Source organism: Magnetospirillum molischianum DSM 120, from assembly GCF_000294655.1.
Lineage (GTDB): Bacteria > Pseudomonadota > Alphaproteobacteria > Rhodospirillales > Magnetospirillaceae > Phaeospirillum > Phaeospirillum molischianum.
In genome coordinates this window covers 1-112038 of sequence record NZ_CAHP01000023.1, presented here as the reverse complement: position 1 = coordinate 112038, position 112038 = coordinate 1, and the positions used below count along the sequence as shown (strand labels likewise).

Here is a 112038-nt window from a genome sequence, read left to right as displayed (position 1 = left end):
GGAGCCGTGCTGCGATGGATCATACTCTTCTCGACCCCGGTTGGTGGGTTACCGCGATCGAACTGCCCGTGATCGGGGCGATGGCGTTGCTGCTTTGGCGGTCGCGCCAGGAGTGGGACAGTCGGATCGACGACCTGGAACGGCGCTTCGACCTCGGTTTGGGCCAAATGCGCGAGGCTCTGGCCGCCTACAAGCTGGAGGTGGCGAAAAGCTATGCCACCACCGGCTATTTGAAGGATGTCGAGCGTCGTCTGACCGAGCATCTGGTTCGGATCGAAGCCAAGCTGGATGCGGTCCAGACCGGCCAGAGATAGGAGAGCCGCGATGGACCCGATCTCAATCGCCCTCGGTCTGGCCCAGTTTGTTCCCGGTCTGATCCGTTGGGTGAGTGGCGACGACCAGTCCAAGGTGGCAAAGGTTGCCGATACCGCGATTTCCGTTGCCCGCGAGGTCACCGGCAAGGATAGCGGCGCTGCTGCCTTGGCCGCGATCAAGGCCGATCCCAATCTGGCCTTGGCGCTGCAAAAAGCCTGGATGGTTCACGATCTGGCTTTAGCCCGCGAGGAAAGCCGTCAACTGGCCGAGATCAACGCAACGATGCGTGTCGAGGCCGTCAGCTCCGATGCCTATGTCCGACGTTGGCGGCCGACCTTTGGTTATGCCGTCGCTCTGACCTGGACCGCGACGATGGGAGCGGTGTCGTGGGCGATCATCGATCAGCCCGCTCAAGCGCCGACGATTATCACTGCCCTGGTCAACACCTCGCCGATTTGGGGTATCGCCCTCGGCGTTCTGGGTGTCTCGGTGGTCAAGCGTTCCCAGGACAAGAAAAACCGCGTTTAGCTCTCTTAGAGAAAAGGATCAGGCTCCCATGTCTGGATTTACCAATATCATCCCTGCCGCGTTGTCGCTGGCCGGGAGCGTTACTCAGGCTCAAAGCGCGTCCTCTTCCGCTAAGGCGCGGGCGCAGCAGGTCGCCGTTCAGAACCAAATGATCGAATCCGACCGCCAAGCCCAAGCGACGGAGCGACGGGACCTGCTCGCTCGCCAGCAGGCGACCCAGCGGGCCAAGATGGCCTCTTGGGGCGTTGGTGGCGAAGGGGGATCGTCCGATGCCCTGTTGGGCGGCTTGTCTCAGCGGAGCGATAGTGATCTTGCCGCGCTCAACCGAAGCGCGGCCCTGCGCACCGAACGCAATCAGATCAGCCTGCTGGATGACGACGGAAGATCCAGCGCTTCCGCGCTGAATATGGCGAAGAGCAGCTATAAGGTGTTTAGCAGCTTTTACGATTAGAGGTCGGATTAAACCATCAGGCAGGTTGCGGCGGTGGCGCTGGGCGGCAATTCGACGAAGGGCCGCCCAGACTGGAACGACACCCCGCCCTTGATCCCGGTCAGTTGGGCGCAATCGCCGAAGATTCCGGTGATATCGCGGCAGATCGTATGGTCGAGTGGTAGATGCGTGCGAACGATCAGGTCAAAGCGCTTGCTTTCGCGCAGCACCAGCCCGTCGAACTGAATCCGGCCCAACCGGCTCATCTGGACTTCGAGAATAAAGCGCTTTTCGCCGCCGCCGCTCTGGCGTTTTTTCTCGTCTTCCGGCGGGGTTTGGACATGGAGACGGATTGGATCGATCTGTGCCCCGTTGAGGAAGGGCATCGTCAGGGTCTGCCATTCCCCCGTCTTGCCGCGCGGCTGGGTCGATTCCTCGCTTAAGGCACTGAGGTCCCCCCGCAATCGTTCCGCCAGATCATGTCGTCCGATCTTGTCCAATCCGCGTTGAGTCGACTCGCCGCCGGGCAGGCGGGAGTCGCCATTGCGTACCGAGGCGGCAAAGCGCATCAGGACCGCCGCCAATCGTGGCCCTGCTTGGGGAAGATCCCGAATCAGCTGCTCGGCGGCTTGAAGATCGTCTCTCGTCAACAGGTTGATTGCTTCGGACAGGGCGGGCCAGCCGCCGGTTCCCAGTCCGGGCGCCAGTGGCAATGGCGCTGGAAGCGGTGGCACGGGCATTCCCACGACCTCCAGCCAGACCATTCCGCCGACTGGCAGTGACAGGCCGGCGGGCAGAGAGAGCAGACCGGCGGCGGTCTGCACCTGCGCGCCGCCGCCTGGAATAGGGGCTGTCAGCACCCGGCCGGTCAAGATAACGGGGGCGGTGGCTGATCTCGCATCCGCTGCCGCTAACGCCTGTCCGGGCGATGCCGGCATTGAATTCGTGCCGGGGAGGCTGCGTTCGGGGGGGATACCACCGTCCGCAGCGGGGCGCGCTTCAATGAAACGGAGATGAAGCTGGGTGCCGGGAGCAAGATTGGTCCAGGCGGACGGTACAGTGAAGGGGGCGACGGCAAGAGAAGGGGCTGTGCCGACAGATGGTGCGGTGCCGGCCGTCGGGCTTTGGGGCGGTGAAACACCGCCGGAGCCGTTCGGCGGAACCGCTCGCCCCGGACGTAATACCGTCGCGGTCAAGCCGGGCAGACCGTCCGCCAGCAGAACCGGACCGGCTGAGGGGGCGGTCGCACCGGCCGCGCGCCCGCTGCTTATTCCCGCGTTTTGTTCTGTCACGGTTCCGGTCGAAGACGGTACGCCTCCGCCTGTGGTCGCGGAGGGGACAGGGAGACCGGCTCCGCCTGGCCCGCCCCCTGCCAGCGTGGCGGCTGGGGTGCCTGCGGTGGCGCGTCCATTGACAGCGGCCAGCCGGAGGACGAAGCCGTCATTCTGCGGCTGAAATTGGAAGGTGAGGGTGGCACCGGGACCGACAGAAAATCCGGGCGGAATCTTGAGGTCGAGGAAAGAGCCGTTGGGGAGTGCGATCTTGGCGGCCGATCGCGGCTGGCCGGTGATGGCGGCGAGGATTCCGTCCACCGTCGTCGATCCCGCTGCTGCCAGCCGGGCGACCGCTTCGGCGGTTTCTGCGTCTGCCGGACTCATCACAGTCGCCGGAACCGGCGATGACGCCGCCGTGGTCGGTGCTGTCGGCGGCAGGACGCTATCCACCATTTCCTATCTCGTGCTGACCAGACGCTCGACAATCGCCTCGACATCGGCGGCGGCTTCGGCGTTGGGGGATCGGGTCATGATCGGAGTCTGGTTGCGGATCGCCTCGCGGACCTTGAGATCGCGGCGGATGACTCCGGCCAGCGGTGGCGAGATCTTTAGAAAGCCCTCACACGCCTTCAGCAGGGTACTGTAAATCCGCTCGCCCTCGCGCGTTGAGTTTGCCATGTTGACCACGACACGCAGATCGCTGCCCGGCCGCTCCATGCTGGTGACCTTGATGAAGGCGTAGGCGTCGGTTAGAGAGGTCGGCTCGTCAGTGGTCACCACCATGATCGTTCCTGCCGATTGCGAAAAGGTGCGGATCGACTTTTCCACTCCGGCCCCCAGATCGACCACCACCCGGTCATAGCCGCCCGACAGCGTTACCAGATCGTCGCCCAACATCTGGAGCCGAGACAGAGGGATATTGGCCAGCGTGCCCGAGCCAGAACGCCCGGCGATGACGTCGAAACCACCGGCACCGAAGGCGACCGCCGCCTGATTGAGTGTCATCCGCCCGGCGACGACGCTGCCCAAATCGGCTTTCGGCATCAGGCCGAGTTGGATATCGACATTGGCAAGCCCCAAATCACCGTCGAACAGCAGGATTTTCTGACCGGCGCGGGCCAAAGCGTGCGACAGGGTGATGGCAAACCAAGTTTTGCCCACTCCTCCCTTGCCCGAGGCGACGGCGATGATGTTCCGCCCCTTGGCTCGAACTGTCGGGTGTGGCGCGAGGGTGGGAGCGTCGGGCGTGCTCATTATGCGGATGCCTCGGTCCAGAATGTTTCGTCTTGTGTAGCGTCGGCGTCGGCGTCGGCAGCGGCAGGTGGCGGCGGCATAATCAGCCGGGCCAAAGAAATTGCGGAGATAGATGACAGGCCCGAGGCGACATGTGGGCTGGCCGAGACGTCACACAGGGCCAATTGTCCGGCCTCTGCGCCGGCCAGAATCGCGCCCAGACGGCGGGTGGTGTCAAGCCGGGTGGCGAACAGTCGGGTCGCCCCGGTGGCGGCAAAGGATTCGGCGATCTCGCCCGCTTCGATCGCATCGCTTCCAGCGGCCAGGACAAGAATCGGTTCAACGTCGGCTGCTTCGATCAGGCTTTGTAGATAGTCCATATCACTGGGTCTGAACGCGTTGAGGCCCGGCGAGTCGATCAGGGTCAGATCGAATCGTCCCTGCGAGTTCTCGACGGCGCGGGCCAGCGAATCCGGCCCTCGTGTCCGCACCAGCTCGATTTCCAGAATCGAGGTGAAAGCGGCCAATTGTTCGATTGCTCCGGCGCGGATATTGTCGCAGGTGATGACCCCTACGCGCCGCTGCTTCAACACCGAGCGGGCCGCCAATTTGGCGACCGTCACACTTTTTCCCGATCCGTTCGGCCCGACCAGTATGAAGGGGCGCGGGGCGGAATGTTCCGGCAGATGGGCGAAGGTGAATCCGGCTTCCAGCGCGGCGGAGCAGGCCTGAATCGGATCGGAGATTTCGGCGGCACGGGCGGCATTGACGAGCCGTTCGATCAGACGTGGTGGCGTACCGTGTTCGGTCAGTGCCGCCCGGATCGCATCTGCGGCGGCCGAACCGTCGCTTTCCCCCAGCATTTCGGCGACGGCGAGATCGGCGTCAACTGATTCCAGCGCGGCGGTGATCCGCACACCCTTGGTTCCTGCGGCCCGCTGTGTTGAGACGATGATGGCATTGTCGCCCAGTTCGGAGCGGACCATTTCCATCGCCTCGGACATAGTCGCCGCGGTGAAGGATTTCAGCCGCATCGGCGTGCCCTCCGTCTAGGGTTTTGACTCCGCTTTGTCATCATATCTGCCCCAGTGTCTTGATACGGGCCTTGGGGTGAATTTCCGACTGCCCCATCACCACCGTCATCGGGCGAAACCGCTCGATGATCGAGCGGACATAGGGACGTACCATCGGGCTGGTCAGCAGTACCGGGGTCTCGCCTTGCATCGCAAAGCGCTCGAAGGTCTGGCGGACCCGGCCGATGAAATCCTGCAATTGCGTCGGTGCCATCGAGATTTGCTTTTCCTCGCCCGCTCCGACCAGGGATTCGGCAAAAGCCTGTTCCCATTCTGGCGACAGGGTCAGCAACGGAATGAAGCCCTGCGGCCCGCAATTGGAATCCGAAATCTGACGGGCAAGACGCGAGCGGACATGCTCGGTGATCATGGTGATGTTACGGGTATGGCCGCAGGCTTCGGCAATGCCTTCGAGAATGGTCGGCAGGTCGCGGATCGACACGCGTTCACCCAGCAGGTTTTGCAACACGCGTTGCAAGCCGCCAACCGTCATCTGGGTCGGAATCAGCTCGGCCACCAGCTTCTGTTGCTCTTTATCGAGATCGTCGAGCAGCTTCTGCGTTTCGGCGTGGCTGAGGAGTTCGGACATGTTGTCCTTCACCACCTCGGTCAAGTGGGTGGTGATTACCGTCGGCGGATCGACCACGGTATAGCCTCGGAACAACGCTTCTTCGCGTGCCGCCGGGTCGATCCACATCGCCGGAAGGCCAAAGGTCGGTTCGCGCGTTTTTTCTCCCGGCAGTAAGATGTCTTCGCCGCGCGGGTCCATGATCAGCAGCATATTGGGGCGCAAATCGCCCCGTCCGGCCTCGACTTCCTTGATATGGACGACATAGGTGTTGGCTGGGAGCTGCATGTTGTCCTGAATGCGGACGCTGGGCATCACGAAGCCCATTTCGGTCGCGACGGCCCGGCGCAGCGACTTGATCTGGTCGGTCAGGCGCTGGCCTTTGGGATTGTTGATCAACTGGAGCAGGCCATAGCCCAGTTCCAGCCGGATCAAATCGATCCTCAGCGCGGTTGAAATCGGTTCCTCGGGCACCGGAGCCTGTTGCAATGCCTGCTCGGCCTGAATCTGGACTTCTTTTTCGCTGATCGCCCGCTTGCGTCGGTCGAGGAAAAATGCAGCCGTTCCCATCCCCCCAGCCAGTACCGCGAACGGCAGGAACGGCATTCCAGGTACCAGCGCCATCATCATCATCAGCCCCGCCGCCATACCCACCGCACGGGGATAGCCCGCCAACTGGGCGAACAGCGCCTTATCGACTGATTCCTGGATGCCCGCCTTGGTTACCAGCATGCCGGCGGCGACCGAGACAATCAGCGCCGGAACCTGGGTTACCAGGCCGTCGCCCACCGTCAGCTTGGTGTAGATGTCGGCGGCCTGGGCAAAGGTCAGCCCGTTCTGGGCCATCCCGATCACCATTCCGGCGACGATGTTGATCGCGGTGATCAACAGACCGGCAACAGCGTCGCCCCGGACGAATTTCGACGCACCGTCCATTGCGCCGAAGAAGGCTGATTCCTGCTCCAACTCGGATCGGCGCTTGCGTGCGGTCGGCTCGTCGCACAACCCCGCCGACAGATCGGCGTCGATCGCCATCTGTTTGCCCGGCATCGCGTCGAGGGTGAAGCGTGCCGCGACTTCGGCGATACGGGTCGAACCCTTGGTGATGACGACGAAATTGACGATCACCAGGATTGCAAAGACGATGATGCCAATGACGAAATTGCCGCTCATGATGAAGCTGGAGAACGCGGCGATAACTTGCCCCGCGCCCTCGACTCCTTCATGGCCGTGCGAGAGGATCAGCCGGGTCGAGGCCAGATTCAAAGCCAGTCGGATCAGGGTGGTGATCAGCAGGACTGTCGGGAAGGCACTGAATTGTAGTGGCTTCTCGATAAAGATCGCCACCATCAGAATCAAAACGGAAATCGTGATCGACAGTGACAGGCCGACGTCCAGTGCCCAGGCCGGCAGCGGCAGGATCAGAACCGTCAGGATCAACATGACGCCGGCGGCCAGGGCGACGTCGCCCCGGCGCATCGCCGCGCCCAACCGTCCGAACGCCTGCCGTGTCGCCAGGGTTCCGCTTACCGCGTCGCCTTCGGCCATCGTCTTGTTTCCTTACAACGCGGCGCGGTCGGGTTCACCGCCCGCGGGCGGTGGCACAGGAACGCCGTCGTCGGCGTACTGCTTCAGCTTGTTGCGCAGCGTGCGAATCGAGATTCCCAGGATATTGGCGGCGTGGGTCCGGTTGCCGAGATAGGCGTTTAACGTATCGAGAATCAGGTCGCGTTCGACCTCGGCCACGGTCTTGCCGACCAGACCGGTCGGGCTGACCGCCGTGACCGATGCCGCCGCCGCCGTCGCCTGGGCAACCACCGGATCGGGATTGGTGCCGACCGGCCCCCCCGACAACAAGATCGCCTCGGCCCCGATCTCGGAGCCTTGCGCCAGCAGAACGGCCCGATGCATGCAGTTTTCCAATTCACGGACATTGCCGCGCCAGGAATGACGGATTAGCATCTGCCGCCCCTCGGCGGACAGCGCGCGGTAGGGCAGGCCGTTGGCCTCGCTGTAGCGCTTGATGAAGTGATCGGCCAGTACGGTGATGTCGAGCGGACGCTCGCGCAAGGACGGCAGGGCCAGTGTCACGACGTTCAGACGGTAGTAAAGATCCTCGCGGAAGGTGCCCTTGCGCACTTCTTCTTCCATCTGGCGGTTCGAGGTGGCGAGGATGCGGACATCGACTTTTACCGGCTGGCTGCCTCCAACGCGGTCGATTTCCTTCTCCTGGAGCACGCGCAGCAACTTGGATTGCAGCCGCACGTCCATCTCGGAGATTTCATCGAGCAGCAATGTGCCGCCGTTGGCTTCCTCGAACTTACCGATCCGTCGGGCCACCGCGCCGGTAAACGCGCCCTTCTCATGACCGAATAACTCTGATTCCAACAGATTTTCCGGGATCGCGGCACAATTGACCGCGACAAAGCGCTTGTCGGCGCGGCGGCTTTTCTTGTGGATGAAACGGGCAACCAGTTCCTTGCCGGTGCCGGATTCACCGGTAATCATGATGGAGGCGTCGGAATTGGCGACCTGTTCGGCCAACTTCAACGTCTGGGACATCCGCGGGTCCTTGAAGACGATGTTGTGGCTTTCCTGGGTTACCGCCGCGATCACGGCCGCGATCAATTCTGCGTCTGGAGGTAGTGGAATGTACTCTTTAGCTCCCGCTTTAATGGCGCGCACCGCCGCCGAGGCGTCCGTGGCAATGCCGCATGCGACCACCGGCACCACAATCCGCTCTGCTTCCAGTGAATCGATCAGGGTACGGATGTCGCATTTGACATCGATCATCACCAGATCGGCACCCTGACCGCGCAGTTCTTCAAGTCCCGCCTCTAAGGTGACGACATGTCGGACCTTCGCCCCTCGCGCCATGGCGATCTGGCTGGCGGCACCGATCTGCCCGTCCAGGGTGCCAATGATGAGAAGTCGCATCTGGTCGCTCTCCCTCCTCAAGCCACCGCTCAGGCGCGGTCGGTCTTGATGATTTCCGTCATTGTCACGCCCAGGCGGTCTTCGACTACGACCACCTCGCCACGTGCCACCAGTCGGTTGTTGACATAAATGTCGATCGCTTCACCGACCTTGCGGTCCAGTTCGACCACCGCGCCGCGCCCCAGCTTCAGAAGCTGGTTGACCTGCATTGTCGATTTTCCCAGCACCGCCGAGACCTGCACCGGGATGTCGTACACCGCCTCCAGATCGCGGGCCGAACGCGGGCTGTCGGGTACGTCTCCACGCTGTTGATGGTCGTCACCCTCGGACTTCAGATCGTTCAACTCGAAATCAGGCATTTTGTCCTCCGCGTCCGGCCCTGGGCCGGGAACCCCATCATCTGGTTTATATTGCTGTCAATCGCTGGGTGCCACTCTGCGGGCGTCGTTACCCTTGGTTTGGCCCCGGTCCCTTAATCCACGGCATCGGCGGTGCCCGATGTCCGTTCCGGTGGGGCCAGGGCACGTTCGACCGCAGCTTCGATGTCGGCGATCAGGCGGGCCTGATCGCGTTCGGCCCCGCCATCGGTCCATTCCACCCGACAATCGCCGGGGGGCAGGCGGGGATCGGCCTGAACCACGACCCGCCCCTCGAATCCATGCTGTCCGGCCTGACTTTCCAGCCGTTCCCGTACCGGATCGACCAGACTGGGGACAACGCGGACGATGATTCGAGGCTCGTCCAGAACGTGTGAGAAGCAATCGAGGACGGTTCGAACGATCTCCTCGAAAGCATTGGTCTCGCAGGTGGCGGGTAAAATCTTACGCAATACCGCCATCGCCACGCGGGACGCGACCCGTTGGGCTTCGTCGGCGGAGTTGGCCTCGGCTTCCCTTAACGCGCTTAATCCGCTCGCCAGCATCGCCATCGCGTCGGCCATTTGCCGTTCCGTCGAGAGGATTGCTTCGTCCAATCCGCTGCGGCGTCCTTCCTCGAAGGCGGATTCGCGCACCAATTGCAAATCCTCCTCGGTGAAGGTCGGCGGTGGCGGCACGATCTCGACCGGCGGCGGGGCAGGGTCGGGCATTACAATTTCGGCATCCGCCTCCACGCGTTGTCGCGTGTCGCCACCGGGCGGATCGAAATTGAGGTCAAACATGTACTTTCTATAGGCCATTTATTTTACGGTCCCTCAAACGCCGGGCGCTCATTAATAGACCAGTTCGTCTTCCTCGCGGCCTTCCGAGATCACGATCTGGTTCGAGGCGGCCAGTTCCTTGGCCATGACGACGATCGCCGACTGGGCCTGATCGACGTCGCGCAGGCGAACCGGCCCCAGCGCCTCCATGTCTTCCCTCAGCATCTTGCCCGCGCGTTCGGACATGTTCTTGAAGAACAGTTCCTTGACCCCTTCGGCCCCGCCCTTCAGCGCAATCGCCAGCTTGTCCTTCTCGACCGAGCGCAGCAGAACCTGGATGCCGGCGGAATCGATCCGGATCAGGTCGTCGAAGGTGAACATCAGCGCCTTGATCTTTTCCGCGCTCTCGCGGTTGCGCTCTTCGAGGGCGCTCATGAAGCGGTTTTCGGTGTTGCGGTCGAGGTTATTGAAGATGTCGGCCATCAATTCATGCGAATCGCGCCGCTGGGTACGGGCAAGGTTGGTCATGAACTCGGTGCGCAGGGTTTTCTCGACGCCATCCAGAACTTCCTTCTGCACGGCTTCCATCCGCAGCATGCGCATGATCACTTCCATCGCGAAATTCTCAGGCAGAACGCCCAAAACGCGCGAAGCGTGGTCGGCCTTGATCTTCGACAGGACCACCGCCACCGTCTGCGGGTATTCGTTCTTCAGATAATTGGCCAGCACCTGCTCGCTGACATTGCCCAGCTTGTCCCACATCGTGCGTCCGGCGGGACCACGGATTTCCTCCATGATCGAATTGACGCGATCACGGGGCAGGGCCTTCATCAGCAACCGCTCGGTGGTATCGAACGATCCGGTCAGCGATCCGGTCGAAGACAGTGCGTCGGCGAATTCAACGAACACCCGTTCGACCAGATTGGCGGACACCGTGCCCAGGCTGGCCATGATCTGGGACAGTTCCTTGATCTCGTCGTCGCCCATCATGCTGAAGAGCTTGGCCGAATGCTCTTCGTTCAGGGACAGCATGAACATCGCCGCCTTCTGCGGGCCGGTCAGACTGCGGTAATCTTCCTTCATGCGGGCCATGGATTGGGCGCTCCGTTAGAACTCGTCCGATCGAGGACCGGGTTAATTTTCCTGGTAAAGCCAGCTGCGAATGATCGACAGGGCTTCTTCGGGGTGTTTCTCGACGATTTCACCGATTTTACGGATCGACGACGCCTTGACGCGGCCTTCAACTTTGTCGATGTCGATCAGTTCGTCGGCGATCACTTCTTCTTCCTCGCCCAGGCCGGGCGCGGCCAGGGCGACGGCACCGGGGCCGGTCAATTGCGGCATGCCGCCGCCTTCGGCGGTCAACAGGCGGCGGCCGTCGGGACCAACCTGACCCTGCATCGATTCGATGGCGCGGCTGATCAGCGGACGCAGCACCAGCAGCAGGAACAGGATGGCGACGATCGACAGGCCCAGGTTCGAGGCGATCTTCTCAACGAAGTCGCGGCGCATGCCGAAGATGAACTCACTCGGATCTTCGATCTGGTCGAGTTCCTCGCCTTTGTAGAACGCCATCGAGGCGACCTTGACCTGATCCTCTCGATCCTTGGAGAAACCGATGGCGGATTTAACCAACGCCTCGATCTGAGCCATCTCCTCGGGGGTGCGTTCGCGATAGGTGGATTGCTTGCCGTCAGCCGACTTCTCGCGGACGCCATCGACCAACACGGCCGCCGAGACCTTGCGCACTTCGCCGATCTCGCGGACGGTATTCTTGGTCTTCTTTGAAATCTCGTAATTGACGGTTTCCTGGTTCTTGCTCGATTTGCTCGACGATCTCAGGTTGCCGTTGGCGCTGGCATTGGGATCGGGCAGGTTCTGCTGCACCGTGACCGGAGTCGGCTCGGCATCCTGGCTTTGCTCACCTTCGTTGATGGTGACCTGCGACCGGACCACCTTGGTCTCTGGATCGTAGGATTCCTCGGTGGTGACGGCCCGGCTCATGTCCATCTCGACATTGACCTCGGCGCGGACCCGACCGGGGCCAAGCGAGCGTTCCAGCAGATCCTCGATGGTCTTGACCAGCCGGGCTTCGTAATTCAGACGCATCTCCTCGGCGGTCTGGGCGAGGTATTCCTGGCTGTTATCGAAGCCTTTGGCCAGCAGGGTTCCCTTGTCATCGACGATCGAAATTCGCGACGGCTTCATCTTGGGAACGGCGGCGGCGATCAGATGCTGGATAGCCAGAACCTGTCCTTTTTCCAGCCGCTGGTTCCCCTGCATCTTCAGGATGACCGATGCCGACGGCTCCTGTGTATCGCGGGAGAATGCCTCTCGCTTGGGCAGGACGAGATGGACGCGGGCCGCCTTAACCTTATCGATCGAACGGATCGTCTTGGCCAATTCGCCTTCCATGGCGCGGACCATCGTCATGTTCTGCTGGAAGCTGGTGGTGCCGAACGCGTCCTGTTTATCGAACAGTTCATAGCCCGCCATGCGTCCACCGCTAGGCAGCGCCTGTTCAGCCATTCGCACCCGAAGGTCGAGCTTGCGGTCCTTGGGCACCCAGATTTCGGTGCCCTCCTTCCTTAGCTCGTAAGGAACCTTCTCGGTGGTCAGGCGCTCGATGATCTGCTTCGAATCCGACAGATCGAGATCGCCATAGAGAAGTTCCATCTGCGGTGCGGCGACGCGGCTCATCAGATAGATGAAAAAGCCGAGGACGCTGATGCCCACCCCAGCGATGGCCGCCAGGCGCATCGGCCCGAGACCCCGCAGCATTTGCAGAAATGCGTTCACTTCGACTCCATACGCCATGCAGGCCAGCCAAGGGGAGGCTATGCCCTGTGCGCTGAAAAGAAAGTTAACATCACCCGGCAAATCTTGCCCAGTTTGGACGCTTTTTTCTCGGCACGGCCGTTGCTAGACATTTTAAGCGGTTCTGGAGCAAAATCGGTAATGACCACGCTGGCACGCGATCCGAAAGGGTATTACGCGGTCCTGGGCCTCGATCCCGGCGCCGATGCGGAGGAAATTCGCGCCGCCTATCGGCAACGGGTTAAGGTGGTTCATCCTGATCGCGATCCGTCCACCCGCGCCCGCGAAGAATTCCGCCGTTTGATAGAAGCCTACGCCGTGCTGAAGGACGTGATCCGCCGTGCCGAATACGACAGCGGAATGCCCTACGAGGCTGGGGACGAGGGCGATTTCACTCCGCTTCCCGTTGCCTGCGGGACCTGCGGCAGTCTGACTGCCCAGCCGCGCTATGTGGTGTTCCGCACCGTTCGCTCATACCTTATTTGGGTAAAGCTGGGACATCTGGACGGAATTTTCTGCCGGGATTGCGCCGACCATGCCGCCGCCAAGGCCTCGATTGTGTCGTGGCTGTGGGGGTGGTGGTCGTTGCCCGGACTGGTCCTGACTCCGTTGGCTCTGCTGGCCAATTTGTTTGGTGGGATTAAGCCTCGGCGTGAGAACACCCGTATCTTGTTGCGTCAAGCCCGCGCCTTTCTTGGGCGTGGCGATCTTGTTCTGGCCCGTTCTTTGGTTGAACAGGCGGAGAGCTTTGCTCGTTCACCCGAAGATCAGGCTCGGATCGCGGCGCTGCTGCGCGCGACCGATGGGGCCGCCTTTGGTCACCGCCGCCGTCTGAAAAGTCGCTGGAGACCCGGCGGTCGGGTGTTTTTGGCCCAGGCTTTGCCGCTGCTTGCCCTGCCGGTCACGATTGCGATTTTCGCCCTGATCGTGACCCGGCTGTGGGATCGGCCGGCTTCGACCGTTTCCCCAATCGCGATCCAGCCCGCGACGGTGGGAGAAATCCGTCACGTTGCCGTCGATGGTCTTAAACTGCGGATGGCTCCGCTGCCGGGCGCGCCGGTTTTAACTCTGCTCGATCGCTTCACGACCGTAGAGGTCAGCACCTCAACCGATAATCCCGATTGGGTTGGAGTGCGCAGCCCCGCCGGGATCGAAGGCTATGTCGAGACAAGGGCGCTGTATGCCGGATCGGGGGCACGGTTCAAAACCGAATGGTGCACAGACAACCGTGGTCCTCCCCCCATCGCCGGAGAGATTTTGTCGCGCCGGGTCAGCGGAGACCACCGCCTTCTGCTCCATAACGATGGCCGTCGCGACGGGGTAGTCAAGCTGAAGACTCTGTCGGGAAGCACGGTTCTGTCGGTCTATGTTCCTGCCACCTTTCATATCGGCGTCGGCGGTATTCCTGACGGTACCTACCGGATCGAATACGCGACCGGAGCACGCTATTCGCGCGGTTGCGCTCTGTTCATCGACGGGATGCAGGCTTCGGTGCTGCCGATGACCGTTACCTTTCATTACCAATCGGCGACGGCGAACCGTTCGCTGACTCATATCGCCGAGGTCTGGCTGTCGCCGCAATCGAATGCCGGGCCTCGGCCCTTGCCATTGCCGCCCGACCGCTTCGCTTCCGATGATTAGAAGATCTGCGATTACATCGAACGTAGTCCCGCCTGCTTCAGGCACAGATCGGTCCAGGCCCGGCCCAGCCGTTCCGCCGCCGAATTTTGCGTCAGCCGGTCGTTGAGGCTTTCGAAGTCAACCCGGTCGAGCGGCTGGTCCTGATCCGCGCAGGTGAAGACGAAATGGACCTCGCCGGTATCGGGGTCGGTGTGGCGTTGCAGACACTGGGCGCAGATTTCCTTTAGCATGCATTGCATCGGGGCGTTGATCGAGCCGATCCCGGTGTGGCCGCGCTTCAGCCATGGTGCCAGCCGGTCGTGACGGGCCTGGGCCACTGCTGCCATCATCCGGTCAGATCCGATCGCGATGACCCGATCGACCGAGGCGAGCGAGAGTGCGGTCTCGCCCAGACGACCCTGACCATACGCCTCGATCGCATCGACGATGGTGCCGACAAAGCTTAGGTCTCCGGCCCGTCTGGCGGGCAGAGGCGCGCCGGAATCAACGCACCACACCACTTTATCGGCGGCGGCTTCGATCTCGGTCTGCTTGAAGCAATCGACGGCTTTCTTGTATCCGGCAAAGTAGAGCACCCGCGATCCGGCGGCGCGGAAGGCGCTGCCGATCGAAAACAGCACGGCATTGCCGAGGCCGCCGCCAGCCAGAAGAACTGTTTCGGTCCCGCAAACATGCGTGGGGGCTCCGGTCGGCCCCATCAGCACCACCGGCTCGCCGGGGTGGAGCGAGGCGACCAGATCGGACGAGCCACCCATCTCCAGCACCACCATCCCGACCAGTCCGGCTTCGGCATCGACCCAGGCACCGGTCAGCGCCAGCCCCTCCATCGCCAGCCGATGCGCCGTGGTCTTTCCTTCCGGTCGTTCGTAATTCTGCAACCTGAAGAACTGGCCGGGACGGAAAGCCCGCGCGGCGGCGGGGGCGTGTACGACCAGTTCGACGATTGTCGGGGTCAGGCGCGAGACCGCATGGACTGTCGGCCGCAGATCGGACTCAAGTCGGGCGAACAGCGCGGCGGGTGGGACGGTCGGAGCGGGCAGGCGGGTCATCGCCTGTGTTACCAGCGGATAGCCTTGCTTGGCCGAGGCCATCGCCGAGACGACGTTGCCGGCATAGGAAGGGTGCAGGTCGCCGAAAAAGCTGACCCGCCCCTCGCGGCCTTCGATCCGCATCAGCACAGCCGGTGTCGCCGGTTTGGGGCGTGGTTCGGGGGTGACGTCTTGGCCATCGGGATCGACCGCCTGGAAATAGCGTCCGTCGAGTGCGAATCCGTCGAACTCGCGGGCCAGGGCGGTGTTGGGAACGGTCCCCGCCGCGATCAGCACGGTACGGGCGGAAACAAAGCGGGTGTTGCCCTCTCCATCGCGGACGGTCAGTCCCCGCGCCGCTCCGTTCTCGTCGGTCTCTATCGCCAGTGGAGTCAGGTGTTCGGCGAAGCGGATGCCTTCCTCCAGGGCGTGGGAAACCTCGTCGCGATTGCGCCAGGCCGGGCTGTCGGCCAGTCCGCGCCGGTACAGCACGGTCGCTCCGCCCCAGCCTTGCAGCAGTTCCAGCAGCCGGAGGGGGCGTCCTTCGGCCGCCGCCGCCGCCCGTTCGGCCCGGATGGCGCGGGCGTGCGTGATGAATTCATCCGCGATGGAGCGGTCGAGTCCGGGCCAATCCGCCAGCGCCGTGACGCCGCCGGCTGCCTCGGTCAGCGCCTCGACCCGGCAGAGGAACTTCTCGACCTGGACCGGGTAATAGGCCAGCGCCTCGGTGGCGGAATCAATCGCGGTCAGGCCCCCGCCGATCACCGCGACCGGCAGGCGCAGTTGCAGGTTGGCCAGACTGGTGGCGCGGGCGGCTCCGGTCAGTTGCAACGTCATCAGGAAGTCCGAGGCGAGCCGTACTCCCCGCGCCAGCCCTCCCGGCAGATCGGGCAGGGTGGGGCGACCGGCTCCCATCGCCAGGGCGACGTGATCGAAGCCCATCTCCAGGGCGGAGTCGAGGGTAACCGCGCCGCCGAAACGGACTCCGCTATACAGCGCGAAGCCGTCCCGCCGCTCCAGCAGCAAACGGATCAGGTCGAGGAAATTCTTGTCCCAGCGGACGGTGATGCCGTATTCGGCGACGCCGCCGAATCCGCCGGGGATACGCTCGCCCAGGCGTTGCCACAAAGCGCGGATATCGCGCACGGGCTGGAACGGCACCCGACGACCATCGGGCGCGATGCCGGACAAAGCGGGATCGAGCGGTTCGATCTTCAGTCCGTCGATCGCGGCGACGGCGTGGCCATCTTGCAGCAGGTGATGGGCCAGGGTATAGCCCGCCGGTCCCAGTCCGACCACCAGAACCGAGCGTCCGCTGGCCGGGCGCGGCAGAGGTCGGGACAGATTAAGCGGGTTCCACCGGGTCAGCAGCGCATAGATCTCGAAGCCCCAGGGCAGGTCGAGCACATCGCGCAGAGTCCGGGTTTCGACGGTGGGGGTATCGACCGGATCGCGGCCCTGGCTGCCATAGATGCAGGCATCCATGCAGGCGTTGCAGATGCGGTGTCCGGTCCCGGCCACCATCGGGTTGTCGATGGTGATCACCCCCAACGCGGCGAGCGACAGACCCGCGCTCTTGACCTCATGCAGTTCGGAGATCTTCTGATCGAGCGGGCAGCCCGACCGTTCGATTCCGCCGCGCAGAAGGCCCGAACGACAGGAATCGCGGCCCTGATGATGGCAGCCGATGCAGTAATGCGACTGGTCCAGCGCTGTGGCCATTCCAGCACCGGAATCGGTGAGATCAAAGCCGTCGCGTTGTCGCCACGCTTCGGGCCGCGCTTCCCACGTCGCGCAGCCGCTTGCGTCGATCCGCCGTGCCGTGGCCGGTGCGTTGGGATCGCGTTTGCCGGGCAGGCGGAACAGGATGCTGTCGGAATGGGGAAGCCGGGCGGTGGCGGCCAATTTCGCCGCCGCCAGCCGGATCGCCAGCGCCAGATCATCGCCGTGCGCGCCCTCGTCATCCATCCAGCTCAGGACATGGCGGGCAAAGCCCAGTTCGTCGAACGGTTCTCCCACACGGGTTTCGTAGGCGGCGGTCAGGGCACCGAGATCTAACGCGGCGGCATCTTCGGGCGTCAGGGCGCGCGCGGCCCGGCGCTGGACGAACTGGCGCTTGGCCATGAACAACGGCGCCAGAGCGTGCTGCCGGTCGGCCAAAATCGCCGCCTCGGCGCGGATACCGAACAGGTCGGTCAGGAAGTCGTCGAGATGCGGGGCCAGGGCGAGGATCAGGGCGGATTCGGCGGCCCGCTCGGGCGGGTGGGCGCGCGCGGATGTCAGACGGTCCGCCAGTGCCGGATCTGTCTGCGCCAGCAAATCGAGAAAAGCCTGGTCGAGGCGCTCCAAACCATCGGCGCGGTAAAGGTCGGCAAAGGCGAGGCCATGGCCAAGAGGAGGCAACGATACGTCCGAAGTCATATAAACTCCTGCCAAGACCGTTGTCCGGTTCAGAGTAACACCTCATTAACCGGCGGCTGTCACCTTCGACGGTGGGGAAGGGCTGTGACCGTCATAGATGGATATTCTCCGTGCCGATTCCAGCCTCGGCCGAGGAGCAGGAGGCATTGCTCCAGGCCATTATCCAAAAAATACCGTCTGTCGAAGACCCAGATCGTCTGCGCGAGGTGACCCTGGCCGCGTTGGCTTTGCTGCTCCGCCGTCCCACCGACCGGGATTTGCGTGCCGAATTGACACGGCGAATCGATACCATTATTGCCGGACTCAGCCGGATCACGCCTCAGTCCCGGCACGCCGAGATGCGCGATGCCGCTCGCCACTGCCTTCATGTGCTGCGAACGGCGCGCGAGCGTCGTTTGTCGCGTGCGGCCGAGGCTGCCTTGGCTGCTAAACGTGCTTCCGCACGCTCCATGGCGGCGACCAACTCTCACCATCGTGCTCAGGCGGGGTATGCTGTGGCGATCGCTGGGGGGATAACGGTGATGGTGGGAGGATTGCTGTGGATCATGGCGTTGCGTCCAGCGGCTCCGCCGATCGCTGCCGAACCCGCCCGCCTCGTCGAACAGATTCTCGCTGCCGCTCAGGGCGAGGTTCCCCCCACCCATATCTTCGGCGGCGCGCTGCGGCGGACAACTCGGGGCGATCTGCCGGTGGTGGTTGCCGAAGCGGTGCCGCCCCGATCCTGTGCCGCCGCCGGTTGGGCGTTGGTACGCAAGGGAGTGCTGACCATCAACGGGGTGACTCCCAGCCGTCCCTCGGCGGCTCGTATCACCGATCTGTGTAGTCGTAGCGATGGTGATGCCACCATCCAGTGGATGCCGAAATAGATGATGATCCATATCGTTTCCGTGCTGCTTCTTTTGCTGGTGTCGATTCCGGCTTGGGCTGGGATGACGCTTGACGGTCGAGCCGAACAGGGTGGCCTGCTGCTCGGTCGTGTCGAACCGGGAGCTACGATCCGGCTTGACGGCAAGAATGTTCCGGTCGATGGCGCGGGGCGCTTTCTGATCGGTTTTGGCCGAGACGCGGCCTCCGAAGCGGGTCTGGAGATCCGTCATGCCGATGGCGGCGTCGAGTCCCGCACTCTTGCCATCGCGCCCCGCGCTTGGATCGAACAAAGAATCGAGGGGCTGCCTCAGGCCAAAGCCGCGCCGAACCCGGTGGCCCAGGCCCGTATCCGGGCCGAGGCGGCGACGGTCGCCGCGCTACGCGAGCGGGTCAGCCTGGATGACGGCTTCGTTGGCGGTCTGATCCGTCCCGCCGATGGTCCGATTTCCGGCGTGTTCGGCAGTCGTCGTGTTTATAACGGTGCTCCCGGCGCACCGCATTCCGGCCTCGACATCGCCGCGCCCTTGGGAGCACCCGTTCGGACTGCTGCGGCCGGAACCGTGATCCTGGCCGCGCCCGATCTGTTTTTGACCGGGCGCACCGTGATGGTCGATCACGGTCTCGGTCTGATCACCAGCTATGCGCATTTGTCGCGGATCGATGTCGCTGAAGGAGAGCATGTTGCCGCCGGACAACATCTTGGGGCTATCGGCGCATCTGGCCTTGCGACCGGTCCACACCTCCATTTCGGGGTGTCTTGGCAGGATCGTCGCCTCGACCCGGAAACCGTGTTAGCGGTTCTGCCAGGCCGATAAGGAAGACTGCTACCCTTTCGGGTGGTGCCGAACCCCTCTCTCGGGTGGGAATTCCTGCCGGAAAGTGTGGTTAGCGTCGTTGACTTGTCTGACGCAAGTGGATAAACAATTTCCCCATTGTCGCTCGGGGCCGGCTCCGGCCCCAGGGAATCTCCGCCATTCTGGGGCTTATGCCATGACGAAGCGCGATCGGCCGCTTTCCCCTCATCTTCAGATCTACAAGATGCCGTTCACCGCGGTTCTGTCGATCAGCCATCGCATCACCGGCGTGGTGATGGCGGTCGGCACGCTGGTGCTGGCCTATTGGCTGGCCGCGGCCGCTTATGGCCCCGATGCCTATGCTACCGCCCAGGCGGTGCTGGGATCGGTTCCCGGACGGCTTTTGCTGTTCGGCTGGTCGGTGGCGCTGTTCTATCACCTGTGTAACGGCATCCGGCATATGTTCTGGGATGCCGGCATGGGGTTCGAGATCCGCGATGCCGTCAAGTCGGGTTACATCACTGTCGGTGCCGCCCTGGCTCTGACGATTCTGGCGTGGGCTATCGGAGTTTAAGAAAATGGGATCGGACGTCAAACTCAGATCTGCCCTGGGCCGTGCCCGTGGCCTTGGCTCCGCCCGCGAAGGCGTCGGTCACTTTTACGCCCAGCGCGCCACTGCGATCGGGATGATTCCTCTGTCGCTGTGGTTCGTTGTCTCGGTGATCGGGCTGACCCATGCCGATTACGGCACTCTGCGGGATTGGGTCGGTCAGCCGCTCAATGCCACCTTGTTGTCGCTGACCGTGCTGACGGCGATGTATCACGCCCAGCTTGGGGTTGAAGTGGTGATCGCCGACTACGTTCATGGCGAGACGCTGAAATTCACCCTGTTGACCGCCTCGACGATGGCCGCCTTCCTGCTGGGCGCCGCGATGGTGGTTTCGATCCTGAAAGTCGCTGTCGGAGTCTGACGCCTATGCCCGCCTATAAAATCATCGACCATACCTACGACGTGGTGGTCGTCGGCGCCGGCGGTGCCGGTCTTCGCGCTACCATGGGAATGGGCCAGGCTGGCTTCCGTACTGCCTGTATCACCAAGGTGTTCCCGACCCGCTCGCACACCGTCGCGGCCCAGGGTGGTATCGGTGCCGCTCTCGGCAATATGGCCGACGACAATTGGAAGTGGCATATGTACGACACCGTGAAGGGGTCGGACTGGCTGGGTGACCAGGATGCCATCGAGTATATGTGCCGCGAAGCGGTGCCGGCCGTGCATGAACTGGAACATTTCGGCGTTCCGTTCTCTCGCACCCCCGAGGGCAAGATCTATCAGCGCCCGTTCGGCGGTCACATGTCGAATTATGGCGAGAAGCCGGTGCAGCGCGCCTGCGCCGCCGCCGACCGAACCGGCCACGCCATCCTGCACACGCTGTATCAGCAGTGCCTGAAGCATTCCTGTCAGTTCTTCGTCGAGTATTTCGCCCTCGACCTGATCATGGACGACGACGGTTCGTGCCGTGGCGTGATGGCTTGGAATCTCGACGACGGCACTCTGCATCGTTTCCGCGCCCATCAGGTGGTGCTGGCGACGGGCGGTTATGGCCGTGCCTATTTCTCCTGCACCTCGGCCCATACCTGCACTGGCGACGGCCACGGTCTGGTTGCCCGCGCCGGTTTGCCGCTTCAGGACATGGAATTTGTTCAGTTCCACCCGACCGGCATCTATGGCTCGGGCTGCCTGATCACCGAGGGCGCGCGCGGCGAGGGCGGGTATTTGACCAACTCCGCGGGCGAGCGCTTCATGGAGCGTTATGCTCCGACCGCCAAGGATCTGGCCTCGCGCGACGTCGTGAGCCGGGCAATGACCGTCGAAATCCGCGAGGGTCGTGGCGTCGGCAAGGAAAACGACCACATCTTCCTGCATTTGGAGCATCTGGGAGCCGAGACGCTGGACCTGCGTCTGCCCGGTATTTCCGAGACCGCGAAGATTTTCGCTGGCGTCGATGTCACCCGCGAGCCGATCCCGGTGTTGCCGACCGTTCACTACAACATGGGCGGCATTCCGACCAACATCCATGGCGAGGTCTTGCGCCCGACCCAGGCCAACCCGGACGCAACGGTTCCCGGCTTGATGGCGATTGGCGAGGCGGCCTGTGTTTCGGTTCACGGTGCCAACCGTCTCGGCACGAACTCGCTGCTCGACATCGTGGTGTTCGGCCGTGCCGCTGCGGTGCGGACCGCCGAGACCCTGAAGCCGGCCAGCTCGCACAAATCGCTACCGAAGGGTGCGGGTGAGCAGGCGGTGGCTCGTTTCGACCGGCTGCGCAACGCTAACGGTTCGCTGACCACCTCGGAAATCCGTCTGACGATGCAAAAGACGATGCAGAACGATGCTGCCGTCTTCCGCACAGCCAAGACCCTGGCCGAGGGTGTCGAAAAGATGAACGAGGTGGCCGCCTCGTTGTCGCAGATCAAGACCAACGACCGTTCGACGGTGTGGAACTCCGATTTGGTCGAGGCGCTGGAGCTGGAAAATCTGATGGATTGCGCCCAGGCGACAATCGTGTCGGCCGAAGCCCGCCACGAAAGCCGTGGTGCCCATGCCCACGAAGATTATCCCGAGCGCGACGACACGACGTGGCTGAAGCACACCCTGGCCTGGGTCGAGGACGGCAAGGTGCGGCTGGATTACCGTCCGGTCCATACCTATACGCTGACCGACGAGGTCGAGTATATCAAGCCGCAGAAGCGCGTGTACTGACGGCACAGGGAAGGAGATACGGAACATGGTCGAAATCGCCCTGCCCGCCAATTCACGGGTCCAGCCCGGCAAGACCGTCGCGGCTCCGGCCGGGGCCACGCGGGTCAAGCGCTTCAACATCTATCGTTACGATCCGGATTCGGGGGCCAATCCCCGGCTGGACACGTTCGAGATCGATCTGGACGCGTGCGGCCCGATGGTTCTCGACGCTTTGCTGAAGATCAAGAACGAGATTGACTCGACGCTGACGTTCCGTCGGTCTTGTCGCGAGGGTATCTGTGGCTCCTGCGCGATGAATATCGGCGGGGCCAATACCCTGGCCTGCCTGAAGCCGATCGCCGATATCGAAGGCGACGTCGCGATCTATCCGTTGCCGCACATGCCGGTGGTCAAGGATCTGGTCGCGGATCTGTCGGTACCCTACGCCCAGCTTGCTTCGGTGCGGCCATGGATGCAGACGCAAAGCCCGACTCCGCCGGACAGTGAACGCCTGCAAAGCCCGGAAGAGCGCGAATTGCTCGATGGCTTGTGGGAGTGCATCCTGTGCTTCTGCTGCCAGACCTCGTGCCCGAGTTATTGGTGGAACGGCGATCGCTATCTGGGGCCGGCGGTGCTGCTCCAGGCTGCGCGTTGGATCTTCGATTCTCGCGATGAAATGACGGGTGAACGCCTCGATACGCTGGAAGATCCCTTCAAGCTTTATCGGTGCCATACCATCATGAATTGCACTCAGACGTGCCCCAAGGGCCTGAACCCGGCCCGCGCCATCGGCGCGATCAAGGGCAAGCTGATTGAACGCCGGGCCTGATCGGTCCGATCCTTCGTTCGCGTTTCCGCCCGCTTTCGGTTCCGAAGGCGGGCGGTTTCGTTTTCGGGGGATGAATCCGCAGCCTTAGGGCGATTCGGGAGCTGGAGCCGGTGCCGGAGTGGTCTTCGCCGGATGAGTCTTGCGCCACGTCGTGACCGCCTCTTCCTCGAACGGGTTGACGTAGGAGCCGTCTTCATTCCGCATCGCCGGATCGATGCAGGCATAAACCGCCAGATGCGGCACCGTCATTCGGCATTGCCAGCGCTGAGTATAGCTCAAGACCGCCGTCAGTCCCCATTCAGTACAGGCTTCGGCCGCCAGCAGATCGCGTTCGGCGGGGAGGGTGTCGCTGGTATAGCAAACATTCACAAAACCATTGTACCCGGCCCGCTTTGGCTTCGGTACGGTTGGGGTGTTGTAGAGGTTGTTTCTGTCGCGTTCGACGAATGGCTCGCCCAAAGAACAGGCGGCCAGGGACGTCATGGCGGCGACCACAAGCAACGGTCGGAACAGGCGCATCAGTGGTTGGTTCCCGACAGGAGACGGCCACTCCTTCTACCCCATGCCGGGGCGGTTGGGAACCGTTCCCACCGATCGGGTCTGGGTGGTTGTGTCGTCCCTGTGGCAAAGCTATATCTTTTACATCGCTTTATCCCGGTGACGGGCAACCAAGGGGGAACCGATGTCTGAAGGCAGTAAGCACCGTCTGGTGACTCGCAGCGATTTCGACGGCTTGGTTTGTGCCGTACTGTTGCGTTATCTTGATCTGATCGACGAGATTAAATTCGTTCATCCCAAAGACATGCAGGATGGCGTGGTCGATATCGGGTCTGGCGATATCACCACCAATCTTCCGTATGTCGAGGGGGTTCACCTCGCCTTCGATCATCACCTGTCCGAGACCCTGCGGGTCGGCAAGCACGATAACCACATCATCGATCCCGACGCGCCATCGGCGGCGCGGGTGGTGTTCGATCATTTTGGCGGCGCGGCGCGCTTTCCCGCGATTTGGGCCGAGATGATGGCGGCGGTCGATCAGGCGGATTCCGCACGCTATAGCCTCAGCGACATCATTAATCCGGGCGGTTGGGCCTTGCTCAATTACGTGATGGATGCCCGCACCGGGTTGGGGCGGTTCCGCGATTTCCGGATATCGAATTATCAGTTGATGATGAATCTGATCGATTACTGCCGGAATCATACCATCGACGATATTCTGACGCTGGACGACGTTCGTGAGCGCACTGATGTCTATTTCGGTCATCAGGAACAGTTCAAAGATCAGATCCGCCGCTGCGCCCGTGTCTACCGCAATCTGGTTGTGCTCGACTTGCGGGGGGAAGAGATCATCTATGCGGGGAACCGCTTTATGATCTATGCGATGTTCCCGGACACCAACATCTCGATTCATGTCCTGTGGGGGCTGAAGAAGCAGAACACCGTCTTCGCGATCGGCAAATCGATTCTAAACCGCAGCGCACGGACCAATGTTGGCGAGCTGTGCCTGCGCTATAACGGTGGTGGCCACGCTAACGCCGGGACATGTCAGGTTGAAACCGGGCAAGCGGAGCGGGTTCTGGCCGAGTTGATCTCCCGGCTCAATGCCGATGGCTGAAGGGGCTGTGTCCCTCTAGGAATAGAGCGGGAGGTCGATCTTTCCTCGACATGTAGATGTTACAGTGTTGTGACCCGCTCTCTTCTCGGTCGACAGGCCGTCGCACGATTCGATACAGTTTAACCGGGGCGCAGATCCGTTATGGAGGAGTTCGCCGGTGTTTTCCCGCCAGAAAAGGGAACCCATCCTCTCCACTGTCGTTCCGCCGAGTCTCGGCGAAGCGCGCTCTGCCCGTCTCGCCTCGAACAGGGGCCTCCCGATACCGGGAGGCCCCTTTTTCTTTGCCCGAACCGATATAGCAGCGAAGGAGTCCCAGATGGCCAAACGTGCCACGCGGAGCGCCGCGAGCAAGATCGAGTCCGTCGTTCCCCTGTATCCCGAGGCGCATCGGGACGAGTCTGATTGGACTCCGCTTCCCGATGACGGCGACCGCGACCAGAGCTATCGCCGTACGGTGCGTCCTCGGAGTGACAATCAGCAACGGCTGGTTCAGGCAATTCAGGGCAGTACGCTGACCGTGGCTTTGGGACCGGCCGGAACCGGAAAGACCTATCTGGCGATCTCGGCGGCGGTCGAAGCGTTTGAAGCCGAGCGGGTGGCGCGGATCGTCTTGTCGCGTCCGGCGGTCGAGGCGGGCGAAACCCTGGGCTTTCTGCCCGGCGATTTACAGGAGAAAATGGCACCATATCTGCGCCCGCTTTATGACGCTCTCTCCGACCGGTTGGGCGGCAAGCGATTGCGCAGCCTGCTGGCCGACGGTTCGATCGAGATCGCACCGATTGCCTATATGCGGGGGCGGACGCTAAACAACGTCTTCATCGTCATCGATGAGGCGCAGAACTGCACTTATGGGCAGATCAAGATGCTGCTCACCCGGTTGGGTTGGCATTCGACGATGGTGCTGACCGGCGATCCCGACCAGAGCGACTTGCTGCCGGGATTGTCGGGTCTAAGCGATGTCGCCGCTCGTCTGCGCAATGTGCCCGATGTGGCTGTCGTCGATCTCAATGAAAGAGATATTGTCCGTCATCCGCTCGTCGCCAGCATGCTGACGGTGCTGTGACCGGGTAGTGGCTCGGGAGCGTAAAATGACAATCCGCGCGGGACGGCGTCTCGCGCGGGTAGGGCGCTATCTTTAGGAAACGCCTAGGGACGTCAACGGAACGGAATCCGAAGGCGTCCCTTGATCAGCCGTAAAAACATGGGCGCTCGTGACGCTCAGACGAGAACATCGCCGCCGGATTTTTCGACTTCGTTAATCGTCTTGCCTTCAGGGGTGGTCGCGACAGCTTCGGCATATTGGAGAGCGGTTCGTGATGGCACCTGAAACTGCAACTGACCAGAGGTCTGGTCACGAAATTGCAGGATGGCCGTCCCTGTGCCCGTGTCGAATCCGACGATCGGGCTGGTATAGGGCGGGCCACCGGGAGGGGTTAGTCCATCCTGGGACACAGTGCTCGCCGTCTGTCCAGATCCAGCAGAAGACGTGTCGGACTGAGCGGTCGTGCTGCGGGCTGGCGTTGTGTCTCGAGAAGCAGCCGATGTCGGGGGCGATACGGTTGAGAAGTCCATTCTGGCACCTATCGACTAAGAGGTTCTTCGGAACCCATTGGAGGAGATAATGGCAGATCGGTCTGTCAACCTCAAGGCAAATTGCCCCCCAACCTCGACTTCAGCCCTGGTTACCAGGGGAGGCGAGATCCATCAACGTGGATAAACGCCCCCGAATCTGCCGCGCTTACGTCGAGCAAGGCGCGACGCAGCCCCGCCACCGCTTCGGCCGGAGCCAGCGGAGCGGCCGGGCCGCCCATTTCGGTTCGAACCCAACCGGGCGACAGTGCGACCGGAACGATCCCGCGCTCGGCCAGATCGACCGAAAGGGTCTTGATCACCATGTTCAGGGCCGTTTTCGACGCACGATAGGCATAAGAGCCGCCCGAAACATTGTCGGTGATCGATCCCATCATCGATGACAGCACGGCGAACAATTTGCCTCCGGTCAGGTGCCCGGCAAATGCCTGAGCGACCAGCAGTGGCGCGACGGTGTTGACACGGTAGACTTCGATCAGGTCGGCGGGATCGATCTCGCCGAAGTTCTGGTTGGCTCCGTAGATGCCGGCGTTGTGGATCAACAGATCGATCGGAGTGCCATCAAGCGCCGCCGCCAGCCGTTTGATCGAAGAGGGGTCGCCGATGTCGCAAACATAAATTTCGGCACCGGCTTCCGAGGCCGCCCGGCCGCTCAAGGGATCGCGCACGGTGGCCAGCACCCGCCACCCATCGGCGGCATACTGACGGACGAATTCCAGCCCGAGACCCCGGCTGGCACCGATAATCAGAAGTGTGGCCATGCGTGCGCGCTCCTTTTCTGCTCCGTGTCCCGAAGTTTATCAGGATTTCAGAGCGGTGACTTCAATCTCGACCTTCATCTTGGGATCGACCAGACCGGTGACGACGGTGGTGTTGGCCGGACGGACGCCGCGGAAGGCCTCGCCCAGAACTGGCGCGATCAGCTCGAAGAAGCCAGCTTCGGTGACGAAGGCCCGCACGCGGACGACATCCTTCAGCGACGCGCCCGCCTGGGCCAGCGCCTGGGCGATGGTGTCGAGAGCCTGACGGGCCTGTTCGGCAACGTCGTCGGAGATCTCGCCGTTTTTATAGCCCGAGGTGCCGGACACGAACACCCACGGGTCCTGAGCGACGGCGCGAGAGTAGCCGGCGACTTCTTCGAACGCGGAGCCGGAGGAAATCAGCTGACGGGTCATGATCTGTCCTTAAAGGTGTGGAAGAAGCGAACGCGGCGGGAGCGCTCCCGACCGCCGGAGGCTGACGGGCCTCCCCTGGGTTCATACCCGATTTGTCTCGGCGGGCAAACGGTCACCCCGCCAAAATATGGTCGAGAAAGGGCACCCGACCCTCACGATCCTCGACCTCGATCACCCAAAGGTCGGAATCAACGTCACGCTGGCGGGAGATATAGGATTCGGCCGCGGCTTCCTCGACCGGCAAGGCACCCGTGGCACGCAGCCATCCCGCTCGCCCGGCACCGTCGCGGACCTGGGTGAACACTTCACAACCGTCTGGTCCCCGATTTAGCTTGATCAGAATCGCTCCGGCGTCGTCGTCGCCATGGCGCGCAACCATCGCCACAATCCCCAATGTGCCGCACTGGCGGATCGCCGCCTGGACCCAAAGCCGCGCTTTCAGCCTGGGTTCCGGTTCGGCTGTCGGGATGTCATCCCGGCCACGTCCCGCCATCCGCATTGCTGTCTCTCCCGTTTGTTGGTCGATCTGATCGTAGGCTTTTCACGGGACGCTGGACAAGGGAACCTCGAGTTGTTAGGCGTGAAGGTAATAGGTCCCGTGAGGAGAGCCGAAATGTCGAACAGGAAGCCCATCGTCGTCGTCACCCGCAAGCTGCCCGATCCGATCGAGACCCGGATGATGGAGCTGTTCGACGCACGTCTCAATCACGACGACCGGCCGATGAGCCGGGCCGAACTGATTGAGGCGGTTCGCGACGCCGACGTTCTTGTCCCCACCGTTACCGACCGCATTGATGCCGCCGTTCTGTCCCAAGCGGGGCCGTCCCTGCGGTTAATCGCCAATTTCGGGACCGGCGTCGATCATATCGACCTTTCCACGGCGCGAGCGCGGGCGATCACCGTCACCAACACCCCCGGCGTTCTGACCGAGGACACGGCCGACATGACGATGGCGCTGATCCTGTCGGTGCCGCGTCGTCTCGCCGAGGGCGAGCGGCTGATTCGTTCGGGAACCTGGACCGGCTGGAGCCCAACCCAGATGCTGGGGAACCGCATCTGGGGCCGACGGTTGGGAATCGTCGGCATGGGCCGGATCGGTCAGGCGGTGGCTCGCCGCGCCAAGGCGTTCGGGATGGCGATTCATTACCACAACCGGAAACGGGTTCATCCCGACATCGAAGCCGAGTTGGAAGCCACCTATTGGGAAAGCCTCGACCAGATGTTGGCGCGGATGGACGTGATCACGATCCATTGTCCGCACACGCCGGCGACGTTCCACCTGTTGTCGGCGCGGCGGCTCGAATTGTTGCCGAAGCATGCCTATCTGGTGAATTGCTCGCGCGGCGAGATCATCGATGAGAACGCCCTGACCAGGATGCTGGTGCGGGGCGATCTGGCCGGAGCCGGTCTGGACGTGTTCGAGCACGAACCGGCGGTCAATCCCAAGCTGCTTGCGCTCGACAATGTTGTGTTGTTGCCACATCTCGGCTCGGCGACGATGGAAGGCCGCATCGATATGGGCGAGACGGTGTTGATCAATATCAAGACATTCACCGACGGCCATCCTCCCCCCGATCGGGTGCTCGCCTCGATGTTCTAGAGCCGCTTCCATTTGAGTGGAAAAGGCTTCGGGTCTGTTTGAAAAAAGACTCCCCCGGATCGGGCAAATCCGGGGGAGTAAGAGGCGCCTGCCGCCTCGGGCGGGAGGGAAACGAAGGAGCAGGCGCCAGAGGGGGGACTTACCGCGCCTCGCCGCTTGGCTGTTGCGGGGCGGGATTGCCGGGCTGGCCGGGGCCACGATGATGGCCGGGGCCGCCAGGGCCTCCATGACCGCCGTGGACGGTCAGGACTTGATCGGCGATGGTCTGCTGGGCCGGGGTGAGGGTCTGGTAGAACCGGGTCAGCGCCGGAACCGACCGCTTCAACGCTTCGACATGGGCCTCGGCCTGTTTCAACTGACGATCCAGCCGCGCGGGCAGGGCGGCGGCCTGGTCGGGCTGATCTTTGCACAGCGCCCGCAGCGGTTCGTGCGCGGCCTTCAGCGCGTCGGCAAGGCGGCGGAAATCGTCCTTTTGGGCCGGGGTCAGGTTAAGCTTCACCTCGACGAAGGCCAGATGAGCCGCCTGTTTGGCGTCCATATCAGCGCAGAACCGGGGGGCCAGATCGACGGAAGCACCGCGTGGCACCGAGTCGGCGTGGGCGGCGCCGATGGCGGCAGCCAGAGCAACGGCCAGGACGGCGGCGGGGATCAGTTGGGGACGCGGTTTCATCGAACTCACCTTCGGTTGGGGGCGTCTGATGAAGTGGTTTTAGGCTCTGGCGGTAACCCAACGATGTCGTCTTCGGCAACAAAGGGTAACCATCGGTAACGGGGGCTTGCCGCATTCGAGCGGTTCGGCCAATACTCGCCGCAACCTTATCGAGAATGTGAGGTTGTGAGCGCGATGGGAAATATCCCGGAGATCGACGCGAAAGAGCGCTACGAATCCGCGCTGACGGCGCTGAAAGCCGGGGATCTTACGCGGGCAGAGAACGAACTTGCCCAACTTGTCCGGTTGGACCCCAACCGGGCGGTTGCGCACGGCGATCTGGGGGTGTTGCTGCGGCGGCGCGGTCTTCCTGCCGCCGCCGCCGCTTGTTATCGCCGGTCGTTGGCGCTGGCTCCCGACCGGGCCGCGACTTTGTCCAATCTCGGCAATGCTCTCCGCGAATTGGGGCGGTTGGACGAGGCCGAGGTGGCGCTGTCGCGGGCGGTTGAACTGGAACCTGATTCGGTCGGCTTTCGTTACAATCTGGCTTTGCTGTTGCGGGATCGTCGCCGCCCGGAAGAGGCGTTGGCGATGATGGAGCCGTTGCTGGAGCTTCAGCCCGGCAATGCCGAGATCGAGTGGGATATCGCCCTGACCCGGCTGTATCTCGACGATTTTCACCGTGGCTTTGCCGGATACGAAGCCCGCGAGAGGCTGCCGCGCACGCTTCACCGTGTTTTTCCGGGTGAACGCTGGCGGGGAGGTTCCGTGGCAGGACGGACGGTGCTGCTGGTTTCGGAACAGGGCTTCGGCGATGCGCTGCAATTCGTCCGCTTCGTGCCGATGCTGTCGCGCCTCGGAGCGAGGGTGGTGCTCGAATGCCTGCCTGAACTGAGTGAATTGTTCGGCACACTGCCCGGACTCGCCGCCGTGATCGCGAAAGGAGACGCGCCGCCGCCTTATGACCTGTGGGCCCCGATGGCGAGTCTGCCGCATCTGCTGAGGGTCGGCGTGGCGGATCTGCCCGGTCCTTGTCCCTATTTGACCGCGCCGCCAAGGTCTGGCCCGCAGCTACCTTTGCCGCAGGGAGTACGCCGAACCGCCGGTCTGGTCTGGGCGGGCAAGACCAATCCGCGCGATCGTTCCTGGCCGTTGGAAGCGTTGGTGCCGTTGTTGTCCGATCCGTCCATCGGCTGGGTCAGTCTTCAGCATGGTCCGCGTGGAGCCGATCTGACCCGCCTGGGAATCGATCGTCTGGTGATCGACGCCGTGCCCGCGCTGACCAGCTTTGCCGATACTGCGGCGCTGATGGCGCGGCTTGACCTGATCGTTACCATCGATACCGCAGCCGCTCATCTGGCCGGAGCGTTAGGGCGGCCAGCCTATGTCTTGCTGCGCCATGTCTCGGACTGGCGCTGGGGCGACGTCCGCGACGATTCGCCCTGGTATCCGACGTTGCGGCTGTTCCGCCAGTCCGATCCTGACGATTACGCCGGGCCGGTGGTGCGGATTGCCAAGGCTTTGACGGGTCATGGTTGATTTTTCGCGGAATGCCCCCACCTGAAGCTGGTTAATTCCTGGAGGAAAAAACGATGGTGCGTCGGTTGGTCACGGTATTCGGAGGCTCGGGCTTTCTCGGCCGGGCGATAGTCCACCGTTTGGCCGGACGCGGCTGGGCCGTGCGGGTCGCGGTGCGTCATCCCTCATCCGCCGAGTTCCTATTGCCGATGGGCGAGGTCGGCCAGATTTCGTTGGTCCGCGCCGATATCGGTGATGTTGCTGCCGTCACCGCCGCTGTGGCCGGAGCCGACGCGGTGATCAACTTGGTTGGGATTCTAACCGAGAGTTCTCGCCGCACGTTCCAGGCGGTTCACGCCGACGGTGCGGCCAATATTGCCGGTGCCGCCCGCGATGCCGGGATCAAAGCCTTTGTTCAGATGTCGGCGTTGGGGGCCAGCGCCAGGTCCGACGCCGCCTATGCCCGCAGCAAGGCGGCGGGCGAAGCGGCGGTGCGTGACGCCATCCCCGGTGCGACCATCTTGCGTCCGTCCGTGGTGTTTGGTCCTGACGATGACTTCTTTAATCGCTTCGGCAAGATGGCCGTGTTGTCCCCGGTGCTGCCGGTCTTCACCGGCGACGGTTACCGTGTCGTGTGGAACGGAGCCCGGCCGTCGCTTGACCTGTTCGGCACCGGCGGGCCGCGTTTTCAGCCGGTTTATGTCGGCGATGTCGCCTCTGCCGTCGCGGCTGTTCTCGACGATCCTGCCCTGGCGGGACGAACCTACGAACTGGGCGGTCCTGCCGTCTATTCGATGAAGCAGATCATGGAACTGGTGTTATCGAGTTCAGGATTACACCGGCGCCTGCTGCCGTTGCCGATGGGGATCGCGATGACCCAGGCACGAGTGTTTGAATACCTGCCGACGCAGCCGTTGACCCGTGATCAGGTGCGGATGATGCGGGTCAACAACATCCTGACCGGGGACGAGCCGGGCCTGGGTGAACTTGGAATTACCGCCACGCCGGCCGAAACGATTCTGCCTCACTATATGCGCCGCTATGGGCCGGCCAAACGTGCCGAAAGCTGAGACGGACGTGTTCGAAGCGATCGTGGGGGCGAAAGCTCCCACTCTCGTTCGATCATCCTCAATTACCGTCCGGCAATGGTCAGTCCGTCGATGCGCAGAGTCGGGCAATCGATGCCGTGGCGCAGTTCGAGATCGTTGGCAGGGGTCAACTCGCGGAACATGTCCTTGAGGTTTCCGGCGATGGTGACCTCGGCGACGGGGAACGCCAATTCGCCGCCCGAGATCCAGAAACCGGCGGCTCCGCGCGAATAATCGCCGGTGACACCGTTGACTCCCTGACCGAACAATTCGGTGATGTAGAAGCCGTCGGTGATGTCGCCGATCATCTCGGCAGGCGTGATCGCACCCGCATCCAGATAGAAATTGCTGGCGGAAGGCGAGGGCGGAGAGCCGGTAGACCGGCTGGCGTGCCCGGTGGGGGCGAAGCCGAGCTGATGGGCCGAGCGCAGATCGAGCAGCCAAGTGGTTAGAATCCCGTCTTCGATCACCGCTCGGGCGCGGGTCGGCAGCCCTTCGCCGTCGCAGGGGCGCGAACGCAGGCCGCGGCTGCGATGCGGATCGTCGATCACCCGGACGCCGGGAGCGAAGACCGGCTGGCCCAGTCGGTCCTTCAGGAAACTGGTGCCACGAGCGACCGACGCGCCGTTGATTGCACCGGCCAGAGTCGCGAGCAGACCTCGGGCAACGCGCGGATCGAAGATCACCGGCACTTGCCGCGAGCTGACTTTGCGTGCACCGAGACGGCGGATGGTCCGTCGAGCGGCTTCGGCTCCGACATCCTCGGGGGCGCGCAGATCGCTGAGATAGACCGCTCCGGTATAGTCGTAATCGCGTTCCATCCCGCTGGCTCCGTCACCGGCCAGGACGGCAACCGACATCGAAGCGTGGCTGACCTGATACTCGAACGACAGGCCATTCGAGGCGCATAGCGCGACCCGAGATCGGCCCCAGCCGGAATCGGCACCTTCGGAATTGGTGATTCCGGGGGTGGCGCGGGCGATGTCCTCGGCGCGGCGGGCCATGTCGATCAGTCCCTCGGCGTTGGGCTCGGATGGATCGAACATATCGAGGTCTGGCAGATCGCGGGCCAGTTCCTCGGGCGTTGCCAGTCCGCACCACGGATCCTCGGGGACGATGCGGGCCATCGCAACGGCGCGTTCGACCAACTCGTCCAGGGCGGCGGGCGAGCGGTCGGACGAGGAGACGAATGCTTGCTGGCGACCGATCAGGACGCGCAGGCCGACATCGCCGCCTTCGGATCGTTCCAGCCGTTCCAGCGTTCCCAGCCTCAAGCCCACCGACAGCGAAACCGAATCGATCAGAACCGCGTCGGCCTCGTCGGCTCCGGCGCGGCGGGCGGCGGCGACAAGATCGCCCAACAGATCGAGTGGGGCCGGAATCTGGGGACCGGGCATAGGGAAACCTCCGCGATCAGCAGCGTTTAAAGCGACTTGTCGAGGGCAATGCGGTGCTGGCGGGCACAGGCCACCAGGGTATTGCGCAGCAGGCAGGCAATCGTCATCGGGCCGACACCGCCCGGAACCGGAGTAATCGCGCCCGCGACCTTGACCGCTTCGTCAAAGGCGACGTCGCCGACCAGGCGGGAGGTGCCATCGGGATTTGCAACTCGGTTGATGCCGACATCGATCACGGTGCAGCCGGGTTTCAGCCAGTCGCCCCGGATCATTCCCGGCTTGCCGACGGCGGCGATGACAATATCGGCGCGCCGCACCACGTCGGGCAGGTCGCGGGTGCGGGAATGGGCGACTGTGACGGTGCAGCTCTCGCGGATCAGCAATTGCGCCATCGGCTTGCCGACGATGTTCGAGCGTCCGACGACCACGGCGTCAAGCCCCGACAGATCGCCCAGATGGTCGCGCAGGAGCAGCAGCGAGCCGAACGGAGTGCAGGGGATCAGTGCTTCGCCGCCCGAGGCGAGGCGGCCGACATTGACCGGGTGGAAGCCATCGACATCCTTCGCCGGGTCGATCGCCTCGATCACTTTCTGGGCGTCGATCTGACGGGGCAGGGGCAGTTGGACCAGGATGCCGTGAACCGCCGGGTCCTTGTTAAGACCGGCGATCAGGGTCAGCAATTCGTCTTCGGGGGTATCGACCGGCAGCGTATGGACAAAGGATTCCATACCCACTTCGACGGTGCGCTTGTGCTTGGTGCGGACATAGACCTGACTGGCCGGATCTTCGCCCACCAGCACCACCGCCAAGCCGGGCGTGATGTGGCGCGTCTCGCGCAGGGCATGGACCTCGGAGGCGATGCGGTCGCGCAGGCCAGCGGAAAAGCGGTTGCCGTCGATGATCGTTGCTTCAGTCATGGTTGTTCGGCCATCCATAGATCAAGGCGTTGCCGCAAGTCTTCGGCATCGCCGGAAATCAGAACCACCTTGCGGCGGTCGGTCGTGCCCTGGACGATATCCATCGTCGTGCGGGGCAGCCGCCACGTCTTGGCCAAAAGTTTGACCAAGGCGGCGTTGGCTTTGCCGTCTTCGGGCACGGCGGTGACCTGAACCTTCAGGACCGCATGCCCATCGGCTTCGACGGCAACCCCCCGCACCTGATCGCGCGAGGATTTGGGCGTCAGCCGAATCGAGACGCGGAGCCCGCCAGACGCGGCGGTGAAGGGCGAGGCTCCGGCACTCACGATCTTAGAAGGCGATGGAGAAGCGAAGCTGTTCCAGCACCCGGATCAGGAAATACAGCACCAGCCACAGCACGATCGGCGACAGATCGACCGACCCCAGATCGGGCAGGACACGGCGCAACGGGCGCAGCACCGGCTCGGTCAGGCGCGACAACACGGTCAAAAGCGTGCGGACAGTGGAATTATAGGTGTTGACGATTCCGAACGCCACCAGCCAACTTACCACCACCGCTGCCAGAACGACGTACCAGTACAGGTTCAAGGCCAGGATCACGACCTCGATCGCGGCGGCTAAAATCGCGTGCATTGCCAGCATCCCTCAGGCAGTTCTCGTCACCGCCAACCCTAGCTGTAGCCGCCCCGGCTGGCAAGCGCGCGCACGATTCTCTGGACAAGCGCCCGCTTTCGGGGTCAAGAGTCGGGCGTTCGCGCGTGCAATGAGAGATAGTGTGATCGATTTTCGGCCAGTTTTGTTCGTCAATGGGCTGTTGCTGCTGGTTCTTGCGGTTGCCATGCTCTTTCCTGCCGTGGCTGACGCGGCGGCGGGCGATCCCGATTGGGCGGTGTTCGTCATCTCAGCCGCCGTGACCGCGTTTTTCGGATTGGCGCTTGGTTTCGGTACCCGTCCCGCGGGCCGCATCACTCTGTCGGCCCGGCAATCCTTCATGTTGACGGTTATCGGATGGAGTTCGACCTCCGGTTTCGCCGCGTTACCCTTTGCCTTTTCCAACCTGGGGCTGACGTCTACCGATGCCGTGTTCGAGGCGGTCAGTGGGCTGACCACCACCGGAGCGACGGTGATGCTCGGTCTCGATCACGCCCCTCGCGGTATCTTGCTGTGGCGGGCGTTGCTGAACTGGTTGGGCGGGGCGGGGATCATCGTGATGGCAGTGGCGATCCTGCCCGCTTTGCGTATCGGCGGGATGCAGGTGTTCCGGATGGAAACTTCGGACAAGACCGAACGAGTCGGTCCGCGCATCCTTCAGGTCGCCGGGGGAATCGGGGTGGTCTATGTCGTCTTCACCGTCTTGACCGCGCTCGGATTCTGGGTCGCCGGGATGGGGCGGTTCGATGCGATGTGCCACGCTTTGTCGGCGGTCTCGACCGGAGGATTCTCGACCTCGGACCTGCGGCTGGCCCATTGGGGCGCCGATGTGCAATGGGTGGCGGTCGCGGCGATGCTGGTCGGCGGGTCCAGTCTGGTGCTGTGGACCGGCATGGGACGGGCGGCGCGGACCAGTCTGTTCAAAGATGCTCAGACGCGCTGGTATCTGATGTTCATCGGCGGGTTTTCCGGTTTGCTGGCACTGTGGCAATGGACGGTCAATGACATGCCTCCGGCGGCGGCGTTGCGCCATGCCGCTTTTTCGGTCACGTCGATCGTCTCGACCACCGGGTTCGCCTCGACTGACTGGAGTGCGTGGGGTGGCTTTGCTCACGTCGTGTTCTTCATTCTGTTGTTTATCGGCGGCTGCACCGGGTCTGCTGCCGGTGGAATCAAGATTCTGCGGTGGGATTTGTTGTTCTCCATCACCTCGGCTCATATCGGACGATTGCTCTACCCCCATGGGGTCTATGTGATCCGGTACAACAACGATATGGTGGCCCCGACGATTCTCGATTCGGTTCTCGGCTTCGTTGTTCTGTATTTCCTTACCTTTGCCCTGTTCGCGGTAACTCTGTCGGTGGTGGGGGTCGATTTTGTCACGGCTCTGTCCGGCTCGGCGGCGGCGCTTGCCAATGCCGGTCCTGGGATCGGCGACGTGATCGGGCCGATGGGCAGCTATCGCCCCCTGCCCGATGCCGCTAAATGGATTCTGGCGCTTGAAATGATGATTGGACGGCTGGAACTGTTCATCGTGGCGGTTTTGTTCTCCCGCAGCTATTGGCGGGAATAGGGGAGGGAGGCCGATGATCGACGTCCGTCCCGTCCTGCGCCTGATTGGCCAGTTGTTGTGCGCCCTGGCGGCGGCGATGCTGCTGCCTGCCGCGCTTGACGTTCACGACGGCCATGCCGAAGCGCGGGTGTTTGTCGTTTCGTCCGGGGTGACCCTGTTTTTCGGTCTTGCCCTGGCCTTGGGAATGAATGCTCCCCGGTGTGGCTGGACCACGCGGCAGATCTATCTGGCCGTTGTGTTCGGGTGGTTGGTTCCGGTGCTGTTTGCGGCGCTGCCCTTTTTCTTCGGTCCGCTGGCGCTTTCGGTTCCCGATGCGTTGTTCGAGGCGGTCAGTGGCCTGACCACCTCGGGCGCGACGGTAATCACAGGGCTGGACCGCGCTCCACGCGGCTTGTTGCTGTGGCGGGCGCTGCTGAACTGGTTGGGGGGGCTGGGCGTTATCGCGATGGCGGTCGCGGTGTTGCCGCTGTTGGCGGTCGGCGGGATGCAGATGTTTCGTCTGGAAATGCCCGGTTCGGCCGCGCGGGCGATCTCGCGCGGGCGGCGGATCGCAACCGTGGTGTTCTTTGCCTATGCCTGGTTAACCCTGCTGCTGGCTCTGCTGCTGTGGCAGGTCGGTTTGGGCGGGTTCGACGCTTTGGCTCATGCCCTGTCCACGTTGTCGTCGGGAGGGTTTTCAACCTATGACACTTCGGTCGGTCACTTCCGCAACCCTTCCGCTGAAATCGTCCTGACCATCGGGATGGTTGCCAGTGGATTGCCGTTCTTGCTGTTCTATCGTTTGGCGCGAGGCGAAAGCGGTGCTGTTCTGGCCGATAGCCAGATCCGCTGGTATCTCTCCCTGCTCGGACTCGGCATGCTGGGGGTGAGCGCCTGGCTGTGGATCAGCGTCAATTTGACGCCCACCGATGCGGTGCGTCACGGTACGTTCACCGTCGCCTCGGTGATGACCGGGACCGGGTTCTACACCCTTCCCTATGGCGGGTGGGGCGGAATGCCGGCGATGATCTTATTCTTTCTGGCCTTTGTCGGCGGCTGCGCCGGATCGACCTCGGGTGGGCTCAAGGTCTTTCGTCTGCAATGCCTGTTCACCGATGCGGTAATGCAATTGCGTCGGTTGTTGCGTCCGAACGCGGTGCTGATCGCGACCTTCAACGGTCGTACCGTGCCCGAAGACGTGTTGGAATCGGTGATGGGATTCCTGTTCGTCTATGCGCTGGCCTTTGCGCTGCTCTCGATGGCGCTGGCCTTCCTCGGGCTTGATTTTGTCACCGCGGTCAGCGGTGCCGCCTCGGCCCTGGCCAATCTCGGTCCCGGCCTGGGCGGCAGCATCGGTCCGGGGGCTACCTATGCCGCCTTGCCTGATGCGGCGAAGATGCTGCTGGCAGCCGGGATGCTGTTCGGGCGGCTGGAAATCTTTACCGTGCTGGTGCTGTTCGTGCCGACGTTCTGGCGGCAATAGTCGATCACCCCAGCGATGACAACAGCGCGATACCCAGCGCGACCAGCCCAACAACGATTCGGGCGACCGCCAGAGGTGCGTAAGTATGGCGATCGACCCAGGCCATCATCGCCGCGATGGCCGTGAACGCGATCATTCCCGCCGCGATCGCCGCGATTTGGAGGTCGGCCGACAGGATCGGTTGAGTGTGTCTGGTCAATTGCCACAGGCTGACGGCGACGTAGCCGAGAATTAGGGGGATCGCGAGCAATAGCGAGAAGCGGGCGGCTTCGCGCCGTTCCCATCCCATCAGGCGCGCGGTGGCGATCGTGATGCCGGTACGCGACACGCCGGGGAACAGCGCCAATGCCTGGACCAGCCCGAGTCCGGCGGCGAAGGAAATGCTCAGGTGCTCGACCCGCCTCACCGTCACTCCCAGCCGATCGCAGACGAGTAGGATCACTCCGCCGAGCAGGATCAGGATCGAGGCTAACACTGGCCCGATCAGGTCGGCGGTGGGAGCGGCCAGAAACCCACCCAGCGCCGCCGCGGGCACCGTTCCGGCCGCGACATGCAACATCAGCCACGATCCGGCATCGGGCTTGCCTTTGGCCAGCCGCCATAAGCCGACGACCATCGCCAGGACATCGCGCCAGAAATACAGCAGCAATGCCACCAGGATTCCGCAATGAGTCGCAATCGACAACGCGGCGCGTCCATCGTCGCTGCCCACCAGACCGGGCAAGACCGCTAACGGACCCGAAGCTCCGATAGGTAGGACCTCGCCGAGACCCCGGATTAGGGCAACGGTTAAAACATCCAGCAAAGTCAAGGGGCTGTCTCCCTCTACGGCCTTGGCTTCTTATATCACCGGGGCGAAGGTGCCGGAAGAGATACCGTACAGGCTTTCAACCGACGGGGCACGAGACGCGGGATTCATCCGATCGAGTCGCATTCCCTGTTCTTTGAGAAGAGGCGGGCAACGAAAAACCCCCCTCCCACGAGGGGAGGGGGGCCAATCGACAGTCTCGATTCGAAGGCGTCGGACTTAGAAGTCCATGCCGCCGAAATCGCCGCCGCCAGCGCCCGGCATGGCCGGAGCTTCCTTCTTCGCCTTTTCGACGATCAGGGCCTCGGTGGTGACCAGCAGGCCAGCGACCGAAGCGGCATCCTGCAGGGCGGTGCGAACCACCTTGGTCGGATCGATGATACCGGCGGCGATCAGATCGACGTACTCGCTGGTCTGAGCGTTGAAGCCGAAATTCACGTCCGACTGCTCAAGCAGCTTGCCAGCGACCAGCACGCCATCGACACCGGCGTTGTCGGCGATCTGCCGCACCGGAGCCTGGAGGGCGCGGCGGACGATCTCGACGCCCACCTTCTGATCGGCGTTGTCGGGGTTGACGTTCGCCAGAGCCTTGATCGAGTGCAGCAGGGCGACGCCGCCACCGGCGACGATGCCTTCCTCAACCGCGGCGCGGGTGGCGTGCAGGGCGTCATCGACGCGATCCTTGCGCTCCTTCACCTCGACTTCGGACGCACCGCCGACCTTGATCACCGCAACGCCGCCAGCCAGCTTGGCCAGACGCTCTTGCAGCTTCTCACGGTCATAGTCGGACGAGGTCTCTTCGATCTGGGCGCGGATCTGCTTGATCCGGGCTTCGATCTCGGACTTCTGGCCGGCACCATCGACGATGGTGGTGTCTTCCTTGGTGATGGTGATGCGCTTGGCGGTGCCGAGATCGTTGATGGTGACGTTCTCGAGCTTAATGCCCAGATCTTCGCTGATGACCTGACCACCGGTGAGGATGGCGATGTCTTCCAGCATGGCCTTGCGGCGATCGCCAAAGCCCGGCGCCTTGACGGCGGCGACCTTCAGACCACCACGCAGCTTGTTGACGACCAGGGTGGCCAGAGCCTCGCCCTCGATGTCCTCGGCGATGATCAGCAGCGGGCGGCCGGACTGGACCACCTGCTCGAGCACCGGCAGCAACGGCTGCAAGCCCGACAGCTTCTTCTCGTGGAGGAGAACGAACGGGCTGTCCAGCTCGACGGTCATCTTCTCGGCGTTGGTGACGAAGTACGGGCTGGTGTAGCCACGGTCGAACTGCATGCCTTCGACGACTTCGAGCTCGGTGTCGAGACCCTTGGCCTCTTCAACGGTGATGACGCCTTCGTTGCCGACCCGCTCCATCGCTTCGGCGATCTTCTTGCCGATGTCGGCTTCGCCGTTGGCGGAGATGGTGCCAACCTGGGCGATCTCGGCATTGGTCGAAACCTTGCGCGAACGCGACTTCAGGTCGGTGATCACGGCGGCGACGGCGAGGTCGATACCGCGCTTCAGGTCCATCGGGTTGATGCCGGCGGCAACCGACTTGGCGCCTTCACGGACGATCGCCTGGGCCAGAACGGTGGCGGTGGTGGTGCCATCGCCGACCAGATCGGCGGTCTTCGAGGCGACTTCCTTGACCAGCTGGGCGCCCAGATTCTCGAACTTGTCGGCCAGCTCGATTTCCTTGGCGACGGTAACGCCGTCCTTGGTGATCCGCGGAGCGCCGAACGACTTCTCGATCACGACGTTACGGCCCTTCGGGCCGAGGGTCACCTTCACCGCGTCGGCGAGGATGTCAACGCCGCGCAGCAAACGGGTGCGGGCGTCGGTAGAGAATTTGACTTCCTTGGCAGCCATTTTTCTTAAACCTCTAATATCGAAATTAGGCGAGAATGCCGAGAATGTCCGATTCCTTCATGATCAACAGGTCCTGCCCGTCGATCTTGACTTCGGTGCCCGACCACTTGCCGAACAGCACCTTGTCGCCAGCCTTGACGTCCAGGGCGGCAATCTTGCCGTCTTCGCCGCGAGCGCCGGGGCCGACGGAGACGACTTCACCCTGCTGGGGCTTTTCCTTGGCGGTGTCGGGGATGATGATGCCGCCAGCGGTCTTCTCTTCGGATTCGAGGCGCTTCACCACCACGCGATCGTGGAGCGGTCTGAAAGTCATGGGTCTGAACCTCCGTTTGGTCTTCGCCGTGAAGGCGACTCAACAGTTTTGATTGGTCGAGGGGGCGCTGTTAGCACTCCTCTCCAACGAGTGCTAACCATCTAAGGGCGGACCCCGTTCCTGTCAAGCGCGGCCGGGTTAAGAATCTGTCATGTCCGTTGGGAGTTACCGTGCCAGCGCTCGCCAAGCGATGTCGCGGCGACAGAATCCGCCCGGCCAATCCAGCAGATCGACGGCTCGATAGGCCCGCTCGCGTGCCTCGGCGACGTCGGCCCCGATCGCGGTGATCCCCAGCACCCGGCCGCCGGTGGCGATCACCGCATCTCCCTTTTGCGCGGTTCCGGCATGGAGAACCGTGACGCCTTCAACCGCGTCCGCCGCGTCAAGCCCACCGATCACGCTGCCTTTCTCATACGATCCGGGATAGCCGTTGGCGGCCATCACCACCACCAGCGCCACCGCATCGCGCCAGGAAAGACTGATCTGGTCCAGCCGTCCCTCGGCTCCGGCCACCAACACCGGGAGCAGATCAGACTCGAGCCGGGCCATCAGAACCTGACATTCCGGGTCGCCGAAGCGGACATTGTACTCCAGCAATTTCGGCCCCGCCGCCGTGACCATGATGCCGGCGAACAACACTCCGGTATAAGGGCGGCCCAACGCGGCCATGGTGGCAATCAAGGGGCGGATGCAGGTGTCGATGATCGCGGCTTCAATCGCGGGCGTGACCACCGGCGTCGGGGAATAGGCCCCCATCCCGCCGGTATTGGGGCCGGTATCGCCGTCGCCGACCCGCTTGTGGTCCTGAGCGGCGGCCAGCGGCAAGGCGGTCCGGCCGTCGCAGAGAGCGAAGAAGCTGCATTCCTCGCCTTCCAGGAATTCCTCGATCACCAGTTCGTCGCCTGCCGCGCCGAACACCTTGTCGCCCATCATCGCATCGACGGCGGCCAGGGCTTCGGCCTCGGTCATCGCGACCACCACGCCCTTGCCCGCCGCCAGGCCGTCGGTCTTGACGACGATCGGCGCGCCCTTGGCACGGATGAAGGCTTTGGCCGAATCACTGTCGCGGAAGCGGCCGTACCACGCGGTGGGAATCCCAGCCTTGGCCACGACGTCCTTCATGAACCCCTTCGAGCCTTCCAATTCGGCGGCGGCGGCCGAGGGGCCGAAGACCCGGATGCCGTTCTCGCGGCAGCGGTCGGCCAGTCCGGCGACCAGCGGGGCTTCGGGGCCGATCACCACCAGATCGACGGCGTTGGCCTGGGCGAAGGCAACCAGATCCTCAACCGCATCCGCGGCGATAGCAACGCATTCCGCCACGCCCGCGATCCCGGCATTGCCCGGTGCGCACCATAATTTGGTTAAAAGCGGCGATTGCGCCAGCTTCCAGCACAAAGCGTGCTCGCGTCCGCCCGATCCGACCACCAATACCTTCATCCCAACGTCCTTTCCGTAACCATGTCCATTGTGGGGCCACGCCCCGATATTGTGCTCAGACGGTGGCGACCCGCTCCCGGATCGCCTGCCACACCATGTCGGTCGGGATGGCGGCGACGCAGGGGAACGCTTCGTCCGCCGAGGTCCGCTTCGGGCAGCGCCAAAGACAGTGATAGCACTCCATCTCTACCGACAAAAACGCCGCTCCCGCAGGCCGGATCGGGTCGGGATAGGGAACGAAACTACCGAAATGACCGCCTCCGGCCAGCAGCACCGTCGGCACCCCAACCCCCAGGGCAAGGTGGCCGGGGCCGGTATCGTTGGTGACGACACAGGCGGCATGCTTCATCACGTCGATCAGGTCGGGGAGCGACAGGGTGCCGATCGTGTCGATGGCACCGGGATGGTTCAGTGCGGCGATGCGCGGCTTGGCGAAGGCTTCCTGTCCTGCGCCGACGAAGACGACGCGCAGGCCGGATTCCAGGCAGTGACGAGCAACGGCGAGAAACGAGTCGAAGGGCCAGCGTCGTCCCGGTTCGTTCGAGCCAAAATTCATCACCACGTAGGGGGCGCCACCATCGGCGGCCACAGCGGGCATTCGCTCGCGCCAGGGGATACGAGGAACCTCGGGCGGGTGGCGGCGGCCGGTCAGGGCGTCAAGGAAGGTGAAGTGGCGCAGACCCTCGTGCGTTGGATAGGGGCCGGTGTCGATCACGCGGGTAGCGCGGGCCAGATACCAGCCATATTCGGCGCGAGTCCGCTCGGTGATAAAAGGCTGGGCGACGATCCGAGTCGGGGCGCGGCTGGCCCAGACTAACGTGTCCGCGGTTAGGGTCTTGCGCATGAACATGTCGCAGACCGCGATTTCGAATCCCTGGCGACGGACCCACAACGCGATCTTCAGCCGGTACAGCCATTTCTTCTCAAAAGCGTGCTCGTCGATGGTGACGACCCGGATACCGGGGAACACTTCGGCGGCCAGTCCGCGCCAGGAATGGCAGCCGAGCAGGGTGATCTCGTCTCGTCCGATCCCGAAGGCGGCGGGATAATGCTCCAGCGCCGCCCGTGCGATCACCATGTCGCCGATGCCGTCCATCCGCACCACCAGCAGGCCGCGCCGGGGCGTCCGGGCAGGCCACAGCGCCACCAGTGCATCGATCGGACGGAACAGCCACCAGCGGCGGCGCATCCCGCGCGGAAACACAGTCGAAAACCAGCCCATGAGATCAGAACGCTCCGCGAGTCACGTTGTCGCCGATCGCGGCGATCGCCGACTCGATATCGATATCGGCGACACAGGGGTACATGCCATCGATCAGGGGGAATTTGCAGCGATCCATGCAACCCTGACAGGGCATCGGCGAATAGATGAACTGGACATTATCCGGGACGATCCGTTCGTCATAAGGTACTCCGGCTCCGACAAAAGCGGCGCTGGCCAGACACAAGGTTGGCGTGCCCAGCAATACCGCCAGATGCAGTCCGGCGGTATCGACTCCGACCGCCATCCGCGCTCCCATCAGGATCGAGGCCAGTCGGTCGAAGCCGCCGGTTTCGATCTCGACGTTGGAGCGATTCAACTGGGTCATGATTGCGGGGTGACGGTCGAAATCGCTGCGATGACCGGCGACCAGGATACGCCAGTGGGGTGGGATCGCCTCGGCCAATCGCCGCCAGCTTTCGGCGGGGAGCATTCGCTGCCGCACCCCGGAGAAAGGGAAGAGAACAACAGTGTCGCTCATTTGCTCTGCGGGCGGTAACAGGCTGTCGGGCAGCAGAGCCAGTTCAAGCGGTTGGTGTTTTCCCAAAACAGCGCCGGCGAATTTCGACCAGCGGACGATCTTGTCCTGCCGTATCGGGCCGGATTCGAACAGTGTGTCGAACACCTTTTCGCTCTCGTCGCGACGGCGTTCGAAATTACGTCTCAGCCGTGGCGGCATCATTCCGGCGGTTTCGGCCGGATCGGCGGCGACGATCAGCGCCTCGTCGCGGTCGTGGATGCGGATGTAATCGAGCGAAACGATCAGGCGGTAATGCTGGGCGTGGAGGTCGGAAAAAGCCTTCCAGCGGTAGCCGGTTTCGTCGAGGCGCTCGAAATCGATCCGCCGCAGTTTCAGCAGACGGGGGAACAGAAACGCCATCCCGGCGGCGTCAGCGCGGCACAGCAGGGTTACGCTTTCATCCAGCCGCCCCAGCCGCATGAAGCGGGCCAACACCGCCGACAGGAAGACCATCTCGGCCGGGCCGCGCGAGCTGACCAGCAACACGCCCTCGGCGCGGCGGCGGCGGGACCGACGGCGCAGCAGGAACCCCAGCAGCGGGTCGAGCAGCGGCGCAAGCTTCATCGCAAGGTCTCCGTCATGTCGGCAACCGCCCGCATCACGACGTCGGCAGGAAGGGCGGCGACACAAGGATACATTGAATCGACTGCGGGGCGGCGACAATCGCCCAAACATCCCTGACAGGCCATCGGAGTCCAGATGAACCGTGCCGAGGTTGGCCCTAGCGCGGGGACATAAGGAATGTTGCCGCCGACATAGGCGGCGCTGGCCAGACATAGGGTTGGCGTTCCCAGCGCGGCGGCCAGATGCATGCAGCCGGTATCGACCGAGATCACCAGCCGTGCCGCCCGCAAAACCCCGACCAGTTGGGCGAACGGCATCGGCTCGAAGCTGACTCCCTCCAGGTCAAGGAGTGGACGGTATTCGGGGCAGCGTTCGAAATCCGATGGGTGGCCGCTGATCCGCACTCGCCAGCCGGAAGGCAACGTCTCGATGATCTGGCGGAACAAGTCGGGGGGGCTTTGTTTGCCGCGCACCGCCGAAAAGGGTTGGATCACCACGGTTGGCTTGTCGGCAACAATTGGGTCGGGGGGCGTCTGCGCCGCCAGCCGTTCTGGCGACAATGCGACGCGGGGCGGCGGCAGGCTGCGCCCGGTCAGGGCATCGGCAAAGGCGGCCCAGCGCAGCAGCTTGTTGTCGAGAGTCTCTGGCCCGGTCTCGATCAGTCGGCCCCAGCGCTTGCGGTTGGCGGTGAGTCGCCGGTTGTATTTGGCCCAGGGACGGGGGACCATCGCCGCGCTTTCGGGGGCGGAGCAGGCAAAGGCCAGAGCTTCGTCAAGATCGGGATGGCGCTGGAAATCGGTCGAGACCACAAGACGATAGTGACGGCGATAAAGATCGTCCAGATACCGCCGCCGCTGGGCCGGGTGGCGCAAGGCGACGAAATCGACCGTCAGAACATTGATGGACGGCGGCAGCAGGAACGCCATCTCGGCGGCGTTGGAGCGCAGCAGGACGGTGACGGTCTCGCCCGGTTCGGCCAGGGCGGCGAAGCGCTCGGCCACCAGCGCGAACAGCACGGTGTCGCCCAACCCGCCGGCCGAGATCAACAAGACGCCCGAGGCTCTGCCGTGACGGTGGGTCAAGCGCCGCTCCAAGCCGGTCAGCGGGTCGGTCAGGCGGTGCAGTTTCATCGCCGGCTCTCCTTGGAACGCGCCCTAGGGTGACACTTGTTTCTTAACAGAAGTCGCGGACGGACCCAAGTCCTGGGGGCGGGCCAGGGTGGCCCGGTTCATCGTGGCCAGGATCAGCATCAGGCACAGCCACCAGCTTTGCCACGCGCCGAAGCTGACGTTCAGAACCGCGAACACGGCCGCGACAGTCGCCAGGGACAGAACCCGCCCGGTTCCTTCCGTCGTGCGGACGATGCCGCGCAGGACGATGAAGAACAGGGCGCAGGCGAGTAACGCTCCGACCAGACCCAATTCCAGCCAGACCTGAAGCAGGGCGTTGTGCGGATGTAGAGGGATCAGTTCAGAATGAGCGGCGAAGTGTTTCTCGCCGACCATGAAGTCGTAATCGATTCGGTTCTGGCCTTCGGGAATGCTGCGGGCGGAGTTGGCTCCGTGGCCAAGGATCGGAGCCTGGGCGATCAACTCGGCGGTTCCGCGATAGATCACAAGGCGGTGCAGTGTTGAGTTGGCGATCATCGGAATCCGATTGGCGGCGGTCTCTGGATCGGGAAGGTGATAGGCGGCGACCGGGGCGATCAGCGTCCAGGCAACCATCGCCGTTCCCAGCAAGGCCGGGGTCGAACGGGGCGCCAGACGGGCCAGAACGGCCACCGCGCCGCCGAACAGCACCGCGAGGACCGACGACAGGCTGCCGAAGATCACGGCCGTCGCCATTATCGCCAGGATCAGCATGCCTCCGATCAGACGGGGGCGAGGCAGGGAAGGCAGGACAGCTAGAATCGGCCACAAAACCAGGGCGGCGGCAACCAGTCCTGGCTGGACCTGACGGTCCAGAAGGCGGCGTTCGCCAATATAAAGGAGGAGGGCGAGCAGGCAGCCGACGAGTAGCGCGAGACCGATCCGACGGCGGTTTTTTTCATCGACGAGCCGGGCGGTGGGGAGCACCAGAAGGCCCAGTCCGAACACGGGAGCGGTCTGAACAATCCAGGTCCGAGTGTCGGCGGAAAGTCCGGTGGTCCAGTTCAGGCTTGCTGCGCCGAACAGAGTGATTGCGGCCAGGATTGCGCTTGCCGCCAGATCGGGGCGAGGCCAGTGTCCGGTGCTGCGACGGAAACAACCGATCGCGACGATGGCGAACAAGACGAATAGCGGAGCGACACCTTTGGGAGCGGTGGCTGCGACCACGGGGGCGAGAAAAGCCGTGGCGACATAGGCGGTGGTCAGACCCGAATTGCTTTGTATTCCAGACATCTTCCGCTCCGTCGCTTCGTTGCGGCGACCTTATACAGTGGTCCTCGCCGCCGCAGGTAGGGGTAATCTGGCGGCGGTCGTGGGCCGGAGGCCGCCACTGTTCCATCCTCCCCTTGGTGGATCGTCCTTGGGGATATCGGACTTGCCTCGGGCGCGGAAATGGTTATAGTACGTTTCAGACACAGTCTTACATGCCTGGTGACAGGATGGTGAGAGTGGGCCGAAGGCCCACTTTTTTGTTTTTTAGGTCGTTGGTCGCAAGGCATCGGGTCATCATGGATCTTCAAAGCCGTTTAGAGGCCCTGATCGGTCCTTCCCTGGATGCCATGGGTTACGATCTGGTTCGGGTCCAGTTGCAGGGCAATCAGCGCCTGACTCTCCAGATCATGGCCGACCGTAAGGATGGCGCGGCGATGGGGGTCGAGGATTGCGTCGGCATCAGCCGGTCGCTCTCGGCGCTTCTCGATGTCGAAGACCCGATCTCAGGGGCTTATACCCTTGAGGTCAGCTCTCCCGGCGTCGATCGGCCGCTGACCAGAGCCAAGGATTTCGTGCAGTGGGCCGGCTTCGAAGTGAAGCTGGAATCGGCGCAGCCGATCGAGGGCCGTAAGCGGTTCCGTGGCCGGTTGGTCGGTCTTGACGACGCGGATGCTGTCCGTCTTGTGGTCGAGACCGGAGAGGTCGCCATTCCGCTCGCCGATGTCCGTGGCGCCAAGCTGGTGCTGACCGACGAGCTGATCCGAGCGACCATCAAGGACCAGGAAGGTTTGAGGACAGACGATTAAGATGGAACGAATCGCCGCACTCCCCCGCCCCGAATTGCTTCAGGTCGCCGACGCCGTTGCTCGCGACAAGGGCATCGACCGTGATGAGGTCCTTGAGGCCATGGAGCAGGCCATTCAAAAGGCCGGTCGCTCGAAATACGGCCACGAGCACGATATCCGCGCTCACATCGATCGCAAGACCGGCGAAATCCAGCTTGCCCGCTATATCGAAGTGGTCGAGACCGTCGAGAACGAGGCGACCCAGTTCACCTTGGCTCAGGCATTGCGCAAGAAGCCGGGTGCTGTCGTCGGTGACTTCCTGATCGATCCGCTGCCGCCGATCGATTTCGGCCGCATCGCCGCGCAGACCGCCAAGCAGGTCATCGTTCAGAAAGTGCGCGATGCCGAGCGTCAGCGTCAGTTCAATGAATACAAGGACCGTGTTGGCGAAATTTCGAACGGTCTAGTCAAGCGGGTCGAGTTCGGCAATGTCATCGTCGATCTGGGTCGCGCCGAAGGGTTGCTGCGCCGCGACGAGCTGATTCCGCGCGAGACCTTCCGCACCGGCGATCGTGTCCGCGCCTATATCTTCGACGTTCGTCAGGAGCCGAGAGGGCCGCAGATTTTCCTGTCGCGCACTCATCCGATGTTCATGGCGAAGCTGTTCGCTCAGGAAGTGCCGGAAATCTATGACGGCATCATCGAGATCAAGGCGGTGGCCCGTGATCCGGGTTCGCGCGCCAAGATCGCCGTGCTCAGTCACGATTCCTCGATCGATCCGGTTGGCGCTTGCGTCGGTATGCGCGGCTCGCGCGTTCAGGCCGTGGTCGCCGAGCTTCAGGGCGAGAAGATCGATATTATCCAGTGGTCGCCCGATGTCGCCACCTTCGTGGTCAATGCCTTGGCTCCGGCCGAGGTGACCAAGGTCGTGCTGGACGAAGAGGCGGGCCGTATCGAAGTCGTGGTTCCCGACGATCAGCTGTCGCTGGCGATCGGTCGGCGTGGTCAGAACGTCCGTCTGGCCAGTCAGCTGACTCAGTGGAACATCGACATCATGACCGAAGCCGAGGAGTCCGAGCGGCGCACCGAGGAGTTCCGCTCGCGCTCCAACATGTTCATCCAGGCGCTCGACGTCGATGACGTCATCGCTCACCTGCTCGTCACCGAAGGGTTCTCTTCGGTCGAGGAAGTGGCGTATGTGCCGCTGGAGGATTTGGCTGGTATCGAAGGCTTCGACGAAGGTGTCGCCGAGGAGCTTCAGAATCGCGGTCGTGTCTTCCTGTCCGAGCAGGACGATCGTTATACTCAGATGCGCAGGGATATCGGCGTTGCCGACGACGTTGCCGCGATCGAGGGGCTGACTCCCGCGCAGTTGGTCAAGCTCGGTAATCGCGGGGTCAAGACCCTCGACGATCTGGGCGATCTGGCCAGCGACGAGTTGATCGATATCGTTGGCAAGGACGCGATGAACGAAGATCAGGCTAACGCCGTCATCATGGCTGCCCGCGCCCATTGGTTCGAGGATGGGGCTCAGGGCTGACGGCCCGGAAAGGATTGACGATGCCCGGACCCGAGGCAGAGAGTAAGCTGCCGGGTGAAGAGGACGAGGAGACCGGACCAAACCGCCGTTGCATCGTCACCGGCGTGGTCCGGCCCAAGGCCGAACTGCTGCGTTTCGTTGTGGCGCCCGACGACTCGGTGGTTCCCGACCCTAACCATCGTCTACCTGGACGGGGAATCTGGTTGAGCGCTGGCCGGGATGTGGTAAATACGGCCGTGGCCAAGCGCTTCTTTTCCCGCGCCGCCCGCCGCCCGGTCACTGTGCCGGACGATTTGGCGGGTCGGATCGAGGCATTGCTGGTGCGTCGCTGCCTTGACGGTTTGGGGTTGGCCCGCCGCGCCGGGCGCGCGGTCTGTGGTTTCGAGAAGGTGTGCGCCGAGGTTCGCGCCGGGCGTGCCGCTCTTATTCTTGCCGCTCGCGACGCTTCACGCGATGGACGCGAAAAGGTCCGGGCGTTGGCGGCGGGGCACGGTGGAACCGGATGCATTCCGGTGATCGAACTCTTCGACGGAACCGAACTGGGGTCCGTTTTTGGCCGTGACACGGCCGTGCATGTGTGTTTGTCGCCAGGAAAACTGGCCAGCCGTCTTGTTGGGGAGGCGGCGCTATTGGCGGGGTTTCGTCAGGGCGACGTGGGGGAGGAACCGGCGGACACAGTCCGACGGGACTAAAGGGGAGAAACCGGCTTGTCCGGTGAGGTTGACCGAAATCGGATTACCGGTGGCAATCCGGCCGCCATTCAGGCCGCGAGAGAGACGAAGTCATACATGAGCGATTCCAAGGATCAAGACCGTAAAGCCCCGCTGAAGCTGCCCCAGCCGGGCAAGCTGGAGCTCAAGAAGACCGTCGAGACCGGTCAGGTCCGGCAGAGCTTCTCGCATGGCCGTTCCAAGACCGTGACTGTTGAGGTCCGCAAAAAGCGGACTTTCAGCAGCGTCGGTGGTGCGATGCATGAGGTCAAGGACGGCGTTCACTCCGCCGCCGAGGCCGACCTCGCCGCCGCCGTGGCCAAGGTCGAAGCGGCGATGCGCTCCGTCAACGCTCATGATCTTACCAATCATGAGAAGCAGGCCCGCGCCAGGGCGTTGCTGGAGGCCCAGCGCGCCGCCGAGACCGCTCGCCGTATTGCCGAGGAAGAGGAGGTTCTCCGCCTCGCCGAGGAAGAGGCCGCCCGCCGCCGCGCCGAAGAGGAAGAGGCCGCTCGCCGTATTGCCGAGGCCGAGGCGCTTGCCGCCCAGCCCGAACCGGTTGTCGTCGCTCCTGAACCCGTCGCTCCGGTCGCCGCGCCCAGCGCTGCTCCGGCTGTCGTTGCTGCGCCGACGGTTGCGGCTCCGGCTGCCGCCGCTCCGGCCGGTGCCGCCCCCGCTGGGGATGCCGCAGCCGTAGCCCGTCCGCGCACCGAGGAAGAGGAAGAGGAAGAGGCCCGCGCCAAGAAGCGCGCCGCCGCTCACAAGCCTGCCCCGGTCAAGCGCAACGAGCCGCGTCGTCGCACCGGCAAGCTGACCATCACCGACGCGCTGACCGATGACGACCGCTCCGAGCGCGGCCGTTCCCTCGCGGCCGTCAAGCGTGCCCGCGAGCGCGAGCGCCTCAAGCACCAGCAGACTGGTGCCGAGAAAGTCATCCGCGACGTTATCATTCCCGAATCCATCACTGTCCAGGAATTGGCCAACCGTATGGCCGCCCGTGGCTCCGACGTCATCAAGGCGTTGATGCGGATGGGCGTGATGGCCAGCATTAATCAGGCGATCGACGCCGACACCGCCGAACTGGTGGTGACCGAGTTCGGTCATAACTCCCGCCGCGTTTCCGAAGCCGACGTTCTGCTCGGCCTGGGTGGCGAGACCAATGAAGACGAAGTGCTGGAAGCCCGCGCTCCCGTCGTCACGATCATGGGACACGTCGATCACGGCAAGACGTCGCTGCTTGACGCTCTACGCGAAACCGACGTGGTGTCGGGCGAGGCCGGTGGAATCACCCAGCATATCGGTGCCTATCAGGTGACGATGAGCGGCGGTGGCCGGATCACCTTCATCGACACCCCCGGCCATGAGGCGTTCACCGCCATGCGTGCCCGTGGTGCCAAGGTCACCGACATCGTGGTCCTGGTGGTCGCCGCCGATGACGGCATCATGCCGCAGACGGTCGAAGCGATCCGTCATGCCAAGGCCGCCGGTGTGCCGATCATTGTCGCGATCAATAAGATCGACAAGCCCGACGCCAACCCGGATCGGGTGCGCCAGGAGCTGTTGCAGCATGAACTGGTGACCGAAGACCTGGGCGGCGACGTGCTCGCGATCGAGGTCTCGGCCAAGAAGCGCATGAATCTCGATAAGCTGGAGGAGGCGATCCTTCTCCAGGCTGAAATCCTTGACCTCAAGGCGAATCCCGAACGCACCGCCCAGGGCGTGGTGATCGAAGCCAAGATGGAAAAAGGTCGTGGTTCGGTCGCAACCGTTCTGGTTCAGACCGGTACCCTGCGTGTCGGCGAAGTGTTCGTCGCCGGGTCGGAATGGGGCCGTGTCCGTGCCCTGGTCGATGATCGCGGCAACTCGATCCAGGAAGCTGGCCCGTCCAGCCCGGTCGAAGTGCTCGGTCTTCAGGGAACGCCTGCCGCTGGTGACGATTTCGTCATCGTCGATGACGAGTCTCGCGCCCGTGAAGTCGCCAATTACCGTCAGCGTGTCGAGCGCGAGGCGCGGGCCCGGTTGGCCCAGCGCGGAACGCTTGAGCAGATGTTCTCGGCGATCAAGGCCGGTGACGCCAAGGAACTGCCGATCGTCATCAAAGGCGACGTGCAGGGATCGGTCGAGGCGATCGCTTCGACCGTCGAGAAGATCGGCAACGATTCGGTCAAGGTTCGGGTTCTGCACTCGGCCGTTGGCGGCATCAACGAATCCGATGTCACCCTGGCGAAGGCTTCGGGCGGTCTGATCATTGGCTTTAACGTTCGTGCCAATCCCCAGGCCCGCGATATGGCTCGGCGTGATGGTGTCGATATCCGCTACTACTCCATCATCTATGACGTCACCGACGATCTGAAGAAGATGCTGTCGGGGATGTTGGCGCCGACTCTGCGCGAGCGTTTCCTTGGCTACGCGTCGATCCGCGAAGTGTTCTCGATCACCAAGGTCGGCAAGGTTGCGGGTTGCATGATCACCGAAGGTATCGTCAAGCGTGGCAGCAAGGTCCGTCTGCTCCGTGACGACGTGGTGATCCATACCGGCGATCTCGCCCAGTTGAAGCGCTTCAAGGAAGACGTGAAGGAAGTCCGCGACGGTTACGAATGCGGTATGTCCTTCACCAATTACGAAGACATCCGTGCCGGCGACGTCATCGAATGCTTCGAGATCGAGGAGGTTGCGGCGACCCTGTAAGGGGCGTCGTACCGCCTTCGATCAAGCCGGAAGGAGCGCGTTCATGCCGAGGGGAAACAAACCGCCGTCGCAGCGTCAGCTGCGCGTCGGTGAGGAGCTTCGCCACATCATCGCCGCCGTGATCGAACGCGGCGAGTTCCGTGATCCCGATCTGGTCGGGCGGGGCATCACCGTCACCGAGGTGAGGGTCAGCCCCGACCTGCGCAACGCCACTGTCTTCGTGGTGCCGCTGGGTGGCGGCGACACTACGCCGATTCTGTCGGGTTTGAAGCGGGCCAAGGCGTTCTTGCGCCACGAAATCGGCAAGTCCGCCTTGTTGCGGACCGTGCCGGATTTGTGGTTCCAGCCCGACACCACTTTCGACGAAGCGTCGCGTATCGACGATATCCTGCGCAGCCCCGAGGTCCTTCGCGACCTCGAAGGTGGCGAAGGAGTCTGATCGGCGTTCTTCCATGGAATGCAGGGCAAAGCCCTGCATTCACAAGGGGCCGTGTTTGTGGCCCCGTGCCGCCCCCATCCTGAGGTCCGGGAGATCACGAGCTTGGTCCTCGGCCGGGGTGGGCAAGCCCACATGTTCCTCATCCGAAAGCGACATCAATGGCACGCAAGCGCAAGGGCCGTCAGATCGACGGCTGGTTGTCGATAGACAAGCCGCTCGGTCTGTCTTCGGCCCAGGTCGTGGGGAAGATCCGCCGCATTCTGGATGCCGCCAAGGTCGGTCATGGCGGTACGCTCGACCCGCTGGCGTCCGGCGTCTTGCCGATCGCGCTGGGGGAAGCGACCAAGACCGTTCAATATGTGATGGACGGGGCGAAGACCTATCGCTGGACGGTGCGCTGGGGCGAGGCCACCAGTACCGAGGACCGCGAGGGGGAGGTGATCGCGACCTCGGATGTGCGTCCAGACGAAGCGGCAATCCTGGCGGTGCTGCCTACCTTTACCGGCGAGATCGAGCAGGTGCCGCCTGCTTATTCAGCGATCAAGATCAATGGAGAACGAGCCTATGATCTGGCTCGCGCCGGGGAGACAGTCGAACTGAAATCCCGTCAGGTTCGAATCGACCGGCTGACCTATTTGGGTGCGGTCGATTCCGACCATGCCGAATTCGAAGTCCAATGTGGCAAGGGTACCTATATCCGCTCTTTGGCCCGTGATATCGCCGTTGCGCTTGGTACGGTCGGACACATCGCCAGCCTGCGCCGCACCGCCTGCGGCCCGTTCACTGAAGCGCAGTCGATTTCCCTTGAAAGTCTGGAGGTCGTCGGGCAAGGTCCGAGCCTTCGGAGCTGTCTGCTCCCGATCGCGACCGCGCTGGACGACATCCCGGCCCTGGCCCTGACCGAAGCAGACGCCCGCCGCCTCCAGAGTGGCGGCCCCGTGCCTTTGGCACGCGCGGCTTCCTCACATCCGCAGGCCGAAATCGCGTCTGGCATCCCATGCCGGGCGATGGTTGGTGGATTGCTGGTGGCACTGGTACGCATCGAAGGCGGAATGATCCGCCCGGTGCGCGTAATGACTCAGAATCGAAGCGAAGGAGCTGACGATGTCGATCACCCCTGAACGCACCCGCGAGCTGGTGAAGGAATTTGCGACCACCGACGGCGACACTGGATCGGCCGACGTGCAGGTCGCGATTCTCTCGGAGAGAATCCGTAACCTCACCGAGCATCTCAAGGAGCACAAGAAGGATTTCCATTCGCGCCGTGGCCTGCTCATCATGGTCGGTCAGCGTCGCCGGATGCTGGATTACTTGAAGAAAAAAGACCAGAAGCGGTATGAGGGGCTTATTGCTCGCCTTGGCCTCCGCAAGTAAGCGGGCTTCTCGGAAAGACGGCCGGACGTCGGCCAAGACGGTACCCGCGTGGGGATGGCTTCACGCGGGTTGCCGTGTTTTTATTTCACGACGTCGGGGTTGCCGCAATCCGGCGGCAATTCTAGGGATAAGGAACTGACGAGAATGTCGCTGTTCAACGTACACCGCAAGGAGCTCATCTGGGGCGGCCGCAAGCTGATCCTTGAGACGGGCAAGGTTGCTCGCCAGGCCGATGGCGCCGTGTTGGCCACGTATGGCGAAACCACCGTGCTCTGCACCGTGGTTGGGGTCAAGACCCAGAAGCCGGGAATCGATTTCTTCCCGCTCACCGTGAATTACCAGGAAAAGGCGTTCGCCGCCGGCAAGATCCCTGGTGGCTTCTTCAAGCGTGAAGGCCGTCCGAGCGAGAAGGAGACCCTGGTCTCCCGCCTGATCGACCGTCCGATCCGTCCGCTGTTCGTTGACGGCTTCCGCAATGAAGTCCAGGTCGTCTGCACCGTCCTGTCGCATGACCTTGAAAACGATCCCGACATCGTGTCGCTGGTCGGCACCTCTGCCGCGCTGACTCTGTCGGGTCTGCCCTTCATGGGCCCGGTCGGCGCCGCCCGTGTCGGTTATATCGATGGTCAGTACGTCCTGAACCCGAAGGCCGACGAACTGCCCAAGAGCGCCCTTGATCTGGTCGTTGCCGGCACCTCCGAAGGCGTCCTGATGGTCGAGTCCGAGGCGCAGCAGCTGTCCGAAGAGATCATGCTGGGCGCGGTCACTTTCGGCCACACCGAATTCCAGCCCGTCATCAAGGCGATCATCGAACTGGCCGAACTGGCCGCCAAGGAGCCGTGGGAACTGGCTCCCCCGCCCGCCGAGATCGCCCTGGTCCGTTCGAAGTTCGAAGCCGCCGGCATTCCCGCCGCGCTGGCCGAGGCTTACAAGATCGTCAAGAAGCAGGATCGCTACGCCGCCGTTGGCGCCGTCAAGAAGTCCGCTCTCGAAGCTCTGACCGAAGCGGCCGAACTGGCCGTTGCTCCCGGCATCCTGAAGGATCTCGAGTCCGAGGTCGTTCGCGGCAACATCCTCAACACCGGCATCCGCATCGACGGCCGCGACACCAAGACCGTGCGCCCGATCGAAGTCGAAGTCGGCGTGCTGCCCCGCGCGCACGGGTCCGCCCTGTTCACCCGTGGCGAGACTCAGGCCCTGGTGGTCGCGACTCTCGGCACCGGCCAGGACGAGCAGATCATCGATGCGCTCTCGGGCGAGTACCGCGAGCACTTCATGCTTCACTACAACTTCCCTCCCTACTCGGTCGGCGAAGCCGGTCGCATGGGGTCGCCCGGTCGCCGCGAAATCGGCCACGGCAAGTTGGCGTGGCGCGCGGTTCGTCCGACCCTGCCGACCAAGGAATCCTTCCCCTACACCATCCGCGTGGTGTCCGAGATCACCGAGTCGAACGGCTCGTCCTCGATGGCCACCGTCTGCGGCTCCTCGCTGGCTCTGATGGATTCCGGCGTGCCGCTGCCCCGTCCGGTCGCTGGCATTGCCATGGGCCTGATCAAGGAAGGCGAGAGCTTTGCGGTTCTCTCCGATATCCTGGGTGACGAAGATCATCTCGGCGACATGGACTTCAAGGTCGCCGGTACCGAGGACGGTGTGACCGCCCTCCAGATGGATATCAAGATCACCTCGATCACCCAAGAGATCATGAAGATCGCCCTGGATCAGGCCAAGGATGGCCGTATCCACATTCTGGGCGAGATGAACAAGGGCCTCGATTCGGCTCGTGATTCGGTCTCCGGTAACGCCCCGCGCATCACCACGATCTCGATCCCCAAGGAAAAGATCCGTGAAGTGATCGGCACCGGCGGTAAGGTCATTCGCGAAATCTGCGAGCAGACCGGCGCCAAGATCGATATCGATGACGACGGCACCATCAAGGTTGCTTCGGTCGATGCCGATGCCGCCCAGCGCGCTATCGATTGGATTCGCGGCATCGTCGCCGAACCCGAACTCGGCGTGATCTATACCGGTAAGGTCGTGAAGGTCGTCGATTTCGGCGCGTTCGTGAACTTCCTCGGCTCCCGTGATGGCCTCGTCCACATCTCGGAACTGTCGCGTGAGCGCGTTTCCAAGGTCGCCGACGTGATCAAGCAGGGCGATGTCGTTAAGGTCAAGGTTCTCGGCTTTGATGATCGCGGCAAGGTTAAGCTGTCGATGAAGCAGGTCGATCAGGCTACCGGCGAAGACATCTCCGCCCAGATCGAGGCCGAAAAGGCCGAGCGCCGCAAGGATCGCCCCGAGGCGTAAGTCGCTTCTAAGCCGTCCGATGTGACGAAGGCGCGGTCCCCGCAAAGGGCCGCGCCTTTTTCGTGTGTGCTATATTTCCGGGGCGCTGCCCCGAACCCCGCCAGGAGGCACGGCCTCCTGGACCTCGGTTAGGATTCGATCCGGCTTTGCACCTGCCGGCGGAATTCAAGAGGATCGTCAATTTGAGCGAAGTGCTCCTTCGATCCGCCGGTTCCCGAGACAGTAATGGTCCCAAATCCAAAAATTCTTCCAATAATCCCCTGATTGACGCCGATGCCCTCGATTTTGTTGAGAATGATTTCAAGAGAATGACGGCGGATAAAGCCGATCTTGATCAAAACTCTTTTATTAGTGACGCCAAACTCAGACGTCTTCAAATCGATCCATCGAACAATAAATAAGAGTGTTCCGTAGGCAATGAATGCCAATCCAGAAAATATGAATATATGGTTCGAGGGGCTTTGCGCGTATCCCGTCGCTATCAGTGAAAGACCGATTGCGATAGCAATGGATGACGGAACGAAAATGAACCAATGAAGCTTCGTTCTATAAGCGATTTCCTCGTTTGGAAGTAGATTGCTTTCTATGAAGCTCATGTCTCATTTCCTTCCGCCGAGTAAAATCAACGGTCTGCGTATGACGGTGATGATGTCATTAAGTGTATCGGTAAATGATGGGTTCGAACAGAGAGGCCAGGACGAGGCAAACGAATGGGGGTCGGGGTTGTGCCCCACGCGGGTTCGGGCGACAGCCCGTTAAACTCCCGTCAGAGCCTGACGGACATGAAAACGGCGCGGTCCCCGAGGAGGGAACCGCGCCGTGGTCAGTATCTTAACCGGCCGAAAAGCCCGCAGGATCAGGCGGCTTCCATCTTGGCGCGCAGGCTCTCGTCGAGCTTGTCGAGGAACTGCGTGGTGGTGAGCCAGGGCTGATCGGGACCGATCAGGATGGCGAGATCCTTGGTCATGAACCCGGCCTCGACAGTATCGATGCAGACCCGTTCGAGGGTCTCGGCAAAGCGGGCGACCTCGGGGGTATTGTCGAACTTGGCGCGATAGGAAAGGCCGCGCGTCCAGGCGAAGATCGAAGCGATCGGATTGGTCGAGGTGGCCTTGCCCTTCTGGTGCTCGCGGTAATGGCGGGTGACGGTGCCGTGAGCGGCTTCGGCCTCGACGGTCTTGCCATCGGGCGACAGCAGGACGGAGGTCATCAGGCCGAGCGAGCCGAAGCCCTGGGCAACCGTGTCGGACTGAACGTCGCCGTCATAATTCTTGCAGGCCCAGACGAATTCGCCGGACCATTTCAGGGCGCAGGCAACCATGTCGTCGATCAGGCGGTGTTCGTAGGTGATGCCGAGCTTGTCGAAATCAGCCTTGAACTCGGTCTCATAGACCTCTTGGAACAGATCCTTGAAGCGGCCGTCATAGGCTTTAAGAATCGTATTCTTGGTCGAGAGGTAGACCGGCCACTTTTTATCCTTGCCGTAATTCAGGCAGGCGCGGGCAAAGCCCCGGATCGATTCGTCGAGGTTGTACATTCCCATCGCGATTCCGGCGCTGGGGAACGCGAACACTTCGTGCTCGATGACCTGACCGTCGGCACCTTCGAACTTCATGGTCAGCTTGCCGGGGCCGGGTACCTTGAAATCGGTGGCGCGGTACTGGTCGCCGAAGGCGTGGCGACCGATGACGATCGGCTTGGTCCAGCCGGGAACGAGGCGCGGCACGTTCTTGCAGATGATCGGCTCGCGGAACACGGTGCCGTCAAGAATGTTGCGGATGGTGCCGTTGGGCGACTTCCACATTTTTTTAAGATTGAATTCGGTGACGCGGGCTTCGTCGGGAGTGATGGTGGCGCATTTGACGCCGACGCCATATTGCTTAATCGCCTCTGCGGCCTCAATGGTCACTTTGTCATCGGTCGCATCACGGTTTTCGACGCCGAGATCGTAATATTTCAGGTCGATATCGAGATAAGGCAGGATCAGCTTGTCTTTGATGAACTGCCAGATGATCCGCGTCATCTCGTCGCCGTCAAGTTCGACGATTGGATTGGCGACATTGATTTTTTTCATCGACGTCCTCCCGGTTTTTGGGCAATTCTGGGTTTAGATCGGGACGCGCGTTGTCCCGCGCGCGGTGCCGCCCCGAGCGGCGGCGACGATACCATTCGTACCGGCGAACGCAAACCGTAATCCCACTCGTTGGGAGGGGGATCGGGCAGGTCGATGGCTTTGGAAACACTTTGTTACTGGGCAAGTCGAGGCTCGATCCCCATAGTGTCGCCGCAGAGAACTCCACCTAATAAAGGGAGAATAATAGTTATGCGTTTCATCCTGAAATGTGCGGCGGTTGCCGCAGTCGCTGGTGTCGCCGCAGCGGCGTCTCTTCCCGCCGTGGCACAGCAGTCGAAGCCGGAGGATCTGCTGATTCTGCGCCAAGGTCTGATGCAGACGCTGAAGTCGCAGTGGGCTCCGATCGCAGGCTTTGCCGCAGGGAAGGGTGAGTTGCCGGCCGATGCCGCCCAGCGTGCCGAGAACATGGTGATGGTGGCCAAGCTGGCTCCGATCGGCTGGGTCAAGGGGACCGAGAACCTGCCCAAGGGCGAGACCAAGCCCGAGGCGTTTGGGGCCAAGTCGGCTGAGTTCCTCGAAGGCTGGAAGACGATGGCCGCCGAATCGACCAAGCTTGCCGCCGCCGCCAAGGTCGGTCCCGATGCCCTGAAGGCTCAGGCTGCCGTCACCGGCAAGGTCTGCAAGGCCTGTCATGAAGAGTTCAAGCAGGACTAGCGTCACGAGGCACGCGGTCTCTTGAACCAAGCCAAGTCGCGATGAGTTCCCCTCATCGCGACTTGGTATAAACTCCGGGATGGTGGCGAGGCTCCTCTCTGCCGCCAGGTCTGGAGATGGTGTGAAGAATGCCGGAATTGCCCGAGGTCGAAACCGTTGCCCGTGGTCTGGAGCGGGTCTGGCTCGACCGGACTCTGACCGCCGTGACGACCCGCCGCGCCGGTCTACGCCGCCCCTTTCCCACGAATTTCGCGTTGCGCCTGACCGGGCGGCGCTTCGTTTCGGTGGGACGACGGGCGAAATATCTGTTAGCCCATTTCGATGACGGATTGGTTCTGCTGGGTCATCTCGGCATGTCGGGCCGGATGGTGATTTCGGGCCTGCGCAATACCCCTCCCGGTCCACACGATCATGTCGAGTTTGTCACCGACGACGGGACTCTGGTGACGATGACCGATCCGCGCCGGTTTGGGTTGCTCGACCTTTCCACCGAGACCGAACTGGCGGCGCATCCGCTGCTGGCCGGGCTGGGGCCGGAGCCACTGGAGGACAGCTTTGACGCGGCTGTTCTGGGGGCCGCCCTGGCGGGAAAGGCCACCGCGATCAAGCTGGCTCTGCTCGATCAGACGGTGGTGGCGGGGTTGGGCAATATCTATGTTTGCGAAAGTCTGTTTCGTGCCGGTCTGTCGCCGTTGCGTCCGGCGGGCAGCGTGTCCGGGGCCGAACTGACTGCTCTGGTTTCGGCGATCAAGGCGGTTTTACACGAAGCAATTGCCGCCGGGGGATCGTCCCTGCGCGATCACGTCCGCCCGGATGGCGAACTCGGCTATTTCCAACACGGCTTCAAGGTCTATGGCCGCGCCGGTCAACCCTGTCCCGATTGCGCGGGTCCGCCGGGCTGTCCGGGCATTGAACGGATTGTCCAGGGGGGGCGATCCACTTTCCATTGTGCAAGGCGGCAAAGGTGATGGTATAGCCATGTCTATGGCACCCATCCGGTTCCTTGCGCTTGTTCTTGCCGTCTGCGTCGTTGCCGCTCCCGGCCCGGCCCGCGCGGGGGGATTCCTCGGCACCTATGAGGATCTCCCGCTCGCGCCCGGATTGACCGAGATCGAGGGGGCGGGGGTTTCGTTCGATTCCCCCAATGGCCGCATCGTCGAAGCCTATGCCCGCGGTAAAGTCGCCGTCGCCGAGATCCTGCGCTTTTATGCCGCTACGTTGCCTCAGCTGGGTTGGACCCGCGAGAGCGACGTGGTCTACCGTCGCGAGGCCGAAGTGTTGCGTCTTGGCCCCGCCACCGATAGGGGCGGTGTAACGATTCACTTCGCTGTATCGCCGGAATGACCCCATCCGCAGGGAAGGATTCTTCATCCATGGCTTACGAGAACATCACCGTCGAAACCCGCCGTCACGTCGGCCTGATCACCCTCAACCGGCCCAAGGCGCTGAACGCTTTGTGTTCCGCGCTGATCCGCGAGCTGGGGCAGGCGCTGGACGCCTTCGAGGCCGATGACGAGATCGGAGCCATCGTTCTGACCGGCTCGGAAAAGGCGTTCGCCGCCGGGGCCGACATCAAGGAAATGGCGTCGAAGACCTTTATCGACGCGTATCTCGCCGATTTCATTACCAATGGCTGGGAACGGATCACCACCTGCCGCAAGCCGGTGGTGGCGGCGGTGGCCGGGTTCGCGCTGGGCGGTGGCTGTGAAGTGGCAATGATGTGCGACTTCATCCTGGCCGCCGACAACGCCAAGTTCGGCCAGCCCGAGATCACGATCGGTACCATTCCCGGCGCGGGCGGCACCCAGCGTCTGGTCCGCGCCATCGGCAAGGCCAAGGCGATGGAGATGGTTCTGACCGGCCGGATGATCGATGCGGTCGAGGCCGAACGCGCGGGTCTGGTCAGCCGGGTCGTCCCCCTGGCCGAACTGATCGACGAGGCGGTGAGGGTTGCCGACAAGATCGCGTCCTTGAGCCGTCCGGTGGTTCTGATGGCGAAGGAATCGGTCAACGCCGCTTTCGAAACCTCTCTGTCGCAGGGGATACAGTTCGAGCGTCGGCTGTTTCACGCCACCTTCGCCACCGAGGACCAGAAGGAAGGCATGGCTGCCTTTATCGAAAAGCGCAGCCCGGCTTTCCGTAATCGGTAGCAGGCTTTTCCTCTCTCCCTGTCCAGATCGCAAAAACGAAAACCCCGGAGCTTTTGGCTCCGGGGCTTCCCGTCCTCACGCGTGAGAGAAGAGAGGATTTAACGCGTGAGGTCGTAGGATATATCGCTTGAGGCGTCGGTAACCTCGAAGATCCGGTCGAGGATTTCGACCAGCACCCGCAACGCGCCCTGGTACCCGAAGGTGGGGAAGCGGTGATGGTGGTGACGGTCGAAGATCGGGAAGGTCAGGCGGATCAGCGGAATGCCGGTGTCCTTTTCCAGATACTTGCCATAAGAGCTGCCGATGATGAGGTCGGTCGGCTCGGTGAACAGCAGCGAGCGAAGGTGCCACAGATCCTTGCCGACCCACACCTTGGCGTCGGCGCCGAAGGGGTTGGCGGCCAGCAGTCCCTTCATCTTCGCTTCCCATTCCTTGCCCGCATTGGTGCACAGGCAGTGAGTGGGTTCACAGCCCAGTTCCATCAGGAACTCAGCCATCGCGTAGACGAAATCGGGATCGCCGAACAGGGCGACTTTCTTACCGTGCAGCCAGGCCTGGCTGTCGGCGATGGCATCGACCAGACGGCCGCGTTCCTTCTCGATGCTCTCGGGGATCGGCTTGCCCGACAGTTCCGAGATCTTCATCAGCAAGGCGTCGGTGGCGCCGATACCCATCGGATAGTTGAAGGAGACGGTCGGCTGTCCCTTTGACCGAATGTACTCGACCGTCTTCGCCGAGCAATATTCCTGCAAGGCGATGGTGGCCTCAGCATTGATCGCGTCGCGAACGTCGTCGAGCTTGGTCCCGCCGTCATACATCCGGTAGATGCCGTCGGTGGGGGTGTCGAACACGTCGGAGACATCGCTGATCACGGTGTAATCGACGCCCATCGTGTCGAGATAACGCTTCAGTTCGCGGTTGTTGGCAGTGGCGTAGCCGTCGAAGCCGGGGATGATGTTGATCTTGCCGTTCGACTCGCCGCGAACCACCTCGCCCTTCGCACGATCCCAGAAGTAATTCAGGATACCCTTGATCATGTTGTCATAGCCAACGACGTGGCTGCCGACGAACGAGGGGGTGTGAGCGAAGGGAACCGGGAAATCGGCCGGGACCGATTCCTTTTCCTTGGCGGTGCCGATAAAGGCTGACAGATCGTCGCCGATGACTTCGGCCATGCAGGTGGTCGAAACCGCGATCATCTTGGGTTTGTAAAGCTTCAGGGCGTTCTGAAGACCCTCGACGATGTTGTTGAGACCACCGAACACCGCCGCGTCCTCGGTCATTGAGTCCGACACGCAGGCCGAGGATTCCTTGAAGTGACGGGCGAGGTGAGACCGGAAATAAGCGGCGCAGCCCTGTGAACCATGGACGTAGGGCAGGGTCTCTTCGAACCCGGCGGCGGCGAACACCGCGCCCAGCGGCTGGCAGGCCTTGTGCGGGTTGATGACGGCGTGCTCACGGGCGAAGTTCTTCTCGCGGTATTCCCACGACTTCGAATATTCGAGCTGGGCCGCTACAGCGTCGTCGCTCGGACGGCACTCGAACTGAGCCTTCTTTTCCGCCAGCAGCTTCGTGTACTCGGGTTCCGAGAACAGGGAGATGTGGTCTTTGATGTTGTCGGCGCTCTGGGGCATGACAAACTCCTTCCCGCCTCCCCGCGCCCCCGGATATTGGGCGACACGCGGGGAGGGAATTTACGTGCGAACGATCGTTGGTCGGAACCTGGGGAGGCGCTTTACGCGGCCTTCCACGGGGCCTTCAGCTTGCTCCAGATCGGGGCATTGACGGCCATGTCCATGTCACGGGCAAAGATGGCAAAGCCGTCATAGCCGTGATACGGGCCGGAATAATCCCACGAATGCATCTGGCGGAAAGGCACGCCCATCTTCTGGGTCGAGTACTTTTCCTTGATGCCGGAGCCGACCAAATCGGGACGCAGCTTTTCGATGAACTTCTCCAGCTCGAATTCGGATACGTCGTCGTAAATCAGCGTGCCTTCCTTCAGGTAATGGCCGGTGCGCTGATAATCGTCGTTGTGAGCGAATTCGTAGCCGGTGCCGACGATGACCATCCCGAGGTCGTCATAGGCCGTCGCGGTGTGACGGGGGCGCAAGCCGCCGACATACAGCATCACGGTCTTGCCCTCAAGCCGGGGCTTGAAGCGCGCCAGCACACCATCGACCAGCGGCTGGTATTTCGCGATGACCTTTTCGGCGTTGGCCTGGATGGTCTCGTCGAATTGGGCCGCGATCTTCCGCAAGGAGGCGGCGATCTGGGTCGGGCCGAAGAAGTTGTATTCCACCCACGGAATTTCGTACTTCTCTTCCATGTGACGGCAGATGTAGTTCATCGACCGATAGCAGTGGATGAGGTTCAGCTTGGCGCGGGGAGCGCGCTCGATTTCGGCCAGGGTCGCATCGCCGGACCACGAGCCGATGACGCGCAGACCGATCTCTTCCAGCAATTTGCGCGACGGCCAGGCATCGCCGCCGATGTTGTAGTCAGCGATCAGGTTGACGTCGTAGGGGGTGCCTTCCCACTCGGGGATACCCTTGTCGAACACCCAATCCCGGATCGCGTCGTTGGCGATGTGGTGGCCGAGCGACTGGGACACGCCGCGGAACCCTTCGCAACGAACCGGAATGACCTTCTTGCCGAGTTCCTTGCCCTTTTTCTTCGACACGGCTTCGATGTCGTCGCCGATCAGACCGATCGGGCACTCGGACAGGATCGAGATGCCGTTGTTGAGCGGGAACAGGACTTCAAGCTCGTCGATCATCTTGTCCAGGTTTTTGTCGCCACCGAAAACGATGTCGCGTTCCTGGAAGTCCGACGTCACCTGCATGGTGACAAAGCTGTCGATTCCGACGGTGCCGGTGAAGTAGTTGCGGCGCTGGGACCAGGAATACTGGCCGCAGCCGATCGGGCCGTGCGAGATGTGAACCATGTCCTTGACCGGACCCCACACCACGCCCTTGGCACCTGCATAAGCGCAGCCACGGACGGTCATCACGCCGGGAACGGACTTGATGTTGGATTTGACGCCACAGGTCGGGTTGCCTTCGGCATCGGTCTTGACGGTGCCGAGGTGGCGCGCACGCTTCTTCGCAGCCTTTTCCGGGTACTGATCGAGGACTTCCTTGATCAGAGCCTCGTTGGCGGCGGTGTCGTTGATGTTGTCGAGGCTCATGCCCCTTCTCCTTTCCGCGTGTTCTTTATCTCCCGCCCCCCACCGATCGAACCGCGACCGGCGGGTATGGCGGAACAGTCCGGCTTACCCGACCGACTTTTCCTTGGCCTCCAACTCGGCCAGGGCCTGATCGTCGGACTTCATGATGCCGAATTCGAGCAACAGGTCTTCCAGCTCTTCCATCGTGATCGGGCTCGGGATGGTGCCCTTGCCGGCATTGGCGTGGATCTTGGTCGCGAGCGAGCGGTATTCGGCGGCCTGCGACGAATCCGGGGCGTACTGGATCACGGTCTGGCGGCGCAGCTCGGCGTGCTGGACGATGTTGTTGCGCGGCACGAAGTGGATCATCTGGGTATTGATGCGTTTGGCCAGGGTCTCGGCCAGATCCAGCTCGCGGTCGGTCTGACGCTCGTTGCAGATCAGGCCGCCGAGGCGGACGCCGCCCGAACCGGCATACTTCAAGATGCCCTTGGCAATGTTGTTGGCGGCGAACAGAGCCATCATTTCGCCCGACATGACGATGTAGATTTCCTGGGCCTTGTTCTCGCGGATCGGCATCGCGAAGCCGCCGCACACCACGTCGCCCAGCACGTCGTAAGAGACGTAATCGACGTCGTCGTAAGCGCCGTTCTCTTCCAGGAAGTTGATGGCGGTGATAACGCCGCGACCGGCGCAACCGACGCCCGGCTCAGGCCCGCCGGCTTCGGTGCACTTGATGCCCTTGTAGCCGATCTTCATCACGTCTTCGAGTTCGAGGTCTTCGACCGAACCGGCCTTTGCCGCGAGGTGCAGCACGGTGTCTTGCAGCTTGCAGTTCAGGATCAGCCGGGTCGAGTCCGCCTTGGGATCGCAGCCGACGATCAGAATCTTCTGACCCATTTCGACCAGCGCCGCGAGGGTGTTCTGCGAGGTGGTGGACTTGCCGATACCGCCCTTGCCGTAAAATGCGATCTGACGAGGCATGTTCGAATTCCTTTCTGTCTGCCTTCCTAAATCGTCGGCTGAGGGTTTCGCCTCTGCCACAAGCCTACCCTTGCATGGCCTGTGCCAAGTTCTGAGCCAGGACGGAACTTGGTTGAATCCCGTGCGTGGTTGGTGGTTAATCGTTTATAATCAATGTGTTGCTGATTGTCGCGAGGCAGTTGCCTAAAAAACAGGCGGCTGTTCGGAACGCGACAACACAACACCGGAGTGTTCGAAGCCGAACAGCGGCAGACAGACAGGCGGCGGCGTGTGCGGCAGAGGTAGGTATGCTTCTTGCAAGATTAGGATGAGCACCTTCTGAAGAGAGTCATTCGCCCGCCATGGACCAGCCGACACATCGCCGACTTGGGCACAGCACCAATCTGGTGGGACTCTCCACCAACCTGTTGGGCAGTGACGCCTTCAACGAAGATCCGCGTGAGATTCATCTGTCCGGCGTATGCGAGATGAATCGCCGTCTGTTCGAGATGTTGGGCTATTCCGAGGGGTTAGCTGACGCCGGAGACGCCTTTTTGAAATACATGCAGGCGATGTTCGGAATCGATCCCGAGCAGCACGAGGCCAACTCGGCCCAGGCGGGGGGGGCACCGCGTCGCTATCGGTCGAGCTTCCTGCGCCTGTTGAAGGGGTGGGGCTACGATTCCAACGGCCCCGAAGGGGCGGTGCTGAAAGGCTGGGTCGAGAGCAGGTTCGGCCTGTTTCCGACCTATCACAAAGAGATGATCACTCGCTTCTCGTCGCCGGGCTGGATCTCCTACGTAGAGGAGAAAATGTCAAGCCGCTTTCACAACAATTCGATTTACTGTCAGCTCGACATTCTTTACGAGTTTTGCCAGTGGGCGTTGAAGGTTCACGCCGCGCCGAGCGAGCGTCACATCACCCTTTTCCGTGGGGTCAATTCATTTGACGAACACCAGATCGTCGAACGAATCGACCGTAAGACTGTTGTGATGCGTCTTAACAACCTTGCGTCTTTTTCCAGCGACCGTGGGGTGGCCGATTGTTTCGGCGATACCATCCTGACCGTGACCGTGCCGGTGGTGAAGGTGATGTTCTTCAACACCTTGCTGTCGCTCCACCCGTTGAAGGGCGAAGGCGAATTCCTGGTGATCGGCGGTGATTACCGGGTCCGCGCTGATTATCTGTGACGGCTTCGCGGTGAAGTCGGTGTGTCACGACCTGATTCTGACGATGACAGAGAGGCCCTTATGACCGAACCTTCCCTGATCGAGCGTGCCCTCGGGGCTTATCTGGGGTTTGCCGTCGGTGACGCGCTGGGCGCGACCGTCGAGTTTATGACGCGGGGTGAGATCCAGGCGAAATACCGGCTGCATCGCAAGATGATCGGCGGCGGCTGGCTCCATCTGGCGCCGGGACAGGTTACCGACGATACGGAGATGAGCCTGTGCCTGGGGCGATCGCTGGTTCGCCGCCAAGGTTTTGAACTGCCTGACATCTGCGACGAGTTCGCCGCCTGGCTGAAAAGCGGCCCGGTCGATGTCGGCAACACCTGTCGCCGTGGCATTCGCCGCTACATCACCAATGGCAGCGTCGAGGGTGCCTATTGCGACGGCGATGCTGGCAATGGCGCGGCGATGCGCAATCTGCCGTTGGTTCTGGCGACGCTGGGGCGTCCCGATCTGCTGGATCGCTGGTCAATCGCCCAGGCCCACATCACCCACAACCACCCGCTTTCCGATGACGCCACCCTGGCCTTGGCGCGGATGACCCAGGCGCTGGTTCAGGGGCGGGGCATGCGCGAGGCCCGTGATGTCGCCCGGCATTTGGTCGAGACCCATAAGACCTTTCGCTTCGAGGTTTTCCACGGACAATCGAGCGCTTATATCGTCGATACGATGCAGACCGTGCTGCATTTCTACTTCCTGACCGATTCGTTCCGGTCCTGTCTGACCGAAGTCGTCAACCAGGGTGGCGATGCCGATACCACCGGCGCGATTGCCGGGATGTTGGCCGGGGCGACCTATGGAATTCGGGACATCCCCACCGCCTGGCTCGGCAAGCTCGACAAGACCGTTGCCGATGAAATCCGCGCTCAGGTCACCGGGCTGCTGGCTCTGTCGAACGTCCTGAAAACACAAAACGAAGAAGGAGACGCAGGGAATGGCCGTAATCGTATTTTATGAAAAGCCGGGATGCATCAACAACGCAAGCCAGAAACAGATTCTGATCCGGTCGGGGCATGACGTGGTTGCGCTCGATATCCGCGTTCAGGCCTGGACGCCCGCGACGTTGAGGGCTTTTTTCGGTGACCGTCCGGTGGCCGACTGGTTCAATCGCGCCGCACCACGGGTCAAGTCCGGGGCGGTGGTGCCCGAGACGATCGCTGCCGACGAAGCTCTGGCGCAGATGTGTCTCGATCCGTTGCTGATCCGACGACCGCTGATCGAATGCGACGGGCGGCGGTTAGCCGGGTTTGACGAGGCCGTGCTGGAAAGCTGGGTTGGCCTGGGGGCGCAGGACTCTCCCGCGCCGCAGGTTTGCCCGCGCACCGATGGGATTTGCCCCTGATCTATCACTCCGGCGAGATCGTTACGGCGACATCGGCGGGCGGAGCCCAATAGGGCGACGAGGTGACCAGAACGTCGGCTCCGGCGGCGGCATAGGCGGCGGCATTCGCTGCGTTGACGCCCCCGGCGGCGGCGACGACACAGGCCCGCTTGCCGATGGCGTTGATGACCCAGGCAACCGCGTCGGGGGAGAATTTCTCTAGTTGCACCACGTCGGCGCGGGCTTCTGCGGCGGCGACCGCACCCTTTGCGTCGGTGACTTCGACGACGATCTTGCGCTCGGGGCAGGCGGCCTTTAGTTCGGCGATCAATGTATCCAACGGCTGGTCGGGGAAGAAGGCCCGATGTTCGGGAAACAACAGAACACTGTCCGACAGGCCGAGCCGGTGCGGCGAGGCTCCCCCCGCCAGAATCGCCTTGACGGCGACGGCGCGTGAACCGGGCAGGGTCTTGCGGGTGCAGGCGACCGATATGCCAGGGGCGACCGCGCGGGCCATCGCAACGATGGTGGCGGCGGCGGTGGCGATCCCCGAGGCAGTCTCAACTAAGGTCTGCGCCACTTTCCAGGCGGCCAGTAGCGCGGCGGCGGGGCCGGTGGCGATCAACAGATCGTCGCCAGGGCCGCAGGGGATGCCGCTGGGGACGCAGCGTCCGACCCGGCCGCCCGCCCGTTCGATCAGCCGTGCCGCCTCTTCGGTGCAACACGCGACCATCGCGCCGCGCGCCTGGAACAGCATCCGTCCCGGCTGGTGACCAAGGCCCAGCGTCCGGCTGGTCAAATCGCCAAAAGGCACGTCCTCAATGAAAAAACGGTCAAGCTCGGTGTCGGGCAGGATATAGGGGCAGGACGGACTCACGGCGGACCTCCGGGGGGGAAACTGCGGCGGTCAGGGTGGTCCGACCACTCCGCTATCGTCAAGCCCGTTCCTGGTGCGATTTGTGGTTGACCGGATCGTAGGCACGGGAGGACAAGGCCTATTGTGGGTTACTACCACTCGGAGCCTTAACCGGATGCTCGCTTATGCTCTTGTCGCCCTTGGCAGCGCCATCGGTGGAACCTTGCGTTACTGGCTGTCGGGGCTGGTTGCCAATGCGGTTGGCGGGACGTTTCCCTGGGGAACGCTGGTCATCAACATCGCAGGGTCGTTCGCGATTGGGTTCTTCGCCACCCTGACCGGTCCAGACGGGCGATGGTTCGTCCCCGCCGAAGGGCGTATCTTCTTTATGGCGGGGATTTGTGGCGGCTTTACCACCTTCTCGTCGTTCAGCCTCCAGACTCTGACGCTGATGCAGGAAGGGGAATGGGTGCCGGCACTGGCCAATATTGCACTATCGCTGGCGCTGTGCCTGGGGGCGGTGGTGTTGGGCCATATCGGTGCCCAACTGCTCAATCGATAGGAGGCCGCGATGATCCATACAGATGAGGCGGCTTTGTTGCGTATCTATATGGGCGAGTCCGACCGTCAGGACGGCCATCCTCTGCATGAAGCGGTCGTGCTGGCGGCGCGATCCGCCGGATTGGCGGGAGCGACGGTGCTGCGCGGGCCGTTGGGATTTGGCCGGTCGTCGCGACTGCACAGCGCGAAGATCTTGCGCCTGTCCGACGACTTGCCCCTGGTGGTCGAGATCGTCGATTGTCCAGAACGGATCGATGCCTTTCTGGAGCCTCTTGCCGGACTGGTTGGCGACCGAGGCCTGATCACCCTGGAAACGGTGCGGGTGGTCAAGGGGTAGGGGCATTCTCTCCCGCCCAGCCGCATCCCGTCAGCAATGTCCGCAGATGCTCGGGCACGGGGGCGGTGATGGAAAGGGGCGGCCGGTTGGGCTGGAAGGGCAGGCTGACCGCGCGGGCATGCAGGGCCAGCCGGTCTCCGGCCAGCGTGCCGGTGCCGCGTCCATAAATCGCATCGCCAACCAAGGGATGGCCAATCGCGGCGCAATGTGCCCGGATCTGGTGGGTTCGGCCGGTCAGCGGTTGGCATTCCAGCCAGGACAGCCGCCCATCGCCTCCCAGCAATCGCCAGCGGGTGGCCGAGGGCAGGCCGCCGCGCTCTTCAACGTCCATTCGCCAGCCGAACTTCGCCTCGCGCTTCTTCAGTGGCAGTTCGATCAGCCCCTCTTCCTCACGCGGGCGGCCGACCACGATGGCCCAATAGACCTTGTTGGCTTCACCGTGGGCGAAAATCTCACCCAACCGGGCCAAGGCGCGGCGGTGTCGGCCCAACACCAGGCAGCCCGACGTGTCGCGGTCCAGCCGATGGGCCAGTTCGGGCGAGCGCGGCAGCCCGAAACGCAACGCGTCGAGATATAGCCCCAGATGCTCGTCGCCCGCCCGTCCGGCATGAACCGCCAGACCGGCGGGCTTGTCGATCACCAGGACGGAAGCGTCGCGATGAAGAACGCGGGATTGTATTTCTTCGGGCGTCATGCGGAGTGCTCGGTCGAGATGTCGGTTTCAGGTGCGCCGTGGCGCTGCGTCGCGATCAGGGTATAGATCACCGGCAGCACGAACAGGGTGAACAGAGTGCCGATGCTCATTCCGGCGACGATCACCAGCGCGATGGAGAAGCGCGATGCCGCGCCCGCGCCGCTGGCGAACAGCAGAGGCAACAGGCCGGTGACCATCGCGGCAGTGGTCATCAGGATCGGACGCAGCCGCATTCCGGCCGCGACCTTCACCGCCTCCTTGCGGTCAAGGCCGTGCAGAATCTGTTGCTCGCGCGCGACTTCGCAAATCAGGATGCCGTGCTTGGTGATCAGCCCGATCAGGGTCACCAACCCGATTTGGGTGTAGATGTTCATGCTGGCGACGCCCAGCGCCAGCGGGATCAGCGCGCCGCAGATCGACATCGGCACCGAGACCATGATCACCAGCGGATCGCGGAAACTTTCAAACTGCGCCGCCAGCACCAGAAAGATGATGATAAGGGCGAAGACGAAGGTCGCCACCAGGGCGTTGCCTTCCTGGATGAACTGACGCGACTGGCCGCCATAATCGATCGCGGCATTCTTGGGCAGTACATCGGCGCTGATGTCGCGCAGCAAGGCGAGCGAATCGCCCAGAGTGGCGCCGGGCATCGGGAAGGCGGTGATGGAGATCGAATTCAACTGGTTGAACTGGTTGAGCGAAACCGGCTGCACCTCGTGACGCAGGGTGACCAGTGACGACAGCGGGATTACGGTTCCGTCGGCGCCGCGGACGTGGAACCGGCCGATCTTGGCCGGGTCGAGCCGGGACTCGCGCGGGACTTGCGGGATGACCTGATAGGATCGACCCTGAAGATTGACCAGATTGATGTAATTGCCGCCGGTCATCGTTGCCAGGGCGTCGCCGATCTGCTGCATCGAGACGCCATAGGCGGCGGCTTTGTCGCGGTCGATCACCACCCGCGTCTGCGGGCTTTCGTATTTCAGGTCGGAATCGATGAAGGCGAACATTCCGGCGGCCTGGGCGCGGCGGATCATTTCCGCCTGGATCGTATTCAGCAGAGGGTAGTCAGCGGTTGAGGAGATCACGAACTCGACCGGCAACCCATCGACGCCGGGCAGCGGCGGGGGCGGGAACACCGACGCCTTGACTCCCGAGACGGTGTTGAGGGTTTTCTGATAGGCGGCGGTGAGGGTGTTGGCGGCGCGAGTCCGCTCGTCCCAGCCGGTCAGGACCATGCCGCCAAAGCCGGAACTGGCCCCCCCCATCCCGTTGATGAGAAAGGTGTTCGCGGTCTCGGGGAACTCGTGGGTCTTGGTGTTGATCTCGGACGAAAACACGTCCATGTAATCGATATTGGCCGAAGCCGGGCCGTTATAGGCGGTGAACACCACCCCCTGATCCTCTTCGGGAGCCAGTTCGGACGGCACCGCCAGGAACAGAAACGGAAGGCAACCCAGCACGATCAAGGCGAAGAGAAGGGTGGTCGGCCGGTCGTCCAGCGACGCCCCCAGCCAGCGTTCGTAGCGGGTCCGCACCGCGTCGAAGGTGCGATCGATCAGCGCGGGCAGGCCGCCTTTGTTGGTATCGTGGCGCAGGATGCGCGAGCACATCATCGGCGACAGAGTGAGCGCGACCACTCCCGACACGACCACCGACCCGGCCAGGGTCAGGGCAAATTCCTTGAACAGGGTGCCGGTCAATCCGCCCATGAAGGCGATTGGGGCATAGACCGCCGCCAGGGTGATCGTCATCGAGATCACCGGCCCGGAAATCTCTCTTGTGCCGACCAGTGCCGCTTCGATTGGACTCTTGCCCTCTTCGATATGGCGGTGGACGTTCTCGACCACGACGATGGCGTCATCGACGACCAACCCAATCGCCAGCACCATTGCCAGCAGGGTCAGCAGGTTGATCGAGAAGCCGAGCGCCAGCAGGAGAATGGCGACGCCGACCAGGGATAGCGGGACCGTCACCACGGGAATTGCGACCGATCGGAGGCTGCCCATGAAGAAGAAAATCACCACCATCACGATCAGCGCCGCCTCGGCGATGGTGATGGCGACTTCGCGGATTGCCGCTTCGATGAACAGGGTCGAATCGTAAGAGATGCTGGCGGTCAGGCCGGTGGGGAGTTGCTCGATGATCTCGGGCAGAGCCTGATTGCGGATCTGGCGGATCACCGTCAGCGGGTTGGCTTCGGGAGTCGTAAAGACGCCCATGAAGATGGCGCGGTCGCCGTTGGCGAAGACGCTCATATCCTCGCTTTCCGGGCCAAGCTCGACCTTGGCGACGTCGCCCAGTCGGACCAACTGCGCCCCATCATGCTTGATGACCATCTGGCGGAATTCCTCGACCGAACGCAGATCAGTCGAGGCCTGGGTGGTCACGACATCGAACGAGCCTTTGGTCGAACCCGCCGCCGACGTGTAATTGTTGCTGGTCAACGCCGTGCGCAGTTCATCCGTGCCCATGCCGAACTGAGCCAGCTTTTCCGGGTCGATCCAGACCCGGACCGAGAATTTTTGTCCGCCGTACAATTCTGGATTGGCGACGCCCGGCACCGCCGACAGCTTGGGCTGAACCACCCGGATCACGTAATCGGTGATCTGCTGCTGGCTGAGGCGGTCGGAGGAAAACGCCAGATAGGCCGAGGCAAACGACTGGCCGGTTTCCTTCTTGATGATCGGGTCGTTGATGCCGCGTGGCAACAAGGTGCGGACCTCGTTGGCCTTGCTCATCACCTCGGTCATCGCTGCCTCGGGGTTCTCATTGAGGCGGATATAGGCTTTGATCTCGCTTGTTCCCGACATCGAGCGCGAGGTCAGGTAATCGATGCCCTCGGCGGTGGCGACCGCCTTCTGAATCGGCTGGGTTACGAAGCCTTGGATCAGTTCGGCATCGGCGCCGGGAAAGGTGGTGGTGATGGTGATGACCGTATTGGTCATCTCGGGATATTGCCGTACCGGCAGACTGGTCAGGGCGCGCAGGCCGATAAACAGGATCAGCAGGCTGACCACCATCGCCAGAACCGGTCTTTTGATGAAGATGTCGAACATGGTGGTCTTCTCCTGGCCTCGAGCGCCGTGGACGTTGGATCAGGGATTGGCGGGGGCGGCGGGCTTCAACAGATCGGTTGCGGAGATATCGACCCGGCTGCCGTTCTCCAGCTTGACCTGGCCCGACGTCACCACCAACTCGTTCGCGTCGACTCCCTTGCGCACCATCACCACGCCCTCGCGGCGATCACCCAATTGCACCACGCGCCGTTCGACTTCGTGGATGGTTTTCCCATCGGCGCCCGCCGTCTCTTTCACCACGAACACCGCATCGCCGTGCAGGTTGTAGGACACCGCCGAATTCGGCACGGTGACTGTCCGCTCGATCTCGGCTCGGGCGATTTCGATCTTGGCGAACATGCCGGGGCGCAGGCGGCGTTTGGCGTTGGGGAAGCTGGCCTGGATTCCGATCATCCCGGTCTTGGCATCGACCTGTGGCTCGACGGCGGCGATAACGCCCTCGAAGGTCTCGCCCGCCCATGCGTCGGTTGTCATCCGCACGGCCTGGCCGACGGACACCGTGCCCAGTTCCTTCTGCGACACCGTGAAGTCGCACAGCATCCGCGATAGATCCTGGAGGTTGACGATGGTGTTGCCGGGTTCGAGATATTGCCCGAGATCGACCTTGCGGACCCCCAGCGTACCGTCGAACGGAGCCAGGACGGTTTTCTTGGCGATGGTGGCGCGCAGACCGGCAACGCGGGCGGCCTTGACCTTCAATTCGGCCTCGGCCTTGTCCAGCGCCGACTGGCTGACGGTATTGCTACGCAATAGGGAGACCGTGCGGTCGTAAGTGACCCGAGCCAGCGCCATTTCCGCTTCGGCGCTGCGCAGATCGCCGAGTTCGACATCGCTGTCGAGATGCAGAAGCGGCTGGCCCCGGTGGATGTCTTGCCCCGACTGGAACGCAATTGTCCGCACCAGACCGGAAACCGAACTGCTGATATTGACGCCGTTGACGGCTTGGAGCGTACCGACCGCAGGCACGACGCCACGCCAATCCTGCATCACCGCCGGGGTTGCGGTTACTGTCATCACCGGCTTCGGCGCGTTGGCGAAGTAAGACTTGATCATGTTCTGTCGGAACTGCACGAACCCCAACACGCCGCCGAACACCACGCCGCTGGCGACCAGCACGACGATTATCCGTTTGATTCTCATGGGAACTCCGTCACAGGCTGGGGGCGGTGCTTTAGGAAGGCCGAAACTCGGAGTGGTGCTGTCCCAATGGCTTCAGCCCTTTCCTGCACGAAACTATTCTGATTTGCAACAATGAGGCAGGCCGAAAGATTTCTCTCTCGGTGTTATCACCGAAGGGGAGAGATCGAGAGTTAGCGCCGGTCGGGCTCACTGCGCGAGGCGGGGACATAGCCCAGATCGGTCATGCACAAAGCCAGCGATCCGTCGGCTTGCCGTTTCGCCCGCTGGCGGTCGTATTCGCGGAAGGCGCTGGGGCTGGTATTGTCTTCGTCGCGCCAACCGGACTCGCGCTCGGCCTGACGGCGGCAGGACGAATAATCCTGGCTCCACTGCTCGCGCGGAACGGTGGGGTGACGCCACGGCACCGAGGCCGAGACGCATCCGGCCAGGCAGAGCAAGGCCAGTCCTGCCGCGAGAGGGGCGCTTCGGTTCATTCCGCCGCCTGATTCGTCTGTGGGGCTACGTTGTCGCGCAATCGCTCGATCAGAAATTCGTTGGGGTTATGGCATGTGCTGCACCATGCGACGGCGGTGCCATCGCCATAGGACATGACCCGGTGGGCGCAGGTTTTGCCACAATGAGGGCAATTGAGGACAGCGTTGAATAATCTCATTCGCGTCTCCTGAGGCCGGTGATCGTCCGGACCATTCACTCCTCAGACAAGTAAAGCTATACGATAGGGTTCGGCAATGCACAACCCCGATCAGGGACGCATTCCTGTCTGACGGAGATAGGGAGTCGTCGAATTCTTGAGAGCGGGGCCGGATTGTGTATGATAGCTCGCCACACAGGTCTCCAAAGCCGATATCGGCACCGGGGGCGGTCCGCATTTCGCGGGGCCGTCCGCCGGCTTTACCTAATTCCTCACCGGAGGTGGCATGGTCATCAAGGAAGCGCTGACGTTCGACGACGTTCTGCTGGTCCCGGCGGAGTCCGGAGTTTTGCCTGCTCAGGCCGATACCCGCACCTCGCTGACCGCCTCGATCGAACTCGGCATCCCGCTGTTATCGGCGGCGATGGATACTGTCACGGAATGTCGGCTGGCGATTGCGCTGGCCCAGAACGGCGGCATCGGCGTTATTCACAAAAATCTGTCGATCGAGGCGCAGGCCGCCGAAGTCCGCAAGGTTAAGAAGTTTGAATCCGGCATGGTGGTCGATCCGCTGACCATCCATCCCGACCAGCCGCTTGCCGACGCGCTGCGGCTGATGTCCGATCACAAGATTTCCGGTATTCCGGTGGTCGAGCGTGACACGGGCCGACTGGCCGGTATCCTGACCAACCGTGACGTTCGCTTCGCTTCCGACCCGTCCCAGCCGGTGCAGGAATTGATGACCAAGGAACGTCTGGTCACCGTTCGCGAGGGGATGGTTAAGGACGAAGCCAAGCGGTTGCTGCACCAGCATCGGATCGAGAAGTTGCTGGTGGTCGATGCCGATTACCGCTGCATCGGGCTGGTGACGGTCAAGGACATCGAAAAAGCCGAGGCCCACCCCAACGCAGCCAAGGACGAAAAAGGGCGCCTGCGGGTCGCCGCCGCCACCGGCGTCGGACCTGACGGTTATGCCCGTGCCGTCGCACTGTTCGAGGCCGGGGCTGATGTGATCGTCGTCGATACCGCTCACGGCCATTCGCGGGGCGTGATCGAGACGGTGCGCGAGATCAAACTGGCGATGCCGTCGGCTCAGGTGATCGGCGGCAATATCGCCACGCCCGAAGCCGCCACCGCCCTGATCGAGGCGGGTGCCGATGCTCTGAAGGTCGGCATCGGTCCGGGCACCATTTGCACGACCCGGATGGTTGCCGGTGTTGGCGTGCCGCAATTGTCGGCGGTGATGGAGGTGGCCGAGGTCGCTCACCGTCATGGCGTCAAGGTGATCGCCGATGGCGGCATCAAATATTCGGGCGATATCGCCAAGGCGATCGCGGCCGGAGCCGATTGCGTGATGCTGGGTTCGTTGTTCGCCGGAACCGAGGAAAGCCCCGGCGACGTGTTCCTGTATCAGGGCCGTTCGTACAAATCCTATCGCGGCATGGGGTCGATCGGGGCAATGGCGCGCGGTTCGGCCGACCGTTATTTCCAGGCCGAAGTCGGCGACAAGCTGAAGCTGGTTCCCGAAGGCGTCGAGGGGCGGGTCGCCTATAAAGGTCCGGTCGGCACCGTGATCCATCAGTTGATCGGCGGCCTGCGTGCGGGCATGGGCTATACTGGTAACGCGACCATCGCCGAAATGCAGACCCGTTGCACCTTCCGCCGGATCACCGCTTCTGGGCTGCGGGAAAGCCACGTTCACGATATCGCCATCACCAAGGAAGCGCCCAACTACAAAAGCGAGTAGTTTCGGCTGCTTGTCGGCGATTTGGTTGATGGGAAATAAAAAACTCCCCCGGTGCATCAGTGCCGGGGGAGTTTTCTTTGCGAACGGCGGTCTCTCTCCCTCCGTTGCGGAGGGAGAGTCGCTCCTATTTCTCGAACAGGATTTCGACCCGGCGGTTGCGCTGTTCCTGCACGCCGTCGCCGGTGATGACTGCCGGCTGGGCCTTGCCCACCGCCTTCTGATCGGCCTTAACGCCCAGATGAGCCAAAGCTTCGGCAACGGCGCTGGCTCGCTTGGCGGACAGACGATCGTTCACCGCGGCATTGCCCGACGTATCGGTGTGACCGATGATGTGGATCGTGGTCGGCGCAAGCTCGGCCCGCGCGGCGACGGTTTCGGCCAGAATCTTGTGAGCCTTCTGGCTTAGGGTCGATTTGTTGAAATCGAAATAGATCACGAAGCTGCGGATGATCTTTGGCTCCGCGGCGGCATTGGCTGCGGGCGCGGCAGCCGGCGGCGGTGGCTCCAACTGGTCCGCGGCCTTAACGAAGTCAGAGCGGCATTCCGACAGGCTGTCACCCTCGGATTCCCCTTCGACCCAGCAATCGAACGCGGCTTGAGCCTTTGCGGCGACCGCAGGCATGCGGTCGGCCGCTCCGGTTGACAGATAGCCGACCAGTCGGGCGCGGGCGGCGGTCAGTTCGGCGACTCGTTCGGCGGGAATATCCCACGCGGCCAGGTCTTCCGGGGCGACCACTTCGCCGTTTGCTGCACGCAGCCCCTTGCGGGCGAACACGGCGGCATTGATCCAGTCGTATTCTTCCAACGCCTCGAATTTGGCGAGGTCACGATATTCGTCGAACAGCGCACGGGTGAACGCCGGGCCAGTCGAGGCGGGCGGAGCTTCGATTGCCGTTTGGACATCGGCCACTTCCCACGGTGTGGCGCAGGCAGCGGCCAAGGTGGCCGTCCCGATGGCACAAACGATACGTAACCTTCTCATAAAACCAGTCTCCTTGTGAGGAACCCGTTTCCGCACAGGGCGGCGGTTCGTTATCGTACAGAGGCAGCATATATCGAGGTTTCCGCCCGGTCGAGTGGCCGCGTGTCCTGAAAGTCGATCTCTACAATCCCCACCTCTCCGCTTGTTCCTTCGCTGTTAGGGCGAAAGTGTTGTCGATGTAGTGCAGAAGTTCTGTGACACAATCCTCGATTGAGCGGCCCTCGGTGGCCAGAGTCAGATCGGGGGTCTCCGGCGGCTCGTAGGGAGCGCTGAGGCCGGTGAATTGGGGGATCGCCCCTGTCCGGGCCTTACCGTACAGCCCTTTCGGGTCGCGCCGTTCGCATTCGGCCAGAGCGGTGGCGACGTGGATCTCGTGGAATGCCTCGGGGTTGATCGTCCGGACCCGGTCGCGGTCGGCGCGATAGGGCGAGATGAAGGCGGCCAGCACGATCAGCCCGGATTCAGCCAGCAAATGGGCAACTTCCCCCGAGCGACGGATGTTCTCGGCGCGGTCCTTGGGCGAGAAGCCAAGGTCGGAATTAAGACCGAGACGCAGGGCGTCACCATCCAGAATCGTCACCTGCCAGCCACGCAGGAACAGGCGGCGCTCGACCTCGGCGGCGATGGTCGATTTGCCTGCCCCGGACAGGCCGGTCAGCCAGACCACTCCACCGCGATGGCCGTTGGCCAAGCTGCGTGCGTGCAAATCGACGGGGATAATGCCGCTGCCGATAGTGGCGCCGGTCTGTTCGCCCTCGGCGCGTGCGATGACGCCGCCGCCAACGATGTCGTGTCCTTCAACCAGGACGAAACGGCCCAGGCGGGGATTATCGACGAACGAGTCATGGGCGACGGGCGCGCGAGTGCGCAACTCGATCTCGGCGACCGCATTGCGGCCAACTTCGATTCCGTCGTGATGGCCAAGATCGACGACATCGATTACCCGACGAATCGCCGCGACCTCGACGGTGTGTTCGGCGGTGGCCAGCTTTAGCCGATAGCGCGCGCCGACGGTCAACGGATTGCGGCCCAGCCAAAACAGCCGCGCTGCGATTGTGTGCGACAGGATCGGGGGGGTGTCGGCATGAGTGGCGATCTGGCCGCGTTCGACGAAGATCTGCTCGTCCAGGGTGATCGCGACCGACCGACCGGCATCGGCCCGATCCGACACGTCGCCCGCGCCCCAATGTTCCAGGCTGGCGACCCGTGCGGATTTGCCCGAGGGGGCGAATACCAAGGTGTCGCCGACCGTCAGCCGTCCAGATTCGATTTTGCCGGCGATCAGGCGGCGATGGTCGAATTTATAGACGTCCTGAATCGGAAAGCGCAGCGGCAGATCGGTGTCTGGAAGCGCCGGGGCGAACCCGTCCAATGCGGCCAACACGGTCGGGCCAGTGTACCACGGGGTTTCGGCGGCGCGGGTCGAGATGTTGGCCCCGCTACGTGCCGCCACCGGGATAACATGGGTGGGGCTAAGGCCGATCGAGCCAAGGTAATCGACGATCTCGGCCTTGACCTCTTCGAAGCGGGCCTGATCGAAATTGACCAGATCCATCTTGTTGACCGCCACGGCGACCTGACGCAGCCCCAGAAGATGGAGAAGATAGCCGTGGCGGCGCGACTGCTCGCGCACACCTTCGGCGGCGTCGATCACCAGCAGCGCAGCCTCGGCCGAGGCGGCGCCGGTGATCATGTTCTTCAGGAATTCCTTATGGCCGGGGGCGTCGATGATGACGTAAGGCCGGGCCTGGGTGCGGAAGCGGATACGGGCGGTGTCGATGGTGATGCCCTGGTCGCGTTCGGCCTGGAGCGCGTCCATCACGAAGGCCCATTCGAACGGCATGCCGCGCCGCTCGCACACCTCGCGCAGGGTCTCGACCTTGCCATCGGGCAGGGCGCCGGTTTCGTGGAGCAGGCGGCCGACCAGGGTGGATTTGCCGTGATCGACATGGCCGACGACGACGATGTTCATCGGAGTGGTGGTGGAGGTCATTTCGATGGGCTTCCTGAACTACATGTAGCCGCCGGTGCGCAGACGCTCGAAGGCGTCTTCGGATTCGCGGTCCTGGGCGCGGCCCGATCGTTCGGAAATCCGCGTGGTTTCGAGTTCCTCGATGATCTCGTCAACCGAGGAGGCCGTCGAGTCGATCGGGCTGGTGCAGGGGGCGCACCCCAGCGAGCGGTAGCGCTTTCCGTTCTTCGAGAAGTACAGATTGACCACCGGAATCGATTCCCGGCGGATGTAGCGCCAGACGTCCAGCTCGGTCCAGGCCAGCAGCGGATGAATGCGGATATGGGTTCCGGCGGGGAAGTCGGTCTTGAACTGGCCCCAGAATTCAGGCGGCTGGTCCTTGACGTCCCACTCCGCCGTTTCCGAGCGCGGGCTGAACACCCGTTCCTTGGCGCGCGTGCCTTCCTCGTCGCGGCGGATGCCGGCGATGACGCCGGTCAGCTTGTGATCGGCGATCACCTGCTTTAGCCCTTCGGTTTTAAGTGCGGAGCAGCATTCGACCCGGCCGCGATGCGGTCCCATTCCCTCTGCCAGCGCCGCGTCGTTCTGACCGATCAGCAGGGGCAGGTTCCACTCGCGGGCCACGCGGTCGCGGAACTCGATCATCTCGGGGATTTTGTGATGGGTATCGACATGGATCACCGGGAAGGGGACATGGCCCAGAAAGGCCTTGCGCACCAGCCACAGCAGAACATTGGAATCCTTGCCGATTGACCAAAGCAGCGCGATTTTGTCCAGGCGGTTGAACGCCTCACGCAGGATGTAAATCGACTGACTTTCCAGGGCGTCGAGATCGTTCATGACAATCCGTTCGGTTTTCCGGTTTCAAGGGGGGCCGCCGCCACGTCTTGCACGAGCGGGCGGGTGTGGATGCCGCATTCGGTCTTGGCCGCACCGGCCCAGCGTCCGGCGCGGGCCGGTTCGCCGGGCTTGACCGGGCGGGTGCAGGGCCAGCAGCCAATCGAGCGGTAACCGTGCACTTCAAGCGGATGGCGGGGGAGGCCGCGTTCGACGAAGGCGATTTCGATGTCCGAATCGCTCCATCCGGCCAGGGGACTGAGCTTCAACGTGCCGCCGCTGACCTCGACGGTTGGCATTGCGGCGCGTTCAAAGCCGTGAGCGCGGCGGCGACCGTCGATCAGCGCGTCGAACCCGACGACGGCGCGGGCCAGTGGGGCCACCTTGCGCAAGCCACAGCAGCGGTTGGCGTCGGTTTCCCACAAGTCTTCGGCCGCTTGCCGCTCGGCTTCGGTCGGCCCGGTCACCGTCACGCGGGTTAGCCCCAGATGAGCCGACAACGTGCGGATATAGTCGGTCGTTTCGTCGAACAATTCGCCAGTATCAAGCACGATCACCGGCAATCCCGGATCGATCCGGGCGATCAGATCAAGCAGAACCGCCGATTCCGTACCGAACGACGTCAGCGCCGCCACGGCAACCGCCTGTGGGCCGCGAATCGCCGTTTCCAGTAAGGCCAATCCATCCAGCACGGCCCAGGTTCCGGCCAACTGTGCCAAGGTCTCGGGGCTGATCCGGCTCATGCCGCTCGTCCGGTCGGGTTGAGGGTGGATTCGATCAACCAGGACAGCGCCTCCCGGTAGGATTGGGCATTGCCGGTGACCAGGGCGGAGGTCCGCTCGGCCAGTACGGCGTCGAAGGCTTCGAGCGAGCGGGCGGTGGCTGCGGGGCTGGAGCGGAAACGGGCGAACACCGTCTCGGCCTCGTCATCCTCGGCGACGGCGAGGCCATGTGCGGCCAGCAGACGACGGATCGCCAGAACCGATGCTTCCTCGCCCGCTTTCAGAGCCTCGGGCCAGCGTCCGACCTCTAGGAAACGGTCGAGATTATTCAATGCGTCCAGGGCCAGATCGCCCAAATGAGCGGTGGGAACCTGAGGCGCGGCGCACTCGCCAGTGGCGCGCGACGGTCCGGTAAAGGTCCGGGTTTCGCCCCAATCGACGAACCAATCGTCGGTGGGGGCTTCTGCGGCCAGCGGTTCGAGCAGGGCAGCAATCCCCTCCGGTCCCAGACGGACGGCCCAGTCGCGGACGGTTTCCCCCGGATGGCGGTCGTCGCGGAGCGAGCGGCGCAGCAGGGTCACGGCGCGGTCGGCAAGCTTGGCAGGCACGATCGGGCCTTCGATTCCGAACGCGCCGCGATGGACATCACCGCCCAGATGCAGCCGGTAATGTGGGGCGGGGCGGCCATTGACGGTCTTGGTCAGGCCATGCAGGCCGATTTCGGCCGTGTGGTGCAAGCTGCACGAATTGTGGCAGCCCGAGATGCGGATATCGACCGGCGCATGGTCTTCCCTCGGCTCGGCCGCAATGTTTTCGGTAAGCTTGCGGCCAAAAGCGCGGGCGTTGTTGATGCCGATGCGGCAGGTGGTGATGCCGGGGCAGGTCACCACCGATGGTTTGGTCGCTCCGAGTTCGGGGCTGTCCAAGCCGATAGCCGCCAGTGCTTCGCCAAGCCCAGCCAGCCGATCTGGCGTCAGTCCAAGCAAGACCAGATTTTGTTCGCGGGTCAGACGGGCTTCGGTGACGCCAAACGATTGAGCGATGGCGGCAAGGCCGTCAAGCTGGTCGGCAGTCAATTGTCCCAGGGGAACCGGGACGATTGCACCGACACTCCCGTCGCTCGCGGTCACCAGCCCGTTCGGGGCCAGCGGGCCGGTGCTGTCATCGGAGGGCCGCCGCCAGTCAAGTGGAACCCACGGACGTTGGCCAAGGCCGCGCAGTCGCTCGAATTCGGCGCGGACCTGGGCCAGGAATACGTCTGCCCCCAGCCGTTTGATGGTGAAGCGCAGCCGCGCCCGTGCCCGCTCGGTGCGGGTGGAATGACGGATGTGGAGACGGATCACCGCTTCGAACAGTGCGGGAATATCTTCCTCGACGACGAAATCGGCCAGTTCAATCGCGACTCCCGGCACCGCGCCCAACCCGCCGCCGACCAGAACGCGAAAGCCCGGCCGGCCGCCCTTTTCTATTGCGATCAGGCCCAGATCGTTGATCGTCGCCCCACCGCAATCGGTCGCGCAGCCCGATACGGTCAGCTTCAGCTTGCGCGGCATCGCCTGGACTAGCGGATGGCGCAGCCACAGGCGCGACAAGCGGTTGGCGACCTCGCCCGCATCGACCCGTTCACGCGGGCAGGTCCCGGCCAGGGCGCAGGCATTGACGTTGCGGACGGTGTTGCCGCCAGCCTCGCGTGAGGTCATGCCGGCCGCGCTCAGTCGGTCCAGCACGTCGGGGGTGCGTTCCAGCGGCACATGATAAATCTGGATGTCCTGACGGGTGGTCAGGTGAGCCGGACCCTGGGCGAAGTCGCGGGTGAGACCGGCCAGAACCGGCAGCCAGGGCAGTGGCACCACGCCGCCGGGAATCTTGATCCGAACCATCTGGACCCCGGCCTGACGCTGGCCATAGACACCGTGGCGCAGGCGAAAGGAGGACCAACGATCCTCTTCCCACACGCCGCCCCGATAGCGGCGCAGACCATCCCGGTAGTCGCTTGCATCCGAGGCGCGCGCCAACGGTTCGGTGTGCTCGATATCTGCGTGGTTCGCGTCGCTGCTCATGCCCTGGCCCTTTCTCGTCGACCCGTATTATGACCGGGTTCCGTTCAGGACACAGGCAATAGCGTTTCGCTCCCTGCGATGTCAACAGAGATTGTGTAAATTAGGAGTGTATAACATAAATATAATGTATTTTATGGCGATAAACGAAACCAGGGCAGGTCCGGGAGGAAAAAAGAGAAAACGGTTCCACTCCCCCAAATGTGGGGCCGTTTCGTTCCAATTTTACCGCATATGGTGATGCGGGGCGCATCAGGCTCCGGCGAAAACGCGGGCCCGGCGCAGTGAAAGACCAACTGGCGATCCCTTCGCCAGCGAAAGATGATTTTGCTGCTCGCGGGTCAGCTCGACCTCAAGCGAGATGTTGCCGGGTAACAGCAGATCGGCCCGCACCACCGGCCCCAGGATTGCCAATTGTTCAACCACGGCACGGGGCAGACCGTCGGCGGGTGGGCGAACTTCAACATCGTGAGGGCGGACAAAGGCGATTCCGTTTCCCTCGCCGCCGGAATTGGGGGCTTCGATCGCCAGGCTGAGACCCGCGATCTCGGCCCGTCCGTCATGGATGGCGCAAGGCAGGGAATTGACGTTGCCAAGAAAACGATAAACGAATGGCGTTGCCGGTGAATCGTAGATCGCGGCGGGGCTGCCGACCTGTTCGATTCGGCCCTTGTTCATCACCACCACCTCGTCGGCGACCTCCAGAGCCTCCTCCTGGTCGTGCGTGACGAATACCCCGGTCAGCCCCAGTTCGTCGTGGAGACGACGCAGCCAGCGGCGCAATTCCTTGCGCACCTGGGCGTCGAGTGCGCCGAACGGCTCGTCAAGCAGCAGCAGACGGGGTTCGACCGCCAGGGCGCGAGCCAGCGCGACACGTTGACGCTGCCCGCCTGACAATTGAGTGGGGTAGCGCCCGGCCAAGCCGCTCAACTGGACCAGATCGAGCAGAGCCGCGACCCGGCGGTCGATCTCGGCGCGGGGCGGACGGTCCTTACCTTTCCGCACGGTCAGGCCGAAAGCGATGTTGTCGGCGACAGTCATGTGGCGGAACAGAGCATAATGCTGAAAGACAAAGCCGATACCGCGATCGCGCGCTTTCTGCTCGGTCGCCTCGACCCCATCCAGGATGACCTTGCCGCGATCGGGGGCTTCCAACCCGGCAAGAATGCGGAGAAGCGTTGTCTTGCCCGAGCCGGACGGCCCCAGCAGCGCCACCAGCTTTCCCTTCGGGACCGCCAAGGATACGTCGTCGAGCGCCCTGAATGAGCCGAAATGCTTGGTGATGTTCTGAACTTCGATCATTACGGCCTCATGACTGGCGAAGGGCGGCGATTTCGTCCCGCAAACGCCATTCCAGCGCCGATTTGGCCACCAGGGTCAGCAAAGCGAGCAGGGCAAGAAGCGAGGCGACGGCAAACGCGCCGACGAAATCGTACTCGTTGTAGAGAATCTCGACATGGAGCGGCATCGTGTTGGTCAGGCCCCGAATGTGCCCCGACACCACGGAAACGGCACCGAATTCTCCCATGGCGCGGGCGTTGCACAGCAGCACGCCGTGCAATAGACCCCATTTGACGTTGGGCAGTGTCACCGTCAGAAAAGTCTTGAACCCGCCCGCGCCCAGCACGATGGCGGCTTCCTCTTCCTCGCGGCCCTGTTCCTCCATCAGCGGGATCAACTCGCGGGCGACGAAGGGAAAAGTGACGAACATCGTTGCCAGCACGATTCCCGGCACCGCGAACAGAACCCGGATGTTGTGGTCGCGCAAGGTCTCGCCGAACCAGCCCTGAAGTCCGAACAGCAGCACGAAGACCAGACCGGAAATCACCGGCGATACCGAAAAGGGAAGGTCGATCAGGCTGATCAGGAGGCTTTTGCCGCGAAAGTCGAACTTGGCGATCGCCCACGATGCCGCCAGCCCAAAGCCGATATTGACCGGCACCGCGATTGCCGCGACCAGCAGCGTGAGGCGGATCGACGCCCAGGCGTCGGGTTGGGTCAGGGCGGCGAAGTAGGCGTCGGTCCCCTTGCCCAAAGCCTGGGCCAGCACGGCAGCCAGCGGCAGCACCAGGAACAGGCCGAGGAAGCCGAGCGCCAGCGCGATTAGCAGCCAGCGGATCAGGGGGGATTCGTCACGGCGCATCAGGCGGCTCCACGGGACAGGCGGTCACGGTTCCAGCGTTGCAGGCCGTTGATCGCCAGCAGCAGCACGAATGACGCCACCAGCATGATCGCGGCGATGGCGGTGGCCCCGACATAATCGTATTGCTCAAGCCGGACCACGATCAGCAGCGGTACGATCTCGGACAGGCCGGGGAAGTTTCCGGCGATGAAGATCACCGAGCCGTATTCGCCGACGGCGCGGGCGAAGGCGAGGGCGAAGCCGGTCAGCAGCGCCGGGGCCAGGGTCGGAAGGATCACGCGGTGAAAGGTCTGCCAGCGCCCGGCCCCGAGTGACGCAGCCGCTTCCTCGACCTCGGAATCGATATCGGCCAGGACCGGCTGTACGGTGCGGACGACGAAGGGCAGTCCGACGAACACCATCGCAACGATCGCTCCCAACGGGGTAAAGGCGACCTTGATCCCGAATGGCTCGATCAGGCGACCGATCCAGCCCTGCGGGGCATAAAGCGCGGCAAGCGCGATACCGGCCACCGCCGTCGGCAGGGCGAAGGGAAGATCGACCATCGCATCGACCAGACGGCGTCCGGGGAAATCGTGACGGACCAGCACCCAGGCGACCAGCAATCCGGCGGCGGCGTTGATCAGCGCCGCGACCAGAGCGCCCCCGAAGCTGAGGCGGAACGCGGCCTGGACGCGGGTGTCGGCGAAGATCGCCAGCCATTGTTCGAAGCTCAGGCCCGAGGCCATCACAAAGAGGCTGGTGAGCGGAATGAGGACCAGAACAGAGAGCCACCCCAGGGTCAGGCCCAGCGTCAGCCCGAACCCTGGGATCACCCGCCAAGGTTTGGCGGGATTATTTTTTGGCATTGACGATCACCCTGTCGAAGATCCCGCCATCCGAGAAATGGGCGGCCTGCGCCTTGCCCCAGCCACCGAACACGTCGTCGATGGTGAACAGGCGAACCGGCGGGAATTCTGACGCATGCTTGCGGGCGACGTCGGGATCGCGCGGGCGGTAGTGGTTGCGGGCAATGATCTCCTGCGCCTCGGGGGTATAGAGGAAGGAGAGGTAGGCTTCGGCCAGGGCGCGGGTGCCGTGGCGATCGACCACCTTATCAACGATGGCGACCGGCGGTTCGGCCAGGATCGACAGCGGCGGGGCAACGATCTCGAACTGGCCGGGGACTTCCTTGAGCGCCAGGATCGCTTCGTTCTCCCAGGCGATCAGAACGTCGCCGATGCCGCGCTGGGTGAACGTGGTGGTCGAGCCGCGCGCGCCGGTATCGAGGACCGGGACGTTGTGGAACAAGGCGGTGGTGAAGGCTTCGGCTTTGGCCGCGTCGTTGTTCGAGCGGTTCAACTCATATCCCCAGGCCGCCAGATAGTTCCAGCGGGCGCCGCCCGATGTCTTGGGGTTGGGGGTGATAACCGCGATTCCGGGGCGGACCAAATCGTCCCAATCCTTGATGCCCTTGGGGTTCCCCTTGCGGACCAGGAACACGATGGTCGAGGTGTAGGGCGAACTGTTGGCCGACAGTCGGCTTTGCCACTTGGGGTCGATCTGGCCGCGCTGGGCGATCGCGTCGATGTCATAGGCCAAAGCGAGGGTAACGACATCGGCTTCCAGTCCGTCGATCACCGCGCGGGCCTGCTTGCCCGATCCGCCATGCGACTGATTGATCCGCAGATCCTCGCCGGTCTTGGCCTTCCACGTCTTGACGAAAGCAGCGTTCAGATTCTGGTACAGCTCGCGGGTGGGGTCGTAAGAGACGTTGAGCAGGGTGCGGCTTTCCGCTGCTCCCGCGCCGGGGATGGCGGCGGCCAGGGCCATCGCCACCCCGACCACCAGCGCCGTGGCTAGTGTCAGCCGCAACACGTCTCTGCTCCATTCACTTGACATCGTGTTCTCCCCCGTCGGCGTCGATGCGATATTTATCAAGCCTATAGATTAATGGATTTTTGGCGTCAAGCCGAATTCTCCACAAGAGTTTGCTAAAATCTACCAAAACTATAGATAATAATTGACAAGGCTGTGATGCGGCTTCTAAGGTGACACTCATCGGCAATCCCCCGCCTGCTGTGGCGGGTCGCCGACTTTTGATGCGAGGGAAACGGCAATGACGATCGCGACCCCTCCCCCCTCTGCTTCCTTCCGCGCCACCCCGGTCGGGGTCTCGACGCGGGGTGCTCCAGACCCCTGGCGCAGCGGCGAACCCGCTTTGGCCGACGTGCTGGCCGATCCCATCGTCCACCTTTTGATGCGGCGCGATGGACTGACGGCCGACGACGTGTTGCCGCTTCTGACCAAGGTCGGTCGCGGCCTTGGGAGGCGGCTTTGCCCGCTGACTGCAAAAGCGGCTTAGGGCTTTGACGGCGGGGGTGGTGGTGTCGATCGCCGCTTTTCCCTCGCCACGCCTTGGCGCTATTGTTTCCTCATCTTCACCCGCAAGATTGATCGTGAGGAATCATGCCTATTTTTTCATTTCGATGCACGAAATGCAGTGAGGAATTCGAGACCCTGGTGATGGGGTCTGAGTCTCCGACCTGTCCCGCCTGCTCCAGTTCCGCGCTGGAGCGGTTGGTTTCCGCGCCGTCGGTTGGGGGTAAGACCGAGGCTGCGCTGGGCCGTGTTCGTCAGCAAGCTGCTCGCGAAGGGCATTTCAGCAATTACAGCCGATCGGAGTTAAAGGGTCGGGTGTAGGCCAGTGGCGACGATAAACCCATAAATACACCACATCGGTAGATAAATGGGATTGACAGGCCGGGTCGCCCCCCTCTAGCCTGAAATCTGTCTTATCGGCAGATTTCTGGAGGCACGGGGTGATTGTCATCGACGACCTGGAGAAGGAATTCGGTGGCCCGTCCGGTCCGAGCCCGGTGCTGCGCGGCATTTCGCTATCGATCGAAAAAGGCGAGGTGTTCGGCATCATCGGCCGCTCCGGTGCGGGCAAAAGCACCCTGGTCCGTTGCATCAATCTGTTGGAACGCCCGACGCGGGGGCGGATTTCCGTTGCCGGACGCGAATTGTCCGGCCTGTCCGGCGCGGCATTGCGGGCGGCGCGCCATGACATCGGCATGGTGTTCCAGCACTTCAACCTGTTGTCCTCGCGCACGGTGCAGGGCAATGTCGCCCTGCCGCTCGAACTGGTCGGCTTGTCTCGTGCCGAACGGCTGCGGCGGGTTGATGAGATGCTCGAACTGGTCGGGCTGACCGACAAGCGCGATTCCTATCCGGCCCAACTGTCGGGTGGGCAAAAGCAGCGTGTCGGTATCGCTCGTGCTTTGGCTTCGCGGCCGTCGGTTCTGTTGTGCGATGAGGCAACCTCAGCACTGGACCCCGAGACAACCAAGTCGATTCTGGCTTTGTTGGCCGAGATCAACCGAACCCTGAAGCTGACCATCGTCCTTATCACCCACGAAATGCAGGTGGTGCGCGAGATCGCCGACCGGGTAGCGGTGCTCGACCAAGGGCGGGTGGTCGAGCAGGGGCGGGTGTTCGACGTCCTGACTCAGCCGACTCATGCGATCACGCGGGCGCTGGTCCGCGAGGTGCTCAATCTCGAATTGCCGGAACGGGTCAGCGCGCGGCTCCGTCACTCGCCGCAGACCTCGCCGGGGCTGGTGATGCGGATCACCTTTACGGGTCCGTCCGCCAACGAGCCGATCATGTCCGACATCGTTCGGCGTTTTGGCGTCTCGTTCAACATCCTTCACGGCCATATCGATTACATCCAGAACGCCCCTTACGGGACGTTGACGGTCGAGGCCGGGGGCAGCGAAGCCGGATTGCAGGCGGCGCTCGATTTCCTGCGTATCAAATCGCTTAAAGTGGAGATTCTCGGCCGTGTCGCAGCGCCTGATCGAGCTGTTGCTTGAAGCTTTGTGGGAAACGCTGGCGATGGTCGGCGTTTCCACTGTCCTCGCCACCCTGATCGGCGTGCCGCTTGGGATTTTGCTGCTGGTCACCCAGCCCGGCCACATCCTGTCTCGGCCGACCTTCAACCGCATTGCCGGAGCGGTGGTCAACGCCACCCGTTCGACCCCGTTCATCATCCTGATGGTCGCGATCATTCCGTTGACGCGGATGTTGGTCGGCACCTCGATCGGGACGGCGGCGGCGACGGTGCCGCTGGTGATCGCCGCCGCGCCATTCGTGGCCCGGCTGGTCGAATCATCGTTGCGCGAAGTGGATTCCGGTCTGGTCGAAGCGGCTCAGGCGATGGGGGCCTCTCCCCTCCAGATCATCGTCAAGGTGCTGGTGCCCGAGGCTCTGCCCGGTATTGCCGCCGGTCTTACCATCACGGTGGTCAGCCTGATCGGTTATTCCGCGATGGCTGGCGCGGTCGGCGGCGGTGGCCTGGGCGACCTTGGCATCCGTTACGGCTATCAGCGCTTTCAGGGTGAGGTGATGCTGGCTGTCGTCGCGGTGCTGATCGTGTTGGTCCAACTGGTTCAAAGCCTGGGGGACTACGCCGCGCGCCGTCTCAACAAGCGCGAACGCTCCCAGGCCAATCGGTAAAGGAGGTTTTTGCGATGACTGTCGATGTCGCTACCGAACGTCGCTATTGGGCTCCTGCTCTGGAAACCCAGTCCCGCGCCGAGTGGGACGCACTGAAGCTGTCTCTGCTGCGGACTCATCTGGCTCATGCTCAGGCAGGTTCGCCTTATTATCGCGCCAGCTTCGCGGCTGCCGGAATAGGACCGGACAGCCTGAAAAGCCTTGACGATCTGCGCCGCTTTCCTTTCATCAACAAGACGATCCTACGCCAGCGGCAAGAGGCGGTGCCGCTGCTGGGCGATATCGCGGCCGTGCCGGAAAGCGAAGTCGTCTATGTCTCGGCGTCATCCGGCTCGACCGGGGTGCCGACTCTGTCGCCCTTCACCGCTAGCGATTTCGATGCCTGGATGGATTACGAGGCGCGCCAGTTCTGGTCCTCGGGGCTGCGTCCGACTGATCGCTATTGCCACTCGCTGAACTTCTCTTTGTTCGTCGGTGGGCCGTGCGTGCTGGGAGCGCAAAAGCTGGGAGCCTTGTCGATCCACGCCGGTACGGTGCCGTCGGAGCGGCTTCTGGCGATCCTGAAGCAGTTCCAGGCGACAGCGATTTGGACCACGCCGTCTTATGCCTGGTACCTGGGCGAGACCGCGCAAAAGCAAGGAATCGATCCCGCCCGCGATCTGGCGGTGCGGCGGATCTTCGTTGCCGGAGAGCCGGGAGGCTCGATCCCCGAAACGCGGGCACGGATCGAAACGCTGTGGGGAGCCTCGGTCTACGATTATTACGGTCTTTCTGACATTTTCGGCTCGTGCGCCGGGATGTGCGAGGAAAAAGACGGGCTGCACTGGGCCGAGGATCACATCCTGGCCGAGGTGCTTGACCCTGCTACTGGCGAGCCGGTGCGCGAGGGCGAGCGTGGGGAGCTGGTGCTGACCACCTTGCAAAAGCGCGCCCGGCCGTTGATCCGCTTTCGCACTGGCGACATCGTTTCATTCACCTCCGAGCCGTGCCGTTGCGGTCGGACCTCGCAGCGCCTGCTCGGCGTGCACGGGCGGCTCGACGACATGCTGATTGTCCGCGGCGTCAATCTGTTCCCGAGCGATATCGAGGCGGTGGTGCGCCAGGACGGCGATTTCACCGGCGAATACCGGCTGGTGCTCGATCGCGAGAACCACCTCGACACCGTTACCATCGAGGTCGAGCGCCGGTGGGGATGCGCCGTTCCCCATGGCGACCTCGCCGCTCGTCTGACACGTCGGATCAAGGCGGTTACCGGTGTTGGTCCCAAGGTGGCGGTGCTGGAGGCCGATGTTCTGCCGCGCGCCACTCACAAGGCCAAACGGGTCGAGGACCGGCGCGGTTCCGTCTGGGTCTGATCCCTCTTCCCTTCGCGACAAGGAACTGAACGACATGACACGATTGCGCACTTTCCTCGGCGCGGCCCTGATTCTCGCCGGGAGCGGCTTCGCACAGGCTGCCGAGCCTCTAAAGATTGGCGTTTCCACCGGGCCTTATACCGAGATCCTCGAATTCGCCGCCAAGGTTCACAAGGAAAAAACCGGGGCCGATATCAAGGTGGTCGAGTTCTCCGACTATACCCAGCCCAACGCGGCCCTGGCCCAGGGGGATATCGACTTCAACAATTTTCAGCACAAGCCGTATCTCGATAACCAGATCAAGACGCGCGGCTACGATCTGGTCGCGGTCGAACGCAGTATCGTCGTGCCGCTTGGCATTTATTCCAAGAAGGTGACGGAACTGGCCGATCTCAAGGAGGGGGCCAGCGTCGCGATCCCCAACGATCCCGCCAATGGTGCCCGTGCGCTGCTGCTCTTGCAGCAGGCCGGACAGATCAAGCTCGATCCCAAGAGTGGGATCGGTGCGACGCCGATCGACATCGTTGAGAACCCGAAAAAGCTGAAGGTCAAGGAAATCGACGCCGCTCAGTTGCCGCGCTCGCTTGACGATGTTGATGCCGCCGCCGTGCCGCTGAATTACGCGGTTGCCGCCGGGATCAATCCCAAGTCCGCGCTGTTCCGCGAAGGTCTCGACACCAATTGGGGCTTGTGGTTCGTCACTCAGACCAAGCGTAAGGACGATCCGGCGATTCGTTCTTTTATCGCCAGCTATCGTTCGCCCGAGGTCAAGGCGTTTATCGAAAAACGCTTTGACGGTTCCATCATTCCGACCTGGTGATTGGCCTCTCTGTTTCGACCGGGTGTAAGCATGCTTCCGCCCGGTCGGAAAGGGAGCTATAGTTCCAGGGATGAGCCGATTCCCGCGTCAGCCCTTTCCCGCGTTCACGGCCGTTTTTCTGCTTGTGGCCTGTTTGGCGGCCCTGGCCTCTGCCCTGTACGCCCAGTACGGGCTGGGGATGCGGCCTTGCGTTCTCTGCGTGGCCGAACGGGTTCCCTTTGCCGTCGCCGCTCTGTTCGCCGCTCTGGCGCTGGGGACGGCTCGGATGGTTTCGACGCGGCGCGTTCTGCTGTGGCTGGCCGCCGTGGCGATGGGGGTTAACGCTCTGATCGCCGTCTATCATGTCGGTGTCGAGCAATTCTGGTGGCAGTCGGCGGTGTGTTCCTCCAGCGAGCCGACCGTCGGTTCGACCTCCGAGACGCTGGACCTTGCCGCCGCGATGAGCCGCCCGGTCGAGGATGCGCCCTGCGATCAGCCCGCTTGGGCCTTTCATGGCGTGACCATGGCCAGTCTCAATGTCGCCTTCTCCGGCTTGCTGGCGCTGCTTCTCGTGTTGTCGCTCCGCCGTCGGCGTTGAACCGCGGTGCGGTTCTCTCTTTGCTTTTCCCTCACCCGGCCTTCGGCCACCCTCTCCCAGAGGGAGAGGGATGGGGGAGGGGCGGCGGCTATAGCAGTGTGCAGCCCTCTTCGAACGACAGGCGCGGCCCGCGCGGGTGCAGGGCTGCGACATCGCCATAGCCGATATTGACCAGCAGATTTGAGCGCAGCCGGGTACCCTCGAAAAACTCGTGATCGACCTTGGCGTTGTCGAACCCGCTCATCGGCCCGGCATCCAGACCGACCGCCCGCAGCGCCAGCAGGAAATAGCCAGCCTGAAGGCTGCCGTTGCGGAATGCGGTTTCGTCAGCCACGGCCGGATTCCCGACATACCAGGATCGGGCGTCGGCATGGGGATAGAGCACCGGCAGGCGTTCGAAGAAATCGAGGTCGTAAGCCAGGATCGCGGTGACCGGCGCGGCGATGGTTTTTTCGACATTGTTTGGTGCCAGCGCCGTCAGCAGGCGTTCGCGCGATTTGGCCGAGCGCAGGAAAACGATCCGTAACGGCTGGCCGTTGGCGGCGGTTGGTCCCATTCGCGCCAGATCCCAGGCCTTGCACAACGTCTCCTCGGCAACGGGCTTGTCGAGGAAGCGACCATAGGTACGGCCTTGATAGAACAGAATATCCTGCCCCACTTGGTCGATTTCATGGCTCATGATGAAATGCCCTTTCCCGCTTTATTCTTGTACTCTGCCGCCCGGATGCGGCAAACATTCCCGTATATTGGGGCACGGTGCCGAGGAGACTAGGGGGCGATGAGGACGGGTAGGATTGCCTCGGCAGCGATGATCTGGGTGATGGCGTTGCTTTCGGCGGCGCCGGAACCAGCGCACGCGACTGAGTCCGCCGTCGTGTTGATGTATCACCGCTTCGACGACGATCGCGTGGCGGCGCTCAACACCACCTCGGAACAGTTGAGCACACATATCGAGGAATTGAAAAGCGGTGGTTTCACCGTTCTGCCGCTGTCCGAGATCGCTCAGGCGATGCGGACTGGCGCGCCGTTGCCCGATAAGGCGGTGGCGATCACCGTGGACGATTCTTCGACAGGTTTCTATACGAAGGCGTGGCCCTTGCTGCGCCGGGCCGGATTCCCGGTCACCCTGTTCGTTGCTACCGACGAGATCGATCGCGGTGGGGAGACGATGAATTGGGCTCAATTGCGCGAATTGCGGTCTGCCGGGGTTACGATCGCCAGCCAGGGGGCGGCGCGGCTGCGCTTTCCCCGCGTCGGAGCCGAGGCGGCTGCGGCCGACCTTGCCCGCGCCCGTGCTCGTTTCGAGCGTGAGCTGGGGCGGAACCCCGATATGTTCGCCTGGCCGGGCGGAGAGGCGGATTCCGCTTCAATCGCGCTGGTGCGTCAGGAAGGGTTTAGCGCCGCGTTCGGGCAGCATTCCGGGGCGCTGTGGACAAAATCCGATCGGTTCTTCCTGCCCCGTTTCGCCCTGACCGGCCCACATGGCGATCCAGACCGCTTTCGTCTGGCCGTTCGCCACGCCTTAGGCGGCTCTATCCGTAACTCTGCACCAGCGATCCCACCACCAGATACCAGCCGTCAACCATCACGAAGAAGATCAGCTTGAACGGCAGCGAGATCATCGCCGGCGGGATCATCATCATGCCCATGCTCATCAGCACCGAGGCGATCACCATGTCGATGATGAGGAACGGCAGGAACACAAGAAACCCGATTTCAAAGGCGCGACGCAGTTCGCTGATCATGAAGGCGGGGATCAGCGCCTTTAGCGGCACGTCTTCGGGGTTAACCACTTCCTTCGCCCGCGACAGATCCATGAACAGCTTGAGGTCCTGGGGGCGGACATGTTGGCTCATGAAGGCGTGGAACGGCTTGACGGTACGTTCGAATCCCTCGATCTCGTCCAGATGGCCGTCCATCATCGGCTGAATGCCGGTGTCCCAGGCTTTGTCGAAGGTGGGAGCCATCACGAAGGCGGTCAGGAACAGCGCCAGACTGACCAACACCATGTTGGGCGGGCTCTGCTGGGTGCCCAGCGCCTGACGCAGAAAGCTCAACACCACCACGAAGCGGGTAAACGACGTCACCATCACCACGATCGACGGTGCCAGGGATAGAATCGTGGTCAGGCCGATCAACTGGACGATGCGGCTGGTGGCGCTGCCGCCCGAGCCGCCAAGGTCGATGTTCAACGATTGAGCCAGCACCGGTCCAGCCAGCACCGCCGTCGTCAGCCCCGCCAGCAGGGCGAGAATCAGGCGTGGACGCGACACGGACGGGGCTGTCATCAGGGGGTCTCCGGCTTCGAAACGGTCGGGGTAAACTGAGGAGGCGGACAATCACGCTCGATCACGACACCGTTGCCGTTGCCCAGCAACAGCAGATGTTCGCGGTCGTCGCGACGGACCAGAATTAAACGGTGGCGGGCGTCGAGTTGTAGCACGTCCTGCACGGCGAGCCGACGACGTTGGCGGTTGTTCACGCGCGGCGCCATTCCGCCCAGACCCCAGCGTCGCGCCGCCCATAACATACCGAAGATCATCGCCAGTACCGCGACCAGCGACATAATGAAACGCAGATAGGAAACGCTCTCCATTACCCCCCGGCCTTTTCTTCGGTTCCATGGCTCCAGCGGCCGTCGGCATAAGGGCCAGCATCGCGCAGGGCGAGGTCGAGCCGGTCAAGATCGACGATCAGCGTCTCGATGACGGCGCGGAAACTCCGCCCCGTCTCGGGGGGCAATCCGGCGATGCCGTCGCAGATCAGTCGCACCCGTCCCTCCAGCGCCGCCAGATCGACCATCGTTCCGGTGGCGAGCAGCCGCCGCGCCGCGCCGACCAGCGATGTCGCTTTTTCCAGTTCGGCGCGCAGGCGATCAGATTCTGGGGAGGCGGCGGTCATGACGGCATTTCTCGACCATTGGCGCGATAGACATAGGCCAAAATCTCGGCCACGGCGACAAAGGCTTCGATCGGGATCACGCTATCGACATCGACGGCGGCCAAAACTTCGGCAAGATCGGGATCGTTGCGGACTTTGACTCCATTGGCGAAGGCCAGGTTTAGAATCTGCTCGGCAACCGAGCCTCGGCCCGAGGCAACCACCGTTGGTGCGCTGCCTTTGTCGGGGTCGTAGTGCAGCGCGACCGCGACCTGACGCCGCTGTGGCGACGTGGGTATCGGTTCCTCTGCCTGCTCGTCGAAAATATCGGTGCCGCTCATGCCTTCCCCCGGCGGTTAGGCGAAGGATCAACAGTGGCTCGGGCCCTTTTAAGAAACGCTTAATCCCGGCGCAATAGCTGATATCGTAAAGTATTTAGGCAAATTGATTTATTGCTCAATTCATAAGCGAAAGTTAAACTCGTTATACCCCATCACTGCTTCCGCTGACATAAGGGCGGTCCATGAGCGATATCGAGACCCTGAAAGCCGAGGTCAAGAAACTGTCCACCCAGGCGGTTCAAGCCAAGATGGATCTGCACGATCTGTCTGAGGAACTGCCCGCTCAATGGGAGACGATTCCGACGGTGGCGCAGAAATGTCACGAAGCCTATGCCCGCCTGACCGAGGCGCGGGCGCGGCTCAAAGCGGCGGAAGGCTGAAGACCTCGCCGAAGCTGTCGATCAGGGCGGAATCGACCTCGTTCATCGTCGGTGTCAGACCCAGATCCCACAGCGAGGTTACCCCGTGTGCGGCAATGCCGCAGGGGACGATGCCGCGATAATGGTCCAGGTCGGGATCTACGTTCAGCGCCACGCCGTGAAACGTCACCCAGTGACGGACGCGGACGCCGATTGCGGCAATCTTGTCTTCGCGGTTCCGGCCTCGATCGACCCAGACTCCGACTCGGCTGTCGCGCACCTCTCCCTTAACCGCGAAATGGGCAAGGGTGAGGATCAGCCACTTTTCCAGATTGGCAACGAAGCGGCGCAGATCGGGGCCGCGCCGCGACAGATCCAGCATCACATAGGCCACTCGCTGGCCTGGGCCGTGATAGGTGAACTGACCGCCGCGTCCGCTGGGAAACACTGGGAAACGGTTAGGGTCAAGCAGATCCGCGGGGTTGGCGCTGGTTCCCGCGGTGTAAAGCGGCGGATGTTCTAGCAGCCACACCAGTTCCGGCGCGGTCCCGGCGCGGATCGCGGCGACGCGTTCTTCCATCGCCGCGATCGCGTCAGGATAGGTTACCGGACGGTCGGAAATCAGCCATTCGACCGGATCGGACGTCATCACTGATCAGCGGAAAGGAAAGCGCAGCCCGACTTTGATCTGGTGCAGGTTGCTGTCGTCGCGCACACCTTCGCTGTCGAAGATGTGGACGAAGCGATAGGACGGCCCGAAGCTGACGTCGCGGCCCAGGTCGTAATGCAACCCGACCTCGCCATGCAGCTCGATATTGTCGCTATTGCGGTTCTCGACTTTGATCCCCCCGGATGACATGTCGTTGAGCATCTCATGGACGCCGCCGACGCCACCGCCGAAATAGGGCAGGAATTTGCTATCGGTCTTGATGTCGTGATAGGCGTTGATCGAGTAGAACAACAACTGAGAATCGCCCGACATATTCGTCTTGTTGCCGTTGATCGATACGGAATCGAGCGTATTGGACTGATAGGAAACTTCGAATTCAGTGCGGAGGTATTTCGGCCACTTGTAGCCAATTGCTCCAGCGAACACATAGCCGCCATTGACGCCGATTCGTCCCTTGTTGCCGGAATCGTCGGACAGCGTGATGTCATCGACCATCGTATAGCCGCCGCTGATCGATCCGTACCACGGCCCGTGCGGACGACCGGGCGAAGGGGCGGTGTTCAGAAAACCCTGGGCGAAGCCGTCGGTCGAGGCCAGTGCGAAGACGGCCAGAACGGTCGACAGAACGGTTTTGTTCATCGTTTACTCCCATTGCAGCCCGGCCGATCATGTCGCTAAATCAAACCGAGTACAAGATGCGGTGGGTACGGGACTTGACGCGGCGCGGCTCGGCAGCCTACACCCCGGACCATGAAAGTGGATATGTTCGATTTTGACCTGCCGCGCGCGTTGATCGCCGAGCGTCCAGCCCGGCCGCGCGATTCCGCCCGGATGCTGCGCGTTTCCGCCGATGGGGTCAAGGATCGCGGTGTGCGAGACCTTCCGTCGCAGCTCTGTCCCGGCGACGTGATGGTGTTCAATGACACGCGGGTCATTCCGGCGCGGTTGAACGGCAAGCGGGGGACGGCTTCGGTCGAACTGACCCTGCACCTGCGTGAAGACGATTCGTGCTGGCGTGCTTTTGCCCGTCCGGCGAAGAAGCTGCGTCCCGGCGACCGGATTGCCTTCGCCGAGGATTTCTCCGCGATCGTCGAGGAGAAAGGCGAGGCGGGAGAGGTCACTGTCCGTTTCGACCGGGGTGGCGTGGCGCTGATGGCGGCGCTGGAGACGCACGGACGTCTGCCGTTGCCGCCCTATATCCGCCATGGCGAGGCCGACGAGACCGACCGGGCCGATTACCAGACCACCTTTGCTCGTACCGATGGAGCCGTGGCCGCGCCTACCGCCGGGTTGCACTTCACCCCCGAATTGCTGGAGGCGCTCGACCGGCGCGGGGTGAAGCGGGTGGCCGTGACGCTGCATGTCGGCGCTGGAACCTTCCTGCCCGTCAAGGTCGATGATACCGACGATCACCGGATGCATGCCGAGATCGGTGTGGTCAGCGCGGATTCCGCCCAGGCCATCAACGAGGCCCGCGCTGCTGGCGGCCGGGTGGTCGCTGTCGGCACCACCGCGTTGCGTCTGCTGGAAAGCGCCGCCGGTGAAGATGGTCTGGTCCGGCCCTATGCCGCCGCCACCGATATCTTTATCGTGCCGGGCTATCGTTTCCGCGCCGTCGATCTGCTGATGACCAATTTTCACCTGCCGCGTTCGACTCTGTTCATGTTGGTTTCGGCCTTTGCCGGTCTGGACCGGATGCGGGCGGCTTATGCTCATGCGATGGCGTCGGGCTATCGCTTCTATTCCTATGGCGATTCCTGCCTGCTCGATCGGAACGACGATGACCAGCTTTAGATACGAGCGTTTCGCCACCGACGGCGCTGCCCGTCTGGGCCGCCTTCACACTGCCCATGGTGCGATCGACACCCCTGCGTTCATGCCGGTCGGCACCGCTGCCACGGTCAAGGCGATGCAGCCCGAATCCGTTGCCGCGACTGGTGCCCAGATCGTGCTCGGCAACACCTATCACCTGATGCTGCGCCCAGGAGCGGAACGGATCGACCGGCTGGGTGGACTGCACCGCTTCATGAACTGGTCGGGGCCGATCCTGACCGATTCCGGCGGGTTCCAGGTGATGAGCCTCGCCAAGTTGCGCAAGCTCGACGAAAACGGCGTCACCTTCCAGTCGCATCACGACGGGTCGAGCCACCATCTCAGCCCGGAACGGTCGATGGAGATCCAGCGTTTGCTGGGGGCTGACATCACCATGGCGTTCGACGAATGCACTCCGTTCCCCGCCACCCCCGCCCAGGCCGCCGACAGCATGCGGCTGTCGATGCGTTGGGCGGTGCGGTCGAAGGCGGCGTTTGTCGAACGGCCCGGTCACGGCCTGTTCGGCATTGTTCAGGGCGGCATCTACTCCGATTTGCGCGCCGAATCGGCGCGGGCGCTGATCGATATCGGTTTTGACGGCTATGCCGTCGGTGGGCTGGCGGTGGGGGAGGGGCAGGAGGCGATGTTCGCCACCCTGGACGCCACCGTGCCGTTGTTACCCGAAGATCGTCCGCGCTATCTGATGGGGGTTGGCCGTCCGTCCGATATCGTCGGAGCGGTGTTGCGTGGAATCGATATGTTCGATTGCGTCATGCCGACCCGATCCGGCCGCACCGCTCAGGCTTTTACCCGGCGTGGCACCGTCAACCTGCGCAATGCCCGTCACCAGGACGATCCCCGTCCGTTAGAGGAAGGGTGTGCCTGCCCCGCCTGCCGCTCCTATTCGCGGGCTTATCTCCACCATCTGATCCGCTCGGAAGAGATTCTGGGGCCGATGCTGCTGACGTGGCACAACATCCAGGCCTATCAGGATCTGATGCGTGATTTGCGCGCCGCCATCGGCGCGGGTCGGGTTGCCGCCTTTGCCGCCGAGGCAGCGGCGCGGGAAGCGTTGGGCGATATCCCCGCATTATAACGCGCGCGGCTTAACGGCCAGGGTTGGCCATTACTTACGGAAGTAGGCGGGTTCGACGCCAGTGACTTCACCGATATGGTCGATGATGTAGCGCAAGAGCGGCATCGTCGGCAGAAACTCGCCGCGGGTGATGGTTTCCTCGGCCGATTTGACCGTGATCGTCGCGTCAACGCAGGTGCTGAGGTCGAGCATCTTGGCGATTTTGATCGGAACAAGATCTCCGACCTTGTAGCCGGTCGCCTGGAAGCCCAATCCGGCGGTCGAGATGTTGACGATGGGGAAAATCCGCCGATCGATCACCACGACGAGTCCCTGGCCGACTTTACGGATGTGGCTACGTCGTTCCTCGCTCTCGTCCATGTCGGAAGCCGTCCTTTTCAAACCGCTGTCGCAGCACAACATCATATAACAACGCGTCGGCGGACGTGCCTCAAGTTCTGATGGTGGCGTGGCGTCGTTACAAAAAAGCTCCCCTGGACACGGTGCCCAGGGGAGCGTCGATACGTATAAGTATTTATACTCAGATCAAACCGAGACGGAATTGGCGCTGCTGACCGAAGCGGTGCCGTTTCTGGCGTAGAATTCGATGGCCCGCACCATTTCCTGGGCCAATTTACTGGCGAAGCCCTGGACCTGGGTCTCGGCGGTGGTCGTGTCAGACGAGGATTCTGTATTCGACGCAGTTGTTGACGTCGTTGATGCCGCTGACGTGGAGGATGTCAGAGCCGCCAGGATCTTCTCCAACTCAGCGGCGATGGTCTTGCTGTCGCTGTCGGTCGTATCGCTGTCGCTTGACGAGGTTTGTGGCGGGGGAGGCGGCGGGCGGTTGGCCGCCGTTGACGTGGTGCTGGCTTCTGACGTGGCCGAGGTTTCGTCACTTTGAGCGCTGATCAAAGTGGCCTGCATCTGCTGGTTCATCAATTGGAACGCGGTGGCGAGATCGCTTTCACTCAGCCCCGACGTCGAATCGGACGACGTTGATGACGTGGATGTCGAATCCGTCGAGGAGGACGAGGCCAGCGCCGAAGTCAGCGCATCGAATAACCCGGATGCCTGATCGGATGAAAGGTCGGACGGGCGGCCATTGACGAATTCCGATTTGGTGACCGAACCATCGCTATTGGTGTCCAGTTTTTTGAACAGCGATTGCAGGTTCGAGGCACCTCCGCTTATGGAAGTGATGCTCATGACCATATCTCCTGTTGGCGCGGCGCACCTGCACGATGTCCGCTTTTCCTGATACGGCCGAGTCGGGGCAATCCATTCGCCTCTGTCTTATTTTCTTATGGTCGCGGTCTGTGTCTGCCGTCTGTTGCTGGAAATGTAAACAAAAGTAAACAGAGCCGTTCTGTTCGTCGAAAGACTTGCCGATCCCAGAGAATTGCGTAGTATCAAATCATCGATCATCCCAGCGGAGAGATCATGTCTTTTGATCGTGACATTTCAGATGTCAAGAACTGGATGAACATGTTCCGGTGGGTGGTCAAGCTGATCCGGGACGATTACGGTGTCGATGAAGAAAAATTGACCCGTCATGCTCATATTGAGACGGATATCGGTCTCAATATGGAACAGGTCGAAGAAGTTCTGGAAATTACATCCGCCGCTTTTNCAATCCGGTTCCCCCCTGGAACCCTGGATGAATTAGTCAAATTCGAAGAGCTATGCATGCTGGCGGCGTGGCTGCATGGACTCTATAAGCGGCCCGAGTTTCTGGGGGCGGAGTTTGCCGCGACGGCGGCATCGCTCAACCCCCGTGCTCAGGCGGAATGATGCCGGATCAGGCCAGCGAGTTGAGGCCGGTCTTCTCAGTTTCGGTGATCGTGGAATAAGCCCGTGCCATGGCCTCGAAACTGGTCTTGGCCACCGTCAGCGCGACCACTTCCCGCGCCAGATCGACGCCGCCTTCGGCCGGAAGCGGGACATAGGCGGCTCCCTGCAATGGGCGCGATACCAATTCACCCCGTTCCGCCTGATAGCCGTCAGTGCTGACGTTGGCGATATTTGCCGCCGCCGTTTCCGCGACGCGGGTCTGGGCGTTGAGGCCGCTGATAAGGCTGGCGCTGGCGACCGGGGCGATCATGGGAGTGTCCCTTTTTAGAATGGTTTCATTCAATATGCGCCCGATGTCGCTCGGACGGCAAGGGGCGCGCTTCGTTTGTGTCGTGGCCTCCGCTGTTTTAGGATGAGAGCCACGATGTCTCAGCCGCCTCGCCTCGATCCCCTCGCCCCATTGTTGACCGAGGCCCTTGCCCACGAGCAGGCCGGTCGCCTTGCCGAAATGGAAGGCTGTTTACGCACCGCGCTTCGAACGGTGCCCGATCATCCCGGTGCTTTGTTCGCACTGGCGCGGCTGGGGCTGCGCTTCGGTCATCACGAGGATGCTCTGACCCTGGTCGGGCGTGGTTTGGTTCGTGCTCCCCATTCTCCTGAATTGCACCATTTGCGCGGGGTGGCCCTGGCCAATCTGGGCCGTCCGGGCGAGGCGATCGAAGCATTGGAGCACGTCCTGGCGCTGGCGCCGGATTGGGTCGATGCCCGGCTCGATCTGGCTCAATTGCTGTTCCAGGCCGAGCGCTACGAAGCTTTGCTGGACCGGCTGACGTCTCTGGACGGGACAACGCCCCGCCATGCCGAGGCTCATGCTCTTTGCGGCCGCACCCTGTCGGTTCTTGGGCGGCAGGACGAGGCGCGGGCGGCGTTCGAGCGGGCGTTAGCGTTGGCCCCGGATCATGCCGAGATCCGCGCCGATCTGGCCGCGCTTCATATCGAGGCGGGCCAGGCCGGAGCCGCTCTGGCTCTGGTTGAGCCTCTGCTGAGAGACGCCGTTTTGCCTCCGCGTCCGCTTTATCTGCGCGGAATTGCGCAGGGGATGCTGGGATGCGAGGCCGAGGCTGAAGCCGATATCGCCCGATTGCGCGGGATGATGCTGGACGGACTGGCCCGGCGCGGCGGGCTGCCGACCGAAGTCTATGTCCAGCTCAGTCGGCGCTGTAATTTGCGCTGTGCGATGTGTGGACATGGGGTATGGAAAGAGGCCGAGGGCTTTATGTCCGATGCGGTGTTCGCCCGCATTCTCGACCGTTGCGACGAGGCCGGAATTCGCCGTCTGACCGTCCTGGCCGCTCAGGGTGAGCCGTTTCTGCATCCCAAGGTCTTCGAGTTACTGGCAAGCGCGGTTGAGCGCGGTTTTGCCGTGTCGGTGGTGACCAACGCCACTCCTTTCACTCCCGAACGGATCGCCCACCTTGCCCGGTTGGGGCTGGAAAGCGTCCAGGTTTCCTTTGCCGGGTGGGACGCGGCCAGCTACGAGTCGGTTTATATCGGTGCGCGTTTCGACCGCACCGTCCGCACTCTGACCGCGCTCAACGCGGCTCTGGCCCCGACCTCGACCCGGCTGGTGGTCAAAGCCGTCGCGCCCGATAATTCGCCCGATTACGTCGGCCGCACCCGCGCCTTCCTGTCCAGTCTGGGCATTACCTCGGTTACCACGGTGGCTCCGAATAACTTCGCCGGAACCGTCGAAACCGGCCGCTATTGGGAACGGGTCGGGCTGTGGTCCTATCGCAATCTCGACCGCCATCGCCGGACGGTCTGCCGTCTGTTGATGCGGGCGGTCGGCGTTTATGTCGATGGCACCGTCACCGCCTGCGGCTGCTATGACGCCAACGCCGCCCTGGCAATCGGCGACCTGATGCAAGACAGCCTGAAGGATATCCGTACCGGGCCACGCTTTGCCGCGATTCTGGACGCCTTCCGCAGCGGCGATCTCTCGGCGGTTCCGCTGTGCGGCAAATGCGACGACGCTTTCGGCTGAGATGCTGGCCAACCCTGGATTTGACCCGTTGGCCGGTTGGGATAAGACGGGCGGATACGTGCCGGGTTGGCGGGATAAGGGGAGGGGGATTATGCGCTTTGTATTTACGGTGATGGCGGTTGTGGCGCTGCTGGTGCCTGGTCTCGGCCGAGCCGCAGACGAGGGGGCGCGCTGGTCGGCGGAACGCCATGGCGTGTCGGCAATGCCGCTGGAGACATGGCGGGATGGCGGGTCAGACAAGCCCTTTGCCGTCTATGTTGCCGATACCAAAGCCGCGCTCGATGCCGCCCGCAAAGCGATTGAACCGGACGATACCCTACGCGCCGCTCATGTCGAACTGGTCGCGCCGCGGCAATGGCCGCTGGCGGAGGAATGCGGCGGCACGGCGAAGGATGGGATTCTGCTGGTTCACGGACTGAGCGATTCTCCGTTCCTGATGCGCGACTTGGGCGATGCGCTGGCCCGCTTGCCGGGGAAATGCCTGCTGGTGCGTTCAATATTGCTGCCGGGTCATGGGTCGATTCCGGGCGATCTGGTTCGTCCCAATGCGGCGCAATGGAAGGCCGCCATCCGCTATGGAACCGACAGTTTCGCCGGTCAGGTCGGGCGGGTGCATGTCGCCGGTTTCTCGACCGGAGCAACTCTGGCCCTCGACCTTGTTCTCAATGGCGCGCCGACCACGCCGCCAGTGGCCTCGCTGATTCTGTTGTCGCCGTCGATTGGCCTGACCAACCGCTTCCCGCTGCATCGGATTCCGTTCGGTTTCGAGATGTTCCAGGCGGTCATGACGGCCGCCTCCGGCTTTGGTCCCGAAGGCCATTGGCTGCGGATCGACGAGGACCAGGATTTCGCCAAGGCTGAATCCTTTCCGGTGATGGCTCCGCGCCCGCTGATGGAGGTGATGACCGAGGTTGAAACCGCGACCCGGCCGCTGACCCTGCCGGTGTTGATGGCTTTTGCCGCCGAGGACGTTACCGTTGATTCCCGTGCCTCGCTCGATTTCTTTCGTGCTCGGGTCGGTAATCCCGATAGCCGCGTCCTGCTCTATGTCGCCCCCGCCACCCTGGCGGCGCAGCCCGAATATTACGCGGCGCTGGGGCGCGAGGATCGCCGCATCGCCTGCTTCCACGGTTTGGGCGAGGGAGATATCGGCTGTAGCGTTGACCGGAGCCGTGCTCCTAAGGATTGCGCCTTTGGCGATGCGCCGGGCGCGTGCGTGACCAGCCTCAGCCATATCGGCGTGCCAGTCTCTCCCGCCAACCGTCATTATGGGGTGGAAGGCGATTACCGCAATTGTCTGGCTTATTCGACCAAGAAGGATTGGCCCCGCTTCTGTGGCTGTGTGTCCCCGCAACAGCGGGCCGGGGCGGCGTTGTGCCGGGGCGTTGTGCCCGCAACCGAGCCGTTGCGGTTCGGCGAGCCTGCCAAGGCCGATATCGGGGCGAGCGGCCCGCTGATTGCCCGGCTGGGGTATAATCCGCTGTTCGACCGGCTGGTTGGATCGATCGCTAACTTCCTGAAGTGATGAGGCTTTACGGCGGGGGCAACAAAAACCCCCGCACAGGGGGGGTGTGCGGGGGTCTTTTGATTTCCCTTCGGACGGGGGGGCATCCGAAGAGAGAAGCGTCGCGGCCCGGAGGGGAGAGGCCGCACCATGGACGAGGCGGGGAGTTCAAGTCCGCCGAGGATCGAGACGCTTGTTCCGGATCGGGGTGACCGTTTGACCGAAACTTTATGATGAGAGTATGCCCCCTCTCAGATTACCGCGACATTTCGCGAAGATGATCTTTCCGTAATGAGTCGGGTCTGGACTCGGGCGAGAATCGCGTGGCACCGAGAGGGCTTTGTCGTGGCGGATGAGCTGAGACGCTTGACTCCGTTCGTATTTCGCTGCATTCCCCGCGCTCTCCGCCGTTGTCGCCCGGCGAAGATCGCTATGGGTACAACCCTACGATTCATATGACCATCTATAAAATCATCCGAAGAGGGATCATTTCTCTGGCTGGCCCTTGATATGTGCGGCATGCGTAGCTAATTCGTACTATGCTAATAGTATGTAACCCTGTTCGGGTAGGACCCATCATGATCGCTAAAAATAAAGTCACCGTGCCGACCGGAGATGTCGCCCCCACGTCCCCCGCCCCCACGCGCCGCAAATCGACCCGTGGCCGTTTGGACGATGGCAGCGCCAATCCCGTCGATATCCATGTCGGATCGCGCGTTCGTCTTCGCCGCACCCTGCTGGGGATGAGCCAGGAGAAACTGGGCGAAGCTATCGGTCTGACCTTTCAGCAGGTTCAGAAATACGAGCGCGGGGCGAACCGCATCGGTTCCAGCCGTCTGTTCGATCTGGCCCGCATTCTCGATGTGCCGATCTCGTTCTTCTATGACGACATGCCCGATGAAGTGAAGGCGTTGTCGCCGGTGTCGATCGTCAAGGGCGAGGCAGCATCCGCCGCTTCAGCGCATCAGGAAAAAGACGTGCTGGCGCGTCGCGAGACGCTGGAACTGGTCCGGGCGTTCTACAAGATTTCCGACCCCAAAGTGCGGGCTCAGGTCTATTCCCTGGCCAAGTCGTTGGCGAAAGCTTCCGACGAGGAGTAATCTTATCCGGTCTCCCACCCCTTCGTCGCCGATCCCGGTGGCGAAGGGGTCGATCGGATCTTGCCCCGCATTCCGTGCTATCCTTCGCCAGGATGACCGATGAAGCGGGGGAGAACGGGGTGATCGCTTATGATTTTCCGCTGTGGCGGCCTCCGTCGGAAGGCGACAATCTGATCGTGCAGGCGACGCTGGGATGTCGCTTTAACGCCTGTACCTTCTGTTCGATGTACAAAACCAAGACCTTCCAGGCTCGGCCGCTGGCCGAGGTGGTGGCTGATATCGACCGCGCCGCTGTCGCCTGGCCCGATGCCCGACGGGTTTTCCTCGCCGATGGCGACGCCTATTGTCTGCCGACCGACGATCTGATCGCCCTGTGCGACCACCTCGCCGCCCGCTTTCCCGATCTACAGCGGATTTCCGCTTATGCCACGCCATTCGACATCCTGCGTAAGGGTGCCGACGATATCGCCCGCCTGAAGGCGCGGCGGTTGGGACTGGTCTATCTCGGGATCGAAACCGGCTGGGACGATCTGCTGAAGCGTGTTGCCAAAGGATCGGCCGCGCAGATGGAGGCCGCGCTGGCTCTGGCGCGGACGAGCGGGCTGAAGGTTTCGGCGACGCTGATTCTTGGTCTGGGCGGGCAAAGCGGATGGCGCGAGCATATCGACGCCAGCGCCGATCTGATCAACCGGGCTCCCCCGATCTATCTCTCGACCCTTCAGCTTGGGCTGGAGGAGGGCGTCGCGCCCCGCTTTCTCGACCGGATCGGTCCCGGCTTCGTCCCCCAGGACGACCGGGGGGTTTTGGTCGAACTGCATCGTCTGGTCGAACGTCTGGCTCCCCCGGCTTCGGTAATTTTCCGCTCCAACCATGCCAGCAACGCTCTGGCCCTGGCCGGAACCTTGCCGCGCGACCGTGATCGCTTGCTGGGGGAAATCGATGCTGTCCTCGACGGCCGCGCCGGGGTGCGGCCGCGTTGGCTGCGAGGGTTTTAGTCCCTCATATTTTATCGTCGATGGCGGTGCGGCGGGTCAGATCGGCCAGCGCCACGATCTGCTCGATTTCCTCACCGACCGGACCGTCGTTCGGGGTGCGCCGTTCCAGACCGAGGAGGCGTCTGCACAACAGGGGGAACCCCAGATTGCCCGCCGCTCCGGCCAAAGCATGGGCGGAGGCACTCAGCGCGGCGCTGTCACCGCTTTCCGCCGCCCGGCGCAGATCGGCCAACGCGGCGGGGAGGGTCGCCCAGAAGCGATCGAGCAGGGCCTGGAACGATTCCTTACCCAGGGCGTTTCGTAAATCCTCCATTGCCGCGTGATCGACCGGCACCACGGCGCGTTCGTCCCGCGCCGCTTGCAGGTGTTTATCCCACCGGGCGATCATGTCGGTCAGGCGTTTAAGATCGATCGGCTTCGAGATGTAATCGTCCATTCCGGCGGCAAGGCAGGTGTCACGATCGTCGCTCATCGCATTGGCGGTCATGGCGATAATCGTCACCTTTGCCTTGGGAGCGGGCAGGGCGCGGATCAGTCTGGTCGCCCCCAGCCCGTCGATGTGGGGCATCTGCATGTCCATCATGACCAGATCGTATTCGCCCGCCGCGACCCGCTCGACCGCTTCGGCTCCGTCGTCGGCGACGTCGGCGCGATGGCCCAGCTTGGCCAATAATCCGACGGCGACTTGCTGGTTGATCGCATTGTCTTCGGCGACCAGGATTCGCAGCGGAGTGGTGGCGATGGGAAAATCGGCGGCAGGGACGATGGTTTGAGGGGTATCGATCGGGGGGCGGCCCAGGCAGCGCAGCATTGCGTTGAGCAGAGCGCTTTGACGTACCGGCTTGACCAGAACCTCATCGATCCGCAACCGTTCAAGCCGTGGTTGCAAGGTGGCCAGATCGGCCGAGGTCGCCATAACCAGGGGCAGGGTGGCGGTGAGGGGATCGGAGCGCAGCAGGACAGTAAGATCGAGTCCGCTTATCTCGGGCATCAAGTGATCGAGGACCACGGCGTCGAAGGGCTGTCCAGCGGTATTGGCGTTGCGTATTGCCTCGATCGCGATGGCGGCGGAGTCGAATGCGGTGACCCTGGCGCCCCATCCCTCCAATTGCTGCCGTAGAATGTCGCGGTTGGTCTGAGTGTCGTCTACGACCAGAACTTTGACGCCATCCAGTTCTGCGCCTCCAGCCGCTTCGGATGGAGTCTCGTCGGAGCGCAGGATCGGTACTTTGAACCAGAAAGTGCTGCCTTTTCCCTCGCGGCTTTCAAAGCCGATCTCGCCGCCCATCCAATCGACGATCCGCTTGCAGATCGCCAGCCCCAGACCGCTGCCGCCGAAGCGCCGCGCCATCGAGGCGTCGGCCTGAGTGAAGGTGTCGAACATGCGGGGCTTGGCCGCATCAGGGATGCCGATCCCGGTATCGGTGACCGTTGCGGTCAGGATCGTCCGTCCGTCCCGGCCGTCGGCGACCGCCACGACGATAGAGATCGTACCGCTTTCGGTGAACTTGACCGCGTTCCCAACCAGATTCAACAGAACCTGACGCAACCGGCCGGGATCGCCACGGAACACGCCGCGAGCTCCGGCGGGGATCAGGCACGTCAGATCGATGTCGCGTCCCCGGACTCGTGGCGACAGGATATCGATGACTCCTTCGACCAGCGGGCGGATCTCGAACGAGGTTTCCTCGAAATCGAGTCGGCTGGCCTCCATCTTGGACAGGTCCAGGATGTCGTTGATGATCGACAGCAGGGATTCGCTCGATTCGCGGATCGTCTGGGCGAAGATCCGCTGCTCCTCCGTCAGTTTTGTGTCGAGCAACAGCCCGGTCATCCCGATCACCCCGTTCATCGGCGTGCGTATTTCGTGGCTCATCGTCGCCAGGAATTCGGATTTGGCCAGATTGCCCGCCTCGGCCTGCTGACGGGCCTGCTGCAATTCGGTGATGTCGCTCGATAAGCCGATATAGTGGGTTGCGACGCCGTTCCGCGTCCGCAGCGCGCTGATCGACAGTAATTGCGGATAGACTTCGCCCGATTTGCGGCGGTTCCAGATTTCGCCGCGCCATGTGCCTTCGCGCAGGAGCTTGTCCCACAGGGCTTTGTAAAAATCTGGCCCGTGCCGTCCCGAGCGCAGGATCGCGGTGTTTTGCCCGATCACCTCGGACTGGGTATAGCCGGTAATCGCGGTGAAGCCCGCATTGGCGATAATAATCTTTCCGGCGGCGTCGGTGACGACGATCCCTTCGCGGGATGCGTCGAAGACCTGATTGACCAGTCGGCGGTTCTCTTCGGTATGACGCTGGAGCAGGTACAGGAACGATAGCAGGGCCAGACTAAGCCCCAGAAAGGCGATGTTGTAGAAGATTTCCTTGCGCTGCCAGCCTTCGATGAATTCCGAATGCGCCCGTCCAACGATAACCAAATAGGGCAATCGGTCGATCTTGCGGAAGGTGAATAATCGGCGAACACCGTCAACACGCGACTCGGTTTCATAGCTGCCGGTGGTCCGCCCCTCCTCCAGACTGATTCTGATCTGCTCGCTGTCGATGATGGTGCCGATCCGTTCGGGTCGGGCCGGATACCGGGCGAGCAGGCGACGATTGGTGTCGATCAGTGCGACGGAGCCGTCTTTGCCAATATCCAGACCGGAGAACAGGCTTTGGAAATAGTCGGTCGGCAGGGCTGCCTGGACGACTCCGAGAAAGCGACCATCGGGCGCGCTGATCCGACGGCTGAGGTTGATAAGCCAAGTGCCGTCAAGCCGTCCTTGCAGCGGCTCGGATAACAACAGACCGGCGGCCGGATCGGACTTTTGCCGCAGGAAGTAGGCGCGATCACCGACCGTGACATCGGGTAAGGCCGCCGAAGCGCCGGCATTGAATACAATCCGACCCTCGGCATCGATCACCCGAAGGCTGTCCGCCATTGCTTCCGGTATGAAAGCCATCATGCGGTCAAGGCCGAGATTAGCCTCCAATCGGTCGAATTGCTGCGTACCGTCCAGGGCCGACCTGAAGTCATTCGCAGATACTCCCAGTACAATGCCGGTCTTCTCGACCGCCATCATGATCTGCCGCTCCAGAACCTGAGTCAGATTGTCGCAATCCCGGCGGACAATATCATATTCTTTCTGGCGCGATTCGATCAGATCGATCGACAATAGTGAGCCGAACCCTGCCAGCATCAAAAGAACTGTTGCATAAGCCGCGTAGCGGAGCCATTGACGGCTTCCGATCATATGGTGCGGCGTCAAGAACCGGGTCACGCGCGGTCCCCTTGGGATGAATGCGTTTAATACTGAAGACATGGTTCAGCTTGTGTCTAAAGTCTAGCCCCTTCCTTGCCCTTCAGAAGAAAAACCCCCGCACCAGGGGGGATGGTGCGGGGGGCTTCTGTGGGTCCGGTAATCGTGGGGGAACGATCCGAACCGGAATGGTGTACCCGATGCCGGGGGGAGGCGGGGGACACCATGATGCGGGAGCAAAACCGCTTTTATCCGAGAAGAGGGCTACCTTTCGCTCTGTGGCCGGTTGATCCAAATCTCATGATCAAACAATGCCATGGGACGGATTACCGCAGGGTTTCGGTGGGATGATAGTTTTGTAATGATTCAAAATAGACATCGGTGTCTGCGTGCGGCTGGTCTGGTTCCGCTCCCTCTCGGGGGGTGACGGCGGCGGGGGGGATCGGCTATAAACCGGACGATCCGCCGCGTCTTTGCGGCGCCACGGGGAGCCCGACAATGACCGATGCCCTGTTGCCAGCCGTTCCGCTGCCCGAAGCCGAGCGCGATGGCGTTTATCGCGCCATTCTGACCCGGCGCGACACGCGGGGCGAGTTTCTCCCCGATCCGATTTCAGATGAGGTGTTGAGCCGTCTGCTGATCGCCGCCCACCACGCTCCGTCGGTTGGCTACATGCAGCCATGGAGTTTCGTCCTGGTCCGTGACCAGGCGGTGCGGACCAAGGTTCACGATGCCTTCGTCAAGGCCCATGCCGA

The 112038-nt window shown here is 62.6% G+C and carries 110 protein-coding genes; 51 read left to right on the top strand and 59 right to left on the bottom strand.

Features of this window, described 5'->3' with window-relative positions; translation table 11 throughout:
- The first annotated feature begins 14 nt into the window (after positions 1 to 14).
- The 3 genes from PHAMO_RS11350 to PHAMO_RS11340 are packed head-to-tail and all read left to right on the top strand — an operon-like array spanning position 15 to position 1294.
- The gene (locus tag PHAMO_RS11350) at positions 15 to 314 is read left to right on the top strand and encodes a hypothetical protein (protein ID WP_002729503.1); all 300 of its coding nucleotides are present in this window, start codon (positions 15 to 17) and stop codon (positions 312 to 314) included.
- Positions 315 to 324: 10 nt separating this feature from the next.
- Positions 325 to 843 carry a 3TM-type holin gene (locus PHAMO_RS11345; RefSeq protein WP_002729501.1) on the top strand — a complete coding sequence of 173 codons (519 nt, stop codon included), beginning with the start codon at positions 325 to 327 and terminating at the stop codon, positions 841 to 843.
- A gap of 28 nt (positions 844 to 871) precedes the next feature.
- A complete protein-coding gene (locus PHAMO_RS11340) occupies positions 872 to 1294 on the top strand; it encodes a hypothetical protein (protein WP_002729499.1) in 423 nt (140 codons plus the stop codon).
- An 8-nt stretch (positions 1295 to 1302) separates the two neighbouring features.
- On the opposite strand, the gene PHAMO_RS11335 is transcribed toward PHAMO_RS11340, so the two are convergent.
- The 9 genes from PHAMO_RS11335 to fliF form a co-directional block, all read right to left on the bottom strand.
- Entirely contained in the window at positions 1303 to 3000 is a 1698-nt protein-coding gene (locus PHAMO_RS11335) for a hypothetical protein (protein WP_002729497.1), read from the bottom strand.
- Positions 3001 to 3003: 3 nt separating this feature from the next.
- Positions 3004 to 3801, bottom strand: a complete 798-nt coding sequence (locus PHAMO_RS11330) for a MinD/ParA family protein (RefSeq protein WP_002729496.1) — start codon at positions 3799 to 3801, stop codon at positions 3004 to 3006.
- On the bottom strand, positions 3801 to 4814 hold the full coding sequence (locus PHAMO_RS11325) for a flagellar biosynthesis protein FlhF (protein WP_002729494.1): 1014 nt from the start codon (positions 4812 to 4814) through the stop codon (positions 3801 to 3803). The genes PHAMO_RS11330 and PHAMO_RS11325 overlap by 1 nt, the downstream gene beginning before the upstream one ends.
- A gap of 40 nt (positions 4815 to 4854) precedes the next feature.
- Positions 4855 to 6969, bottom strand: a complete 2115-nt coding sequence (gene flhA, locus PHAMO_RS11320) for a flagellar biosynthesis protein FlhA (protein WP_002729491.1) — start codon at positions 6967 to 6969, stop codon at positions 4855 to 4857.
- Between the two features lie 12 nt (positions 6970 to 6981).
- The gene (gene flbD, locus PHAMO_RS11315; RefSeq protein WP_002729489.1) at positions 6982 to 8358 is read right to left on the bottom strand and encodes a sigma-54-dependent transcriptional regulator FlbD; all 1377 of its coding nucleotides are present in this window, start codon (positions 8356 to 8358) and stop codon (positions 6982 to 6984) included.
- A 29-nt stretch (positions 8359 to 8387) separates the two neighbouring features.
- A complete protein-coding gene (gene fliN, locus PHAMO_RS11310) occupies positions 8388 to 8717 on the bottom strand; it encodes a flagellar motor switch protein FliN (protein WP_002729486.1) in 330 nt (109 codons plus the stop codon).
- 113 nt (positions 8718 to 8830) lie between these two features.
- Positions 8831 to 9535, bottom strand: a complete 705-nt coding sequence (locus PHAMO_RS11305) for a FliH/SctL family protein (RefSeq protein ID WP_040566877.1) — start codon at positions 9533 to 9535, stop codon at positions 8831 to 8833.
- Between the two features lie 33 nt (positions 9536 to 9568).
- Positions 9569 to 10588: a flagellar motor switch protein FliG gene (gene fliG, locus PHAMO_RS11300; protein WP_002729483.1), complete on the bottom strand. Its 1020-nt coding sequence runs from the start codon at positions 10586 to 10588 to the stop codon at positions 9569 to 9571.
- A 42-nt stretch (positions 10589 to 10630) separates the two neighbouring features.
- The gene (fliF, locus tag PHAMO_RS11295) at positions 10631 to 12313 is read right to left on the bottom strand and encodes a flagellar basal-body MS-ring/collar protein FliF (protein WP_002729481.1); all 1683 of its coding nucleotides are present in this window, start codon (positions 12311 to 12313) and stop codon (positions 10631 to 10633) included.
- Between the two features lie 141 nt (positions 12314 to 12454).
- Between fliF and PHAMO_RS11290 the strand changes: the two genes are divergently transcribed.
- Positions 12455 to 13954, top strand: a complete 1500-nt coding sequence (locus tag PHAMO_RS11290) for a DnaJ domain-containing protein (protein ID WP_002729479.1) — start codon at positions 12455 to 12457, stop codon at positions 13952 to 13954.
- An 11-nt stretch (positions 13955 to 13965) separates the two neighbouring features.
- Here PHAMO_RS11290 and PHAMO_RS11285 read toward each other — a convergent pair whose 3' ends face one another.
- Complete coding sequence (locus tag PHAMO_RS11285; protein WP_002729476.1) at positions 13966 to 17403, bottom strand: FAD-dependent oxidoreductase; 3438 nt, start codon at positions 17401 to 17403, stop codon at positions 13966 to 13968.
- A gap of 110 nt (positions 17404 to 17513) precedes the next feature.
- Between PHAMO_RS11285 and PHAMO_RS11280 the strand changes: the two genes are divergently transcribed.
- From PHAMO_RS11280 to PHAMO_RS11255, 6 genes are all read left to right on the top strand, one after another.
- Positions 17514 to 18269, top strand: a complete 756-nt coding sequence (locus tag PHAMO_RS11280) for a hypothetical protein (protein ID WP_002729475.1) — start codon at positions 17514 to 17516, stop codon at positions 18267 to 18269.
- The gene (locus tag PHAMO_RS11275) at positions 18270 to 19085 is read left to right on the top strand and encodes a M23 family metallopeptidase (protein ID WP_002729473.1); all 816 of its coding nucleotides are present in this window, start codon (positions 18270 to 18272) and stop codon (positions 19083 to 19085) included.
- Between the two features lie 175 nt (positions 19086 to 19260).
- The gene (gene sdhC / locus PHAMO_RS11270; RefSeq protein ID WP_002729471.1) at positions 19261 to 19638 is read left to right on the top strand and encodes a succinate dehydrogenase, cytochrome b556 subunit; all 378 of its coding nucleotides are present in this window, start codon (positions 19261 to 19263) and stop codon (positions 19636 to 19638) included.
- A 4-nt stretch (positions 19639 to 19642) separates the two neighbouring features.
- Positions 19643 to 20035, top strand: coding sequence for a succinate dehydrogenase, hydrophobic membrane anchor protein (gene sdhD, locus PHAMO_RS11265; protein WP_002729468.1), 393 nt, complete (start codon positions 19643 to 19645; stop codon positions 20033 to 20035).
- A 5-nt stretch (positions 20036 to 20040) separates the two neighbouring features.
- Positions 20041 to 21825 (top strand): succinate dehydrogenase flavoprotein subunit, encoded by a 1785-nt coding sequence (sdhA, locus tag PHAMO_RS11260; protein WP_002729466.1) that lies wholly within the window; start codon positions 20041 to 20043, stop codon positions 21823 to 21825.
- Positions 21826 to 21850: 25 nt separating this feature from the next.
- The gene (locus PHAMO_RS11255) at positions 21851 to 22633 is read left to right on the top strand and encodes a succinate dehydrogenase iron-sulfur subunit (protein WP_002729464.1); all 783 of its coding nucleotides are present in this window, start codon (positions 21851 to 21853) and stop codon (positions 22631 to 22633) included.
- Positions 22634 to 22717: 84 nt separating this feature from the next.
- Here PHAMO_RS11255 and PHAMO_RS11250 read toward each other — a convergent pair whose 3' ends face one another.
- Positions 22718 to 23152 (bottom strand): hypothetical protein, encoded by a 435-nt coding sequence (locus tag PHAMO_RS11250; RefSeq protein ID WP_002729462.1) that lies wholly within the window; start codon positions 23150 to 23152, stop codon positions 22718 to 22720.
- A 163-nt stretch (positions 23153 to 23315) separates the two neighbouring features.
- On the opposite strand from PHAMO_RS11250, the gene PHAMO_RS11245 reads away from it, so the two are divergent.
- The gene (locus PHAMO_RS11245) at positions 23316 to 24248 is read left to right on the top strand and encodes a DHH family phosphoesterase (RefSeq protein ID WP_002729460.1); all 933 of its coding nucleotides are present in this window, start codon (positions 23316 to 23318) and stop codon (positions 24246 to 24248) included.
- A 316-nt stretch (positions 24249 to 24564) separates the two neighbouring features.
- Entirely contained in the window at positions 24565 to 25311 is a 747-nt protein-coding gene (locus PHAMO_RS11240; protein WP_002729455.1) for a PhoH family protein, read from the top strand.
- 155 nt (positions 25312 to 25466) lie between these two features.
- Here PHAMO_RS11240 and PHAMO_RS11235 read toward each other — a convergent pair whose 3' ends face one another.
- The 4 genes from PHAMO_RS11235 to PHAMO_RS11220 form a co-directional block, all read right to left on the bottom strand.
- Positions 25467 to 25700 (bottom strand): hypothetical protein, encoded by a 234-nt coding sequence (locus PHAMO_RS11235; RefSeq protein WP_002729452.1) that lies wholly within the window; start codon positions 25698 to 25700, stop codon positions 25467 to 25469.
- A gap of 230 nt (positions 25701 to 25930) precedes the next feature.
- Positions 25931 to 26599 carry an SDR family oxidoreductase gene (locus PHAMO_RS11230; RefSeq protein ID WP_002729450.1) on the bottom strand — a complete coding sequence of 223 codons (669 nt, stop codon included), beginning with the start codon at positions 26597 to 26599 and terminating at the stop codon, positions 25931 to 25933.
- A 39-nt stretch (positions 26600 to 26638) separates the two neighbouring features.
- Entirely contained in the window at positions 26639 to 27013 is a 375-nt protein-coding gene (locus tag PHAMO_RS11225; protein ID WP_002729448.1) for a RidA family protein, read from the bottom strand.
- Between the two features lie 112 nt (positions 27014 to 27125).
- Positions 27126 to 27506 (bottom strand): DUF1491 family protein, encoded by a 381-nt coding sequence (locus tag PHAMO_RS11220; RefSeq protein ID WP_155801724.1) that lies wholly within the window; start codon positions 27504 to 27506, stop codon positions 27126 to 27128.
- A 120-nt stretch (positions 27507 to 27626) separates the two neighbouring features.
- Between PHAMO_RS11220 and PHAMO_RS11215 the strand changes: the two genes are divergently transcribed.
- Positions 27627 to 28613: a 2-hydroxyacid dehydrogenase gene (locus PHAMO_RS11215; RefSeq protein ID WP_002729446.1), complete on the top strand. Its 987-nt coding sequence runs from the start codon at positions 27627 to 27629 to the stop codon at positions 28611 to 28613.
- A gap of 139 nt (positions 28614 to 28752) precedes the next feature.
- Here PHAMO_RS11215 and PHAMO_RS11210 read toward each other — a convergent pair whose 3' ends face one another.
- Positions 28753 to 29283, bottom strand: coding sequence for a Spy/CpxP family protein refolding chaperone (locus PHAMO_RS11210; RefSeq protein WP_002729445.1), 531 nt, complete (start codon positions 29281 to 29283; stop codon positions 28753 to 28755).
- A gap of 174 nt (positions 29284 to 29457) precedes the next feature.
- Between PHAMO_RS11210 and PHAMO_RS11205 the strand changes: the two genes are divergently transcribed.
- Positions 29458 to 30801 (top strand): tetratricopeptide repeat protein, encoded by a 1344-nt coding sequence (locus PHAMO_RS11205; protein ID WP_002729444.1) that lies wholly within the window; start codon positions 29458 to 29460, stop codon positions 30799 to 30801.
- Positions 30802 to 30854: 53 nt separating this feature from the next.
- Positions 30855 to 31850 carry a complex I NDUFA9 subunit family protein gene (locus tag PHAMO_RS11200; RefSeq protein WP_002729441.1) on the top strand — a complete coding sequence of 332 codons (996 nt, stop codon included), beginning with the start codon at positions 30855 to 30857 and terminating at the stop codon, positions 31848 to 31850.
- A 62-nt stretch (positions 31851 to 31912) separates the two neighbouring features.
- On the opposite strand, the gene PHAMO_RS11195 is transcribed toward PHAMO_RS11200, so the two are convergent.
- Genes PHAMO_RS11195 through PHAMO_RS11180 form a run of 4 tightly spaced genes read right to left on the bottom strand, consistent with a single transcriptional unit; the run spans position 31913 to position 34815 of the window.
- Entirely contained in the window at positions 31913 to 33265 is a 1353-nt protein-coding gene (locus PHAMO_RS11195) for a TldD/PmbA family protein (protein WP_002729440.1), read from the bottom strand.
- 26 nt (positions 33266 to 33291) lie between these two features.
- Positions 33292 to 34182, bottom strand: coding sequence for a bifunctional methylenetetrahydrofolate dehydrogenase/methenyltetrahydrofolate cyclohydrolase FolD (gene folD / locus PHAMO_RS11190; protein ID WP_002729436.1), 891 nt, complete (start codon positions 34180 to 34182; stop codon positions 33292 to 33294).
- Positions 34179 to 34508 (bottom strand): DUF167 family protein, encoded by a 330-nt coding sequence (locus PHAMO_RS11185; protein ID WP_002729435.1) that lies wholly within the window; start codon positions 34506 to 34508, stop codon positions 34179 to 34181. The genes folD and PHAMO_RS11185 overlap by 4 nt, the downstream gene beginning before the upstream one ends.
- 4 nt (positions 34509 to 34512) lie before the next feature.
- Positions 34513 to 34815 carry a YggT family protein gene (locus tag PHAMO_RS11180; RefSeq protein ID WP_002729434.1) on the bottom strand — a complete coding sequence of 101 codons (303 nt, stop codon included), beginning with the start codon at positions 34813 to 34815 and terminating at the stop codon, positions 34513 to 34515.
- Positions 34816 to 34957: 142 nt separating this feature from the next.
- On the opposite strand from PHAMO_RS11180, the gene PHAMO_RS11175 reads away from it, so the two are divergent.
- The gene (locus PHAMO_RS11175) at positions 34958 to 36406 is read left to right on the top strand and encodes a TrkH family potassium uptake protein (protein WP_040566869.1); all 1449 of its coding nucleotides are present in this window, start codon (positions 34958 to 34960) and stop codon (positions 36404 to 36406) included.
- Positions 36407 to 36419: 13 nt separating this feature from the next.
- Positions 36420 to 37868, top strand: coding sequence for a TrkH family potassium uptake protein (locus tag PHAMO_RS11170; RefSeq protein WP_002729431.1), 1449 nt, complete (start codon positions 36420 to 36422; stop codon positions 37866 to 37868).
- A 4-nt stretch (positions 37869 to 37872) separates the two neighbouring features.
- Here PHAMO_RS11170 and PHAMO_RS11165 read toward each other — a convergent pair whose 3' ends face one another.
- The 8 genes from PHAMO_RS11165 to PHAMO_RS11130 form a co-directional block, all read right to left on the bottom strand.
- Entirely contained in the window at positions 37873 to 38679 is an 807-nt protein-coding gene (locus tag PHAMO_RS11165; RefSeq protein WP_002729429.1) for an undecaprenyl-diphosphate phosphatase, read from the bottom strand.
- Positions 38680 to 38895: 216 nt separating this feature from the next.
- Positions 38896 to 40536 (bottom strand): chaperonin GroEL, encoded by a 1641-nt coding sequence (gene groL, locus PHAMO_RS11160; protein ID WP_002729425.1) that lies wholly within the window; start codon positions 40534 to 40536, stop codon positions 38896 to 38898.
- Between the two features lie 25 nt (positions 40537 to 40561).
- Positions 40562 to 40849 carry a co-chaperone GroES gene (gene groES / locus PHAMO_RS11155; protein WP_002729422.1) on the bottom strand — a complete coding sequence of 96 codons (288 nt, stop codon included), beginning with the start codon at positions 40847 to 40849 and terminating at the stop codon, positions 40562 to 40564.
- 165 nt (positions 40850 to 41014) lie between these two features.
- Positions 41015 to 42286, bottom strand: a complete 1272-nt coding sequence (gene purD, locus PHAMO_RS11150; RefSeq protein ID WP_002729420.1) for a phosphoribosylamine--glycine ligase — start codon at positions 42284 to 42286, stop codon at positions 41015 to 41017.
- Positions 42287 to 42341: 55 nt separating this feature from the next.
- A complete protein-coding gene (locus PHAMO_RS11145; protein WP_002729418.1) occupies positions 42342 to 43508 on the bottom strand; it encodes a glycosyltransferase family 9 protein in 1167 nt (388 codons plus the stop codon).
- Between the two features lie 4 nt (positions 43509 to 43512).
- Complete coding sequence (locus PHAMO_RS11140; protein WP_002729416.1) at positions 43513 to 44631, bottom strand: glycosyltransferase family 9 protein; 1119 nt, start codon at positions 44629 to 44631, stop codon at positions 43513 to 43515.
- The gene (locus PHAMO_RS11135; RefSeq protein WP_002729415.1) at positions 44628 to 45761 is read right to left on the bottom strand and encodes a glycosyltransferase family 9 protein; all 1134 of its coding nucleotides are present in this window, start codon (positions 45759 to 45761) and stop codon (positions 44628 to 44630) included. The genes PHAMO_RS11140 and PHAMO_RS11135 overlap by 4 nt, the downstream gene beginning before the upstream one ends.
- 24 nt (positions 45762 to 45785) lie before the next feature.
- Entirely contained in the window at positions 45786 to 47012 is a 1227-nt protein-coding gene (locus PHAMO_RS11130; protein ID WP_002729413.1) for an O-antigen ligase family protein, read from the bottom strand.
- A 275-nt stretch (positions 47013 to 47287) separates the two neighbouring features.
- On the opposite strand from PHAMO_RS11130, the gene rimP reads away from it, so the two are divergent.
- From rimP to pnp, 8 genes are all read left to right on the top strand, one after another.
- Positions 47288 to 47797 (top strand): ribosome maturation factor RimP, encoded by a 510-nt coding sequence (gene rimP, locus PHAMO_RS11125; protein WP_002729412.1) that lies wholly within the window; start codon positions 47288 to 47290, stop codon positions 47795 to 47797.
- Between the two features lies 1 nt (position 47798).
- Positions 47799 to 49316, top strand: coding sequence for a transcription termination factor NusA (gene nusA / locus PHAMO_RS11120; protein ID WP_002729411.1), 1518 nt, complete (start codon positions 47799 to 47801; stop codon positions 49314 to 49316).
- A gap of 20 nt (positions 49317 to 49336) precedes the next feature.
- Positions 49337 to 50008: an RNA-binding protein gene (locus tag PHAMO_RS11115; RefSeq protein ID WP_002729410.1), complete on the top strand. Its 672-nt coding sequence runs from the start codon at positions 49337 to 49339 to the stop codon at positions 50006 to 50008.
- A gap of 96 nt (positions 50009 to 50104) precedes the next feature.
- Positions 50105 to 52714, top strand: a complete 2610-nt coding sequence (gene infB / locus PHAMO_RS11110; protein ID WP_040566865.1) for a translation initiation factor IF-2 — start codon at positions 50105 to 50107, stop codon at positions 52712 to 52714.
- A 43-nt stretch (positions 52715 to 52757) separates the two neighbouring features.
- Positions 52758 to 53153, top strand: coding sequence for a 30S ribosome-binding factor RbfA (rbfA, locus tag PHAMO_RS11105; RefSeq protein WP_002729408.1), 396 nt, complete (start codon positions 52758 to 52760; stop codon positions 53151 to 53153).
- Positions 53154 to 53311: 158 nt separating this feature from the next.
- Positions 53312 to 54274, top strand: coding sequence for a tRNA pseudouridine(55) synthase TruB (truB, locus tag PHAMO_RS11100; RefSeq protein ID WP_002729407.1), 963 nt, complete (start codon positions 53312 to 53314; stop codon positions 54272 to 54274).
- Positions 54258 to 54527 carry a 30S ribosomal protein S15 gene (gene rpsO, locus PHAMO_RS11095; RefSeq protein WP_002729406.1) on the top strand — a complete coding sequence of 90 codons (270 nt, stop codon included), beginning with the start codon at positions 54258 to 54260 and terminating at the stop codon, positions 54525 to 54527. The genes truB and rpsO overlap by 17 nt, the downstream gene beginning before the upstream one ends.
- Positions 54528 to 54671: 144 nt before the next feature.
- Complete coding sequence (gene pnp, locus PHAMO_RS11090) at positions 54672 to 56831, top strand: polyribonucleotide nucleotidyltransferase (RefSeq protein WP_002729405.1); 2160 nt, start codon at positions 54672 to 54674, stop codon at positions 56829 to 56831.
- A 128-nt stretch (positions 56832 to 56959) separates the two neighbouring features.
- Here the strand turns inward: pnp and PHAMO_RS11085 are convergent, their stop codons facing one another.
- Positions 56960 to 57427, bottom strand: a complete 468-nt coding sequence (locus PHAMO_RS11085) for a PH domain-containing protein (protein ID WP_002729404.1) — start codon at positions 57425 to 57427, stop codon at positions 56960 to 56962.
- Positions 57428 to 57687: 260 nt separating this feature from the next.
- Positions 57688 to 58905 (bottom strand): NADP-dependent isocitrate dehydrogenase, encoded by a 1218-nt coding sequence (locus PHAMO_RS11080; protein WP_002729399.1) that lies wholly within the window; start codon positions 58903 to 58905, stop codon positions 57688 to 57690.
- A 249-nt stretch (positions 58906 to 59154) separates the two neighbouring features.
- Here PHAMO_RS11080 and PHAMO_RS11075 point away from each other — a divergent pair, with 249 nt between their 5' ends.
- The 4 genes from PHAMO_RS11075 to PHAMO_RS11060 all read left to right on the top strand — a co-directional run bounded on the left by PHAMO_RS11075 (position 59155) and on the right by PHAMO_RS11060 (position 61769).
- A complete protein-coding gene (locus PHAMO_RS11075) occupies positions 59155 to 59619 on the top strand; it encodes a cytochrome c (RefSeq protein ID WP_002729397.1) in 465 nt (154 codons plus the stop codon).
- Between the two features lie 128 nt (positions 59620 to 59747).
- Entirely contained in the window at positions 59748 to 60587 is an 840-nt protein-coding gene (mutM, locus tag PHAMO_RS11070) for a bifunctional DNA-formamidopyrimidine glycosylase/DNA-(apurinic or apyrimidinic site) lyase (protein WP_002729394.1), read from the top strand.
- 10 nt (positions 60588 to 60597) lie between these two features.
- Entirely contained in the window at positions 60598 to 60963 is a 366-nt protein-coding gene (locus PHAMO_RS11065; RefSeq protein ID WP_235720831.1) for a hypothetical protein, read from the top strand.
- A gap of 29 nt (positions 60964 to 60992) precedes the next feature.
- A complete protein-coding gene (locus tag PHAMO_RS11060) occupies positions 60993 to 61769 on the top strand; it encodes an enoyl-CoA hydratase (protein ID WP_002729390.1) in 777 nt (258 codons plus the stop codon).
- 98 nt (positions 61770 to 61867) lie between these two features.
- Here the strand turns inward: PHAMO_RS11060 and nifK are convergent, their stop codons facing one another.
- The 3 genes from nifK to nifH all read right to left on the bottom strand — a co-directional run bounded on the left by nifK (position 61868) and on the right by nifH (position 65922).
- Positions 61868 to 63403: a nitrogenase molybdenum-iron protein subunit beta gene (gene nifK / locus PHAMO_RS11055; protein WP_002729388.1), complete on the bottom strand. Its 1536-nt coding sequence runs from the start codon at positions 63401 to 63403 to the stop codon at positions 61868 to 61870.
- Positions 63404 to 63504: 101 nt separating this feature from the next.
- Positions 63505 to 64959 carry a nitrogenase molybdenum-iron protein alpha chain gene (gene nifD, locus PHAMO_RS11050; protein WP_002729386.1) on the bottom strand — a complete coding sequence of 485 codons (1455 nt, stop codon included), beginning with the start codon at positions 64957 to 64959 and terminating at the stop codon, positions 63505 to 63507.
- 84 nt (positions 64960 to 65043) lie between these two features.
- Positions 65044 to 65922, bottom strand: coding sequence for a nitrogenase iron protein (gene nifH / locus PHAMO_RS11045; protein WP_002729384.1), 879 nt, complete (start codon positions 65920 to 65922; stop codon positions 65044 to 65046).
- Between the two features lie 341 nt (positions 65923 to 66263).
- On the opposite strand from nifH, the gene PHAMO_RS11040 reads away from it, so the two are divergent.
- From PHAMO_RS11040 to PHAMO_RS11030, 3 genes are read left to right on the top strand one after another with little or no spacing between them, the layout of a single operon-like run.
- Positions 66264 to 67091: an NAD(+)--dinitrogen-reductase ADP-D-ribosyltransferase gene (locus tag PHAMO_RS11040; protein ID WP_002729373.1), complete on the top strand. Its 828-nt coding sequence runs from the start codon at positions 66264 to 66266 to the stop codon at positions 67089 to 67091.
- 60 nt (positions 67092 to 67151) lie between these two features.
- Positions 67152 to 68087, top strand: coding sequence for an ADP-ribosyl-[dinitrogen reductase] hydrolase (gene draG / locus PHAMO_RS11035; protein ID WP_002729372.1), 936 nt, complete (start codon positions 67152 to 67154; stop codon positions 68085 to 68087).
- Positions 68065 to 68472 (top strand): ArsC/Spx/MgsR family protein, encoded by a 408-nt coding sequence (locus PHAMO_RS11030; protein ID WP_002729371.1) that lies wholly within the window; start codon positions 68065 to 68067, stop codon positions 68470 to 68472. The genes draG and PHAMO_RS11030 overlap by 23 nt, the downstream gene beginning before the upstream one ends.
- A 4-nt stretch (positions 68473 to 68476) precedes the next feature.
- Here the strand turns inward: PHAMO_RS11030 and modD are convergent, their stop codons facing one another.
- Positions 68477 to 69328: a ModD protein gene (gene modD / locus PHAMO_RS11025; RefSeq protein ID WP_002729369.1), complete on the bottom strand. Its 852-nt coding sequence runs from the start codon at positions 69326 to 69328 to the stop codon at positions 68477 to 68479.
- A gap of 154 nt (positions 69329 to 69482) precedes the next feature.
- On the opposite strand from modD, the gene crcB reads away from it, so the two are divergent.
- Both crcB and PHAMO_RS11015 read left to right on the top strand, forming a co-directional pair.
- A complete protein-coding gene (gene crcB, locus PHAMO_RS11020) occupies positions 69483 to 69869 on the top strand; it encodes a fluoride efflux transporter CrcB (RefSeq protein ID WP_002729367.1) in 387 nt (128 codons plus the stop codon).
- A gap of 9 nt (positions 69870 to 69878) precedes the next feature.
- Positions 69879 to 70205 (top strand): DUF190 domain-containing protein, encoded by a 327-nt coding sequence (locus PHAMO_RS11015; RefSeq protein WP_002729365.1) that lies wholly within the window; start codon positions 69879 to 69881, stop codon positions 70203 to 70205.
- On the opposite strand, the gene PHAMO_RS11010 is transcribed toward PHAMO_RS11015, so the two are convergent.
- From PHAMO_RS11010 to PHAMO_RS10990, 5 genes are all read right to left on the bottom strand, one after another.
- A complete protein-coding gene (locus PHAMO_RS11010; RefSeq protein WP_002729364.1) occupies positions 70195 to 70899 on the bottom strand; it encodes an RluA family pseudouridine synthase in 705 nt (234 codons plus the stop codon). The two genes, PHAMO_RS11015 and PHAMO_RS11010, sit on opposite strands and share 11 nt — an antisense overlap.
- The gene (locus PHAMO_RS11005; protein ID WP_002729363.1) at positions 70896 to 73958 is read right to left on the bottom strand and encodes an efflux RND transporter permease subunit; all 3063 of its coding nucleotides are present in this window, start codon (positions 73956 to 73958) and stop codon (positions 70896 to 70898) included. Before PHAMO_RS11005 ends, PHAMO_RS11010 begins: the two co-directional genes overlap by 4 nt.
- Before the next feature lie 39 nt (positions 73959 to 73997).
- The gene (locus PHAMO_RS11000; protein WP_002729362.1) at positions 73998 to 75119 is read right to left on the bottom strand and encodes an efflux RND transporter periplasmic adaptor subunit; all 1122 of its coding nucleotides are present in this window, start codon (positions 75117 to 75119) and stop codon (positions 73998 to 74000) included.
- Positions 75120 to 75289: 170 nt separating this feature from the next.
- A complete protein-coding gene (locus tag PHAMO_RS10995) occupies positions 75290 to 75592 on the bottom strand; it encodes a hypothetical protein (RefSeq protein WP_002729361.1) in 303 nt (100 codons plus the stop codon).
- Positions 75589 to 75771 carry a hypothetical protein gene (locus PHAMO_RS10990; protein WP_040566860.1) on the bottom strand — a complete coding sequence of 61 codons (183 nt, stop codon included), beginning with the start codon at positions 75769 to 75771 and terminating at the stop codon, positions 75589 to 75591. Before PHAMO_RS10990 ends, PHAMO_RS10995 begins: the two co-directional genes overlap by 4 nt.
- Positions 75772 to 76036: 265 nt before the next feature.
- Between PHAMO_RS10990 and guaB the strand changes: the two genes are divergently transcribed.
- On the top strand, positions 76037 to 77497 hold the full coding sequence (gene guaB / locus PHAMO_RS10985) for an IMP dehydrogenase (RefSeq protein WP_002729360.1): 1461 nt from the start codon (positions 76037 to 76039) through the stop codon (positions 77495 to 77497).
- A gap of 124 nt (positions 77498 to 77621) precedes the next feature.
- Here the strand turns inward: guaB and PHAMO_RS10980 are convergent, their stop codons facing one another.
- The 9 genes from PHAMO_RS10980 to PHAMO_RS10940 form a co-directional block, all read right to left on the bottom strand.
- On the bottom strand, positions 77622 to 78479 hold the full coding sequence (locus tag PHAMO_RS10980) for an OmpA family protein (protein WP_002729359.1): 858 nt from the start codon (positions 78477 to 78479) through the stop codon (positions 77622 to 77624).
- 121 nt (positions 78480 to 78600) lie between these two features.
- Entirely contained in the window at positions 78601 to 80472 is a 1872-nt protein-coding gene (gene cysC / locus PHAMO_RS10975) for an adenylyl-sulfate kinase (RefSeq protein WP_002729358.1), read from the bottom strand.
- An 18-nt stretch (positions 80473 to 80490) separates the two neighbouring features.
- Positions 80491 to 81291, bottom strand: a complete 801-nt coding sequence (cysD, locus tag PHAMO_RS10970; protein ID WP_002729357.1) for a sulfate adenylyltransferase subunit CysD — start codon at positions 81289 to 81291, stop codon at positions 80491 to 80493.
- Positions 81288 to 82031, bottom strand: a complete 744-nt coding sequence (locus tag PHAMO_RS10965) for a phosphoadenylyl-sulfate reductase (protein ID WP_002729356.1) — start codon at positions 82029 to 82031, stop codon at positions 81288 to 81290. The genes cysD and PHAMO_RS10965 overlap by 4 nt, the downstream gene beginning before the upstream one ends.
- Positions 82028 to 84070 carry a nitrite/sulfite reductase gene (locus tag PHAMO_RS10960; protein ID WP_002729355.1) on the bottom strand — a complete coding sequence of 681 codons (2043 nt, stop codon included), beginning with the start codon at positions 84068 to 84070 and terminating at the stop codon, positions 82028 to 82030. Before PHAMO_RS10960 ends, PHAMO_RS10965 begins: the two co-directional genes overlap by 4 nt.
- Before the next feature lie 249 nt (positions 84071 to 84319).
- On the bottom strand, positions 84320 to 85369 hold the full coding sequence (locus PHAMO_RS10955; protein WP_002729354.1) for a sulfate/molybdate ABC transporter ATP-binding protein: 1050 nt from the start codon (positions 85367 to 85369) through the stop codon (positions 84320 to 84322).
- A 7-nt stretch (positions 85370 to 85376) separates the two neighbouring features.
- Positions 85377 to 86210 carry a sulfate ABC transporter permease subunit CysW gene (gene cysW, locus PHAMO_RS10950; RefSeq protein ID WP_002729353.1) on the bottom strand — a complete coding sequence of 278 codons (834 nt, stop codon included), beginning with the start codon at positions 86208 to 86210 and terminating at the stop codon, positions 85377 to 85379.
- Complete coding sequence (gene cysT / locus PHAMO_RS10945; RefSeq protein ID WP_002729352.1) at positions 86210 to 87058, bottom strand: sulfate ABC transporter permease subunit CysT; 849 nt, start codon at positions 87056 to 87058, stop codon at positions 86210 to 86212. Before cysT ends, cysW begins: the two co-directional genes overlap by 1 nt.
- Entirely contained in the window at positions 87045 to 88091 is a 1047-nt protein-coding gene (locus PHAMO_RS10940; RefSeq protein WP_002729351.1) for a sulfate ABC transporter substrate-binding protein, read from the bottom strand. Before PHAMO_RS10940 ends, cysT begins: the two co-directional genes overlap by 14 nt.
- Before the next feature lie 217 nt (positions 88092 to 88308).
- On the opposite strand from PHAMO_RS10940, the gene PHAMO_RS10935 reads away from it, so the two are divergent.
- From PHAMO_RS10935 to PHAMO_RS10910, 7 genes are all read left to right on the top strand, one after another.
- Positions 88309 to 88554, top strand: a complete 246-nt coding sequence (locus PHAMO_RS10935) for a hypothetical protein (protein WP_002729349.1) — start codon at positions 88309 to 88311, stop codon at positions 88552 to 88554.
- A gap of 104 nt (positions 88555 to 88658) precedes the next feature.
- Positions 88659 to 88892 (top strand): FmdB family zinc ribbon protein, encoded by a 234-nt coding sequence (locus PHAMO_RS19010; protein WP_002729347.1) that lies wholly within the window; start codon positions 88659 to 88661, stop codon positions 88890 to 88892.
- Positions 88893 to 89011: 119 nt separating this feature from the next.
- Positions 89012 to 90067 (top strand): methionine ABC transporter ATP-binding protein, encoded by a 1056-nt coding sequence (locus tag PHAMO_RS10930; protein ID WP_002729345.1) that lies wholly within the window; start codon positions 89012 to 89014, stop codon positions 90065 to 90067.
- On the top strand, positions 90036 to 90710 hold the full coding sequence (locus tag PHAMO_RS10925; RefSeq protein ID WP_002729343.1) for a methionine ABC transporter permease: 675 nt from the start codon (positions 90036 to 90038) through the stop codon (positions 90708 to 90710). Before PHAMO_RS10930 ends, PHAMO_RS10925 begins: the two co-directional genes overlap by 32 nt.
- 14 nt (positions 90711 to 90724) lie before the next feature.
- Positions 90725 to 92065, top strand: coding sequence for a phenylacetate--CoA ligase family protein (locus PHAMO_RS10920; protein WP_002729341.1), 1341 nt, complete (start codon positions 90725 to 90727; stop codon positions 92063 to 92065).
- Between the two features lie 34 nt (positions 92066 to 92099).
- A complete protein-coding gene (locus tag PHAMO_RS10915) occupies positions 92100 to 92885 on the top strand; it encodes a MetQ/NlpA family ABC transporter substrate-binding protein (RefSeq protein ID WP_002729340.1) in 786 nt (261 codons plus the stop codon).
- Positions 92886 to 92955: 70 nt separating this feature from the next.
- Entirely contained in the window at positions 92956 to 93462 is a 507-nt protein-coding gene (locus tag PHAMO_RS10910) for a disulfide bond formation protein B (RefSeq protein ID WP_002729338.1), read from the top strand.
- A gap of 88 nt (positions 93463 to 93550) precedes the next feature.
- Here the strand turns inward: PHAMO_RS10910 and PHAMO_RS10905 are convergent, their stop codons facing one another.
- Positions 93551 to 94141: a malonic semialdehyde reductase gene (locus PHAMO_RS10905; protein WP_002729336.1), complete on the bottom strand. Its 591-nt coding sequence runs from the start codon at positions 94139 to 94141 to the stop codon at positions 93551 to 93553.
- Between the two features lie 99 nt (positions 94142 to 94240).
- Between PHAMO_RS10905 and PHAMO_RS10900 the strand changes: the two genes are divergently transcribed.
- The gene (locus tag PHAMO_RS10900) at positions 94241 to 95068 is read left to right on the top strand and encodes a polysaccharide deacetylase family protein (RefSeq protein WP_002729335.1); all 828 of its coding nucleotides are present in this window, start codon (positions 94241 to 94243) and stop codon (positions 95066 to 95068) included.
- Here the strand turns inward: PHAMO_RS10900 and fliP are convergent.
- From fliP to PHAMO_RS10880, 4 genes are read right to left on the bottom strand one after another with little or no spacing between them, the layout of a single operon-like run.
- Complete coding sequence (fliP, locus tag PHAMO_RS10895; protein ID WP_002729333.1) at positions 94995 to 95750, bottom strand: flagellar type III secretion system pore protein FliP; 756 nt, start codon at positions 95748 to 95750, stop codon at positions 94995 to 94997. The genes PHAMO_RS10900 and fliP overlap by 74 nt on opposite strands.
- Positions 95750 to 96058, bottom strand: a complete 309-nt coding sequence (locus PHAMO_RS10890) for a FliO/MopB family protein (protein WP_002729331.1) — start codon at positions 96056 to 96058, stop codon at positions 95750 to 95752. The genes fliP and PHAMO_RS10890 overlap by 1 nt, the downstream gene beginning before the upstream one ends.
- Positions 96058 to 96363 (bottom strand): hypothetical protein, encoded by a 306-nt coding sequence (locus tag PHAMO_RS10885; protein ID WP_002729329.1) that lies wholly within the window; start codon positions 96361 to 96363, stop codon positions 96058 to 96060. The genes PHAMO_RS10890 and PHAMO_RS10885 overlap by 1 nt, the downstream gene beginning before the upstream one ends.
- Complete coding sequence (locus PHAMO_RS10880) at positions 96360 to 96683, bottom strand: EscU/YscU/HrcU family type III secretion system export apparatus switch protein (protein WP_002729326.1); 324 nt, start codon at positions 96681 to 96683, stop codon at positions 96360 to 96362. Before PHAMO_RS10880 ends, PHAMO_RS10885 begins: the two co-directional genes overlap by 4 nt.
- Before the next feature lie 182 nt (positions 96684 to 96865).
- Between PHAMO_RS10880 and PHAMO_RS10875 the strand changes: the two genes are divergently transcribed.
- Positions 96866 to 97063 carry a CCE_0567 family metalloprotein gene (locus tag PHAMO_RS10875; RefSeq protein WP_002729322.1) on the top strand — a complete coding sequence of 66 codons (198 nt, stop codon included), beginning with the start codon at positions 96866 to 96868 and terminating at the stop codon, positions 97061 to 97063.
- Here the strand turns inward: PHAMO_RS10875 and lipB are convergent.
- Positions 97044 to 97691 (bottom strand): lipoyl(octanoyl) transferase LipB, encoded by a 648-nt coding sequence (gene lipB / locus PHAMO_RS10870; protein ID WP_002729320.1) that lies wholly within the window; start codon positions 97689 to 97691, stop codon positions 97044 to 97046. The two genes, PHAMO_RS10875 and lipB, sit on opposite strands and share 20 nt — an antisense overlap.
- 6 nt (positions 97692 to 97697) lie before the next feature.
- Positions 97698 to 98351 (bottom strand): outer membrane protein, encoded by a 654-nt coding sequence (locus PHAMO_RS18530; RefSeq protein WP_002729318.1) that lies wholly within the window; start codon positions 98349 to 98351, stop codon positions 97698 to 97700.
- 111 nt (positions 98352 to 98462) lie between these two features.
- On the opposite strand from PHAMO_RS18530, the gene queA reads away from it, so the two are divergent.
- On the top strand, positions 98463 to 99506 hold the full coding sequence (queA, locus tag PHAMO_RS10860) for a tRNA preQ1(34) S-adenosylmethionine ribosyltransferase-isomerase QueA (RefSeq protein ID WP_040566857.1): 1044 nt from the start codon (positions 98463 to 98465) through the stop codon (positions 99504 to 99506).
- Positions 99493 to 100620, top strand: coding sequence for a tRNA guanosine(34) transglycosylase Tgt (gene tgt / locus PHAMO_RS10855; protein WP_002729309.1), 1128 nt, complete (start codon positions 99493 to 99495; stop codon positions 100618 to 100620). The genes queA and tgt overlap by 14 nt, the downstream gene beginning before the upstream one ends.
- A gap of 30 nt (positions 100621 to 100650) precedes the next feature.
- Here tgt and PHAMO_RS10850 read toward each other — a convergent pair whose 3' ends face one another.
- From PHAMO_RS10850 to PHAMO_RS10835, 3 genes are all read right to left on the bottom strand, one after another.
- Complete coding sequence (locus PHAMO_RS10850) at positions 100651 to 100980, bottom strand: hypothetical protein (protein WP_002729307.1); 330 nt, start codon at positions 100978 to 100980, stop codon at positions 100651 to 100653.
- 165 nt (positions 100981 to 101145) lie between these two features.
- Positions 101146 to 101808, bottom strand: coding sequence for an EF-hand domain-containing protein (locus tag PHAMO_RS10845; protein WP_002729295.1), 663 nt, complete (start codon positions 101806 to 101808; stop codon positions 101146 to 101148).
- A 592-nt stretch (positions 101809 to 102400) separates the two neighbouring features.
- The gene (locus PHAMO_RS10835) at positions 102401 to 102703 is read right to left on the bottom strand and encodes a flagellar basal body protein (protein ID WP_002729291.1); all 303 of its coding nucleotides are present in this window, start codon (positions 102701 to 102703) and stop codon (positions 102401 to 102403) included.
- Between the two features lie 114 nt (positions 102704 to 102817).
- On the opposite strand from PHAMO_RS10835, the gene PHAMO_RS18525 reads away from it, so the two are divergent.
- From PHAMO_RS18525 to PHAMO_RS10815, 4 genes are all read left to right on the top strand, one after another.
- Entirely contained in the window at positions 102818 to 104437 is a 1620-nt protein-coding gene (locus PHAMO_RS18525) for a tetratricopeptide repeat protein (protein ID WP_002729289.1), read from the top strand.
- Positions 104438 to 104528: 91 nt separating this feature from the next.
- Positions 104529 to 105962 (top strand): alpha/beta hydrolase, encoded by a 1434-nt coding sequence (locus PHAMO_RS10825; protein ID WP_002729287.1) that lies wholly within the window; start codon positions 104529 to 104531, stop codon positions 105960 to 105962.
- Positions 105963 to 106519: 557 nt separating this feature from the next.
- A complete protein-coding gene (locus PHAMO_RS10820) occupies positions 106520 to 107041 on the top strand; it encodes a helix-turn-helix domain-containing protein (protein ID WP_002729285.1) in 522 nt (173 codons plus the stop codon).
- 119 nt (positions 107042 to 107160) lie between these two features.
- Positions 107161 to 108036, top strand: a complete 876-nt coding sequence (locus PHAMO_RS10815; RefSeq protein WP_155801722.1) for a radical SAM protein — start codon at positions 107161 to 107163, stop codon at positions 108034 to 108036.
- A gap of 4 nt (positions 108037 to 108040) precedes the next feature.
- On the opposite strand, the gene PHAMO_RS18520 is transcribed toward PHAMO_RS10815, so the two are convergent.
- The gene (locus PHAMO_RS18520) at positions 108041 to 111304 is read right to left on the bottom strand and encodes a hybrid sensor histidine kinase/response regulator (RefSeq protein ID WP_002729282.1); all 3264 of its coding nucleotides are present in this window, start codon (positions 111302 to 111304) and stop codon (positions 108041 to 108043) included.
- A gap of 477 nt (positions 111305 to 111781) precedes the next feature.
- On the opposite strand from PHAMO_RS18520, the gene PHAMO_RS10805 reads away from it, so the two are divergent.
- Positions 111782 to 112038 (top strand): nitroreductase family protein (locus PHAMO_RS10805; protein ID WP_040566901.1); only part of this gene is annotated, 257 nt, incomplete at its 3' end.

What these genes read in the sequence shown, in the direction of transcription:
- PHAMO_RS10825 (WP_002729287.1), top strand. Translation starts at nt 104,529, where the DNA reads ATGCGCTTTGTATTTACGGTGATGGCGGTTGTGGCGCTGCTGGTGCCT.
- tgt (WP_002729309.1), top strand. Translation starts at nt 99,493, where the DNA reads ATGACCAGCTTTAGATACGAGCGTTTCGCCACCGACGGCGCTGCCCGT.
- PHAMO_RS11200 (WP_002729441.1), top strand. Translation starts at nt 30,855, where the DNA reads ATGGTGCGTCGGTTGGTCACGGTATTCGGAGGCTCGGGCTTTCTCGGC.
- PHAMO_RS11130 (WP_002729413.1), bottom strand. Translation starts at nt 47,012, where the DNA reads ATGTCTGGAATACAAAGCAATTCGGGTCTGACCACCGCCTATGTCGCC.
- PHAMO_RS10980 (WP_002729359.1), bottom strand. Translation starts at nt 78,479, where the DNA reads ATGAGAAGGTTACGTATCGTTTGTGCCATCGGGACGGCCACCTTGGCC.
- mutM (WP_002729394.1), top strand. Translation starts at nt 59,748, where the DNA reads ATGCCGGAATTGCCCGAGGTCGAAACCGTTGCCCGTGGTCTGGAGCGG.
- PHAMO_RS11290 (WP_002729479.1), top strand. Translation starts at nt 12,455, where the DNA reads ATGACCACGCTGGCACGCGATCCGAAAGGGTATTACGCGGTCCTGGGC.
- PHAMO_RS11135 (WP_002729415.1), bottom strand. Translation starts at nt 45,761, where the DNA reads ATGAAACTGCACCGCCTGACCGACCCGCTGACCGGCTTGGAGCGGCGC.
- groL (WP_002729425.1), bottom strand. Translation starts at nt 40,536, where the DNA reads ATGGCTGCCAAGGAAGTCAAATTCTCTACCGACGCCCGCACCCGTTTG.
- PHAMO_RS11245 (WP_002729460.1), top strand. Translation starts at nt 23,316, where the DNA reads ATGTCTGAAGGCAGTAAGCACCGTCTGGTGACTCGCAGCGATTTCGAC.
- PHAMO_RS10835 (WP_002729291.1), bottom strand. Translation starts at nt 102,703, where the DNA reads ATGATCGCCCCGGTCGCCAGCGCCAGCCTTATCAGCGGCCTCAACGCC.
- PHAMO_RS11000 (WP_002729362.1), bottom strand. Translation starts at nt 75,119, where the DNA reads ATGAGAATCAAACGGATAATCGTCGTGCTGGTCGCCAGCGGCGTGGTG.
- PHAMO_RS10940 (WP_002729351.1), bottom strand. Translation starts at nt 88,091, where the DNA reads ATGTCAAGTGAATGGAGCAGAGACGTGTTGCGGCTGACACTAGCCACG.
- PHAMO_RS11205 (WP_002729444.1), top strand. Translation starts at nt 29,458, where the DNA reads ATGGGAAATATCCCGGAGATCGACGCGAAAGAGCGCTACGAATCCGCG.
- PHAMO_RS11285 (WP_002729476.1), bottom strand. Translation starts at nt 17,403, where the DNA reads ATGACTTCGGACGTATCGTTGCCTCCTCTTGGCCATGGCCTCGCCTTT.
- PHAMO_RS10995 (WP_002729361.1), bottom strand. Translation starts at nt 75,592, where the DNA reads ATGAACCGAAGCGCCCCTCTCGCGGCAGGACTGGCCTTGCTCTGCCTG.
- PHAMO_RS11015 (WP_002729365.1), top strand. Translation starts at nt 69,879, where the DNA reads ATGATCCATACAGATGAGGCGGCTTTGTTGCGTATCTATATGGGCGAG.
- PHAMO_RS18525 (WP_002729289.1), top strand. Translation starts at nt 102,818, where the DNA reads ATGTCTCAGCCGCCTCGCCTCGATCCCCTCGCCCCATTGTTGACCGAG.
- PHAMO_RS11340 (WP_002729499.1), top strand. Translation starts at nt 872, where the DNA reads ATGTCTGGATTTACCAATATCATCCCTGCCGCGTTGTCGCTGGCCGGG.
- folD (WP_002729436.1), bottom strand. Translation starts at nt 34,182, where the DNA reads ATGACTGAAGCAACGATCATCGACGGCAACCGCTTTTCCGCTGGCCTG.
- PHAMO_RS10910 (WP_002729338.1), top strand. Translation starts at nt 92,956, where the DNA reads ATGAGCCGATTCCCGCGTCAGCCCTTTCCCGCGTTCACGGCCGTTTTT.
- PHAMO_RS10890 (WP_002729331.1), bottom strand. Translation starts at nt 96,058, where the DNA reads ATGGAGAGCGTTTCCTATCTGCGTTTCATTATGTCGCTGGTCGCGGTA.
- fliF (WP_002729481.1), bottom strand. Translation starts at nt 12,313, where the DNA reads ATGGCGTATGGAGTCGAAGTGAACGCATTTCTGCAAATGCTGCGGGGT.
- purD (WP_002729420.1), bottom strand. Translation starts at nt 42,286, where the DNA reads ATGAAGGTATTGGTGGTCGGATCGGGCGGACGCGAGCACGCTTTGTGC.
- crcB (WP_002729367.1), top strand. Translation starts at nt 69,483, where the DNA reads ATGCTCGCTTATGCTCTTGTCGCCCTTGGCAGCGCCATCGGTGGAACC.
- PHAMO_RS10900 (WP_002729335.1), top strand. Translation starts at nt 94,241, where the DNA reads ATGAGGACGGGTAGGATTGCCTCGGCAGCGATGATCTGGGTGATGGCG.
- PHAMO_RS10915 (WP_002729340.1), top strand. Translation starts at nt 92,100, where the DNA reads ATGACACGATTGCGCACTTTCCTCGGCGCGGCCCTGATTCTCGCCGGG.
- PHAMO_RS10820 (WP_002729285.1), top strand. Translation starts at nt 106,520, where the DNA reads ATGATCGCTAAAAATAAAGTCACCGTGCCGACCGGAGATGTCGCCCCC.
- PHAMO_RS10880 (WP_002729326.1), bottom strand. Translation starts at nt 96,683, where the DNA reads ATGAGCGGCACCGATATTTTCGACGAGCAGGCAGAGGAACCGATACCC.
- PHAMO_RS11335 (WP_002729497.1), bottom strand. Translation starts at nt 3,000, where the DNA reads ATGGTGGATAGCGTCCTGCCGCCGACAGCACCGACCACGGCGGCGTCA.
- PHAMO_RS10960 (WP_002729355.1), bottom strand. Translation starts at nt 84,070, where the DNA reads ATGAGCAGCGACGCGAACCACGCAGATATCGAGCACACCGAACCGTTG.
- fliP (WP_002729333.1), bottom strand. Translation starts at nt 95,750, where the DNA reads ATGACAGCCCCGTCCGTGTCGCGTCCACGCCTGATTCTCGCCCTGCTG.
- PHAMO_RS10965 (WP_002729356.1), bottom strand. Translation starts at nt 82,031, where the DNA reads ATGAGCCGGATCAGCCCCGAGACCTTGGCACAGTTGGCCGGAACCTGG.
- PHAMO_RS11195 (WP_002729440.1), bottom strand. Translation starts at nt 33,265, where the DNA reads ATGCCCGGTCCCCAGATTCCGGCCCCACTCGATCTGTTGGGCGATCTT.
- PHAMO_RS11115 (WP_002729410.1), top strand. Translation starts at nt 49,337, where the DNA reads ATGCCCGGACCCGAGGCAGAGAGTAAGCTGCCGGGTGAAGAGGACGAG.
- fliN (WP_002729486.1), bottom strand. Translation starts at nt 8,717, where the DNA reads ATGCCTGATTTCGAGTTGAACGATCTGAAGTCCGAGGGTGACGACCAT.
- nusA (WP_002729411.1), top strand. Translation starts at nt 47,799, where the DNA reads ATGGAACGAATCGCCGCACTCCCCCGCCCCGAATTGCTTCAGGTCGCC.
- queA (WP_040566857.1), top strand. Translation starts at nt 98,463, where the DNA reads ATGAAAGTGGATATGTTCGATTTTGACCTGCCGCGCGCGTTGATCGCC.
- rpsO (WP_002729406.1), top strand. Translation starts at nt 54,258, where the DNA reads ATGTCGATCACCCCTGAACGCACCCGCGAGCTGGTGAAGGAATTTGCG.
- sdhA (WP_002729466.1), top strand. Translation starts at nt 20,041, where the DNA reads ATGCCCGCCTATAAAATCATCGACCATACCTACGACGTGGTGGTCGTC.
- lipB (WP_002729320.1), bottom strand. Translation starts at nt 97,691, where the DNA reads ATGACGTCCGATCCGGTCGAATGGCTGATTTCCGACCGTCCGGTAACC.
- PHAMO_RS10920 (WP_002729341.1), top strand. Translation starts at nt 90,725, where the DNA reads ATGACTGTCGATGTCGCTACCGAACGTCGCTATTGGGCTCCTGCTCTG.
- PHAMO_RS11215 (WP_002729446.1), top strand. Translation starts at nt 27,627, where the DNA reads ATGTCGAACAGGAAGCCCATCGTCGTCGTCACCCGCAAGCTGCCCGAT.
- infB (WP_040566865.1), top strand. Translation starts at nt 50,105, where the DNA reads ATGAGCGATTCCAAGGATCAAGACCGTAAAGCCCCGCTGAAGCTGCCC.
- PHAMO_RS18530 (WP_002729318.1), bottom strand. Translation starts at nt 98,351, where the DNA reads ATGAACAAAACCGTTCTGTCGACCGTTCTGGCCGTCTTCGCACTGGCC.
- flhA (WP_002729491.1), bottom strand. Translation starts at nt 6,969, where the DNA reads ATGGCCGAAGGCGACGCGGTAAGCGGAACCCTGGCGACACGGCAGGCG.
- PHAMO_RS11170 (WP_002729431.1), top strand. Translation starts at nt 36,420, where the DNA reads ATGATCGACGTCCGTCCCGTCCTGCGCCTGATTGGCCAGTTGTTGTGC.
- pnp (WP_002729405.1), top strand. Translation starts at nt 54,672, where the DNA reads ATGTCGCTGTTCAACGTACACCGCAAGGAGCTCATCTGGGGCGGCCGC.
- PHAMO_RS10935 (WP_002729349.1), top strand. Translation starts at nt 88,309, where the DNA reads ATGACGATCGCGACCCCTCCCCCCTCTGCTTCCTTCCGCGCCACCCCG.
- sdhC (WP_002729471.1), top strand. Translation starts at nt 19,261, where the DNA reads ATGACGAAGCGCGATCGGCCGCTTTCCCCTCATCTTCAGATCTACAAG.
- PHAMO_RS11140 (WP_002729416.1), bottom strand. Translation starts at nt 44,631, where the DNA reads ATGAAGCTTGCGCCGCTGCTCGACCCGCTGCTGGGGTTCCTGCTGCGC.
- PHAMO_RS11275 (WP_002729473.1), top strand. Translation starts at nt 18,270, where the DNA reads ATGATGATCCATATCGTTTCCGTGCTGCTTCTTTTGCTGGTGTCGATT.
- PHAMO_RS10845 (WP_002729295.1), bottom strand. Translation starts at nt 101,808, where the DNA reads ATGAGCATCACTTCCATAAGCGGAGGTGCCTCGAACCTGCAATCGCTG.
- rimP (WP_002729412.1), top strand. Translation starts at nt 47,288, where the DNA reads ATGGATCTTCAAAGCCGTTTAGAGGCCCTGATCGGTCCTTCCCTGGAT.
- PHAMO_RS10885 (WP_002729329.1), bottom strand. Translation starts at nt 96,363, where the DNA reads ATGACCGCCGCCTCCCCAGAATCTGATCGCCTGCGCGCCGAACTGGAA.
- PHAMO_RS11350 (WP_002729503.1), top strand. Translation starts at nt 15, where the DNA reads ATGGATCATACTCTTCTCGACCCCGGTTGGTGGGTTACCGCGATCGAA.
- flbD (WP_002729489.1), bottom strand. Translation starts at nt 8,358, where the DNA reads ATGCGACTTCTCATCATTGGCACCCTGGACGGGCAGATCGGTGCCGCC.
- PHAMO_RS11305 (WP_040566877.1), bottom strand. Translation starts at nt 9,535, where the DNA reads ATGGCCTATAGAAAGTACATGTTTGACCTCAATTTCGATCCGCCCGGT.
- PHAMO_RS11240 (WP_002729455.1), top strand. Translation starts at nt 24,565, where the DNA reads ATGGCCAAACGTGCCACGCGGAGCGCCGCGAGCAAGATCGAGTCCGTC.
- PHAMO_RS11010 (WP_002729364.1), bottom strand. Translation starts at nt 70,899, where the DNA reads ATGACGCCCGAAGAAATACAATCCCGCGTTCTTCATCGCGACGCTTCC.
- nifD (WP_002729386.1), bottom strand. Translation starts at nt 64,959, where the DNA reads ATGAGCCTCGACAACATCAACGACACCGCCGCCAACGAGGCTCTGATC.
- cysT (WP_002729352.1), bottom strand. Translation starts at nt 87,058, where the DNA reads ATGCCAAAAAATAATCCCGCCAAACCTTGGCGGGTGATCCCAGGGTTC.
- cysW (WP_002729353.1), bottom strand. Translation starts at nt 86,210, where the DNA reads ATGCGCCGTGACGAATCCCCCCTGATCCGCTGGCTGCTAATCGCGCTG.
- PHAMO_RS11065 (WP_235720831.1), top strand. Translation starts at nt 60,598, where the DNA reads ATGTCTATGGCACCCATCCGGTTCCTTGCGCTTGTTCTTGCCGTCTGC.
- PHAMO_RS11145 (WP_002729418.1), bottom strand. Translation starts at nt 43,508, where the DNA reads ATGGGCTGGTTTTCGACTGTGTTTCCGCGCGGGATGCGCCGCCGCTGG.
- PHAMO_RS11225 (WP_002729448.1), bottom strand. Translation starts at nt 27,013, where the DNA reads ATGACCCGTCAGCTGATTTCCTCCGGCTCCGCGTTCGAAGAAGTCGCC.
- PHAMO_RS11080 (WP_002729399.1), bottom strand. Translation starts at nt 58,905, where the DNA reads ATGAAAAAAATCAATGTCGCCAATCCAATCGTCGAACTTGACGGCGAC.
- PHAMO_RS11250 (WP_002729462.1), bottom strand. Translation starts at nt 23,152, where the DNA reads ATGCGCCTGTTCCGACCGTTGCTTGTGGTCGCCGCCATGACGTCCCTG.
- PHAMO_RS10850 (WP_002729307.1), bottom strand. Translation starts at nt 100,980, where the DNA reads ATGGACGAGAGCGAGGAACGACGTAGCCACATCCGTAAAGTCGGCCAG.
- nifK (WP_002729388.1), bottom strand. Translation starts at nt 63,403, where the DNA reads ATGCCCCAGAGCGCCGACAACATCAAAGACCACATCTCCCTGTTCTCG.
- draG (WP_002729372.1), top strand. Translation starts at nt 67,152, where the DNA reads ATGACCGAACCTTCCCTGATCGAGCGTGCCCTCGGGGCTTATCTGGGG.
- PHAMO_RS10905 (WP_002729336.1), bottom strand. Translation starts at nt 94,141, where the DNA reads ATGAGCCATGAAATCGACCAAGTGGGGCAGGATATTCTGTTCTATCAA.
- PHAMO_RS11180 (WP_002729434.1), bottom strand. Translation starts at nt 34,815, where the DNA reads ATGCACGCGATTTTAGCCGCCGCGATCGAGGTCGTGATCCTGGCCTTG.
- PHAMO_RS11330 (WP_002729496.1), bottom strand. Translation starts at nt 3,801, where the DNA reads ATGAGCACGCCCGACGCTCCCACCCTCGCGCCACACCCGACAGTTCGA.
- PHAMO_RS11075 (WP_002729397.1), top strand. Translation starts at nt 59,155, where the DNA reads ATGCGTTTCATCCTGAAATGTGCGGCGGTTGCCGCAGTCGCTGGTGTC.
- PHAMO_RS11255 (WP_002729464.1), top strand. Translation starts at nt 21,851, where the DNA reads ATGGTCGAAATCGCCCTGCCCGCCAATTCACGGGTCCAGCCCGGCAAG.
- fliG (WP_002729483.1), bottom strand. Translation starts at nt 10,588, where the DNA reads ATGGCCCGCATGAAGGAAGATTACCGCAGTCTGACCGGCCCGCAGAAG.
- PHAMO_RS11060 (WP_002729390.1), top strand. Translation starts at nt 60,993, where the DNA reads ATGGCTTACGAGAACATCACCGTCGAAACCCGCCGTCACGTCGGCCTG.
- PHAMO_RS11325 (WP_002729494.1), bottom strand. Translation starts at nt 4,814, where the DNA reads ATGCGGCTGAAATCCTTCACCGCGGCGACTATGTCCGAGGCGATGGAA.
- PHAMO_RS10955 (WP_002729354.1), bottom strand. Translation starts at nt 85,369, where the DNA reads ATGATCGAAGTTCAGAACATCACCAAGCATTTCGGCTCATTCAGGGCG.
- cysD (WP_002729357.1), bottom strand. Translation starts at nt 81,291, where the DNA reads ATGAACGATCTCGACGCCCTGGAAAGTCAGTCGATTTACATCCTGCGT.
- PHAMO_RS11345 (WP_002729501.1), top strand. Translation starts at nt 325, where the DNA reads ATGGACCCGATCTCAATCGCCCTCGGTCTGGCCCAGTTTGTTCCCGGT.
- guaB (WP_002729360.1), top strand. Translation starts at nt 76,037, where the DNA reads ATGGTCATCAAGGAAGCGCTGACGTTCGACGACGTTCTGCTGGTCCCG.
- PHAMO_RS11230 (WP_002729450.1), bottom strand. Translation starts at nt 26,599, where the DNA reads ATGGCCACACTTCTGATTATCGGTGCCAGCCGGGGTCTCGGGCTGGAA.
- nifH (WP_002729384.1), bottom strand. Translation starts at nt 65,922, where the DNA reads ATGCCTCGTCAGATCGCATTTTACGGCAAGGGCGGTATCGGCAAGTCC.
- PHAMO_RS10990 (WP_040566860.1), bottom strand. Translation starts at nt 75,771, where the DNA reads ATGAGATTATTCAACGCTGTCCTCAATTGCCCTCATTGTGGCAAAACC.
- PHAMO_RS11085 (WP_002729404.1), bottom strand. Translation starts at nt 57,427, where the DNA reads ATGAGCTTCATAGAAAGCAATCTACTTCCAAACGAGGAAATCGCTTAT.
- PHAMO_RS19010 (WP_002729347.1), top strand. Translation starts at nt 88,659, where the DNA reads ATGCCTATTTTTTCATTTCGATGCACGAAATGCAGTGAGGAATTCGAG.
- truB (WP_002729407.1), top strand. Translation starts at nt 53,312, where the DNA reads ATGGCACGCAAGCGCAAGGGCCGTCAGATCGACGGCTGGTTGTCGATA.
- PHAMO_RS11030 (WP_002729371.1), top strand. Translation starts at nt 68,065, where the DNA reads ATGGCCGTAATCGTATTTTATGAAAAGCCGGGATGCATCAACAACGCA.
- PHAMO_RS11005 (WP_002729363.1), bottom strand. Translation starts at nt 73,958, where the DNA reads ATGTTCGACATCTTCATCAAAAGACCGGTTCTGGCGATGGTGGTCAGC.
- groES (WP_002729422.1), bottom strand. Translation starts at nt 40,849, where the DNA reads ATGACTTTCAGACCGCTCCACGATCGCGTGGTGGTGAAGCGCCTCGAA.
- sdhD (WP_002729468.1), top strand. Translation starts at nt 19,643, where the DNA reads ATGGGATCGGACGTCAAACTCAGATCTGCCCTGGGCCGTGCCCGTGGC.
- rbfA (WP_002729408.1), top strand. Translation starts at nt 52,758, where the DNA reads ATGCCGAGGGGAAACAAACCGCCGTCGCAGCGTCAGCTGCGCGTCGGT.
- cysC (WP_002729358.1), bottom strand. Translation starts at nt 80,472, where the DNA reads ATGACCTCCACCACCACTCCGATGAACATCGTCGTCGTCGGCCATGTC.
- PHAMO_RS11040 (WP_002729373.1), top strand. Translation starts at nt 66,264, where the DNA reads ATGGACCAGCCGACACATCGCCGACTTGGGCACAGCACCAATCTGGTG.
- PHAMO_RS10875 (WP_002729322.1), top strand. Translation starts at nt 96,866, where the DNA reads ATGAGCGATATCGAGACCCTGAAAGCCGAGGTCAAGAAACTGTCCACC.
- PHAMO_RS11210 (WP_002729445.1), bottom strand. Translation starts at nt 29,283, where the DNA reads ATGAAACCGCGTCCCCAACTGATCCCCGCCGCCGTCCTGGCCGTTGCT.
- PHAMO_RS11220 (WP_155801724.1), bottom strand. Translation starts at nt 27,506, where the DNA reads ATGGCGGGACGTGGCCGGGATGACATCCCGACAGCCGAACCGGAACCC.